Annotated in this window: 106 protein-coding genes, 4 tRNA genes and 3 pseudogenes (2 of these 113 only partly in view); 73 read left to right on the top strand and 40 right to left on the bottom strand. The window is 59.2% G+C overall.

Annotation, left to right across the window (positions count from 1 at the left end; translation table 11 throughout):
• Positions 1-37, bottom strand: a pseudogene (locus IFT47_RS28045) (cold shock domain-containing protein membrane protein) (its annotated part extends 239 nt beyond the left edge of the window); the annotation flags it as partial.
• Between the two features lie 424 nt (positions 38-461).
• Between IFT47_RS28045 and IFT47_RS03405 the strand changes: the two are divergent.
• From IFT47_RS03405 to IFT47_RS03325, 17 genes are all read left to right on the top strand, one after another.
• Positions 462-935 (top strand): Dps family protein, encoded by a 474-nt coding sequence (locus IFT47_RS03405; RefSeq protein WP_037014103.1) that lies wholly within the window; start codon positions 462-464, stop codon positions 933-935.
• 437 nt (positions 936-1,372) lie between these two features.
• On the top strand, positions 1,373-1,720 hold the full coding sequence (locus IFT47_RS03400) for a ribbon-helix-helix domain-containing protein (protein WP_192170857.1): 348 nt from the start codon (positions 1,373-1,375) through the stop codon (positions 1,718-1,720).
• A gap of 261 nt (positions 1,721-1,981) precedes the next feature.
• Positions 1,982-3,757 (top strand): aspartate--tRNA ligase, encoded by a 1,776-nt coding sequence (aspS, locus tag IFT47_RS03395; RefSeq protein WP_192170858.1) that lies wholly within the window; start codon positions 1,982-1,984, stop codon positions 3,755-3,757.
• A gap of 149 nt (positions 3,758-3,906) precedes the next feature.
• Entirely contained in the window at positions 3,907-4,653 is a 747-nt protein-coding gene (locus IFT47_RS03390; RefSeq protein WP_192170859.1) for a YebC/PmpR family DNA-binding transcriptional regulator, read from the top strand.
• A gap of 125 nt (positions 4,654-4,778) precedes the next feature.
• Positions 4,779-5,303, top strand: coding sequence for a crossover junction endodeoxyribonuclease RuvC (ruvC, locus tag IFT47_RS03385; protein ID WP_065989739.1), 525 nt, complete (start codon positions 4,779-4,781; stop codon positions 5,301-5,303).
• A 61-nt stretch (positions 5,304-5,364) separates the two neighbouring features.
• The gene (gene ruvA / locus IFT47_RS03380; RefSeq protein ID WP_065989737.1) at positions 5,365-5,973 is read left to right on the top strand and encodes a Holliday junction branch migration protein RuvA; all 609 of its coding nucleotides are present in this window, start codon (positions 5,365-5,367) and stop codon (positions 5,971-5,973) included.
• Positions 5,974-7,029: a Holliday junction branch migration DNA helicase RuvB gene (ruvB, locus tag IFT47_RS03375; protein ID WP_065989736.1), complete on the top strand. Its 1,056-nt coding sequence runs from the start codon at positions 5,974-5,976 to the stop codon at positions 7,027-7,029.
• A gap of 137 nt (positions 7,030-7,166) precedes the next feature.
• Complete coding sequence (gene ybgC, locus IFT47_RS03370; RefSeq protein ID WP_074893268.1) at positions 7,167-7,637, top strand: tol-pal system-associated acyl-CoA thioesterase; 471 nt, start codon at positions 7,167-7,169, stop codon at positions 7,635-7,637.
• On the top strand, positions 7,627-8,322 hold the full coding sequence (gene tolQ, locus IFT47_RS03365; protein ID WP_122537415.1) for a protein TolQ: 696 nt from the start codon (positions 7,627-7,629) through the stop codon (positions 8,320-8,322). Before ybgC ends, tolQ begins: the two co-directional genes overlap by 11 nt.
• A gap of 14 nt (positions 8,323-8,336) precedes the next feature.
• Positions 8,337-8,801 carry a protein TolR gene (gene tolR / locus IFT47_RS03360; protein ID WP_037014073.1) on the top strand — a complete coding sequence of 155 codons (465 nt, stop codon included), beginning with the start codon at positions 8,337-8,339 and terminating at the stop codon, positions 8,799-8,801.
• Entirely contained in the window at positions 8,801-9,892 is a 1,092-nt protein-coding gene (gene tolA, locus IFT47_RS03355; protein WP_192170860.1) for a cell envelope integrity protein TolA, read from the top strand. Before tolR ends, tolA begins: the two co-directional genes overlap by 1 nt.
• A gap of 17 nt (positions 9,893-9,909) precedes the next feature.
• Positions 9,910-11,190: a Tol-Pal system beta propeller repeat protein TolB gene (gene tolB, locus IFT47_RS03350; protein ID WP_192171054.1), complete on the top strand. Its 1,281-nt coding sequence runs from the start codon at positions 9,910-9,912 to the stop codon at positions 11,188-11,190.
• Positions 11,191-11,243: 53 nt separating this feature from the next.
• Positions 11,244-11,747 carry a peptidoglycan-associated lipoprotein Pal gene (gene pal / locus IFT47_RS03345; protein WP_037014065.1) on the top strand — a complete coding sequence of 168 codons (504 nt, stop codon included), beginning with the start codon at positions 11,244-11,246 and terminating at the stop codon, positions 11,745-11,747.
• A gap of 6 nt (positions 11,748-11,753) precedes the next feature.
• On the top strand, positions 11,754-12,572 hold the full coding sequence (gene ybgF, locus IFT47_RS03340; protein WP_192170861.1) for a tol-pal system protein YbgF: 819 nt from the start codon (positions 11,754-11,756) through the stop codon (positions 12,570-12,572).
• Positions 12,573-12,751: 179 nt separating this feature from the next.
• On the top strand, positions 12,752-13,399 hold the full coding sequence (queE, locus tag IFT47_RS03335) for a 7-carboxy-7-deazaguanine synthase QueE (RefSeq protein ID WP_192170862.1): 648 nt from the start codon (positions 12,752-12,754) through the stop codon (positions 13,397-13,399).
• Between the two features lie 15 nt (positions 13,400-13,414).
• Positions 13,415-14,089, top strand: a complete 675-nt coding sequence (gene queC / locus IFT47_RS03330; RefSeq protein WP_192170863.1) for a 7-cyano-7-deazaguanine synthase QueC — start codon at positions 13,415-13,417, stop codon at positions 14,087-14,089.
• A gap of 63 nt (positions 14,090-14,152) precedes the next feature.
• A tRNA-Lys gene (locus tag IFT47_RS03325) sits at positions 14,153-14,228 on the top strand.
• 109 nt (positions 14,229-14,337) lie between these two features.
• Here IFT47_RS03325 and IFT47_RS03320 read toward each other — a convergent pair.
• Both IFT47_RS03320 and IFT47_RS03315 read right to left on the bottom strand, forming a co-directional pair.
• A complete protein-coding gene (locus tag IFT47_RS03320; RefSeq protein ID WP_192170864.1) occupies positions 14,338-15,438 on the bottom strand; it encodes a hypothetical protein in 1,101 nt (366 codons plus the stop codon).
• Between the two features lie 113 nt (positions 15,439-15,551).
• Positions 15,552-15,866 carry a DUF7693 family protein gene (locus tag IFT47_RS03315; RefSeq protein ID WP_192170865.1) on the bottom strand — a complete coding sequence of 105 codons (315 nt, stop codon included), beginning with the start codon at positions 15,864-15,866 and terminating at the stop codon, positions 15,552-15,554.
• Positions 15,867-15,979: 113 nt separating this feature from the next.
• Between IFT47_RS03315 and IFT47_RS03310 the strand changes: the two genes are divergently transcribed.
• The 5 genes and pseudogenes from IFT47_RS03310 to IFT47_RS03290 all read left to right on the top strand — a co-directional run bounded on the left by IFT47_RS03310 (position 15,980) and on the right by IFT47_RS03290 (position 21,658).
• Positions 15,980-16,801, top strand: coding sequence for an NADPH-dependent oxidoreductase (locus IFT47_RS03310; protein ID WP_192170866.1), 822 nt, complete (start codon positions 15,980-15,982; stop codon positions 16,799-16,801).
• 175 nt (positions 16,802-16,976) lie between these two features.
• Positions 16,977-17,120, top strand: a pseudogene (locus IFT47_RS27500) (NAD(P)H-dependent oxidoreductase); the annotation flags it as partial.
• A gap of 145 nt (positions 17,121-17,265) precedes the next feature.
• The gene (locus tag IFT47_RS03300) at positions 17,266-19,293 is read left to right on the top strand and encodes a methyl-accepting chemotaxis protein (protein WP_192170868.1); all 2,028 of its coding nucleotides are present in this window, start codon (positions 17,266-17,268) and stop codon (positions 19,291-19,293) included.
• 52 nt (positions 19,294-19,345) lie between these two features.
• Positions 19,346-20,155, top strand: a complete 810-nt coding sequence (locus IFT47_RS03295; RefSeq protein WP_192170869.1) for a helix-turn-helix transcriptional regulator — start codon at positions 19,346-19,348, stop codon at positions 20,153-20,155.
• 105 nt (positions 20,156-20,260) lie between these two features.
• The gene (locus tag IFT47_RS03290) at positions 20,261-21,658 is read left to right on the top strand and encodes an NAD-dependent succinate-semialdehyde dehydrogenase (protein WP_197983556.1); all 1,398 of its coding nucleotides are present in this window, start codon (positions 20,261-20,263) and stop codon (positions 21,656-21,658) included.
• A 118-nt stretch (positions 21,659-21,776) separates the two neighbouring features.
• Here the strand turns inward: IFT47_RS03290 and IFT47_RS03285 are convergent, their stop codons facing one another.
• From IFT47_RS03285 to IFT47_RS03265, 5 genes are all read right to left on the bottom strand, one after another.
• Positions 21,777-23,279, bottom strand: coding sequence for a M10 family metallopeptidase C-terminal domain-containing protein (locus IFT47_RS03285; RefSeq protein ID WP_192170871.1), 1,503 nt, complete (start codon positions 23,277-23,279; stop codon positions 21,777-21,779).
• 281 nt (positions 23,280-23,560) lie between these two features.
• The gene (locus IFT47_RS03280; RefSeq protein ID WP_192170872.1) at positions 23,561-24,250 is read right to left on the bottom strand and encodes a type 1 glutamine amidotransferase domain-containing protein; all 690 of its coding nucleotides are present in this window, start codon (positions 24,248-24,250) and stop codon (positions 23,561-23,563) included.
• Between the two features lie 109 nt (positions 24,251-24,359).
• Positions 24,360-25,133, bottom strand: coding sequence for an alpha/beta fold hydrolase (locus IFT47_RS03275; protein WP_192170873.1), 774 nt, complete (start codon positions 25,131-25,133; stop codon positions 24,360-24,362).
• Between the two features lie 215 nt (positions 25,134-25,348).
• On the bottom strand, positions 25,349-25,951 hold the full coding sequence (locus IFT47_RS03270; protein WP_192170874.1) for a TetR/AcrR family transcriptional regulator: 603 nt from the start codon (positions 25,949-25,951) through the stop codon (positions 25,349-25,351).
• A 145-nt stretch (positions 25,952-26,096) separates the two neighbouring features.
• Positions 26,097-27,956: an ABC transporter ATP-binding protein gene (locus tag IFT47_RS03265; RefSeq protein WP_192170875.1), complete on the bottom strand. Its 1,860-nt coding sequence runs from the start codon at positions 27,954-27,956 to the stop codon at positions 26,097-26,099.
• A 254-nt stretch (positions 27,957-28,210) separates the two neighbouring features.
• On the opposite strand from IFT47_RS03265, the gene nadA reads away from it, so the two are divergent.
• On the top strand, positions 28,211-29,269 hold the full coding sequence (gene nadA / locus IFT47_RS03260) for a quinolinate synthase NadA (protein ID WP_192170876.1): 1,059 nt from the start codon (positions 28,211-28,213) through the stop codon (positions 29,267-29,269).
• Between the two features lie 74 nt (positions 29,270-29,343).
• On the opposite strand, the gene IFT47_RS03255 is transcribed toward nadA, so the two are convergent.
• The gene (locus IFT47_RS03255) at positions 29,344-30,780 is read right to left on the bottom strand and encodes a M48 family metalloprotease (protein WP_065986750.1); all 1,437 of its coding nucleotides are present in this window, start codon (positions 30,778-30,780) and stop codon (positions 29,344-29,346) included.
• Between the two features lie 146 nt (positions 30,781-30,926).
• Here IFT47_RS03255 and IFT47_RS03250 point away from each other — a divergent pair, with 146 nt between their 5' ends.
• Positions 30,927-31,178, top strand: a complete 252-nt coding sequence (locus IFT47_RS03250) for a sulfurtransferase TusA family protein (RefSeq protein WP_192170877.1) — start codon at positions 30,927-30,929, stop codon at positions 31,176-31,178.
• Between the two features lie 37 nt (positions 31,179-31,215).
• Entirely contained in the window at positions 31,216-32,286 is a 1,071-nt protein-coding gene (locus IFT47_RS03245) for an AI-2E family transporter (protein WP_133772851.1), read from the top strand.
• 115 nt (positions 32,287-32,401) lie between these two features.
• Here the strand turns inward: IFT47_RS03245 and IFT47_RS03240 are convergent, their stop codons facing one another.
• Complete coding sequence (locus IFT47_RS03240) at positions 32,402-32,875, bottom strand: peroxiredoxin (RefSeq protein ID WP_192170878.1); 474 nt, start codon at positions 32,873-32,875, stop codon at positions 32,402-32,404.
• 10 nt (positions 32,876-32,885) lie between these two features.
• Positions 32,886-33,449: a glycine cleavage system protein R gene (locus IFT47_RS03235; protein ID WP_037014004.1), complete on the bottom strand. Its 564-nt coding sequence runs from the start codon at positions 33,447-33,449 to the stop codon at positions 32,886-32,888.
• Positions 33,450-33,762: 313 nt separating this feature from the next.
• Here IFT47_RS03235 and dapA point away from each other — a divergent pair, with 313 nt between their 5' ends.
• The 7 genes from dapA (at position 33,763) to IFT47_RS03200 (ending at position 38,256) form a co-directional block, all read left to right on the top strand.
• The gene (gene dapA, locus IFT47_RS03230; RefSeq protein ID WP_192170879.1) at positions 33,763-34,641 is read left to right on the top strand and encodes a 4-hydroxy-tetrahydrodipicolinate synthase; all 879 of its coding nucleotides are present in this window, start codon (positions 33,763-33,765) and stop codon (positions 34,639-34,641) included.
• 17 nt (positions 34,642-34,658) lie between these two features.
• Positions 34,659-35,774 (top strand): outer membrane protein assembly factor BamC, encoded by a 1,116-nt coding sequence (bamC, locus tag IFT47_RS03225; RefSeq protein ID WP_192170880.1) that lies wholly within the window; start codon positions 34,659-34,661, stop codon positions 35,772-35,774.
• A complete protein-coding gene (locus IFT47_RS03220; RefSeq protein ID WP_192170881.1) occupies positions 35,775-36,533 on the top strand; it encodes an MBL fold metallo-hydrolase in 759 nt (252 codons plus the stop codon).
• A gap of 60 nt (positions 36,534-36,593) precedes the next feature.
• On the top strand, positions 36,594-37,307 hold the full coding sequence (gene purC / locus IFT47_RS03215) for a phosphoribosylaminoimidazolesuccinocarboxamide synthase (RefSeq protein WP_192170882.1): 714 nt from the start codon (positions 36,594-36,596) through the stop codon (positions 37,305-37,307).
• A 104-nt stretch (positions 37,308-37,411) separates the two neighbouring features.
• Positions 37,412-37,501, top strand: a tRNA-Ser gene (locus tag IFT47_RS03210).
• Positions 37,502-37,655: 154 nt separating this feature from the next.
• Positions 37,656-37,841 (top strand): YegP family protein, encoded by a 186-nt coding sequence (locus IFT47_RS03205; RefSeq protein WP_192170883.1) that lies wholly within the window; start codon positions 37,656-37,658, stop codon positions 37,839-37,841.
• 100 nt (positions 37,842-37,941) lie between these two features.
• Entirely contained in the window at positions 37,942-38,256 is a 315-nt protein-coding gene (locus tag IFT47_RS03200; RefSeq protein ID WP_192170884.1) for a hypothetical protein, read from the top strand.
• A gap of 191 nt (positions 38,257-38,447) precedes the next feature.
• Here the strand turns inward: IFT47_RS03200 and IFT47_RS03195 are convergent, their stop codons facing one another.
• Positions 38,448-39,155, bottom strand: coding sequence for a recombinase family protein (locus IFT47_RS03195; RefSeq protein WP_192170885.1), 708 nt, complete (start codon positions 39,153-39,155; stop codon positions 38,448-38,450).
• Between the two features lie 145 nt (positions 39,156-39,300).
• Between IFT47_RS03195 and IFT47_RS03190 the strand changes: the two genes are divergently transcribed.
• On the top strand, positions 39,301-39,501 hold the full coding sequence (locus IFT47_RS03190; protein ID WP_192170886.1) for a hypothetical protein: 201 nt from the start codon (positions 39,301-39,303) through the stop codon (positions 39,499-39,501).
• A gap of 3 nt (positions 39,502-39,504) precedes the next feature.
• Here the strand turns inward: IFT47_RS03190 and IFT47_RS03185 are convergent, their stop codons facing one another.
• From IFT47_RS03185 to IFT47_RS03160, 6 genes are all read right to left on the bottom strand, one after another.
• Positions 39,505-39,765, bottom strand: a complete 261-nt coding sequence (locus tag IFT47_RS03185; protein WP_192170887.1) for a hypothetical protein — start codon at positions 39,763-39,765, stop codon at positions 39,505-39,507.
• Positions 39,766-39,918: 153 nt separating this feature from the next.
• A complete protein-coding gene (locus IFT47_RS03180) occupies positions 39,919-40,140 on the bottom strand; it encodes a hypothetical protein (RefSeq protein ID WP_192170888.1) in 222 nt (73 codons plus the stop codon).
• Entirely contained in the window at positions 40,141-40,617 is a 477-nt protein-coding gene (locus IFT47_RS03175) for a hypothetical protein (RefSeq protein WP_192170889.1), read from the bottom strand.
• A gap of 11 nt (positions 40,618-40,628) precedes the next feature.
• Complete coding sequence (locus IFT47_RS03170; RefSeq protein ID WP_192170890.1) at positions 40,629-40,853, bottom strand: hypothetical protein; 225 nt, start codon at positions 40,851-40,853, stop codon at positions 40,629-40,631.
• Positions 40,854-41,162: 309 nt separating this feature from the next.
• Positions 41,163-42,413 carry a primase-helicase family protein gene (locus tag IFT47_RS03165; RefSeq protein WP_192170891.1) on the bottom strand — a complete coding sequence of 417 codons (1,251 nt, stop codon included), beginning with the start codon at positions 42,411-42,413 and terminating at the stop codon, positions 41,163-41,165.
• Positions 42,414-43,322: 909 nt separating this feature from the next.
• Positions 43,323-44,867: a tyrosine-type recombinase/integrase gene (locus IFT47_RS03160; protein ID WP_192170892.1), complete on the bottom strand. Its 1,545-nt coding sequence runs from the start codon at positions 44,865-44,867 to the stop codon at positions 43,323-43,325.
• Between the two features lie 278 nt (positions 44,868-45,145).
• Between IFT47_RS03160 and IFT47_RS03155 the strand changes: the two genes are divergently transcribed.
• The 4 genes from IFT47_RS03155 to IFT47_RS03140 all read left to right on the top strand — a co-directional run bounded on the left by IFT47_RS03155 (position 45,146) and on the right by IFT47_RS03140 (position 46,974).
• The gene (locus IFT47_RS03155) at positions 45,146-45,523 is read left to right on the top strand and encodes a hypothetical protein (protein WP_192170893.1); all 378 of its coding nucleotides are present in this window, start codon (positions 45,146-45,148) and stop codon (positions 45,521-45,523) included.
• A 7-nt stretch (positions 45,524-45,530) separates the two neighbouring features.
• Positions 45,531-45,764: a hypothetical protein gene (locus IFT47_RS03150; protein WP_192170894.1), complete on the top strand. Its 234-nt coding sequence runs from the start codon at positions 45,531-45,533 to the stop codon at positions 45,762-45,764.
• A gap of 18 nt (positions 45,765-45,782) precedes the next feature.
• Positions 45,783-46,151 (top strand): hypothetical protein, encoded by a 369-nt coding sequence (locus IFT47_RS03145; RefSeq protein WP_192170895.1) that lies wholly within the window; start codon positions 45,783-45,785, stop codon positions 46,149-46,151.
• A 151-nt stretch (positions 46,152-46,302) separates the two neighbouring features.
• A complete protein-coding gene (locus IFT47_RS03140) occupies positions 46,303-46,974 on the top strand; it encodes a class I SAM-dependent methyltransferase (RefSeq protein ID WP_192170896.1) in 672 nt (223 codons plus the stop codon).
• Between the two features lie 48 nt (positions 46,975-47,022).
• Here IFT47_RS03140 and IFT47_RS03135 read toward each other — a convergent pair whose 3' ends face one another.
• Positions 47,023-47,253: a DUF6555 family protein gene (locus IFT47_RS03135; protein WP_192170897.1), complete on the bottom strand. Its 231-nt coding sequence runs from the start codon at positions 47,251-47,253 to the stop codon at positions 47,023-47,025.
• Positions 47,254-47,650: 397 nt separating this feature from the next.
• Here IFT47_RS03135 and IFT47_RS03130 point away from each other — a divergent pair, with 397 nt between their 5' ends.
• Positions 47,651-49,339, top strand: coding sequence for an NAD-dependent malic enzyme (locus IFT47_RS03130; RefSeq protein ID WP_192170898.1), 1,689 nt, complete (start codon positions 47,651-47,653; stop codon positions 49,337-49,339).
• A gap of 131 nt (positions 49,340-49,470) precedes the next feature.
• Positions 49,471-51,141, top strand: coding sequence for a GMC family oxidoreductase (locus IFT47_RS03125; protein WP_192170899.1), 1,671 nt, complete (start codon positions 49,471-49,473; stop codon positions 51,139-51,141).
• 31 nt (positions 51,142-51,172) lie between these two features.
• On the opposite strand, the gene IFT47_RS03120 is transcribed toward IFT47_RS03125, so the two are convergent.
• The gene (locus tag IFT47_RS03120; protein WP_192170900.1) at positions 51,173-51,490 is read right to left on the bottom strand and encodes a helix-turn-helix domain-containing protein; all 318 of its coding nucleotides are present in this window, start codon (positions 51,488-51,490) and stop codon (positions 51,173-51,175) included.
• Positions 51,487-51,831, bottom strand: coding sequence for a toxin (locus tag IFT47_RS03115; protein ID WP_192170901.1), 345 nt, complete (start codon positions 51,829-51,831; stop codon positions 51,487-51,489). Before IFT47_RS03115 ends, IFT47_RS03120 begins: the two co-directional genes overlap by 4 nt.
• Before the next feature lie 259 nt (positions 51,832-52,090).
• Between IFT47_RS03115 and IFT47_RS03110 the strand changes: the two genes are divergently transcribed.
• The 5 genes from IFT47_RS03110 (at position 52,091) to IFT47_RS03090 (ending at position 57,017) form a co-directional block, all read left to right on the top strand.
• A complete protein-coding gene (locus IFT47_RS03110; RefSeq protein ID WP_192170902.1) occupies positions 52,091-53,740 on the top strand; it encodes a phosphoethanolamine transferase in 1,650 nt (549 codons plus the stop codon).
• Positions 53,733-54,389: a class I SAM-dependent methyltransferase gene (locus tag IFT47_RS03105; protein ID WP_192170903.1), complete on the top strand. Its 657-nt coding sequence runs from the start codon at positions 53,733-53,735 to the stop codon at positions 54,387-54,389. Before IFT47_RS03110 ends, IFT47_RS03105 begins: the two co-directional genes overlap by 8 nt.
• 140 nt (positions 54,390-54,529) lie before the next feature.
• Positions 54,530-55,663, top strand: coding sequence for a ribonuclease D (gene rnd / locus IFT47_RS03100; RefSeq protein ID WP_192170904.1), 1,134 nt, complete (start codon positions 54,530-54,532; stop codon positions 55,661-55,663).
• A complete protein-coding gene (locus IFT47_RS03095) occupies positions 55,660-55,953 on the top strand; it encodes a YcgL domain-containing protein (protein ID WP_122537448.1) in 294 nt (97 codons plus the stop codon). Before rnd ends, IFT47_RS03095 begins: the two co-directional genes overlap by 4 nt.
• Positions 55,954-56,084: 131 nt before the next feature.
• Positions 56,085-57,017 carry a D-2-hydroxyacid dehydrogenase gene (locus IFT47_RS03090; RefSeq protein ID WP_192170905.1) on the top strand — a complete coding sequence of 311 codons (933 nt, stop codon included), beginning with the start codon at positions 56,085-56,087 and terminating at the stop codon, positions 57,015-57,017.
• Between the two features lie 123 nt (positions 57,018-57,140).
• Here IFT47_RS03090 and IFT47_RS03085 read toward each other — a convergent pair whose 3' ends face one another.
• The gene (locus IFT47_RS03085) at positions 57,141-57,734 is read right to left on the bottom strand and encodes a nitroreductase family protein (protein ID WP_192170906.1); all 594 of its coding nucleotides are present in this window, start codon (positions 57,732-57,734) and stop codon (positions 57,141-57,143) included.
• 306 nt (positions 57,735-58,040) lie between these two features.
• On the opposite strand from IFT47_RS03085, the gene IFT47_RS03080 reads away from it, so the two are divergent.
• Positions 58,041-58,490, top strand: a complete 450-nt coding sequence (locus tag IFT47_RS03080; protein ID WP_192170907.1) for a YcgN family cysteine cluster protein — start codon at positions 58,041-58,043, stop codon at positions 58,488-58,490.
• A 62-nt stretch (positions 58,491-58,552) separates the two neighbouring features.
• Here the strand turns inward: IFT47_RS03080 and IFT47_RS03075 are convergent, their stop codons facing one another.
• From IFT47_RS03075 to IFT47_RS03060, 4 genes are all read right to left on the bottom strand, one after another.
• Positions 58,553-58,924 carry a YgaP family membrane protein gene (locus tag IFT47_RS03075; RefSeq protein ID WP_108122086.1) on the bottom strand — a complete coding sequence of 124 codons (372 nt, stop codon included), beginning with the start codon at positions 58,922-58,924 and terminating at the stop codon, positions 58,553-58,555.
• Between the two features lie 85 nt (positions 58,925-59,009).
• Complete coding sequence (locus tag IFT47_RS03070; protein ID WP_065986778.1) at positions 59,010-59,498, bottom strand: RNA methyltransferase; 489 nt, start codon at positions 59,496-59,498, stop codon at positions 59,010-59,012.
• Positions 59,499-59,662: 164 nt separating this feature from the next.
• Positions 59,663-60,034, bottom strand: a complete 372-nt coding sequence (locus tag IFT47_RS03065; RefSeq protein WP_074890657.1) for a YajD family HNH nuclease — start codon at positions 60,032-60,034, stop codon at positions 59,663-59,665.
• 70 nt (positions 60,035-60,104) lie between these two features.
• Positions 60,105-60,791 (bottom strand): spermidine synthase, encoded by a 687-nt coding sequence (locus IFT47_RS03060; protein WP_192170908.1) that lies wholly within the window; start codon positions 60,789-60,791, stop codon positions 60,105-60,107.
• A gap of 111 nt (positions 60,792-60,902) precedes the next feature.
• On the opposite strand from IFT47_RS03060, the gene IFT47_RS03055 reads away from it, so the two are divergent.
• Positions 60,903-61,190, top strand: a complete 288-nt coding sequence (locus tag IFT47_RS03055; protein ID WP_192170909.1) for a hypothetical protein — start codon at positions 60,903-60,905, stop codon at positions 61,188-61,190.
• 12 nt (positions 61,191-61,202) lie between these two features.
• Here the strand turns inward: IFT47_RS03055 and IFT47_RS03050 are convergent, their stop codons facing one another.
• Together IFT47_RS03050 and IFT47_RS03045 are read right to left on the bottom strand one after the other, a co-directional pair.
• Complete coding sequence (locus tag IFT47_RS03050; RefSeq protein ID WP_407073207.1) at positions 61,203-61,685, bottom strand: Crp/Fnr family transcriptional regulator; 483 nt, start codon at positions 61,683-61,685, stop codon at positions 61,203-61,205.
• Positions 61,686-61,803: 118 nt separating this feature from the next.
• Positions 61,804-63,861, bottom strand: a complete 2,058-nt coding sequence (locus IFT47_RS03045; RefSeq protein WP_192170910.1) for a S9 family peptidase — start codon at positions 63,859-63,861, stop codon at positions 61,804-61,806.
• A gap of 151 nt (positions 63,862-64,012) precedes the next feature.
• Between IFT47_RS03045 and IFT47_RS03040 the strand changes: the two genes are divergently transcribed.
• The 7 genes from IFT47_RS03040 to IFT47_RS03010 all read left to right on the top strand — a co-directional run bounded on the left by IFT47_RS03040 (position 64,013) and on the right by IFT47_RS03010 (position 69,324).
• On the top strand, positions 64,013-64,516 hold the full coding sequence (locus IFT47_RS03040; RefSeq protein ID WP_244655828.1) for an MFS transporter: 504 nt from the start codon (positions 64,013-64,015) through the stop codon (positions 64,514-64,516).
• 51 nt (positions 64,517-64,567) lie between these two features.
• Positions 64,568-65,341, top strand: a complete 774-nt coding sequence (locus IFT47_RS03035) for a class II glutamine amidotransferase (RefSeq protein WP_192170911.1) — start codon at positions 64,568-64,570, stop codon at positions 65,339-65,341.
• 13 nt (positions 65,342-65,354) lie between these two features.
• Positions 65,355-65,879, top strand: a complete 525-nt coding sequence (locus IFT47_RS03030; RefSeq protein ID WP_192170912.1) for a DUF2937 family protein — start codon at positions 65,355-65,357, stop codon at positions 65,877-65,879.
• Between the two features lie 344 nt (positions 65,880-66,223).
• Positions 66,224-66,988 (top strand): 5-oxoprolinase subunit PxpA, encoded by a 765-nt coding sequence (locus IFT47_RS03025; RefSeq protein WP_192170913.1) that lies wholly within the window; start codon positions 66,224-66,226, stop codon positions 66,986-66,988.
• On the top strand, positions 66,985-67,689 hold the full coding sequence (locus tag IFT47_RS03020) for a carboxyltransferase domain-containing protein (protein ID WP_192170914.1): 705 nt from the start codon (positions 66,985-66,987) through the stop codon (positions 67,687-67,689). The genes IFT47_RS03025 and IFT47_RS03020 overlap by 4 nt, the downstream gene beginning before the upstream one ends.
• The gene (locus IFT47_RS03015) at positions 67,686-68,618 is read left to right on the top strand and encodes a 5-oxoprolinase subunit C family protein (RefSeq protein ID WP_192170915.1); all 933 of its coding nucleotides are present in this window, start codon (positions 67,686-67,688) and stop codon (positions 68,616-68,618) included. Before IFT47_RS03020 ends, IFT47_RS03015 begins: the two co-directional genes overlap by 4 nt.
• Before the next feature lie 106 nt (positions 68,619-68,724).
• Complete coding sequence (locus tag IFT47_RS03010; protein WP_192170916.1) at positions 68,725-69,324, top strand: hypothetical protein; 600 nt, start codon at positions 68,725-68,727, stop codon at positions 69,322-69,324.
• Between the two features lie 21 nt (positions 69,325-69,345).
• Here the strand turns inward: IFT47_RS03010 and IFT47_RS03005 are convergent, their stop codons facing one another.
• From IFT47_RS03005 to IFT47_RS02995, 3 genes are all read right to left on the bottom strand, one after another.
• Complete coding sequence (locus tag IFT47_RS03005) at positions 69,346-70,278, bottom strand: hypothetical protein (RefSeq protein ID WP_192170917.1); 933 nt, start codon at positions 70,276-70,278, stop codon at positions 69,346-69,348.
• Between the two features lie 323 nt (positions 70,279-70,601).
• Complete coding sequence (locus tag IFT47_RS03000; protein ID WP_192170918.1) at positions 70,602-71,780, bottom strand: vWA domain-containing protein; 1,179 nt, start codon at positions 71,778-71,780, stop codon at positions 70,602-70,604.
• A gap of 45 nt (positions 71,781-71,825) precedes the next feature.
• Positions 71,826-72,671, bottom strand: coding sequence for an AAA family ATPase (locus tag IFT47_RS02995; RefSeq protein ID WP_192170919.1), 846 nt, complete (start codon positions 72,669-72,671; stop codon positions 71,826-71,828).
• Positions 72,672-72,877: 206 nt separating this feature from the next.
• Here IFT47_RS02995 and IFT47_RS02990 point away from each other — a divergent pair, with 206 nt between their 5' ends.
• Both IFT47_RS02990 and IFT47_RS02985 read left to right on the top strand, forming a co-directional pair.
• Positions 72,878-73,108 carry a DUF4160 domain-containing protein gene (locus IFT47_RS02990; RefSeq protein WP_192170920.1) on the top strand — a complete coding sequence of 77 codons (231 nt, stop codon included), beginning with the start codon at positions 72,878-72,880 and terminating at the stop codon, positions 73,106-73,108.
• A complete protein-coding gene (locus tag IFT47_RS02985; protein WP_192170921.1) occupies positions 73,105-73,653 on the top strand; it encodes a DUF2442 domain-containing protein in 549 nt (182 codons plus the stop codon). The genes IFT47_RS02990 and IFT47_RS02985 overlap by 4 nt, the downstream gene beginning before the upstream one ends.
• An 81-nt stretch (positions 73,654-73,734) precedes the next feature.
• Here the strand turns inward: IFT47_RS02985 and IFT47_RS02980 are convergent, their stop codons facing one another.
• Positions 73,735-74,808, bottom strand: coding sequence for a DUF748 domain-containing protein (locus IFT47_RS02980; RefSeq protein ID WP_192170922.1), 1,074 nt, complete (start codon positions 74,806-74,808; stop codon positions 73,735-73,737).
• Between the two features lie 126 nt (positions 74,809-74,934).
• Here IFT47_RS02980 and cysK point away from each other — a divergent pair, with 126 nt between their 5' ends.
• From cysK to IFT47_RS02955, 5 genes are all read left to right on the top strand, one after another.
• Positions 74,935-75,909 carry a cysteine synthase A gene (gene cysK, locus IFT47_RS02975; protein ID WP_192170923.1) on the top strand — a complete coding sequence of 325 codons (975 nt, stop codon included), beginning with the start codon at positions 74,935-74,937 and terminating at the stop codon, positions 75,907-75,909.
• 158 nt (positions 75,910-76,067) lie between these two features.
• The gene (locus IFT47_RS02970; protein WP_133773082.1) at positions 76,068-77,006 is read left to right on the top strand and encodes an aspartyl/asparaginyl beta-hydroxylase domain-containing protein; all 939 of its coding nucleotides are present in this window, start codon (positions 76,068-76,070) and stop codon (positions 77,004-77,006) included.
• Positions 77,007-77,163: 157 nt separating this feature from the next.
• Entirely contained in the window at positions 77,164-78,075 is a 912-nt protein-coding gene (locus tag IFT47_RS02965; RefSeq protein ID WP_407073208.1) for a glyoxalase, read from the top strand.
• A 63-nt stretch (positions 78,076-78,138) separates the two neighbouring features.
• Positions 78,139-79,488 carry an alginate export family protein gene (locus tag IFT47_RS02960; RefSeq protein ID WP_192171056.1) on the top strand — a complete coding sequence of 450 codons (1,350 nt, stop codon included), beginning with the start codon at positions 78,139-78,141 and terminating at the stop codon, positions 79,486-79,488.
• Between the two features lie 397 nt (positions 79,489-79,885).
• Positions 79,886-80,740: a DMT family transporter gene (locus IFT47_RS02955; RefSeq protein ID WP_192170925.1), complete on the top strand. Its 855-nt coding sequence runs from the start codon at positions 79,886-79,888 to the stop codon at positions 80,738-80,740.
• A gap of 216 nt (positions 80,741-80,956) precedes the next feature.
• Here the strand turns inward: IFT47_RS02955 and IFT47_RS02950 are convergent, their stop codons facing one another.
• Positions 80,957-84,430, bottom strand: coding sequence for a hybrid sensor histidine kinase/response regulator (locus IFT47_RS02950; RefSeq protein ID WP_192170926.1), 3,474 nt, complete (start codon positions 84,428-84,430; stop codon positions 80,957-80,959).
• Positions 84,431-84,679: 249 nt separating this feature from the next.
• On the opposite strand from IFT47_RS02950, the gene IFT47_RS02945 reads away from it, so the two are divergent.
• Positions 84,680-85,828: a TDT family transporter gene (locus IFT47_RS02945; protein WP_192170927.1), complete on the top strand. Its 1,149-nt coding sequence runs from the start codon at positions 84,680-84,682 to the stop codon at positions 85,826-85,828.
• A 122-nt stretch (positions 85,829-85,950) separates the two neighbouring features.
• The gene (locus IFT47_RS02940; RefSeq protein WP_192170928.1) at positions 85,951-87,822 is read left to right on the top strand and encodes an MFS transporter; all 1,872 of its coding nucleotides are present in this window, start codon (positions 85,951-85,953) and stop codon (positions 87,820-87,822) included.
• Positions 87,823-88,030: 208 nt separating this feature from the next.
• Here the strand turns inward: IFT47_RS02940 and IFT47_RS02935 are convergent, their stop codons facing one another.
• Together IFT47_RS02935 and rdgC are read right to left on the bottom strand one after the other, a co-directional pair.
• Positions 88,031-88,993 (bottom strand): bile acid:sodium symporter family protein, encoded by a 963-nt coding sequence (locus tag IFT47_RS02935; protein WP_122623088.1) that lies wholly within the window; start codon positions 88,991-88,993, stop codon positions 88,031-88,033.
• Between the two features lie 81 nt (positions 88,994-89,074).
• Positions 89,075-89,995 (bottom strand): recombination-associated protein RdgC, encoded by a 921-nt coding sequence (rdgC, locus tag IFT47_RS02930; RefSeq protein WP_122537474.1) that lies wholly within the window; start codon positions 89,993-89,995, stop codon positions 89,075-89,077.
• Positions 89,996-90,154: 159 nt separating this feature from the next.
• On the opposite strand from rdgC, the gene IFT47_RS02925 reads away from it, so the two are divergent.
• A tRNA-Val gene (locus tag IFT47_RS02925) sits at positions 90,155-90,230 on the top strand.
• 19 nt (positions 90,231-90,249) lie between these two features.
• Positions 90,250-90,326: transfer RNA gene (locus IFT47_RS02920), tRNA-Asp, on the top strand.
• A 587-nt stretch (positions 90,327-90,913) separates the two neighbouring features.
• Here the strand turns inward: IFT47_RS02920 and nirD are convergent.
• Both nirD and nirB read right to left on the bottom strand, forming a co-directional pair.
• Positions 90,914-91,291 carry a nitrite reductase small subunit NirD gene (gene nirD / locus IFT47_RS02915; RefSeq protein ID WP_192170929.1) on the bottom strand — a complete coding sequence of 126 codons (378 nt, stop codon included), beginning with the start codon at positions 91,289-91,291 and terminating at the stop codon, positions 90,914-90,916.
• On the bottom strand, positions 91,288-93,849 hold the full coding sequence (nirB, locus tag IFT47_RS02910; RefSeq protein ID WP_192170930.1) for a nitrite reductase large subunit NirB: 2,562 nt from the start codon (positions 93,847-93,849) through the stop codon (positions 91,288-91,290). The genes nirD and nirB overlap by 4 nt, the downstream gene beginning before the upstream one ends.
• A 590-nt stretch (positions 93,850-94,439) precedes the next feature.
• Here nirB and IFT47_RS02905 point away from each other — a divergent pair.
• The 5 genes from IFT47_RS02905 to IFT47_RS02885 all read left to right on the top strand — a co-directional run bounded on the left by IFT47_RS02905 (position 94,440) and on the right by IFT47_RS02885 (position 100,961).
• On the top strand, positions 94,440-98,240 hold the full coding sequence (locus IFT47_RS02905; RefSeq protein ID WP_192170931.1) for a bifunctional nitrate reductase/sulfite reductase flavoprotein subunit alpha: 3,801 nt from the start codon (positions 94,440-94,442) through the stop codon (positions 98,238-98,240).
• Positions 98,241-98,432: 192 nt separating this feature from the next.
• Positions 98,433-99,221 (top strand): FKBP-type peptidyl-prolyl cis-trans isomerase, encoded by a 789-nt coding sequence (locus tag IFT47_RS02900; protein ID WP_192170932.1) that lies wholly within the window; start codon positions 98,433-98,435, stop codon positions 99,219-99,221.
• Positions 99,222-99,638: 417 nt separating this feature from the next.
• Positions 99,639-100,088: a YkvA family protein gene (locus tag IFT47_RS02895; protein ID WP_065986833.1), complete on the top strand. Its 450-nt coding sequence runs from the start codon at positions 99,639-99,641 to the stop codon at positions 100,086-100,088.
• A 145-nt stretch (positions 100,089-100,233) separates the two neighbouring features.
• A complete protein-coding gene (locus IFT47_RS02890) occupies positions 100,234-100,590 on the top strand; it encodes a helix-turn-helix domain-containing protein (RefSeq protein WP_192170933.1) in 357 nt (118 codons plus the stop codon).
• The gene (locus IFT47_RS02885) at positions 100,587-100,961 is read left to right on the top strand and encodes a hypothetical protein (RefSeq protein WP_192170934.1); all 375 of its coding nucleotides are present in this window, start codon (positions 100,587-100,589) and stop codon (positions 100,959-100,961) included. The genes IFT47_RS02890 and IFT47_RS02885 overlap by 4 nt, the downstream gene beginning before the upstream one ends.
• Positions 100,962-101,280: 319 nt before the next feature.
• Here IFT47_RS02885 and IFT47_RS02880 read toward each other — a convergent pair whose 3' ends face one another.
• Entirely contained in the window at positions 101,281-103,071 is a 1,791-nt protein-coding gene (locus IFT47_RS02880; RefSeq protein WP_192170935.1) for a bifunctional diguanylate cyclase/phosphodiesterase, read from the bottom strand.
• A 120-nt stretch (positions 103,072-103,191) separates the two neighbouring features.
• On the bottom strand, positions 103,192-105,273 hold the full coding sequence (locus IFT47_RS02875; RefSeq protein WP_192170936.1) for a carboxy terminal-processing peptidase: 2,082 nt from the start codon (positions 105,271-105,273) through the stop codon (positions 103,192-103,194).
• 145 nt (positions 105,274-105,418) lie between these two features.
• Between IFT47_RS02875 and IFT47_RS02870 the strand changes: the two genes are divergently transcribed.
• The 4 genes and pseudogenes from IFT47_RS02870 to IFT47_RS28040 all read left to right on the top strand — a co-directional run.
• A complete protein-coding gene (locus tag IFT47_RS02870) occupies positions 105,419-106,381 on the top strand; it encodes a zinc-binding dehydrogenase (RefSeq protein ID WP_192170937.1) in 963 nt (320 codons plus the stop codon).
• 211 nt (positions 106,382-106,592) lie between these two features.
• Entirely contained in the window at positions 106,593-107,897 is a 1,305-nt protein-coding gene (locus IFT47_RS02865; RefSeq protein ID WP_192170938.1) for a hypothetical protein, read from the top strand.
• A 59-nt stretch (positions 107,898-107,956) separates the two neighbouring features.
• A complete protein-coding gene (locus IFT47_RS02860) occupies positions 107,957-109,975 on the top strand; it encodes a hypothetical protein (protein WP_192170939.1) in 2,019 nt (672 codons plus the stop codon).
• A gap of 1,991 nt (positions 109,976-111,966) precedes the next feature.
• Positions 111,967-113,352, top strand: a pseudogene (locus IFT47_RS28040) (autotransporter outer membrane beta-barrel domain-containing protein); the annotation flags it as partial.
• 42 nt (positions 113,353-113,394) lie between these two features.
• Here the strand turns inward: IFT47_RS28040 and IFT47_RS02850 are convergent.
• A protein-coding gene (locus tag IFT47_RS02850) for an Ig-like domain-containing protein (protein ID WP_192170941.1) crosses the window boundary here: on the bottom strand, positions 113,395-113,769 show its 3' end. 4,104 nt of this gene lie beyond the right edge of the window; only the last 375 of its 4,479 coding nucleotides appear in the window; its start codon lies beyond the right edge, outside the window; the stop codon is at positions 113,395-113,397.

Below are 113,769 nucleotides of genomic sequence, written 5' to 3'. Positions count from 1 at the left end.
CAGCTGCGCCCGTTAGCAGGTGGACTATTTTCAACATTTCGATGACTCACATTAAGATGGATCACAAGGAAATAGCGGGTGACCTTCGGTACGCTTCGGGAGAAAAGGGAGGCGTGATGCACGAGTGTCGGTCCCGCCTACGCACTGCCGCCGGACGGCACTTTGGCGGCAGCGCGTCTGTATTTAACAGCAAAGCCGAGAGCTACTCAAATCAAGTGCTTAGCGCATGTGTTCGCGGGTGATAGTGGCGGTATGTCGGTTTTTTTCGATTCTGGCAAGAGGCTCGTTCCAGAGCGGCCGGGCTAAACAAACCGTTACGCTGATCGTTGCTATTAAAGGAAGCGGGCCTGACTGCGGCCCCGTGACTGAACTAATCCCGACAGATGGCTGCGCAGGGTCCATGGTCTTGGTAGAGTGGTCGGCAGTCGTTTTAAAAAAACCATCATTGAAGAGGGCTGAACATGGCAATCGATATCGGCATCAGCGAAGAAGATCGCAAGTCCATCGTGGACGGTCTTTCCCGCCTGCTGGCAGACACCTACGTGTTGTATCTGAAAACCCATAACTTTCACTGGAACGTGACTGGCCCGGCTTTTCGTACCCTGCACCTGATGTTTGAAGAGCAATACAACGAACTGGCGCTGGCGGTGGATCAAATCGCCGAACGTATCCGCGCACTGGGCTTCCCGGCGCCGGGCACCTATTCGACCTATGCACGCTTGTCGTCGATCAAGGAAGAAGAGGGCGTACCCGCTGCCGAGGACATGATTCGTTCGCTGGTTCAGGGGCAGGAAGCAGTCACCCGTACGGCCCGTGGCATTTTCCCGTTGCTGGACAAAGTAAGCGACGAGCCAACGGCGGACTTGCTGACCCAGCGCATGCAAGTGCATGAGAAAACGGCCTGGATGCTGCGCTCGATGCTGGAAACCCAATAATCAGAAGCTCAGTCATCCACAGCTGATCAACGCAATACAGGTGCGGGCAACGTAACGGGTGCCCGCTCCCCACTGCTTTCACCCGCCGCGCGCGACAATCCCCTCCTGATCCACCCTCTGTGTGAAATCCTTTAGCTCACAACGCTCACCTGTGAAACGCGTTCGCCCTCTTTTCCCGAGTCACGCTGGCGTCCGCAATCAGGTGCGCGGGAAGAAATAAACCAGCGAAAAATACATATTTAACACCCCGATTAGGATCGGGTCTGAGTCGTTTGCCGACTCTCGAAAATCACCCCTGCAGCGTGGTGATCTCCTACAGGTTCAGAGTGCTCCTTCTGCTGGTTGCGCCCTTTGGAATACGGCTTGATAGACACCTCTTTTCAACTGATTGCGAAGGTGCCGATGCCATATCCGTAATCGCAACGAGGGGGACCTGCATGAACCTGAATATTGCCCGAGAGGGATGGGAGCCGACCCAGTGTCTGAACGCCCGGGGCGACCCGTTTATCGAAAATTTCAACATGAGCCTGGCCCAGCCGCACTCCAGGTCGGTGAGGCTCAATGGGCTGGCCACATGCCTGCGACTTGAGGAGGTGTACTGGAATATTCTGTCCGAAATGGCACGATTCAACGATTGCTCCATCAACGCCGTGCTGTCCTACGTCGATCGCGAGGTTCACCTGCGTTACGGCGGCGTCAAGAATTTCAGCGGGCTGATCCGCGTCGTGTGCGTGGCGCACGTCTTGAGTGCCGAGGGCCTGCGGCTGACGCCGTCGCCGACCTGACCTGATTTCAGCGGGCCCGTTGCGGCGGGCCTGCATTCCCTGGCGGCACTGCGGTATCCACGCCGTGTGCCGACATCTTCTTGCCCTGTATCGGGCTGGGCGGCTGCACAGCGATGATTATCCCTATATAATCCCCCGCCTTACTGTGGGAGGCAGGATTGACCGTCAGGTTGGACTGCATGCCAAAGCTTGCGCACCCTTGCACCGGCGACGGGCGAAAGCTCCATCGAATTCCGAATTACGAGAAGTGAACACACGATCATGATGCGCAGCCATTATTGCGGCCAACTGAACGAGAGCCTGGAAGGTCAGGAAATTACCCTTTGCGGATGGGTCCATCGCCGTCGCGACCACGGGGGGGTGATTTTCCTCGATATTCGCGATCGTGAAGGTCTGGCCCAGGTGGTTTTCGATCCGGATCGTGCTGACACCTTCGCCATCGCCGACCGCGTTCGCAGCGAATACGTGGTCAAGCTGACCGGTAAAGTGCGTGCGCGTCCTGCCGGCGCCGTCAACCCGAACATGGCGTCGGGCGCGATCGAAGTGCTGGGCTATGAGCTGGAAGTGCTCAACGAGTCGGAAACCCCGCCGTTCCCGCTCAACGAGTACTCCGACGTCGGTGAAGAAACCCGCCTGCGTTATCGCTTCATCGACCTGCGTCGTCCGGAGATGGCTGAAAAGCTGCGCCTTCGCTCGCGCATCACTTCCAGCATCCGTGGCTTCCTGGACGGCAACGGCTTCCTTGATGTCGAGACGCCGATCCTCACCCGCGCCACGCCGGAAGGCGCCCGTGATTACCTGGTACCAAGCCGTACCCACCCAGGCAGCTTTTTTGCCCTGCCGCAATCGCCTCAGCTGTTCAAACAGCTGCTGATGGTTGCCGGTTTCGACCGTTACTACCAAATCGCCAAGTGCTTCCGCGACGAAGACCTGCGTGCCGATCGTCAGCCTGAATTCACTCAGATCGACATCGAGACCAGCTTCCTCAACGAAGCCGACATCATGGGCATCACCGAGACCATGGTCCGCAAGCTCTTCAAGGAAGTGCTGGGTGTGGAGTTCGCTGACTTCCCGCACATGACCTTCGAAGAAGCCATGCGTCGCTACGGTTCCGACAAGCCAGACCTGCGTAATCCGCTTGAGCTGGTTGACGTTGCCGATCAGCTTCAGGCCGTGGATTTCAAAGTGTTCAGCGGTCCGGCCAACGATCCGAAGTGCCGTGTCACGGCGCTGCGCGTTCCCGGCGGTGCGAGCATGCCGCGTAGCAAGATCGACGACTACACCAAATTCGTCGGTATCTACGGCGCCAAAGGTCTGGCCTACATCAAGGTCAACGAGCGCGCCAAAGGCGTCGAAGGCCTGCAGTCGCCGATCGTCAAGAACATCCCTGAAGCCAACCTCAACGTGATCCTTGATCGCGTGGGTGCAGTGGACGGCGACATCGTGTTCTTCGGCGCCGACAAATTCAAAATTGTCAGCGAAGCATTGGGCGCCTTGCGCATCAAGCTGGGCCACGACCTGAACCTGCTCACCTGTGAATGGGCGCCGATGTGGGTCGTCGACTTCCCGATGTTCGAAGAAAACGACGACGGCAGCTTCTCTGCGCTGCACCACCCGTTCACCGCGCCGAAATGCTCGCCTGAAGAGCTTGAGGCCAACCCTGCGACCGCGCTGTCCCGCGCGTACGACATGGTGCTGAACGGCACTGAGCTGGGTGGCGGTTCGATCCGTATCCACCGCAAGGAAATGCAGCAGGCCGTGTTCCGTCTGTTGGGTATTTCCGAAGACGAACAGCAAGAGAAGTTCGGCTTCCTGCTCGACGCACTGAAGTACGGCGCGCCGCCCCACGGTGGCCTGGCGTTCGGTCTGGATCGTCTGGTCATGCTGATGACCGGTGCTCAGTCCATTCGTGAAGTCATTGCCTTCCCGAAAACCCAGAGCGCTGCGGACGTGATGACCCAGGCACCGGGCGTGGTTGATGCCAAGGCACTGCGCGAGCTGCACATCCGCCTGCGCGAGACGCCGAAGGCTGAGTAAGCCGTGTAGGTCTTGTAGAACATGGGGCTCGGCGGACTGACGATTCGGTCCGCCCTGGTCCCCGCCCATACCGGGCACAGATTCGAGTGAAGCGTCTGCGTTTGAGCGATCAAGCGCGGGCGTGCGTGTTTCAAGGTTTGGAGCGTGTTATGGCTGGTCATTCCAAGTGGGCGAACATCAAGCACCGCAAAGAGCGTCAGGATGCCAAGAAAGGCAAGATCTTCACCAAGTGGATCCGCGAACTGACCGTCGCTGCCCGTCAGGGCGGAGGTGATCCGGCGTCGAACCCGCGTCTGCGTCTGGCCCAGGACAAGGCCCTTGGCGCGAACATGAGTCGCGACATCATCGACCGCGCCATCGCTCGCGGTGCCGGGGCTGCCGATGCCGATGACATGGTTGAACTGGGTTATGAAGGCTACGGCCCGGGTGGCGTTGCGGTGATGGTCGAAACCATGACCGACAACCGCAACCGGACCGCTGCGGCAGTGCGCCATGCGTTCAGCAAATGCGGTGGCAACCTGGGGACTGACGGTTCGGTGTCCTATCTGTTCGAACGCAAGGGGCAGATCTCCTTTGCACCGGGCGTTGACGAAGACGCGCTGATGGAAGCTGCCATGGAAGCGGATGCTGACGACGTGGTCACCCACGAAGACGGCTCCATTGACGTATTCACGTCGTTCTCCAGTTTCTATGCCGTGCGCAACGCCCTGGAAGCCGCTGGTTTCATGCCCGCCGATGCGGAGATTGTGATGCAGCCGACCACCAGTGCGGTGCTCGATCTGGACATGGCGGAAAAGGTCCTCAAGCTGATCGATATGCTGGAAGACCTGGATGACGTGCAGAACGTCTATTCCAACGCCGAAATCCCGGACGAGGTGCTGGAGCAGCTCGGCTGATCCTTTGCCCGTTCGGAACTTGAGGCCGGAGCGCACGAAGCGTTGATGATCAACGCTATCGGCCTCCGGCTTCTGCCTTTATGCTGCGTCCAATTGTTCGCGTTACCTCTCAAGCTGCAGGCGTTATGACTCTTATTTTAGGTATCGACCCCGGTTCACGAATTACCGGGTTTGGCGTGGTGCGTGATACCGGGCGCGGCTGCGAGTACGTGGCCTCGGGCTGCATTCGCACGGGCACAGGCTTGCTCCATGAGCGGCTGCAGATTGTGTACCGCGGCGTACGCGAGGTCATTCAGACGTACGGTCCCGTGACCATGGGCATCGAAAAGGTGTTTATGGCGCGCAACCCGGACTCGGCCTTGAAGCTGGGCCAGGCCCGGGGTGCCGCGATCGTTGCAGGCGCCGAAGAAGGCCTGGAGATCGCCGAGTACACCGCGACCCAGGTCAAGCAGGCCGTCGCAGGGACGGGAGGCGCCAACAAGGATCAGGTGATGATGATGGTCATGCATCTGCTTAAGCTGACCACCAAACCCCAGGTGGATGCGTCGGATGCACTGGCAATTGCCATGTGTCACGCACATACCCGATCCAGCCTCATCCCTCACGGCCTCAATACCGCGCGCAGTCGTGGCGGTCGTCTGCGGCTCTGATGGCATTATTTGCGTTAGCACGGCCCGTCGCAGCAACGGGCCTCTGGAAAGGATTTGATTCGTGATTGGACGTCTACGCGGTACGTTGGTCGAGAAGCAGCCGCCGCATCTGGTACTGGATGTCAACGGCGTGGGTTACGAAGTCGAAGTGCCCATGACCACGCTTTATCGCCTGCCTCATCTGGGCGAAACCGTGACACTGCATATTCATCTGGTGGTTCGTGAAGACGCGCACCTGCTGTTCGGTTTCTACGAGAAGCGTGATCGCGAGATGTTCCGCGAGCTGATTCGTCTGAATGGGGTCGGGCCGAAACTGGCCCTGGCCCTGATGTCGACACTGGAAGTGGACGAGTTGGTGCGCTGTGTCCAGGCGCAGGATACCTCCGCGCTGACCCGAGTCCCGGGCGTTGGCAAGAAGACCGCCGAGCGTTTGCTGGTCGAGCTGAAGGATCGCTTCAAGGCGTGGGATTCGTTGCCGGGCACCTTCGCGCTGGTATCGGACGGGCCGGGCGCGCCGATGGCCGTGGCGACGGCGGAGTCGGATGCCGTCAGCGCTTTGATTTCCCTGGGCTACAAGCCCCAGGAAGCGAGCAAGGCAGTGACCGCGATCAAGGACAAGAATCTCAGCAGCGAAGACCTCATTCGCCGCGCACTGAAGGGGATGCTGTAAGTGATAGATGCCGACCGTCTGATCGCCGCCACCGGGCGTGACCGTGACGAGCAACTGGACCGTGCGATCCGGCCGCTGAGCCTGGCCGACTACATTGGTCAGCCCACCGTGCGTGAGCAGATGGAGCTGTTCATTCAGGCGGCGCGCGGCCGCAGTGAAGCGCTGGACCACACGCTGATCTTTGGTCCGCCGGGCCTGGGTAAAACCACACTGGCGCATATCATCGCGCAGGAAATGGGCGTTTCGATCAAGAGCACCTCGGGCCCTGTGCTCGAACGGCCGGGAGATCTTGCGGCGATTCTCACCAATCTTGAGCCCCACGACGTGCTGTTCATCGATGAAATCCACCGTCTGTCACCCATCGTCGAGGAAGTACTGTACCCGGCGATGGAAGATTTCCAGCTGGACATCATGATCGGTGAAGGCCCTGCGGCGCGCTCCATCAAGCTCGATCTGCCGCCGTTCACGCTGGTGGGTGCGACAACCCGCGCGGGCATGCTGACCAATCCGCTGCGTGACCGATTTGGTATCGTGCAGCGTCTTGAGTTCTACAGCACTGCGGATCTGGCCACGATCGTGTCGCGCTCGGCGAAAATTCTCGGTCTGTACATCGAGGACGAAGGCGCATTCGAGATTGCCCGTCGTGCACGGGGAACGCCACGGATCGCCAACCGGCTGCTGCGTCGGGTGCGGGATTTCGCCGAGGTGCGCGCCAAGGGCGAGATCACCAAGGCGATTGCGGATCTTGCGCTTAACCTGCTGGACGTCGACGAACGCGGTTTCGATCATCAGGATCGACGCTTGCTGCTGACGATGATCGAGAAGTTCGATGGCGGGCCGGTCGGGGTGGATAACCTCGCGGCGGCCATCAGCGAAGAGCGACACACAATTGAGGACGTGCTGGAGCCCTATTTGATTCAGCAAGGCTATATGATGCGCACACCTCGCGGCCGCATGGTCACGCGGCATGCGTATCTGCACTTCGGTCTGAACATCCCCTCGCGGATGGGCGACCGGGCGGTGATGGATGAACCGGTCGAAGACCCTGACGAATAAATGCACGATCAACCGATTTATTCGGGTGTTTGATGGTCTGACGGGCAGTCACCGCAAAGTGATGCATTGCGGGCAGTAAAAACGATGAAAAACAGTTGCCTGGCCGGATTGGCAACCTGAGGAGTAAGCACTAGAGTATGCGCGCGCAAAACGGGGCTCAGTCGTTCGCACATCGTTGTCGCGTTTATTACGAGGACACCGATGCCGGCGGCATCGTTTACTACGTCAATTACCTGAAATTCATGGAGCGGGCTCGAACCGAGCGACTGCGGGAACTGGGCTTTGCCCAATCCGCAATGGCGGGTATCGAGAACCTGTTGTTCGTCGTGCATTCAAGCGAGGCTCGGTACCATAAGCCCGCGCGGCTGGACGACGAGCTGCTGATCAGCGCCGAAGTAATCGAATTGAACCGCGCCAGCCTGCGTTTTCAGCAACAGGTCAGGCGGGCTGCGGATGATGTGCTGCTCTGCGAAGGGCAGTTTTTGGTGGCGTGTGTGCGCGCCGACAGTTTGAAACCCCGGGCCATTCCCGAAGCTCTGCGCACGGCCTTTGCCGGGCAGGGCGGCGCGGGTACACATTCAGAGCAGGAGATACAGCGTGGAAGCTAACGTCGTCGACCATTCCTCCATGTGGAGTTTGGTCAGCAATGCCAGCGTGGTTGTGCAGTTGGTGATGCTGATCCTGGTGGCCGCCTCGGTCACCTCGTGGATCATGATTTTTCAGCGCAGCGCCATGCTGCGCGCCGGGCGCAAGGCTCTGGACAGCTTCGAGGAGCGCTTCTGGTCAGGCATCGATCTGTCCAAGCTCTACCGTCAGGCCGGCAGCAACCCGGACCCGGATTCCGGCGTAGAGCAGATCTTCCGCGCGGGCTTCAAGGAATTCTCCCGTCTGCGTCAGCAGGCAGGCGTTGATCCGGACGCGGTCATGGAAGGTGTTGCACGTGCCATGCGCGTCGCGATCTCCCGTGAAGAAGAAAAACTCGAGCAGAGCCTGCCATTCCTGGCAACCGTGGGTTCGACCAGTCCGTACATCGGTCTGTTCGGTACCGTCTGGGGGATCATGAACTCCTTCCGCGGCCTGGCCACTGCGCAGCAAGCCACTCTGGCCACCGTTGCACCGGGTATCGCCGAAGCACTGATCGCCACCGCCATCGGCCTGTTCGCAGCGATCCCTGCGGTCATCGCTTACAACCGTTTCGCCGCTCGTGGCGAGAACCTGATCGGTCGCTACTACACATTCGCCGACGAGTTCCAGGCGATCCTGCACCGTAAAGTGCACACCAGCGAAGAATAAGCAGGTATTTCCCAATGGCTTTAATCGCTCGCGGCCGACGCAACAAGCGCAAGCCGGTCGCCGAAATGAACGTGGTGCCGTACATCGACGTGATGCTGGTGCTGCTGGTCATCTTCATGGTGACGGCTCCGATGATCAACCAGGGCGTGAAAGTTGATCTGCCCAAGGTCTCCAGCGAGGCTTTGCCGCAGGACAACAACAATCAGGTCCTGACGATCTCGATCAAGGCTGACAAGACCTACTACTGGAACCTTGGCAGCGAAGTCGACACCGACAAGCAAATGGACAAGGCGATGACCTTGCCGCAACTGACCAGCGCGGTGACCAAAATCATTGCCGCCGGTCGTGACGCCGGCAAGCAGACTCAAGTGTTCATCCGTGGCGACAAGACGGTCGACTACGGCGCCGTTATGGGCACGATGGGCGGGTTGCAGAAGGCCGGGGTCGGGAACGTTGGTTTGATTACCGAGGCCCCCTGATGCAGCCGATTCGAGAGCCGTCCGCCTCGGAAAGCTACTTCTGGCCGTCCGTCTGGGCGGTGGGACTGCACGTCCTGATTTTTGGTTTGTTGTTCGTCAGCTTCGCAATGACGCCTGAGCTTCCTGAAGCCAGGCCCATCGTTCAGGCCACGCTCTATCAGTTGAAATCAAAAAGTCAGGCGACCACCCAGACCAACCAGAAGCTTGCCGGCGAGGCGAAGAAATCCGCTGCGCGACAAACCGAAGTCGAGCAGATGGAGCAGAAAAAAGTTGAGCAAGAGGCGGTGAAGGCGGCGGAACAAAAGAAAGCCGATGCCGCTCAAAAAGCCGAAGAACAAAAGGCCGAGGAAGCGAAGAAAGCTGACGACGCCAAAAAAGCCGACGACGCTAAAAAAGCTGCGGACGACGCCAAGAAAGCCGAAGCCAAAAAAGCGGATGACGCGAAGAAAACCGCCGAAGAGAAACAATTGGCTGATATAGCCAAGAAGAAAGCCGAAGACGACGCGAAGAAGAAAGCCGAGGAAGACGCCAAGCGTGCGGCCGCCGAGGAAGCCAAGAAACAGGCTGCCGAGGACGCGAAGAAGCAGGCTGCGGACGACGCCAAGAAAAAGGCTGCTGAAGACGCGAAGAAGAAAGCGGCCGAGGACGCCAAGAAGAAGGCGACTGAGGACGCGAAGAAGAAAGCTCAGGACGCCGCCCGTAAATCAGCGGAAGACAAGAAGGCGCAAGCACTGGCCGACCTGCTTTCCGACAAGCCGGAACGCCAACAGGCGCTGGCCGATGAACGTGGCGACGAAGTGGCCGGCAGCTTTGATGATTTGATTCGCTCTCGGGCGGCTGAAGGCTGGGCACGTCCACCTTCTGCGCGCAAGGGCATGACAGTCGTCTTGCAGATCAACATGTTGCCGGACGGCACCGTGACTTCGGTCAGCGTGAGCAAGTCCAGCGGCGATGGTCCTTTCGACAGTTCAGCAGTAGCGGCGGTCAAGAATATTGGTCGTTTGACAGAGATGCAGGGGATGAAGCCTTCGGACTTCGCACCTTACCGTTCATTCAAGATGACATTCACACCTGAGGACCTAGCCTTGTGATTAACCTTCTTCGAGGAATGCTTGTCGTTCTGTGTTGTGCAGCGGGTTTCGCCGCTGCCGACGAAAAGAACATTCTGGTAACAAGCGGCAGTGACCGCGCCACGCCTATCGCAGTCGTGCCGTTTGGTTTGCAGGGCGGCAGCGTGCTGCCGGAAGACATGGCCAAGATCATTGGCAACGACCTGCAGAATTCGGGCTATTACTCGCCGATTCCAAAGGAAAACATGATCAGCCAGCCGAGCCAGGCCAGCGAAGTCATTTTCCGGGACTGGAAAGCGCTGGGTGCGCAGTACGTCATGGTCGGCAGCATCGTTCCTTCGGGCGGTCGCCTTCAGGTCCAGTACGCGCTGTTCAACGTCGCCACCGAGCAACAGGTTCTCACCGGTAACGTATCGGGCACCGCTGACCAGCTGCGCGACATGTCGCACTACATCGCTGACCAGTCATTCGAGAAACTGACCGGCATCAAGGGTGCGTTTTCGACCCGCATGCTGTACGTGACGGCTGAGCGTTTCTCCACTGACAACACTCGCTACACGCTGCAGCGTTCGGACTACGATGGCGCCCGTGCGGTGACGCTGCTGCAATCCCGTGAGCCGATCCTGTCGCCACGCTTTGCGCCGGACGGCAAGCGTATTGCCTATGTGTCGTTTGAACAGAAGCGCCCGCGCATCTTCGTTCAGCACATCGACACCGGTCGTCGCGAGCAAATCACCAACTTCGAAGGCCTGAACGGCGCGCCTGCGTGGTCCCCGGACGGCAGCAAGCTGGCGATGGTGTTGTCGAAAGATGGCAACCCGGAAATCTATGTGATGAATCTGGCCTCGCGTCAATTGTCGCGAGTGACCAACGATTCCTCCATTGATACAGAACCGTTCTTCGGTAAAGACGGCTCCACGATTTACTTCACGTCTGACCGCGGCGGCAAGCCACAAATCTATAAAACCAATATTAATGGCGGAGGGGCAGAGCGCGTTACTTTCATCGGTAACTACAATGCCAACCCTAAGTTATCGGCGGATGAAAAGACTCTGGTGATGATCCATCGTCAAGATGGCTTCACCAACTTCAAGGTTGCAGCTCAGGATTTGCAGCGCGGTAGCGTAAAAATCCTCACAGACAGCAACCTTGATGAGTCGCCTACTGTTGCGCCTAACGGCACCATGGTAATCTACGCCACCCGCCAGCAGGGCCGGGGAGTCTTGATGCTCGTGTCCATTAATGGACGCGTAAGGCTCCCGCTTCCTACCGCTCAAGGCGAAGTCAGAGAACCTTCCTGGTCCCCTTACCTGAACTGACGCGGCGCTTTACGTTGTACTTAACACACTTGGGGTTCATTAGGAGTTTTACGATGGAAATGCTGAAGTTTGGTAAATTTGCTGCGCTGGCTCTGGCCATGGCTGTAGCTGTAGGTTGCTCGTCCAAAGGCGGCGACAATGCCGGTGCTGGCGGCGCTGCTGTAGATCCTAACGCTGGTTACGGCGCTAACTCTGGCGCTGTTGACGGCAGCCTGAGCGAAGAAGCTGCCCTGCGCGCTATCACCACTTTCTACTTCGAATACGACAGCTCTGACCTGAAACCAGAGGCCATGCGCGCTCTGGACGTTCACGCCAAAGACCTGAAAGCCAACGGCGCTCGCGTAGTTCTGGAAGGTAACACTGACGAACGCGGTACTCGCGAATACAACCTGGCACTGGGCGAGCGTCGTGCGAAAGCCGTTCAACGTTACCTGGTTCTGCAGGGCGTTTCGCCAGCTCAGCTGGAAATCGTTTCCTACGGTGAAGAGCGTCCAGTTGCTACCGGTAACGACGAGCAATCGTGGGCTCAAAACCGTCGCGTCGAACTGCGTAAGTAATTTGACATGCGAACGTGCCGACGTGCTTTAACCGTTTTGGCTCTCACCCTTCCTCTTGCAGCGACGGGTGCGGTTCCTGTGGTCGATGACAACTCTGGCTCTGCTGGTAGCAGTTATCCGCCATCGGGTTATGGTACGTCTGGCGCCTACGCCGGAGGTGCGGCTACGACCGCACCTTCGGCGCAAGGTCAGCTGTTCATGCAGTTGCAGCAAATGCAGGACGAAATTTCGCGCTTGCGCGGAATCGTGGAAGTCCAGCAAAACGACATCCAGCAGATGAAGCAGGAAGCGCTGGATCGCTACAAAGATCTCGACTCCCGTATCGGAGCTGGCGGCGCATCGGCCCCATCAGCTGCCAACAATTCTGCTTCCGACGGCGGTACCAATGCCGGCGGAGCTCCCGTGTCACCCGCCGCTCAAGCGCCACAGGCCAGCAGCGAGCCCGGTGACCCAGCGAAAGAAAAGCTCTATTACGACGCTGCTTTCGACTTGATCAAAGCGAAGGATTTCGACAAGGCCAGTCAGGCATTTGCGGCGTTCCTGCGCAAATACCCGAACAGCCAGTACGCGGGCAATGCTCAATACTGGTTGGGCGAAGTGAATCTGGCCAAGGGCGATCTGCAAGGTGCCGGTCAGGCCTTTGCAAAGGTCAGTCAGCTTTACCCAAAGCACGCCAAGGTGCCTGATTCCCTGTACAAACTGGCGGACGTGGAACGTCGCCTGGGCCACACCGATAAAGTGAAGGGCATCCTTCAGCAAGTCGTTGCTCAGTATCCAGGCACTTCAGCCGCTCAGTTGGCTCAGCGGGACCTCCAGCGTCTCTGATTGCCAGTCAATCTGACCGCTGATTCAAGAAAGCCGCGCATTGCGCGGCTTTCTTCGTTAGAATTCCGCCCCCGAAATTCCGGTATTGATTACGCTTCTGTGGATTCTGCGTGTGCAGGGTGTACAGAAGTGCCTGACGGAGGCGGATGGCCTGTTTAGCCGTTACGCCCGTGGCCCCTATGCAAGACACACTACGTATCACCGAAGTTTTCTACTCGTTGCAGGGTGAAACGCGCACGGCAGGCTTGCCTACCGTTTTTGTGCGCCTCACCGGCTGCCCATTGCGTTGCGGTTATTGCGACAGCGAATATGCCTTCACTGGCGGAACCATCCAGACCCTCGACTCGTTGATGGAGCAGGTTGCCAGCTATCGCCCGCGCTATGTCTGCGTCACAGGCGGCGAGCCCCTGGCTCAGCCGAATGCCATTCCTTTGCTTCAACGGCTGTGTGATGCGGGCTACGAGGTTTCTCTGGAAACCAGCGGCGCGCTGGACATCTCGAAAGTCGATCCCCGCGTAAGCCGTGTCGTCGATCTTAAAACCCCTGGTTCAAAAGAAGTGGCGCGCAATCGATACGAGAATATCGAACTGCTCACGCGCAACGACCAGATCAAATTCGTTATTTGTTCGCGCGAAGATTACGACTGGGCCGTTTCAAAGATCATTCAGTACGGTCTGGACCGTCGCGCTGGCGAAGTGCTGTTTTCCCCTGTCCACCGTGATCTGAACGTCAGAGACCTGGCCGACTGGATCGTGGCCGACAACCTCCCGGTGCGGCTGCAATTGCAGTTGCATAAAATCCTCTGGAATGACGAGCCGGGGCGCTGAATGAGTGAGCAATCGATGACTGAGAAAAGAGCGGTAATCCTGCTGTCCGGCGGGCTGGATTCGGCCACTGTGGTAGCGATGGCCAAGGCCGATGGCTTCAGCTGCTACACCATGAGCTTCGACTACGGCCAGCGGCATCGCGCCGAGTTACAGGCGGCGGAGCGTGTAGCGGCCGATATGGGCGTGGTCGAGCATAAGGTTATCGGCCTCAATCTCAACGGCATCGGCGGGTCCGCGCTGACTGACAGCAGCATCGCGGTGCCTGAGAAGCCGGGCGAGGGCATTCCGGTAACGTACGTACCGGCGCGCAATACTGTTTTTCTCTCTCTCGCACTGGGCTGGGCCGAAGTGCTCGGCGCCAGAGACATCTTCATCGGTGTGAACGCCGTGGATTACTCGGGCTACCCGGATTGCCGTCCGGAATTTGTCGAGTCGTTCGAGCGCATGGCCAATCTCGCTACCAAGGCTGGCGTTGAAGGCCAGGGCTTCACGATACAGGCGCCGCTGCAGATGCTGAGCAAGGCCGATATCGTTAAAACCGGTACGCGTCTGGGTGTGGATTACGGGTTGACGGTTTCCTGCTATCAGGCCGACGACAAGGGACGTGCGTGCGGAAAATGCGACAGCTGCCGGTTGCGCGCCGAGGGCTTCGCGGCGGCTGGCGTGACGGATCCGACGCGTTATTTTTAAATTATTTTCGTTTGGGTGTTGAATTACTGTGAAATATCAGTAATATACGCGCCACAACGAAGCGGGTCGTTAGCTCAGTTGGTAGAGCAGTTGGCTTTTAACCAATTGGTCGTAGGTTCGAATCCCACACGACCCACCATTTCGAAAATCTGGAAGGCCCATGAAAATGCGGATTTCCAGATTTTTTTTGCCTGTGAAAAAGTAGCTGCCGGCGCTGACTCAATAACTCAGCGCCCCCCGCGTCCATTTCACGCCTTGCCGAAAACCACGTCTAGGGACATCGAGTCCGTATGGCGCATAGGGTTGCTGCCCTGGCCCAGGGTGTCGTCATTGGGATGCTGATACGTCATTCCAGTGCCCAGCTCTTTGGTCAGGAAATCGCCTCCCTGTTTCATCTTCTCCGTAGACCCGTCGTACCATCCGGCGATGGTCTTGTTCCCCGCAGAATCCAGGGAAGTAATGCTGTCAGGTGCCTTGTCAGCGATACTTTGCTTGTCTCCGACTTCAAATCCTTTGCCGTCGCTCGCATAAATTGCAGCGTTGCGGCCATCAATGTCGCTGGTATTGATGAAACCGTTGTAGAACTCCAGGCGGCTCGCGTCAGGCTTGTAGTTGCCGTCCGCATCGGCCTGTTTAAGCAGCCCCGTCGTGTCTGCCTCGTACTTCATGGTCCCTTTTTGCCCAGGCTCCAGTGACAATTCACCTACCAGCTTTTCATTTTTGTCGAACTGGCCAATCTTTATGGCATGGTCTTGAGTGTTGGTGATATTGAACGAGTAAGGCCCGCTGCCAGCGGAGGCGGCGTCACCTACGGCGGTACTCTTGTCTGCAGGTGCAGGCGCAGCTGTCGCCTCCGCCGCAGCCTGAGCATTCGCCGGAGGTGTGGATGCCACTTGAGGCCCGGCTGATGATGGCTGGGCCGCACTTGGCGTCGCGGCTGCTTGCTGGGACCCAGCGTTGGCAGCCGCCGGCTGAGCGGGCGCGGAGACTGCCGCCGACTTGCCTTGCGGACTGCCGCTGCTTTGAGAAGACGCGCCCGTGTCGCTCCGGTTTTGCTGCATGAATTGTGCGAGCGCCTGCATGATCTGCTCGACCAGATTACGCACCGATGCAGCCAGGTCCTGATCAGTGGGATTGGCCGCCTGCGCGCTGGCATTCACTCGGCCGTCACTGTTGTGGGGCGATGGTCCCCCGAAGTTCACCGACTGCGCACCGGCACCGGGCGACGTACCAAAATCGATGCCTCCGCCCGCTTGGCGCTGGTCAGTCAGACGCCCTTGGGGCGAGCCAAAATCGCTATTATGCAAGCCGAAGAGCTGATCAACAGGCCCACTCACTTTCGTCGACATACGCCACCCGCTTTGGACTTTATACCGCTTGAGTGGCAACTGAGTCGCTTTGGTTCCGTCATCCCACGCTATGGGCGGAGCCCTTTTTTGGCGCGCGGCGTATGAGCGTTCGGTTAGATGAGGGAGAGCAGGGTTTCCAGCTGACCGCGTTCCCAGGTGCTCAGCAGTTCAAGAGGATCAGTGCCGTAGCGTTGGCGGGCGTCAAACAGGTAGCCCCGACCTTCGGGGCTGAGGCAGCGGTCGCAGTGATCCAGGGCATTGTGCTCTTTGTAAAAGGTGATCAGCCAGCCATCAGCCTCTACGGTCATCAGGCCACTGTCGATGTCGACTTGAGCGTTGCCGCCCACCCGACGCATCACCCGAATGCCGAGGGCGATGTCACGCAGGACCTGACAGGTGTCACGCGCACTGAGAGGCTTTGCTGACAAATGGATGTCCCTTGATGGCTCGGCTAGCAGGGCGGCCGGGTGAAAACGTCTGCGCAAGGCATGCGCCTGTGGCATCGATTTGATAGCCTCGCGTCACTTTTTTGGAGAGACCCATGACCACAACCAACCAATCCAGAATGGCAGCGCGCTACGGGGACCCCGAGGCATCGGCACTCGCCACCGGGAACGATACCATCGATCAGTTGCTGGACCATCGCAGCGTTCGCGCTTTCAGCGCCGAGCCTCTGCCGGATGGGCTGATGGAAACACTGGTTGCTGCTGCGCAGTCTGCAGCCAGCTCTTCAAACCTGCAGGTCTGGAGTGTGGTCGCGGTGCGGAACACCGATCGCAAAGCGCGTCTCTCGGCACTTGCCGGTAACCAGGCATACATCCGACAAGCGCCGCTGTTCCTGGTATGGCTTGCCGACCTCTCTCGCGTTTCCCGTGTAGCCGAGCAGCAGCACGCCGAACTGCATGCACTGCCCTACCTCGAAAGCCTGTTGCTCGGAACGATAGATGCCTCACTGGCGGCTCAGAATGCAGTAGTGGCACTCGAATCGTTGGGGCTTGGAAGCGTTTACATCGGGGCCATTCGCAATGACATCGAGGGGGTAGCCAAGGAACTTGGATTGCCTGCACACGTTTATCCCGTGTTTGGGCTCTGCGTCGGTTACCCCTCCATCGAACTGCCGGCGAAGGTCAAACCGAGGCTTCCACAGGCTGCGGTGCTTCACCACGAAACCTACGCAGCGGAGCCAGAGTCGGCCGCAGTCGCCACTTATGATCAGCGGTTGGGGGCTTTCTACCAGCGCGAGGGGATGAGGGCAAACGGTTGGTCGGAACAGGTGGTCAACCGACTTCGTGACACCTCAAACCTCCATGGCCGTGAACATTTGGTTGAGCAGTTGATCCGGATGGGTTTTGGCCTTCGTTGATAACGTGGCTCCAGGGATTCAGTCATGCGGTCAGCGCGCCTTGATTGTGCATGACTGAGGCAGTGTTCAGCGTCAGTGCGGCGGGCAGGAAGTCGTTTCGACCGTCGAAGCGATGAGGTCGCGCAGCCACCTGTGGGCGGGATCGCGGTGCAGGCGTTCCGGCCACAATGCGACGCGGCTGGATAACCCCATCACCGATCCGCCACTGCCGTTTCGTCGACAGAATGCCGGCGATTATGAGATCCCGGCACTCACGCTCAAGCCGCACCTCGCGCCGGGGCGCCACGACTTTGGCATCCATTACATTGACGTCGATTAAAACTGACGCAATTGTGCCGACTTCGGTTGGTTCCCCCGACCAACGCCCCGTCCTGTCCTTCAAGTCGGATTTTCCGCGGCCGATACAGAAAAAAGCTCTGTGTATGTAACGCATGCGCCCTGCGATCCTTTCCTGTGAGCGAACGATGAACCCACTCAAACTCTTCAATCGATCCCGTGCCAACCGCCAGGAAGCGATCAGCATCAACTGCACCGCTGGCGAACTGGACCGTGCCCTCGCGGGCGTGCGTTCAGTTCCCGTTCTGGTGACAGGCTTCGTCTCACCGCATCTGGACATCGACCACATTGCCGCCCGCATAAAGCAGCGGTTTCCCGATAGCGCGCTGAGCCTGTGCACCACCTCCGGCGAGCTGTGCAACAGTGCGACCGGTTTGTACTGTGCAACCGGCGATCGTTGGGACCGCATCGTCTTGCAGCTCTTCGAGCGCAGCGTGATTGCATCGGCCGAAGTGGTGATGGTGCCACTGGAGTGTGAAGATATCCGCAGCGGTGGCAAGCGCATGGAGATGCGTGAGCGCATCGAAAAACTGGTCAGCAACATCAAGCGTGCGCAGGTCAGCACGGCCATCGACCATCGCGACACGCTGGCCTATGTGGTGTTCGACGGCTTGTCTGCGTCCGAATCGTTCTTCATGGAAGCGCTCTACGAGTCCGGGCGTTTTCCCTGCCTGTTTGTCGGCGGCTCGGCCGGCGGCAAGTCGGATTTCAAGAAGACGCTGATCCACGACGGCAAGCGCAGCTATCAGAATCATGCGCAAATTGTTTTCATCAAGACCGCCGCCGACATCCGTTTCGGCGTGTTCAAAAGTCAGAATTTCCAGCCCGCCGGGCTGACCCTCAGTGTCCTGACCGCTTCCGTCGAAGACCGCACCATCGACCAGGTGATCGACAGCAAGGGCAACATCATGAGCATGGTCCAGGCGCTGTGTAACGCCTTCGATTGTGACGCTCACGCCCTTGAGAAGAACCTGGCTGATTACTCCTTCGCCATTCGGGTGGGCAGCGAGTTGTTCGTGCGATCAATCGCGCGCATCGACCATGCACAGCAAATCATTCAGCTGTTCTGCGACGTGGCCCCCGGCGAAGAGCTGGTGATGGTCAAGCGTACGCCGTTGCGCGAAGCCACTCGCGTGGATTACGAGCAATTCCTGCGCGGCAAGGGCGGGCAGCCCGTCGCGGCGATCCTCAACGACTGCATCTTGCGTCGGGCCAACAACGGCAAGGATCTGGGCAGCATGACCGGATTGTTCGGTGACGTACCGCTGGTGGGGTTCTCGACCTTTGGTGAAATTCTCGGCCTGAACCTGAACCAGACGCTCACGGCGATCTTCTTCTTTCGGGTGGCAAAAGGCGCGTCATTCACGGATGAGTATGTGGACAATTTCATCGCGCACTATGGCGAATTCAAGGCGTTTTTCCTGCGCCGCCAGCTTAAGAAGATGGTGGGTTTGAATCACGTCATCGTGAAGCAGATCGAGGCGTTCAAGCTCAACGACTTCAACACCGCGCTGGACACCCGCGGGCTGGATACCAAAGTCCTTCCGGTCTTCGAAGGCCTCGCCGCACTGGGTCGGGTCCTTGCCCAGGCCGGTCAGCAGCAGGAAGAGATGTCCACGCAGATCAAGCACTACTCCGGCGAGCTGCACCTGTCGATGGACGATTTGGCCGGCACGATCGACCAGCAGAACACGGTCTCGACAAACGCCGGCAATACCGTTGTAGCGCTGGTCAGCCAGGCGGACGAAGCGGTGGTCGGCGCACGAGCACTCGCGGAATCGAGCCTGCGCATCCAGTCCATCGTGCAGGTGATTCAACAGATCGCCGGCCAGACCAATCTGCTGGCGCTCAACGCTGCGATCGAAGCGGCGCGGGCAGGGGATCTGGGCCGAGGCTTTGCCGTGGTCGCCGACGAAGTGCGCAAGCTGGCGGAAATCACCCGTAAGAACGCGGCCGAGATCGGCGTCGACATTGACTTGCTCTCCAGCGAGATCCAGCGGGTGGCGCAGCAGATCGAGGACCAGTCCACCGGCGTCGGCGCGCTGCGCGAAATGCTCGACTCCCTGGAGAACTCGAACCAGGCCACCGAAGGCACGGCGCGGCGCACCAAAGCCATCGCCGATACCTTGACCGGCTTGACCCACGCCAGAGCTTGACCCACGATGCCCGTTTTCCGCGATCAACCAAAACGTGGACCACGAGCGAGTTATGGCAAAAAGACCTTCGATAGAGCAGCGGCGCGAATTCGGCAATTTTCTGTCCAGCCGACGGGCGCGCCTCGACCCGAATGATTTCGGCCTGCCAGAAGGGCCGCGCCGCACCCCGGGACTGCGCCGTGAGGAAGTGGCCGCGCTCGCCGGGGTAAGCGTCAGTTGGTACACCTGGCTTGAACAGGGCCGCGACATTCAGCCCTCGCCGGACGCGCTGCAACGGATATCCAAAGTCCTCAAGCTCGATCGTGTGGAGTCCGCGCACCTGTATGCGCTTTCCGCACTGGAGGTGCCGGTTGCTGCGACCGGCGGCGGGGTGACGGCCGGCCTGGAGATGCTGGTGCGCGCCATCAACCCCATTCCGGCGTATGTGCGCAACGCCCGGCTCGACATTCTGGCGTGGAACGACGCCATCGCCGAGCTGTTCGTCGACTACGGTTCGTTGCAGCCCCATGAGCGCAACACGCTGCGTCTGTTGTTTCTGTACATCCCGTACCGAACCATCATTCTGGATTGGGAGCAGATGGCGCGGGGCATGATCAGTGCGTTTCGGGCATCGCGCGCGCTGGCCCAGGACAAGGCACCGTTCGACAGCCTGATCGAAGAACTCTCGTCCCTGAGCCCTGAATTCAAAGAGTGGTGGCAGGACACCGAGGTCAAAGGTTTCGAGGAGGGCCGCAAGCGTCTGCTGCATCCCATCAGCGGCCATATCGATTTCACCTACGTCGCGCTGACGCCTGAAGGGCGGCCGGACCTGTCGCTGGTGACCTACATTCCCCGCCACACTGCCTATGACTCACGGTCATAGGATAACAACACGCCTTCCTGGCTTTTTCGGGCTTGCCTAGAGTGGCGGTCATCGCAGCGCATAGGTGCTGCACCGACCGTCAACGAGGTAATCACGATGTCTGACTTGAGCCCGATCTCCGCCGCAAACGTCGCTACGTCACGCAACCCGGCCACCGGCGAGCTGATCGCCACTTACCCCTTCCAGACCCAGACCGACGTCGAGCAGTTGCTGGATGTGAATGCTGCAGCTTTTCGTCTGTGGCGCGCCACGCCGATGCGCGAGCGCGTAGCGGCCTATCGCCGTCTGGCGGATACCCTGCGTGAGCGGTCCGAATCCTTCGCTGCGCTGATCACCGCTGAAATGGGCAAGACCCTGGCGGCGGCCCGTGGTGAAGTGGAGAAGTGCGCGGCCACGATCGAGTGGATTGCCGACAACGGCCCGGCGATTCTTGCCGATGAGCCCGTCAATGTAGGCAGCGACGACGAAGTCCACGTGTCCTTCCTGCCGATTGGCACTGTGCTGGCGGTGATGCCTTGGAACTTCCCGCTGTGGCAGGTGATTCGTGCATCCGGGCCGATCATGCTGTCGGGCAATGGCTTCATGCTCAAGCACGCGCCGAACGTCATGGGCTCGGCTTACGCGCTGCAAGAAGCTTACGAGGCGGCAGGCTTTCCCAAAGGGCTGTTCACCAACCTCATCGCTGACAACGACACCGTGGCCCGCACTATCGAAGACCCGCGCATCGCCGCCGTCACCCTGACGGGCAGCATGCGCGCAGGTTCTGCCGTGGCAGCCACGGCGGGCAAGGCGCTCAAGAAGAGCCTGCTGGAGCTGGGCGGCTCGGACGCTTTCATTGTGTTGGCCGACGCCAATATCGACCTTGCGGTGAAAGCCGCCGTCGAAGCGCGTTTCCAGAACGCCGGTCAGGTCTGTCTGGCGGCCAAGCGCTTCATTCTGGAGGCACCGATCGCTGAGCAATTCACGCGTCAATTCGTTGCAGCGGTCGAGCAACTGAAAGTCGGCGACCCGCTGGACAGCGCGATCAACGTCGGTCCGATGGCCCGCGCTGATCTGCGCGATGAGCTGGATGGCCAGGTTCAACGCACTATTGCCGCCGGCGCGACGTTGCTGCTGGGCGGGAAGAAGATCGAAGGCCCCGGCAACTTCTACGCGCCCACCGTGCTGGCCGATGTGAGGCCAGGCATGGCCGCCTTCGACGAAGAAACTTTCGGCCCGGTGGCAGCGATCACCATTGCCGCCAACGCCGAAGACGCCATCGTGCTGGCCAACACCAGTGACTATGGACTGGGTGGCAGCCTGTGGACCCAGGACATCCCGCGCGCGCAACGCATCGCCCGGCGTCTGGAAACCGGCGGCGTGTTCATCAATGGTTTCCCGGCGACCAACGCGCGGATCCCGGTGGGCGGCGTCAAGAAGAGTGGCTACGGCCGCGAACTGTCCCACTTCGGGCTGCGTGAATTCACCAATGCCCAAGCGGTGTGGGCAAAAAGCGTCGACTGAGATTCAGTGAGCAGTATCAGCGTGGGCGTACGTTTGTAGTCGCCCATGCTGCAAAAAAAAGCCGTCGCATTTGCGACGGCTTTTTCATGCCTGCCCTATTGGGATGGCGCGTCTGGATTCAGCCAATCGGGTGCAGGTCGGCAGGTCCCAGGCCCACCAGCTCGATGTGTGCAGTATTCGCGTCAGCCACGATCAGGTTATCGGCGGTGAAAGTCTTGGCGATGTTCTTGTCGATACTGATCTCGAATCGGTGACCGTCCGCGTCCGCTTCGTAATCCTTCAGATAGGTACGGTGCGTGGCCGCGTCGTAGATCAACTTCAGCGTGCCATCGGTGCCGTCGCCCAGGCCGGTGTAGCCCAGCGCTGACACATCGATCCGGTCCTGTGTGGCATCGAAGTTTTTGATGAAGTCCGAATTGCCCCGAAAGCTATCGCTCTTCTCGACGTATCGAAAGGTGTCGACGCCGGTATTGCCCACCAGCAGGTCATCATCACCGCCTCCGACAAGGATGCCGCCTGCGGTCGAGTTGGTGAACTCGTCACGGTAGTTGTCGCCGGTCAGCGTCTGGTTGGCGCGGTCTGCTGCCGAGTCCCCGGCAAAGGTGAACCGGTCCATGTCCTGCAGGCCAGTGAGCGGATACCGTTCGTATTGTGTCAGGTGCACCACGAAACGGTTGCCGTCCTCATCGGCCTCGAAGGATTGGGCAATCGCGTAACCCGCTTCGCTGTCGTAGCTGTAATTGAGGGTGCCGTTATAACCATCGCCCAGGCCGGTGAAACCCAGTGCCGAAACGTCCAGAAGGTCGCCCTCGCCAAGCTGGAAGTCGTGGATGAAATCGACACTGGAGTGTCCCGAGCTGTCGTTAACAAAGCTGTCGGTGAGGTGTTCGAAGGCGAAGGTGTTACGTGCATTGCCGCTGTACATCTCATCAGCGCCACCGCCACCTGTGACGATGTTGCCGCTTTTGGGGACGATCAAAAAGTCATCGCCATCGGTCCCGCTGATGACGTATTGCTTTTCGCTCTCGTGATGTTCGCGGCCATTGCTTTCTGCCGTCAGGTCGTAACGCAGGGCGAAATTCTGCGTGCCGAGCCGAGCGGCGTGGTCGCCTTCCAGCCGGACTTCGAATGCCTGCCCCTCGGCGTTTTTGTCCAGCGAGCGAACATAGGTGACGTTCTTGTCAGCGTTGTAAGTGACCGCCAGATCGCCGTTGTGGCCATTGCCAACCCGCTCCAGCCCGAGCGCTGTCAGGTCAAGTACGTCATTGGATTGGAAGTTTTTGATCAGATCCGAGTGCGAGCCCTGTTTGTCGAAGTAACTGTCCGTCACTGATGTGTAGACGAAGGTGTTGCCGTAGTAATAGGCAGGATGGCTGATGAGGGTGTCGACGCCGGCACCGCCGTTATAGCGATCCTGTGCGTTGCTGAACGGATTGGGATCCCCTCCCTGACCGGTGAGGATGTCGTCGCCATCGCCTCCAAAGATGAAATCCCGCTTTGTGGTGCCCGTGAGGGTGTCATCATCCGCCGTGCCCACGTAGCTGTCATACGTGCCATGAGCAGTCACGACAACCGCCTCATCCGCTTCACTCTGCAGTGCTGTTTTCGTTGCCTGAGCCATTTTTTTTCTCGCTATAAAAGGTTTGGCACTGCGGCCTCCGTGGACGGCAGATCCAGTTACAACAGGCATCGTGAGCGTTCATCAATGCCGGCCATTGGCGTGGTAGACCCGTCAAAGCCGCGTTTGTTTGATTATTCGTCTCGGTCCAGAAACGACAAAGCCCGACATAAAGTCGGGCCTGGGGTCGGGTTGAATCCGTTCATTACCAGTTCATGGCGGTTATCTCGGTGCGAAGGTGAGAAGCGGCGAGGGGTGCGAACACCCCTCGCGCCGGGCGGTGATCAGGCCGACTTGTTCTGCAGTGCCTTGATCAGCACGTCTGCCGCAGGACCAGACGAAGCAGGGTTCTGGCCGGTGATCAGCAGACCATCGGTGAGGACGTACGAGCCCCAGTCCGGACCTTTGGAGTAGACGCCGCCCAGTGATTTCAGCTCGTCTTCCACCAGGAAAGGCACCACGTTGGTCAGGCCGACGGCTTCTTCCTCGCTGTTGGCAAAGCCGGTGACCGTCTTGCCTTTAACCAGCGGCGTGCCGTCGGCGTTCTTCACGTGGCGCAGCACGCCAGGGGCGTGACATACGACAGCGACGGGCTTGTTGGCGGCGATGAACGACTCGATGAGTTGGACGGAATTTTTGTCTTCAGCCAGATCCCACAGCGGGCCATGGCCGCCAGGGTAGAACACAGCGTCGAAATCTGCCTGGGACACGCTGTCGAGGCGGACGGTATTGGCGAGCAGGGCTTTGGCGGTTTCGTCTTTCTCGAAGCGACGGGTCAGGTCGGTCTGGAAGTCAGGCTCATTGCTCTTCGGGTCCAGCGGAGGCTGACCGCCTTGTGGCGACGCCAGAACGATTTCGGCGTTGATGTCGCTGAACGCGTAGTAGGGCGCGGCCAGTTCTTCCAGCCAGAAGCCGGTAGGACGGCCGGTGTTGCCGAGGGTGTCGTGGGAAGTCAGAACCATAAGAACTTTCATCGGGTATTTCCTTTTCGATTTAGGTTTGAGACTGCCGGGCAGCCAAAAGGTAAAGCGTCATTCACTTGGATTAATAGACTAGTCGTCTAGTTCAGCGGCAAAACGAAATTCACTTGGCAGCTTTTATGATCAGGTCAGCCACGGCGTTGGGATAGGCCAGCATCGCAACGTGGCTTGAAGGGACTTCGATGGAATCGGCGTGCAGGCGCTGCACCTGATCGCGCTGCAGTTGTGGCGAGATGATTTGGTCATGGGTAGCCACGACAAAGTAGGAAGGAACCTTGTGCCAGGCAGCGTGGGGAATTGGCTGGCTCAGCGCTTTGATGTTCAGCGCGCCTTGGGTCGCGGCGACGAGTTTCTGTTCGGCGCGGGGCAGATCAGGGGCGAAGAATTTGGCGACGCCTTCGTCGCTGACTTTCACGTAGCCGTCTGCATCTTTGACGAAGGAGGCCTGGCCGGGCATGTCGGGATAGCCTTTAAAGGCATCGAATACTGACAGGCCATCATCCGGGGCGTAAGCGGCGACGTAGACCAGCGAGCGGACTTTGTCGTTGACGCCAGCGTCGGTGATGACCGCGCCAGCCCAGGAGTGACCCACCAGAACCACCGGGCCTGGAGCAGCGGCAATGGCGCGGTTGGTGACAGCGACATCGCCTTCCAGGGAATCCAGCGGGTTCTGCACTGCCACCACATTGAGGCCGGCTTTTTCCAGCAGCGGAATCACTTTGTTCCAAGAGGAGCCGTCGGCGAAAGCGCCGTGGACCAGCACTACAGTCTTGGCGGTCAGGGGAGCGGCAGGGCGGTCTTGGGCTGACGCGAATCCAGCGGCGGCGAGCAATGTCACGGCAGTGGCGAGAGCGGTGATCGTTGTTCTGGTTTTCATCACGTCAGTCCTTGTGGTGGCGGGTTAATGTGGGTACACCTTACCTCTGAGTAGACCAGTCGTCTAGAGGTATTTTCAAATTATTTCAGGAGCCCTTTTTGACGTGCTTGGCAGTGGAGGCGGCGAAGGTATAAAGCCGGTCTGGAGAGACCGGCAGGCGCTATGCAGAAGAGGAACGAAGACAAAGAGAGCGGCGGGACATTGCGGGGCGCTGATCAGGTCAGGCGCAGAATCACGCGCGTGGTTGCCATGGCTGTTTCGAAGGGCGCGAGGCTTCTTTCGATCTTGACCATCACACTGGCGCCGACCCAAAGCTGGTACAGGCTTTGCGCAACGGCGTAAGGGTTCTCGCAGGCGGGCAGCGAGCCGTCGGCAATGCCAGCCTCAATCGCGCTGCCGAGCCGGTCGGTAATCCCGGCCGTGCCGCGCTTGAGCACGGCGCGCATGGTTTCCGACAGATCGGCCACTTCAACGCCGAGCTTCACGGCGAGGCACTTGCCCTGGCATTCCTGGAACGACTGGGTGTCTTGCCAGACCCGCCAGTAACTCATCAGGCGCTCGCCCATGGGCAGGCCGGGCTCGCCGAGGATGCGATCAATATCCGCGAGGTAGTCGTCGAAGTAGTGCTCAAGCAACGCCTCGCCGAAGGCATCCTTGGAACCGAAGTAATGATAGAAGGAGCCTTTCGGCACGCCCGCCGCGGCCAGAATTTCGTTCAGGCCTACGCCGGAATACCCCTTGGCGGCCATGATGCGTTGGCCGACGTCGAGGATTCCTTGACGGACATCAGATGAACCACGTGTTTGGGGAGTATTCATGGCTCGGAGAATACATCCTAGTAAGTCGGTCTACTAGCGGATTCTGATGGACGATGTGGTCGTGTGTCGGCGGGGCCCGGCTCGACACGACAGCTTTAAGCCCCATCGCCGTCGTGTCGCTGCGGTTATAAAGCGCGCCTGCCCGCTAAACCTGATCCACCGCTTCAGGCACCCCCTGATCTTCGCCCAGAAACCCGCCGCTCTGGTGATGCCACAGCCGCGCGTACGTGCCGTTCTTGCTGAGCAGTTCAGAGTGGGTGCCTTGTTCGATGATGCGCCCGTCGTCCATCACGATGAGCCGGTCCATGGCCGCAATGGTCGACAGCCGGTGGGCGATGGCAATGACGGTTTTGCCTTTCATCATTTCGTCGAGGCTTTCCTGAATCGCCACTTCGACTTCCGAATCCAGGGCGCTGGTGGCTTCGTCCAGCAGCAGGATCGGCGCGTTCTTCAGCATCACGCGAGCAATGGCGACCCGTTGGCGCTGGCCGCCCGACAGCTTGATGCCGCGCTCACCCACCAGCGTGTCGTAGCCGCTGTGACCATGCTTGTCGCTAAGCTGGCTGATGAAGCCGTCGGCCTGGGCGTTGGCCGCAGCGGTGTGGATTTCCTCATCGGTGGCATCAGGTCGGCCATACGCGATGTTGTCGCGAATGGACCGATGCAGCAGCGACGTATCTTGCGTGACCATGCCGATGGCGCTGCGCAGGCTGTCTTGCGTGACCTGCCTGATGTTCTGCCCATCGATGCGAATCTCGCCGCTGTCCACGTCATAGAAGCGCAGCAGCAGATTGATCAGCGTGGATTTGCCGGCGCCTGAACGTCCGACCAGCCCGATCTTCTCGCCGGGGCGGATGGCGAGATTCAAACCCTCCAGCACCTGACGCTCGCCGTTGTAGTTGAAGCTGACGTTGTCAAAGGTCACGGCGCCGCCGGTGGTCTTCAACACGGCTGCATCCGGCGCGTCCTGCACTTTAGGGCCCTGAGTCAGGGTCGCCATGCCGTCCTGCACCGTGCCGATGTTCTCGAACAGCGAGGTCATCTGCCACATGATCCAGTGGGACATGCCATTGATGCGCAGCGCCATGGCGGTAATCGCGGCCACCGCGCCGGTGCCGACGTCACCCTGATGCCACAGCCACAGGGCATAACCGCCTGCGCCCAGAATCAGCGCGACGACCAGTGCCTGATTGACGATCTCGAACTGGCTCACCAGACGCATTTGGCGAAAGCCGGTCTGCTTGAAGTCCTCCATCGCCGCACGCGCAAACTGCGCTTCGCGTTTGGAGTGGGAGAACAGCTTCACCGTGGTGATGTTGGTGTATGCATCGGAGATCCGCCCGGTCATCGACGACCGCGCGTTGGCCTGCTCCTGACCGACTTTGCCCAGGCGCGGCACGAAGTACAGCATGGCCAGGCCGAACAATACGATCCAGGCCATGAACGGCAGCATCAGCTTCAAGGCGAAACCGCCGGCCAGCGCGATGATCGCGATGAAATAAACGCCGATGCCGGGCGCGATTTCGATCAGGGTGAACAGCACGTCTCGCACCGCCAGCGCGGTCTGCATCACCTTGGTGGTGACCCGACCGGAGAACTCGTCTGAGAAGAACGACAGGCTTTGCCGCAGCATCAGTCGGTGAAAATCCCAGCGCAGCCGCAGCGGCAGGTTGATCGCCAGCACCTGGTGCTGAACCATCGTGCGCATGGCCACCAGCCCGATGCTGATCACCAGCACAATGCCGATGCCCCACAGCGCTCGACTTTCCTCGCCCGCGGTGGCGCCGCCGTCCTTCCAGGTCGAGAGCAGGTCGACCACTTGCCCGAGGAACGAGAAGAGCCAGGCTTCGTAAAGCGATACACAGGCGCTGAGCACCGCAAGGGCGAGGATATAGCCACGCGCTCCACGGGTGCAGGCCCACAGAAAACGCGCCAGACCTACGGGTGGCGGCGGTGCTTCGTCGGGTGGGAAGGGGTCGAGCCGTCGTTCAAATACGCGCAGCATGAGGGTCTCCAAAACTGTCCAGTGGCGCAGATTCTGCCATTGAATGGCTAACTTGAGGGTTCGAGGCTTTCGCGGGTGGGTCGTTCCGCCCGATTGCGAGACGGTCTCGCGGCGTCCGGAACGCCAACATGACGGCTGAAGATCGGCAGTCGGTGACTGCCGGTAAGTGATCGCTCAACAGATCCCGTGCTAACTTCCCGGCCGTTTTCTATCATGCGGACCTTCCGTCCGTACGCGCATTCAGGTCCACCGACATGACACACATCTCCGAACGCCTTCTGGTCCAAGCGCACCTGGACGCCAAACAGCCCAAAACCCTGAGCCCGGAAGAGGAGGCTGAGTACCGCCGTTTGATCGCCGCCGAGCTCAAGGCTCAGGACGCTGTGCTGGTCGCTCACTACTACTGCGATCCGGTGATTCAGGCGCTGGCGGAAGAAACCGGCGGTTGCGTTTCGGATTCTCTGGAGATGGCGCGATTCGGCAAAAACCATCCGGCGAAAACCGTTTTGGTGGCCGGGGTGCGTTTCATGGGTGAAACCGCAAAAATCCTCACTCCCGAAAAACGCATTCTGATGCCAACCCTTGAGGCTACCTGCTCGCTGGACCTTGGTTGCCCGGTCGACGAGTTCGCTGCGTTCTGCGATCAGCATCCCGAGCGTACCGTGGTGGTTTACGCCAATACCTCAGCCGCTGTAAAAGCCCGTGCTGATTGGGTGGTGACGTCCAGCTGTGCGTTGGAGATCGTCGAGAGCCTGATGGACAACGGCGAGAAAATCATCTGGGCGCCCGACAAGCATCTGGGCCGTTACATCCAGCGCGAAACCGGGGCCGACATGCTGCTGTGGGACGGCGCCTGCATCGTGCACGAGGAATTCAAGTCCCGGCAGCTTGAGGACATGAAAGCGTTGTACCCGGACGCTGCCATTCTGGTGCACCCGGAGTCCCCCGAGTCGGTCATCGATCTGGCTGACGCCGTGGGCTCCACCAGCCAGTTGATCAAGGCCGCACAAACGCTGCCGAACACCACCTTCATCGTCGCCACCGATCGCGGCATCTTCTACAAGATGCAGCAGCTGTGCCCGGACAAGGTCTTCATTGAGGCACCGACCGCAGGTAATGGCGCCGCATGCCGCAGTTGCGCCCATTGCCCGTGGATGGCGATGAACACGCTGGCGCGCACGCTTCAGTGTTTGCGCGAAGGTACCAACGAAATCTTCGTCGACCCGGCGGTTATCCCTCACGCCGTTCGGCCGTTGCAGCGCATGCTCGACTTTACCCAGGCGGCACGGATGAAGAGCTCTGGTAACGCCTGATTCACAGCGGCAAGCGGCAAGCCGATTTGCTGCGTTCCACCTTGCAGCTTATGGCTTGCCGCTTGTAGCTGACTTCAGTTCATCATGTCCTTCACCGCCCGCTCCTGAGCAATGATTTCCTGCTGCCGCGCGTCGATGCGTGAGGCCAGCTGGAAGTTGTTGTTCGCCCGTCGCTTGGCAAATTCAAGCTGTTGAATCGCCTGCTTGAAATCGCCCATCAGCGCGAAGTATTCGGCACGGGCCTGGTGCAGGCCGATGGTGTTGCCCGACAAACCACGGGTATCCGCCACCTGATTCCAGATGTCCGGATCGTCCGGGCGGCTCTTCAACAGAATCTCCAGAGACTTCAGCGCTTCCGGCGCCTTGGACTGCTTGAGCAGGACGTCGACTTTCGCCTGATTGAGCGGGTAGTTGTCCGGGTACAGGTTCAACATCCGGTCCACCCGCTGTTGAGCATCGGGCAGGCGATTGTTGGAGATGTCCAGATTCACGGCGGCGAGGTTGTAGGGAATGTTGTCCGGCGCCTTGTCGAGCAGGGGCTTCAGCGTCTCGCGGCCCTCATTCAGCTGACCCGCTTTGGTCTGGGCCAGTGCCAGACCGTAGCGAGCCGCATCGTTTTTCGGGTTCTCGGCCAGTTGCGCACGGAAACGCTTGGCCGCCATGCCCGGGGTTTCTTCGTATATCAGCACGGTGCGTGCGCGCATCAGTTGATACGCAGGGCTGTCTTCCTTGCCGCCGGGCTTGGCTTGCTCGGCGCGGTTGCGCGTGTCGGCAATACGGGATTCGGTCACCGGGTGGCTCATCAGGAATTCCGGTGGCTTGGCGTCATAGCGATACTGGCGCGCCAACCGCTCGAACATGGTGGGCATGTTGCGCGGATCGTAGCCGGCCTTTTCCAGATTGAGAATGCCGATGCGGTCGGCTTCTGCTTCGTTTTGCCGGGAGAACCGCGCCTGCTCCTGAATCGCGGCGGCCTGGGTGCCGGCAATCGCGGCAATCCCCGCATCCCCCGCGCCCGCTGCGGCCATGACAATACCGGCGAGCATCGCCGCCATCACCGGCACTTGCATGCGCTGCTGCGCCTGCACGCCCCTGGCGAAGTGCCGTTGCGACAAGTGAGCCAATTCGTGGGCGAGGACCGCGGCGTATTCGCCTTCGGTCTCGGCATGGAGGAACAACCCGCCGTTGACCCCGATGATCCCGCCGGGCGCTGCGAAGGCGTTGATCTCCGGCGTGTTGATCAGAATGAATTCGAGCCGGCGGTCCTGCACCTGGCTGGTTTCGGCCAGCCGGTAGACCGAGGACTCGACGAAGTCCTTGAGCAGCGGGTCGGACAGCTGCGCCACTTCAGAGCGCAGCAGCCCGAGCCAGGCACGCCCCAGGTCATGTTCTTGCTGGGGAGAAACGATGGATGAACTCGCGTCGCCGAGGGAGGGCAGGTCATCTTCTGCGAAGCTCGGCGCTGCCAGCAGGCATGCGAGGGTCAGCAGCGTGGGGCGCAAAAAATTCATGCACGAAACTCTGGGGCAGAAAGGCGCCACTGTAGCTGGCTCGATGGCTTGCTGACCAGAGTGGGGTATTCTGGAAAACTTGTAAGAATGTTCTTCCGCCTGACTGCTTTTATGCGAGGGCGGATGTGTCTATCCGGAGAGAAACGATGTCTGACGCTGTAGGACACCCCGCACCCTGCGATGCAGAGCTCGACGCCAGCGGCCTCAACTGCCCGCTTCCCTTGCTCAAGGCCAAGATGGAACTCAATCGTCTGGCCAGCGGCGCGGTCCTCAAAGTGACGGCCACCGATGCAGGCTCGCAGCGCGACTTCCGTACCTTCGCAAAACTGGCCGGGCACGTGCTGCTCCACGAAGAAAACGCTGACGGCATTTATCGGTATTGGCTACGCAAGGCCTGAGCGTTTCTGACCCCTCGCAACCCCCTTAGGATTCTTGATGTTCAAAGTGCTTCGCGACTGGATACAGCGCTACTTTTCCGACGAGGAAGCGGTAGTGCTGGCAGTGCTGTTGGTTCTCGGATTTACCGTTGTTCTCACCCTCGGCGGCATGCTTGCCCCGGTGCTGGCCGGACTGGTGCTCGCCTTTCTGATGCAGGGGTTGGTCAACCTGCTTGAACGCCTGCGGGTCCCGGAAGGTGGCGCAGTCGGACTGGTCTTCGCGTTATTCATGGGGGCGCTGGCGCTGTTTTTGCTGGTTCTGGTCCCACTGCTGTGGCGACAGCTCATCACCTTGTTCAACGAATTGCCCGGCATGCTCGCCAAGTGGCAGTCGTTGCTGTTGCTGCTGCCGGAGCGTTATCCGCATCTGGTGTCGGACGAACAGGTCCTGCAGGCCATCGAAGTGGCGCGCGGCGAGGTCGGAAAGTTCGGGCAATGGGCGCTGACGTTTTCCCTGTCCAGCTTGCCGCTGTTGGTCAACATGATGATCTACCTGGTGCTGGTGCCGATCCTGGTGTTCTTCTTCCTCAAGGATCGTCGGATGATCAGCCGTTGGGCGAGGGGCTATCTGCCCCGGGAACGTACGCTGATTACCCATGTGGCCGAGGAAATGAATCGGCAGATCGCCAACTACATTCGCGGCAAGGTCATTGAGATCTTCATCTGTGGCGGGGTGACGTACATCGCCTTCGTGACCATGGGGCTGAATTACTCGGCGTTGCTGGCGATGCTGGTGGGGATTTCGGTGGTCGTGCCGTACGTGGGCGCAGTCGTGGTGACGGTGCCGGTGGCGTTCATCGCGCTGTTCCAGTGGGGCTGGAGCGATCAGTTCATCTATCTGATGGTGGTCCACGGCATTATCCAGACCCTGGACGGCAATGTGCTGGTGCCGCTGCTGTTCTCCCAGACCGTGAGCTTGCACCCGGTCGCGATCATCTGCGCCGTGCTGTTGTTCGGAGGGCTATGGGGGTTCTGGGGGATTTTCTTTGCGATTCCGCTGGCGACCCTGTTCAAGGCCGTACTGGACGCGTGGCCACGGAACGAACCGACGGTGGCGCCGTTGTTATAGGCGTTGCCTCGCTTTTTGTAGGAGTGAGCTTGCTCGCGATCGGCGTCGTCATGGTCAACCTACGATGACTAAACGGCCCCCGATCGCGGGGAAGCTCAGGCCTACATTATGGCGATCAAGCCTTGTTCAGCGCCTTGGCTGCTTCCAGCACCGCCGCCACATGCCCCGGCACTTTCACGCCGCGCCACTCTTTACGCAGCACACCGTCCTTGTCGATAAGGAAGGTGCTGCGGTCGACGCCCAGGTATTCCTTGCCGTACAGCTTTTTCAGCTTGATCACATCGAATAGCTGGCACAGCGATTCATCTTTGTCCGAAATCAGCTCGAACGGGAATTCCTGCTTGGCCTTGAAGTTCTCGTGGGATTTCAGGCTGTCCCGCGAAACACCGAACACCACCGTGTTGGCGGCCTTGAAGTCGGCGTGATGATCGCGAAAGCCCTGGCCCTGGGTGGTGCAACCCGGGGTGCTGTCTTTCGGATAGAAATAAAGAACGACTTGCTGACCTTTGAGCGCCGACAGGCTGACCGCCTGTTCGCTCGTGGCCTGCACCTGAAAGTCGGCAACCGCTTGGTCGAGTTCTACAGCCATTCGAGACTCCTTACATCGGTGCTTGAGGGCGCCATGGTTCGATCAGCGCATCGAGATTGAGTGCGTCGGCGAAGTCCAGGAACTGGTCACGCAGCCAGCTGATCTGGGTACCGGCCGGCAATGTCACGGTGAACGTCGCGTTGAGCATGGTGCCGCCGGTCTGTGGGGCCTGATAGGTGTCGCAGATCAGGTTTTCCAGCTCGACGTTGTGGTCGATGAAGAACTGGCACAGCTCGTTGATAATGTCCGGGCGATACGCCGAACTGACGTACGCCACGTAAGGCAGGGCTTCCGGACGGTTTTCCAGCGAAGCACTGCGCACCACATTGACGGTGAAGGCGTGTTTCTTCGCCAGGTTGGGCAGGCCGGTTTCCAGACGCGCCAGGGCGTCCCAGCTGCCGGAGATCTGCAGGATCAGCGCGCTGCACTCACCGTGGCGAGTGAGGCGAGAGCTGACGACCGAGCAACGGCTTTCGTTACTGGCGCGGCACAGGACGTTGGTCAGCTCCATTGGGTTGGCGCCAAGGGCACTGATGACAAGGAATTGTTCGCGAACTGTGGGGATGGATGACATGCAGCATTCCTAAACGATGAGCGGTCGGTACGCAGCAGGCCTGTGCCGGCGGGCTCGACGGACGAAGGCATCGTGATGTCGCCCCGACCCGCAGCCGTCAATCGCGGCCATGGGCCTGTCATGGCGCGCGATAACGACGCAGGGCGGGGTAAGTGACGACAAAATCGAGCAGTCGAACGAGCCGGGCAGATGACCCGTACCGATCAAAGACCGAAGGGTAGCGAAAACCGGCGCCGAGGGGAATGCTCGCCTTGTGCAAGGATCATGGCGCCAGTACCATTACCGCTCTCTTTTTCCGGCAGGAGCGGTTTGCATGATTGCGGGCAGTATGGTGGCACTGGTCACACCCATGGATGCACAAGGTCGTCTCGACTGGGACAGCCTGAGCAAACTGGTGGACTTTCACCTGCAAGAGGGCACCAACGCCATTGTTGCCGTCGGCACCACCGGTGAATCCGCGACGCTCGACGTCAACGAGCACATCGAAGTCATCCGCCGCGTGGTTCAGCAGGTCGCTGGCCGCATTCCGGTCATCGCCGGCACAGGCGCCAACTCCACCCGCGAGGCGGTCGAACTGACCACCAACGCCAAGAACGCCGGTGCCGATGCCTGCCTGCTGGTCACCCCGTACTACAACAAGCCGACCCAGGAAGGCTTGTACCAGCACTTCAAGCACATCGCCGAAACTGTCGACATCCCGCAGATTCTGTATAACGTGCCGGGCCGTACCGCCTGCGACATGTCAGCCGAAACCGTTATCCGCCTGTCGACAGTCAAAAACATCATCGCCATCAAGGAAGCCACCGGAGACCTGCAGCGCGCCAAGGATATTCTTGCCGGCGTGAGCAGCGACTTCCTGGTCTATTCCGGCGACGACGCAACCGCCGTCGAGCTGATGCTGCTGGGTGGCAAAGGCAATATCTCGGTCACCGCCAACGTTGCGCCGCGCGCCATGGCCGATCTGTGCAAGGCCGCGATGGCCGGTGACGCGGACACCGCCCGCAAAATCCATGAAAAACTGATGCCGCTGAACAAGACCCTGTTCATCGAATCGAACCCTATTCCCGTGAAATGGGCCCTGCATGAGATGGGTTTGATGCCAGACGGTATTCGTCTGCCGCTCACCTGGCTCAGCGAGTCCTGCCGCGAGCCGCTGCGTCAGGCCCTGCGCCAGTCCGGTGTATTGGTCTAATGAGGAAGCATTACGCAATGAAGCGACTGGCCGGACTTTCCGCACTAGCCTTGATTATCTCCAGCACCAGCGGTTGCAGCTGGCTCTTTGGCCAGGACGGTTACTTCCGCGATCGCAGCAGCGATTACCTGGAAGCGACCCAGAAGCCGCCGATGCAATTGCCCGAAGGCGTTCAGGAAGTCAAACGCCTGGACCCGTTGCTGCCGATTCCGCGCAACGTCGCCGATGACACCCAGAAGGGTGAATTCACCGTGCCGCGTCCGCAACCTCTGACTACTGCTCAGGACTCCGGCGACTACACGCTGCAGAAGAGCGGCGACAACCGCTGGATCCTTGCCCAGCGCGCACCGGCTGAAGTCTGGCCCGTGGCGCATCAGTACTTTGAAGACAACGGCTTCCGCATCGCTGAAGATCGTCCGCAAACCGGTGAATTCAACACCACCTGGCAGCGCATGGACGAACTGTCCGCATCGGTTGCCAAGCGCATGGGTTCGAGTGGCGATGCCGCCAACACCGAAACCCGCGTCCGCGTTCGCATTGAGCCTGGCGTGCAGCGCAACACCAGTGAAATCTATGTGGTCAGCGTGCAACGTCCGGCCGGCAGCCGCGATGATCCTGCATTCCCGTCGCGCAGCACTAACGTCGGCCTCGACTCCGTGCTGACCGACGACATGCTGGCAAGCCTGACCCGTACGGCCGAGAAGGGCGGTTCGGTGTCCCTGCTGGCGGCGCGTGATTTCGACACCCCAAGCCGAGTTTCCCTCAGCGAAGACGGCAGCGGCAACCCGGTGCTGAACCTGGGCGCGGATCTGGATCGCGCGTGGTCGAGCGTCGGTCGTGCGCTTAACCAGGGCGACTGGCGCGTTGAGGACATCAACCGCAGCCTGGGTCTTTACTACATCAACCTGGCGGAAAAAGCCGACAAGCCTGAAAACAAGCCTGGCTTCCTCAGCCGCGTGTTCGGCAGTGAAGAGTCCAAGGAAGAGAAGGAGGCCCGCGCCGAGCGCTATCAGGTCCGTCTGAGCAAGGTCGGTGAAAACGTTCAGGTCACGGTCGAGAAGAACATCAACACCGTTGCGCCGACTGAAGTCGCTCGTCGTGTGTTGAGCGTCATTCAGGACAACCTGGGTTAAGTGCGCTTCGCGGTTCTGGGCAGCGGCAGTCGCGGCAATGCCACGCTGGTTGCGAGCAACGACACGTATGTGCTGGTCGATTGCGGTTTCTCCCTGCGGGAAACCGAACGGCGGCTCGACAGGCTGGGCGTCAGCGGCAAACAGCTCAGCGCCATTCTAGTGACCCACGAACATGCCGATCATGTGCATGGCGTGGGTTTGCTGTCTCGGCGCTACGATGTGCCGGTGTACCTCAGTGACGGCACGCTGCGCGGCATGCGCAAGCCGGTCGAAGCAGGGCTTCGGCTGGTGGGCGGGCAGGGTCTGCGCATTGGCGGTCTGGGCATCGACGTGGTGTCGGTGGCCCACGATGCGCTGGAGCCCACGCAGTTTGTGTTTAACGACGGGCGCCGGCGCTTCGGCCTGTTGACCGACCTTGGCTCGTATTGCCCGACGGTGCTCGACAGCTACCGCGGGCTCGACGCGCTCATGGTCGAGTCCAATCACTGTCGCGATCTGCTTGCCCGGGGTCAGTACCCGTACTTTCTCAAGCAGCGGGTGGGTGGTGATCACGGTCATTTGAACAATCATCAGGCTGCCAGTCTGGTGAACGAGCTGGGATGGCAGGATCTGCAGCACTTGGTGCTGGCCCATCTGAGCAGCAAGAACAACCTGCCGCATCTGGCCCGGCAATGTTTTGTCGACACCCTTGGGTGCGACGAGGACTGGCTACAATTGGCCGATCAGGATTCAGGGCTCGACTGGCGCGAAATCGCCTAGCGTCCCAAACGGGCGAATCGCCCCCCACTATTCAGCAAGATTCAGCAAGCGGAGCCCATCATGGAAAAACGTGAAGAACTCTACCGCGGCAAAGCCAAGTCGGTTTACAAGACCGATGACGCTGACCGCTTGATCCTGGTGTTCCGCAACGACACCTCGGCGTTCGATGGCAAGCGCATCGAGCAGCTTGACCGCAAAGGCATGGTGAACAACAAGTTCAACGCCTTCATCATGCAGAAGCTCGAAGCCGCCGGCATTCCGACCCAGTTCGACAAACTGCTGGGCGACAACGAAGTGCTGGTCAAGAAGCTCGACATGATCCCGGTCGAATGCGTCGTGCGTAACTACGCCGCTGGCAGCCTGGTCAAGCGCCTGGGCGTGGAAGAGGGCATGAAGCTCAACCCTTACACGTTCGAGCTGTTCCTGAAGGACGACGCCAAGGGCGACCCGTTCATCAACGACTCCCACGTCGTCGCGTTCGGTTGGGGCACCGCCGAGCAACTGGTTCGCATGAAAGAACTGTCGCTGAAGGTCAATGAAGTCCTGAGCAAACTGTTCGACGACGCCGGCCTGCTGCTGGTCGACTTCAAGCTTGAATTCGGCGTCTTCAGCGACGGCTCGATCGTCCTGGGCGACGAGTTCAGCCCGGACGGCTGCCGCCTGTGGGACAAAGAAACCCGCAAGAAAATGGACAAGGACCGCTTCCGTCAGGGTCTCGGCGATGTCATCGAAGCCTACGAAGAAGTCGCCCAGCGTCTCGGCGTACCGCTCTGATCCAATGCTTCAAGCGCAAAATGCTGCAAGCATCTGAAAGAACGCGAAAAAATCCTTAAAAAGGGTTCGCGTTCCTCGAACGAACTGTTATGATGCGCGCCGTTGGAGAGATGCCGGAGTGGCCGAACGGGACGGATTCGAAATCCGTTGTACTGGCGACAGTACCTAGGGTTCAAATCCCTATCTCTCCGCCATACATAGAAAAACCCCGTAATTCAATGAGTTACGGGGTTTTTTCGTTTCTGGTTCTACTACTCGTTTCTACTACTCAAAATTGCGCATGTGAGTGCTAGCGTTATGCCTTCTATCGCCTACACTTAGGGTTTATTCCTTTAGCAAGGGGTCGCTATGTACTTCGAAATTTATCAACAAGCTGGCCAGACCCTTCTAGGTGAGCAATGGAGATGGCGTCTGAAGGCGGCTAATCATCAGGTTATCGCCCAAGGAGAGTCTTATCACAATAAGCAGGATTGCCTTGCGGCTATTGCTCTGGTCATGGATACAAATCGGAGTACTCCAGTTAGACAGGCCTGACCGTGAATTTTGCTGTCGTCGTTTAGGTACCCCTATGTACGCAGGCGGTCTGCCCCTTCCCGGCTGATAGTGACGTCAGAACACAAATATGGAGCAAGGAATGATCCGAAATATCGTTGCGGTTGGGGTATTTGGTTTCTCAGGCCTAGCCGTCGCTCAGTGGGGCGACGTGGAGTATTCCGCAACGCTTAAAAAGGAGTACATCTACTGCGGCAGTCAGAAGGCGCTTGATGACTTTGGAGCCTTCGCACAAGACGGTGACGAGGACGGTGCAAACAAGATGGTTAGTGACGGTAAATGTCGTATCAGCTCGGGAATGAAGGTGCGAGTGTTCCAGGAGAATGACTATGCTGCTAGCTTCCTATCGCCCAGTGGGAAAGCTTTCTACACCTATAGAAAGTGGTTGAAGAGATAGGAAAAAAGCTGCTGACCAGCGAAGGTGGAAATGCGTTAAGTACGCGAATGAAAAAGCGAATTTGCATCCTTTTTAAATCGGCAAATATGAGGGCTCTGGGGTGGCTCACTGGCTATCCCCGGCAGGGAGAGGGTCGAGGCCCTAGAACGTCTCAGAAGGGTGGAAAAGCCCCGACAATAGCCCATTTCGACTTAGGGAAAGGTGATACCTAGGCGTTGAACCAATCGGCTCACTGTCATGGGGGTGAACTCAGCACCACGGCTAGTCTTGATCGACTGATTGTTGAGATAGGCTGCTACCCCAGCGAGAGTTTTGATTCCGTCGAAGCTTGCCGCCTTGATGTGGTTCTTAACAGTCTGAGCGTAAACGTCTGCCTTCTCTATCTTGGCTGCTGTTGCTGCCTTAGGTCCGACCTTATGGGCCTCCTTACGACCAGCATCACGCCGTTCAATCTTAGCCTGAGCCGACATATCCCCATTTTCAGCGCGTTGCTTCAGCGAGCCTAGAGCGTCTTTGGTACGTTGGCTGATGAATTCTCGTTCCTGCTGTGCGAGTGCGGCGTAAATGTGGAGTTGGAAAGCGTCGGCGTCGGGCATCGTCGCAACCTTGAAGGAAGCCCGTTTCATCAGGCCCGCAATGTGTTCAACATCACGAGAGATACGGTCAAGTTTTGCCACTACGAGGATTGCACCTGTCTCTTTAGCAGCATTCATTGCCTTGATGCATTCAGGGCGATCTGTTGGGGCGATGGTCCCTGAGGCGGTATCTACGAATTCCGCGATGATCTCCCAGCCTTTCGTCTTAGCTGCAAGGGCGATGTAGTCACGCTGAGCTTCCAGACCCAAGCCCGACTCGCCTTGCTTGACTGTGCTGACTCGAAGATAGCTGACTACTTTCATGGTGGTGATTCCCGTCAATTAGTGTTGATGGACTCATAATATCACAATGCTGACGAACGTCAACGGAATGATAAGCCTGTGGCTTTATCTTGCTCACGAATTCTGATGATGGCAATCTGCTAAAAAACCAAGACAGGATGCTGCAATGAAAGACGGGATCATTCGCCTCAACGACTATCTGTGCTACCTCGCCATCGCAATCGTCACATACCTCGGATATGCAACCTACGGCATGTTTGGAGGGCTCGGGGGGTTCGTAGTCGGTGCAGTGCTTGCAGGTTTTTGGCTTGTGCTGAGTGGCATCTATGACGAGTTAAGGAAGGTGACTGCTTCAAAAGGGCTGTGACGCTCACCGATCAAGCACGAGCCTTCGAGCCTCAAGGATACTGACCCGGTCGTGTAAATGATTGGTGGAGGTATCCAGTCGCTCTGACAGGGTGTTTAACCGCTTCTCGGCGTAGCTGGCCTGCGAAAGCTGGATGGTCTGCAAATGCCCCACATCGCGGGCTAGGTTTGATACCTGCACGATTGCCGCGTCAGCTAGGGTGATCGTGTGAATTGTGAAAACCAGCGTAGAGACTGTCATCAGCGTCATTGCTGCGTTGAGCATGATATTTATTCTTGTATTAATTGTTATTTCTCGTTGTTGTGGAGCGGGGAAGCATTGTGCTTGACTGTCAAACTATCGGCGTCAATGAATATGCGGTGTTTAGAGATGAAGAGGGCCGGTAAGACCCCCTGTCTCTGTTAGCAACGTTCCTGCTTATTGCTTGTTTGGTGGAAACCGCTCAAGAAAAATTTCCATAGTTTTATCAACTTTAGGCTTTGTGACCTCTAGCATCATATCGACATATGCCTGTACCTCTTCCTCTGTGAGCTTAGGTTTTACAAACGATGCGGCAGCAGGTAATGCCTGACTAGCACTAACAGAAAGCTTCGCATCTCGGGCCCTAAAAGCGCGTTCAATACCTTTCATAAGAGACATTTACTGTACCTCCTTGGCCGATGATAGGTTATCGAAGTACCGCTGTGCTTCCGCTGCTGCCTCTGCTCGCAATTTCGCCTCCTTGTCTGCTTCTTTCTTAGCTTCCTTATCCTTCTGAGCTTGATACAGCTGCTGTTCTAGAATAGCTTGCTGGCGCTTCTTTTCTTCCTCCAGCTCACTGAGATATAGAGCCTTGGTTTGCTCGGCCACCTGTTCCAACAGCTCCTCAATATTAATTTTGAGCAGATAGACAGTAAGCGAAATGGTTGATTCCGGCTTGTGATACTCAGAAAGTGTACGACCTTCTTTAAAAAGGGTTTCTAGCTGAGGCATGAGAATAGAGGTCGGGGCCGAGAATCGATCTACTGCACCGTAGCTACGGAGGAAATTGAACTCAGCGTTGGCGAGGCGTTTGTCCAAAGCTTCCTGAGAGAAGACGAAGGTTTGCAGGGATACGTGTTGTTGAGTAGTAGTCATAATATTGATCCTTATTGAGCGTTCATTAGTGATTTGAGGATGGGGCTAGACTTGATTAGGTCTTTGGTTTGTACATCACCTGTCTTGCTGAATTTCTTCAGTAGCTTGTAGGCAGCAATATCAACGCCATCAGCCTGTACGACATTAATGTTATTTAGCTTCAGCATTTCTACTGATTGTTGATCGAGTAGTGCAAGGCTGGTGAGTCCTGCATTGGATACAAACATTTCTTTCATTGTTATTTCCTTCTTTTGGTTTTATTGGGCAATAGCTGCCCACTGTCTGCTCTAATGAGCAAATTGGTTTGAGTATCAGTTGATGACTTTTGCAAAGGCGGGAAAAACATCTTGCGGGACTTCTATCGAAGATCCCTTGCGTCAAAGTCGCTGCGCTCTTTTGACTTACTGTAACCCTATTCTAAAAAAGACTACGCAAGACTGTCACCGTGTCACCTTAACTCTGGACCCTATATGGAAAGCCGCTTGCAGCGGTGACACTATGACGTAGTTGCTGTCACCCTATCTGTCACCTGTCACCATTTCGAGTTAGAACACGCCTTTTGCAAGCCTGTCTTCCAGCTCTTTTGCCGTCGATTCCGCTGACAAGCCGTTTTCAAAACCGAGCGGTGTGATGTAATAGCGTTGAAGCTTGGTCCGGCGTTGCTTGCAACCAACAGCTAAAAGTACCCCTGCGACCGCAATGTCTGTTAGTGAGTGATCAAACTCATTGGAGAAGGAGTCTTTGATGCCCTTGACAGTTAATACCATGCTCTTTTCCACCATTTCGGTTAGCAACTCTTCCAGCTTGTCAGCGCTGCTAAAGCCCATGAGTTCTTGCTTTGGCACCGTCATTGGCGGGGCGTCCGTAGCGTGGTATTTGCTCAGATCAACCTGTTCGATAAAATCACGAACGAGTTGCATACCTCCCTCGTGAATAAGCCAAGGTTTCAGTGTCCCATTGATGAATGCGGCTGTTTCCTGCACCGACTCGTTATGACGAATAAATGCCGGAATCCAGAACCTGCGATCACCCTTTTCTAGAACCAACGGGAGGTGGTCATTGCTCGTGATGATAAAATTTAGGTAATTGTCAATTGTGACTGTCGGTTTGTGCTTGCGATGTAGTGGGATGGTTGCATTACCTTGAAAGCTTTTAAGCGCATCGGTGGTACTCTTTTTGCTTTTGTACACCTCATCAATCAGAGCCAAGGTTTTTCCTTCGATTACATCGTTGAAGTCGCCTACAACGTCTTTCAGAGCGCATACACACACTGATGACCGACCTAGTAGACCAGACAGCAGGGTTTCCACTAGAAAGCCCTTACCGACGCCGTGTTGACTACGGAGAACCGGCGTAGCAATGATGCGTTGCTCTGGTTTACGAACGACGTGGGATAGCCACCATCCAAAATAACGACGCTCTAGGTCATCAGGAAACCATCGCTCCAGGAATTCAATGAATGGTGCTACCTGTTCCCGTGTGACCTTCTGACCTGTAGGCTGAATCATGGGTGCTTTCCACAGGTTGATCAGCCCACCGGACAGCACAGGACCGCCGTTAGGCTGAAAACCTTCGCCGTAGGCCCAGGGCAAGCAACCTAGAAGGTATGCGGCGTCATGCTCACTCCCGCCTTGCTGCTTGTAATAGTGGGCGACGATTCCTGCATCCCCTTGGTCAATGCCTGTGATCAAATCTCTAAATCGTGCATATGAGTTTTGGGAAGGGACACGGACGAAGCGTATCTGAACAGCTTGGAGAGCGGATGTATTACTGTTTTGGATTACTGCGTTGGTCATTGGTATTTACCTCGATAATTGGGTTTTTGTTTTCAAACAGCGCGTTGTACAGGCCGCTAATCATTAAGTTGAGTTGATGGTTTGTGCTTGTGTTGCCGTAGTGTCCCATGATCTTCAATAGCTCAGACGAAGACCGTTCATTGAGATGTACTCTCATCAAGTGTTACCTCTTCATATTTATAGTTACGGTTGGGGTGTTGCTGCTCAGCGATTAGCTGTTGAATCAATTTAAGTCCATATATTGGACCCATGCCCGGTGCTGCTTTTTGTCTAAATCGGTGAAAGGCTTTGTAACAGGCCGCAGACCCACATAGCCAAATTGCTTTTTGTCTCTCTGATGTATAGCTGATTCCACACCAGATACAACATCGTCTTATTTTTGCCATAGAAAATCCTTCAACGATCTGAATGTCTAATTAGTAATATTTAGGAAAAACAAAGGGCAGTAGCACTGCCCTAAAAATCGCTATAGCTTTATGCTGTGCGAAAGGAACTACAATTGCTGTAGTTCTAAACGTGAGCCGGCAGTTGAAGAACGGCAGGCGCACGAAAGCCGACTTGAAGGAAATTAGACTTCTTGTCGGTAATTACGAGGACTTTGGGAACCCAGCTAAAACTCTTTGGGTATATATAATTATATACGTCCTAGTGCTAATTTAGCAACTAATATTTAGCTAAAATCAATAAATAGCGAAAGTAAGCGATAAGCGGTATGTATGGGAATATGTATCTCTGGAATATTAAGAAAGTTGTGGGGATGAAACATTGAAAGTAAAGTTTAGCCGGAAACGTCTCCAACCCTTAAAAACTCCCCCGAAATACGGTGATTGCATACGTTAAATGCATGGCCCTTGCTCTGTTTCGTGACGATCTGCCCAGAATCAACTGCACGGTGTTTTGATAGGGGTATCAGGTCAAATCAAAATTGTACGACAGCAGCCCAATCACTTTGGCCTTTTGTTCAAGGCTCGGCCCTGCCGAATACAGGTCGAAGGTGATCATTCCGGTTTCATGACCAAATAATGCAGGCATCACTGAAACATCCGCTCCGGCCCTATGCACCTCAGTAATTGCAGTTTTGCGAATTGAGTGCAGCACAAATGATTTATCAAATTTTGCAGCAGTCTTTAGACGTCCAAAACGTTTTCCTACAGCATCAAGTCGATTGCCATATTTATTGGTTTGCCCAAGCGCTCGACCTTTTAGCAGGTAGCCGTCTTCTGATGCATCTAGTAGAGACTGGACAAGCGGGGCAAGGGCGGTATGAATCGGAACCTCACGGACACCGGCCTCTGTTTTGCTCTCTAAAATTGAGAAGGCAATCGGAACATTATCTTTGAGGGTGATGGTGTCGCGGTGGACTCGACCTATTTCCTCAAGCCTTGCCCCTGTGTAGGCTGCGAGAACAATCAGGTCAGCCAGCGGCTTGTCTTCCTTCTCCAAAGCAGCAGCATGCAATCGCTCCACGTCCTTGCGAGTGAATACTGCCCAACTGACTGACTCACCTTTGACCACAGGCAGGTCGTGTTTTTCAAATGGGGAAGGCTGGCCTTTGTACTGCTGACGCCAGTCTTCATCATACTTGATGGCCCATTTCCAGAACGTGTTACCTGCCCATATATGCTGCTTCTTGGTCTTAGAGGTAAGTGGCACGCCCTTAGCGTCCGTTAGCTGATCTAGGTATGCAGACACGAGGTCAAAGCTTATCGGCAGCCCTTTATCACGTACGTAGGCGCTGAATAGCTCTACACGCTTCACTAAGGTGTCGATGGTCTTGGGATCTTTGCCAACCTTCTCAAGAAACGCCCTCAGCTTCAGCACACGGGCTGGTGTGATGGGTGATTTGGGCTTATAGCTTTGAGGGTCGGTGGCAAGCTCCTGCATGTCCTGACGCTCATCAGACGATAGGTCATAATACTCAGCTGTAATTTCCATGTGCAGCTTCGTGAATGCGTCAGAAATCTTTGCTCCAAGGTCAGCGCCTTGTCCGGGCGTGAGCTTTTGGCTCAAACCCTCTAGGTATTCGTGGTAGGTCGCTATAAATGCTTCGACCGGACCTTCCATGCCACCGTCATAGAGTTCCTGAAGGATGGGAGCTATCGATTCTGTGTAAGCCAGGATGTCAGGGGGTGGAGTGGTGGCATCCTTAGAACGGGGCATGAATAGGGTAGGCAGCCACTTTTCCTTATTGCGCTGGTTCCGCCGCGTTAGATCCTGAACTTTCTCTTTCCATTCATCCCGTTCGGATAGCTTCCTGTCTCTGGCAGCGTTGATGTCTGCTTTCCATCTGGCGAGCCAAGCTAGGCGACGTTCCATGGCTTCTGAGCGTAGGCCCGTCTTCAACGATTGGATTAGCACCTTGCGATTGTCAAAGGCCAACTGCACGTCTTTAGGAATGTCTAGACGGACATACCAAGTGGATTCGCCTTTTTTTTGGAAAATATGGTTTGCCATGAGTCACCCTCGGATGAGAGCAGAATTCTACTACTATTTTCTACTACTATACGAGTTCTAGGCGTTATGATGCCGTGGTTTCTGGGGTTCGTGTATGGTTTTCGAGAGTCCCTATCTCTCCGCCATTATTTGAAAAGCCCCAGAAGTTATGCTTCTGGGGCTTTTTCGTTTCTGGCGTTTGGAATACCGGAAATCGTGAGGAGCACAGCCGGCTTCCGCTGTTTTCTGCATCACTGGTAAGCTGAGGGTGCTTTGCATTTTTTCGCTTGGAGGCGGTGATGCGCGGATACACCCAGTTAATTGATTTTATGCAGGATTTGGGCGATGGCATTCTTGACCACCTCCCGGAGGAGCAAAGGGTAGCAATTCTGAGTGTCGAGGACATTGTCGAGCTTTGGATGCAGCGGAAGTCATATCTTCAAGCCCTTTCTTTAAAAAAAGACATAGTGAGCTACGCAAAGCTTGATGAGGCAGGCGATTATTCTGTTGATCAGCTTCTCGATGACTTTGACCTGTGCTTTATCCCGGAAAGATTTGGTTGTGAGGATCACATTTTTCTCACCGGTATCCTTGATTTTATTAATTTGCATATCGAGAAAAAGCGTCAAGGTATGCTTGTTAAGTACTTTGGTTGGTTAGGTTATCAGGAAGCATGAGGTAATCATGCGTCAGTACGTACGGTTGATTGATTTCATGCTGGCTTTAGGCACGGCCATCCAGGATTATTTGCCTGAAGATGAGCGCGCCAACGTCCCTGACTTGAAATCTTTTGTGGATGAATGGACTTCGAGAACTTCGCTTATCGAGCTTTACCGGCTGCGTAGCGACATCAGGTCATATTTGGTTAAGCACACTGCCGGTGGTGACACCGTAGATGAATACAGTGTCACTTCTTAGCAACCTCAAGAGGTATCCATGCGCGGATTTATGGAACTCATCGACTTCATGAAGCATCTGGCTGACGGGGTACTCGATTATCTGCCTGAGGATCAGAGGGTAGGACAGCTCACAGTGGATCAGGTCATAGAGGAATGGATGAATGGGAAGTCGTATTTTGCAGCACGTTCCCTCAGGAATGATCTCAAAAGCTATATAAAGCTTCATAAGTCCGGAGACTATTCCGTAGATGAAATATTGTCGTGGTACGACCTTTCCTTCATTCCAGAAAGGTTTGGTTGTGAAGAGTGGGAATTGTTCACGAGCATATTGTGTTCAATCGACGCCCATATTGAGAGAAAACGAAAGGATCTGTTGATCAAGGGTTTTAGGCTAGGTTTTCGCTAGATCAAGTCCAGTGCCGGGCTGGGGAAATGCTTCGTCACCTTGCCTGGCACTTTACTTTTCCAAACCCCCGCCTACTATCGATCTCACGCCCACTAGCGGTACAAGATCGCTCCACGCCCCACCCCAATCCTTCCAGTCAGTCAGAGAAGCCATGATCACCATCCAAGAGCTCAACGACTTCATCAGCAATCCGGAACTCAATGACTCGATCGCCCAGGTCTGGACGTTGATCGGCAAGCATTTCGAGCAGGCGCAGAGCACGTTGCCGGCTGAGCGGGCGATGCCGCGCAAGGAATTATCGTTTCACGATCACGTTCGGTTGTTGGGATATCTGGCGCTTCTGGTCGAAGGCATCCCCGGGGATGTGGTCGAGATTGGTGTCTGGAAGGGCAAGTCGCTGGTGCTGATGAATGAAGTCTGCAACCGCGAGCGCCGCATCATCGGGATTGATCCGTTTGAGCTGCCCAATCAGTTTGAAGAGTTCAGCTATTACCAGGAGAACCTGTTCTCCAACGCCCTGGTGCTGAGGGGCTATTCGGAGTTGTGCGCCGAGCGTTTCTACAACCTGTCGCCTAAGGTGGCGCTGTTGCACATTGATGGCGGTCACGCCGGGCGCAATGTGCTGCTGGATTTCCTGCTGTATTCGCCAAGCGTCGTACCAGGCGGGTTTATCGTCTTCGACGACTACGGGGACTTTCAACACTCACCGGAGGTAGGCCCGGCGGTCGATTTGCTTCGCGCCACGGGCTATTTCAAAGGATTCAACGTGATTGGGTGTGTGCATGGCTTTGAGGCGAGCTATGTGATCCAGCGCGCTGGATAGGGCTCCCCCAGCACCAAAGGTCGGTGCACCGGTTGAGATTACACACAATCAAACCCATTCCGCCCAACGCACCGCCGTCAATCCATACCGCCGGGCATGGGCGATCAGTGCCGTTAGCTCTTCCCGGGTCTTGGACAAATTGTGCAGTACGCCGATGCCCGCGTGCAGGCAGGCGTAGTACCAGGCATCGGCTTCGTTCAGCGCTGAATCGGGTTGGAGGAATACTCGCTGCTCGTCCAGAAAGCGGTAGTGGATACGAAAGATGCGCTGGCCTGACATTAATATCTCCGATTTGATGTCAATGTGACTGCAATGGCTCATCGCCAGTTCAATATGTCAGGTGTTTAGTACCTAGGCCTGAGGTGACTACGGCCAAAACTCCATTTCTCAAAACAGCCAGTCTGCCAGCACGTCGTTTCCGCTGTGACCCGCCGCGCCATTTTTGTTCCTGATACGGGGCTATTTCCTGACCGCTCCGACGACTTCCGGCCATCATTTCGCAATCGGTGAGCGACAAAATGTCGCAATCGTTTTCAGGCGAGTAAGATAGGCACCCTGTTTTTACCCCCCTATTTTTTCGGACGGATCCTGCGTTGAGCGTCGTGTACATCGACCTCCGGGGCATCGTTTCGACGTCGTATTGATAGAGCAAACAGAGAAAAGGCGATCACTGCAAATGACCAAGACCTCGCGACCTTTATATATTTCCTACGCCGGCCCTTCGTTGCTGGAGATGCCGCTGCTCAACAAGGGCAGTGCCTTCACGCCGCAAGAGCGCATCGATTTCAACCTGGTCGGCCTGCTGCCCCAGAACGTCGAAACCATCGAAGAGCAGGTCACCCGCGTTTACAACCAGTACCGGCAATGCGCGAGCGACCTGGATAAACACATTTATCTGCGCTCGATTCAGGACAACAACGAAACCCTGTTCTTCCGCCTGCTGGATTCGCACCTCGACGAGATGCTGCCGATCATCTACACCCCGACCGTGGGTCAGGCGTGTCAGGAATTCTCGAAAATCTACCGCACCCACCGCGGGCTGTTCATCTCCTACCCGGAGCGCGACCGCATCGACGATATCCTGCGCAGCGCAACGAAAGATCGCATCAAAATCATCGTGGTGACGGACAGCGAGCGCATCCTTGGCCTGGGCGACCAAGGCATTGGCGGCATGGGCATTCCGATCGGCAAGCTGTCGCTCTACACCGCATGTGGCGGCATCAGCCCGGCGTACACCTTGCCGATCGTGCTCGACGTGGGCACCAACAACAAAGAGCTGCTGGACGACCCGATGTACATGGGCTGGCGCCATGAGCGCGTCACCGGCAAGGAGTACGACGACTTCATTGCTCTGTTCATCGAGGCGGTGCAGAGCCGCTGGCCGGACGTGCTGTTGCAGTTCGAAGACTTCGCCCAGACCAACGCCATGCCGTTGCTGGAGAAGTACCGCGATGAGTTGTGCTGCTTCAACGATGACATTCAGGGCACCGCGTCGGTTGCCGTGGGCACCCTGCTGGCGGCGTGCAAAGCCAAGCACGAAACCCTGGGCCAGCAGCGGGTTGTGTTCCTGGGCGCGGGTTCGGCCGGTTGCGGGATCGCCGAGCACATCATTGCGGCCATGGTCATCGAAGGCCTGAGCGAAGCCGAAGCGCGCAAGCGCGTGATGATGGTCGACCGCTTCGGGCTGCTGACTGACAGCATGGACAACCTGCTGGACTTCCAGAAGAACCTCGCGCAGAAGTCTGCCGATGTGGTGGGCTGGTCGAGCGGCGAGGGTTCGCCCGAGTTGCTGGACGTGGTCGCCAACGGCAAGCCGACTGTGCTGATCGGCGTGTCCGGCCAGCGCGGCCTGTTCACCGAGCAAGTCATCCGCGAGATGCACAAGCACTGCGCCAAGCCGCTGGTCATGCCGCTGTCGAATCCGACCTCTAAGGTCGAAGTCACGCCGCAGGAAGTCCTGACCTGGACCAATGGCGACGCGCTGGTGGCGACCGGCAGTCCGTTTGCTCCGGTCACCGTAGGCGATCGAACGTTCCACATCGCACAGTGCAACAACTCCTACATCTTCCCGGGCATCGGCCTGGGTGTTGTGGCGTCGAAAGCCACGCGCATCACCGACAAAATGCTGATGGCCGCCTCCAACGCGCTGGCGGAATGCTCGCCGATGGTGACGGGCAAAGGTGATGCCGTCCTGCCGCCGCTGAAAGAGATCCAACAGGTGAGCAAGAAGATTGCCCTGGCCGTGGCCAAGCAGGCTCAGGCCGAAGGGATGGCGCTGGAGACCACCGAAGAGATGCTCGTCGAAGCCATTGAGCGTAACTTCTGGATGCCGAACTACCGCAGCTACCGTCGCAGCGCGGTGTAATCGCATCCGTTACTGACAGCAAACGCTTCAACCCGGACCGCCCCATGGAAACATGCGGCGGTCTTTTGTTTTGTGGCGAAAAACTTCAGGATGGGCCCTGCATAAAAACAAAAAATATCAGCGAGGGATGCATGCAAACGGACGTCGGTCTCCATGACTACATCATCGTCGGCGCAGGCCCGGCGGGCTGCCTGTTGGCCAATCGGCTGTCGCAGAATCCTGCTCACCGGGTTCTGCTGCTCGAAGCAGGCGGTCAGGACAACTACGCCTGGATTCATGTACCGGTGGGCTACCTCTACTGCATCGGCAATCCGCGCACCGACTGGTGTTTCAAAACCGAAGCGGAGCCCGGCCTCGGTGGGCGCGCGCTCAACTATCCTCGCGGCAAAGTACTGGGCGGATGCTCCTCCATCAACGGCATGATCTACATGCGTGGTCAGGCCCGGGACTACGACGGCTGGGCGGAGCAGGGCAACTCGGGCTGGGGCTGGGAAGACGTCTTGCCGATCTTCAAGCGCTCGGAAAACCACTACGCTGGCGACTCGGAACTTCACAGCGCGAAAGGTGAATGGCGCGTCGAGCAGCAGCGTCTTTCATGGACGTTGCTGGACGCGTTCCGTGAGGCGGCGGCGCAAACCGGCATCCCGTCGATCCCCGACTTCAACGGCGGCGACAACGAAGGGTGCAGCTATTTTCAGGTCAATCAGCGGCGCGGGGTGCGCTGGAATGCGTCCAAAGCCTTTCTCCGGCCTGCGTTGAAACGCCCGAACCTGACGGTGATCACCGGTGCGGAAGTGTCGCGCGTGGAGTTTGAGAACAGCCGCGCTAGCGCGGTGATTGCACGCGTCAACGGACAGGAACAGACGCTTCGCGCCCGGCGGGAAATCATCCTCTGCTGCGGTGCCATTGGATCGCCGATGGTCCTGCAACGCTCAGGCGTCGGGCCGCGAGCACTGCTGGAAAAGCTCGGCATTGGCGTGCGGCATGAGCTGCCCGGTGTCGGCGCGAATTTGCAGGATCACCTGCAGTTGCGCCTGATCTACAAGGTCAGTAACGGGCAGACGCTGAATCAGATGGCGGGCAGTGTGTGGGGCAAGATGAACATGGGCCTGCGCTACGCCCTCAATCGCAGCGGGCCGTTGGCAATGGCGCCGAGTCAGTTGGGTGCTTTTGCACGCTCGGGGCCGGAGCAGACAAGCGCCAATCTCGAATACCACGTGCAGCCCTTGTCCCTTGAGCGCTTCGGCGAGCCGCTGCACGGATTTCCTGCATTCACTGCGTCCGTGTGTGATTTGCGCCCGCAGAGCCGTGGCACGGTGGAAATCCGTTCGGCGCTGGCCGATGTCGCGCCGATCATCAGGCCGAATTACCTGAGTCACGAGACCGACCTCAAAGTGGCCGCCGACGCGATTCGCCTGACCCGTCGCATCGCCGCCGCGCCTGCGCTCGCTCGCTTCGAGCCGGTTGAGTACCTGCCCGGCGCGAGCCTGCAAACCGAGGAAGAACTGCGCGAGGCGGCCAGCGTTGTTGGCACGACGATCTTTCACCCGGTAGGCACCTGCAGGATGGGGCAGGGCCGTGATGCCGTAGTCGACGAACGCCTGCGCGTGCACGGCATCACCGGCCTGCGCGTAGTGGATGCGTCGATCATGCCGAACATCACCTCCGGCAACACCTGCTCGCCGACCGTGATGATCGCCGAGAAGGCGGCGCAGATGATTATTGAGGATGAATTGAGGAACGGAATGCCAGAAATAACGAGCCTGACCACCTCTCTTGAAACCGTGGTTGATTTGGGCTAGCGCTGAACTCTATTGCTCTACAAGCAAACGCCTAAACCGCGCTCAGGCGGTCAACCATGTCAGGGAATTTTTCGACCAGTTTGATCAGCAAAGCAGCCTGTGCATTGGGTTTGGACTTCTCCTGCTCCCAGTTGCGCAGGGTGCTCGTGCTGGTCCGGATCCGCCGCGCAAAAACGTTCTGAGACATGTGCAGCCTTTGCCTCAAGGCCACTATTTCCTGAGCAGAAATCTCAGGCGCAGGCCTGTCTTCAAAGGTATCGCCGCGAAGGGTGAGCTTCCCTTCTCGGTGTGCAGACATTTCCTCAACGCCCTCCATCATTTCTGCGAACAGGTCGCGCTTATTGCTCATCGTTTGCCTCTCTTGCGCAGCTCTGCGTCGATAGCGGCCTTCAATTGACGCTGCTGATCAGCGGTCAAGTTCGAGACCTCATCCTTGTCATAGATCGAAAACATCCAGATCTGGCGATCATTGATTAGCCAATAATAGATAACCCGCAGGCCGCCACGCTTGCCTTTGCCTCGACGTTCATCGTGCCAGCGCAGCTTTCTGAATCCGCCCGTTCCTGGCATGAGATCCCCCGACTCGGGGCTTGCCAAGATATGAATCTGGAGCGCGCGATAGCCATCATCGTCGAGGTAGCCCGGCCTCAGCCGGCTGAAAGTTGTTGTTTCGAAAAATACAGCATCCATAAAAGGGTAGGCAACCTGATTATGTTTGGTCGTAGCTGTAAGCTAGCGGTCGCAGTGAAATGCTTCACCTCGTTTTCTGCCACCAGCTGTTGCATCGCTTCATTGCGTCCAGCGAAATGCCGCGGCAACACAACAATCCCACCCCCACCAATCGTTCTCATCCTTTTCACAAAAAATTGATGGCCTGATGCCTAAAGTTCGCAGCATCGGCGGGGTTCCTCCCGCGTTTATATTCTCATTTCCAGCCAAGCAGACTTTTATGCTCAACGTCAAAGCAGTTCGTCCCGAGCTTGTGACAGTGCTTGCCAGTGCCTTTTTGTTGATCGGGTTTAACCTGACCCTCTGGCAGCATCTATTTGCGATTACCGACTCGGACGGTAAGGGCCTGTTGTTGCGTTGTGCTTTTGCGCTGATGGTGTTCTGCGCGTTTAATATTTTCTTCACGCTGTTAGCGTTCAAGCGTGTATTGAAACCCGTACTGATCTGTCTCTTTTTTATCAGCGCCGGTGTGGCTTATTTCATGAGCCAGTATGGCGTGATGATTGATTCGGGCATGTTCCGAAACTTCGCTGAAACCAATGTCACCGAAGTGCGCGATCTGCTTTCTTTGAAGTTACTCGGCTACTTGTTCTTTCTGGGTGTCGTGCCTTCGGTGATTCTTTTCAAAACACCCATTGCCTATCGGCGCTGGCCTCGCGAGTTGCTGAGCAAAGCGCTGGTGTCTGTCGTCTGCGCGGTCGCCATTGGCGGTGTGGCGCTGTTGAATTACCAGGGGCTGTCCTCGCTGTTTCGCAATCATCACGAGTTGCGCCTGATGGTCGTGCCGAGCAATTACCTGGCGGCGTCCGTGGGTTACTTGAGCGAGCAGGCCAAGTCTGCGCAGCGGCCGTTCGTGAGTATTGGTCAAGACGCCAAACTTGCCAGCGATTGGCAGCAGCACAAGCGCAAGTCACTGACCGTGCTGGTCGTTGGCGAAAGTGCGCGGGCCGAGAACTTCGGCATCCTGGGCTACAACCGCGACACCACGCCACAGCTGAGCAAGGAGCGTGGCCTGCTCACGTTTACTGACGTGCATTCCTGCGGCACGGAGACGGCGGTATCGGTGCCGTGCATGTTTTCCAACATGGGCCGCAAGGATTACAACGCCACGACCGCGCGCAATGAAGAAGGCGTGCTCGATGTACTGAAGCGCGCCGGGCTCGATGTCATCTGGCGCGACAACCAATCGGGCTGCAAGGGCACCTGCGACCGGGTGACGATGCAGGATGTCAGCAACTTCAAGGATCCGGCGTTGTGTGCCAACAACGAGTGCCGCGATGAAATCCTGCTGCAGGGGCTGCAACACTTCATCGACACACTGGACAAAGACACCGTGCTGGTACTGCACCAGATGGGCAGTCATGGTCCTGAGTACTTCAAGCGTTATCCGAAAGAGTTCGAGAAGTTCACCCCGGTGTGTGAAAGCAATGCGCTGAATAATTGCTCGCGGGAAAGTATCGTTAACGGTTACGACAACACATTGCTGTACACCGACCATGTACTCGCGATGTTGATTGACATCCTGCGCAACAATCAGGGCAAAGTAGACACGGCCATGGTTTATCTTTCCGACCACGGCGAGTCGTTGGGTGAATACAACCTGTTCCTGCACGGCACGCCTTATATGCTGGCGCCCGATCAACAGAAACATGTCCCGATGATTGCCTGGTTTTCCGAGAGCTATCAGCAGTCGTTCGCTGTGGATACCCACTGCCTGCAAAAAGAGCGAAACGCGCCGCTCAGTCAGGACAACTTGTTTCATTCCATGCTGGGCCTGTTGCAAGTGCGCACAAGCGTTTATAACCCGGCGCTGGACATGTTCGCGGGCTGTCGGGGGATTTATACGGACGGGGTACTGGCCAATGAGTGAGCCCCTCAGCAAGCAGGTTCACGTCGAAGACGTGCGCCAGCATGAGCACACTCTCAGCCGACGCCTGAGTCTGTGGCGCGATGCGCAGCTGGCGCGCAAAGCGTTGCGGGATGCGGGCGAGCCCGGGCTGGTGCTGGACTTGCCATCGGGCTCCGGGCGTTTCTGGCCGGTGCTGGCCGAACACGCCAATCGGGTGATCCTCGCGGCCGATCCTTCAACCGACAGGCTGGCGTTCGCCGAGGCACAGTCATCCAGCGAGGTGCGCAAGCGCATCCGCACGTTCCAGAGTTCGGCGTTTTCCATCGGCCTGTCCGCCAACGCGGTGGACTGCATATTCTGCATGCGTTTGTTCCATCACCTGGGCGACAGCGAAAAACGCGGTGCGATTCTCGACGAGTTTCACCGGGTGACCCGCGACACGGCCATCGTCGCGCTGTGGGTAGACGGCAATGTGAAATCGTGGCGTCGCAAACGTCAGCAAGGTCGACTGGAGGTCGGTATGTCCGCCCCCCGTAATCGATTTGTGGTGTGCCGCAGCGACATCGAATCCGAGTTCGCGCGGGCGGGTTTCAGGATCGTCGATCATCACGACTTTCTCCCCGGCTACGCCATGTGGCGCGTGTACGTGCTGCGCAAGGCCGGCCAGTGATCAGTGATCGGATGGACGGTCGTCGCGACGGCAGCTATTTGCGCGCTTCAAAGATGAAGTTGTTCGAGACTTGCAGGACGGATGCCCGGTAACCGCTTGTAGCGATATATACTGCGCGCCATTCTTCGAGGGAGAGCCGTGTGGCCATCGATATTCACTGGATTCGCGACGACCATAGCCTCGCCGAACATTGCGCACAGTGGCAGACCCTGCCCTACGTCGCGCTCGACACCGAATTCATGCGGGTCGACACCTTCTATCCCATCGCCGCGCTGTTGCAGATCGGCGATGGTTCAAGCGCCTATCTGATCGACCCGTTGCTGATCAGCGACTGGAAGCCTCTGGCCGCGCTGCTGGAAAACCCTGACGTCATCAAAGTCGTTCACGCCTGCAGCGAGGACCTCGAGGTGCTGTTGCGCCTGACCGGCAGCCTCCCGGCCCCGCTGTTCGACACGCAACTGGCTGCGGCCTACCTGAACCTCGGGTTCTCGATGGGTTATTCGCGTCTGGTCCAGGAAGTGCTGAACATCGACCTGCCGAAAGGCGAGACGCGATCGGACTGGCTGCAACGCCCCCTCTCGGAAACCCAGATCAGCTACGCCGCCGAAGACGCCGTCCACCTGGCCGAGGTGTACAACCTGCTGCGTCCGCGTCTTTCCGATGAAAAGTATGCGTGGGTGCTGGAGGACGGTGCTGAACTGGTCGCCAATCTGCGCCGCGAAACCGATCCTTATGACGCTTACCGCGACGCCAAGCTGGCGTGGAAGCTGTCCCGTGCGCAGCTCGCCGTGCTGCGCGAGCTCTGCGCCTGGCGCGAGCAACAGGCGCGCCTGCGTAATCAGCCACGCAATCGCATCCTCCGCGAACATTCGCTCTGGCCGCTGGCCAAATCCCAGCCCGACAACCTCGCCGCGCTGGCGAAGATCGACGACATGCACCCCAAGACCGTGCGTCAGGACGGCGAGTTTCTGCTCGACCTGATCAAGAAAGCCGGCAGCGTGTCGCCGGATCTTTGGCCGCCCGCGTTGCCGGAGCCGCTGCCGATCGAGGCCTCCAATGTGCTCAAGAGCCTGCGCGTCATTGGCCAGCAGCAAGCCGAGCGTCTCGACATGGCGCCGGAATTGATGCTGCGCAAAAAGACCCTCGAAGCCCTGCTCAAGACCGGTTACCCAGACGGTCCCTATAAACTGCCCGATTCGCTGCGTGGCTGGCGCCGCGAATTGATGGGCCAGATGCTGCTCGACAGCCTGGCCAACGTCGGAGAACAGCCTTGAAACGTATTTGCTCCATCTACCGCAGCCCGCGGAGGAACGAAATGTACCTGTATGTCCTCAAGAGCGACGCCCTGGAGCGTGTGCCCGAGGAATTGCTGACCGCGTTCGGCAAGCCGCAGCACGCCTTCAATCTGGTCCTGTCGCCGGAGCGTGCCCTGGCCCGCGAAGACATTCACGCGGTGCTCGCCAATCTGGACAAGCAGGGTTACCACCTGCAGATGCCACCGGCCGAAGACGATTACATCGAGCACCTGCCCGAAGAGCTGCTGCGCCGCAACGATCCGATGTGATCGATTTCTGACCCTGCAATCCACCGCAGGGGTACACCGGACCGTCGCATGCGTCAGACCTGACCGGCTCAACCGAGCGCGGTCCGGAACGCTGCGCGGTCGCATGCCCCGTTTATTCGAGTTTTGAAGCCATGCGCGTTCTGATCGCCGAACACGATTACCCCATTTACACCGAACTGCTCCGCCAGACAGCCCCCGAGATCGAAGTGCTGAGCAGCGGTAACTCCGCCGAACTGTCGAAAATGGCCGCCGAGGCGCCGATCTGGCTTGGCCAGCCTGACCTGCTGGCGAATCTGCTGCGCCAGGGCCACAAACCGAAATGGCTGCAATCGACCTGGGCTGGCATCACGCCGCTGCTGGCTGACGGCCTGTACCGCGACTATCAACTCACCCGCGCGGTTGGCATCTTCGGCCAGGTGATGGCCGAGTTCGTGCTGACCTACATGCTGGTCCACGAACGTGAAGTGCTGGCGCGGTTGGTCAGTCAGGTCGAGCGCAAGTGGGACAACAGCATGGGCCGCAGCCTGTCCGGGCGCAAGGCGTTGATCGTCGGGACGGGCGACATTGGCCGGTGCGTGGCGCAGTTCCTCGTGCCGTTCGGCGTCGAGCTGTATGGCATTGCGTCGAGTGCGCGGACCGAAGCGCCGTTTGTTGAGGTGGCTGCGCTGGAGGACCTGCCGCGTCTGGTGGCCGAGGTTGATTTCGTCATCAATCTGCTGCCCAACACGCCGCAGACCCAGGATCTCTACAACGCCAAACTGTTTGCCCGCTTCAAGCCGTCGGCGTTGTTCATCAACGTCGGTCGAGGCACTGCGGTGGTGGATGCGGATCTGGTCGAAGCGCTGAAGGAAGGACATCTGGCGGGGGCGGTCATTGATGTCTGCCGGCAGGAGCCGCTGCCCCAGCGTCACCCGTTCTGGACGGCGTGGGGCCTGTTGCTCACCGGTCACAGCTCGGCACCGACGTCGCCGCCGGCGATGACCCAGCTGTTTGTGGACAACCTTAAGGCCTATAAGGCCGGCGGGGCGTTGCGCGGAGAAGTGGATTTCGCGAAGGGGTATTGAAGCCTGTCCTTGTGGGACCGGCTTCAGCCGGGAAGAGGCCAGTGTGTACGCCATCCATTTTGTGGAGTGGCCCCGACGCCTTCCCGGCTAAAGCCGGTCCCACTAAAACCCAGCGTCCAGCCCTTACAAACTGAAATCCCCCTCAGCCGCCAGCTCAGCCAGCGGCCGACGCGGGCTCGGCGTCTCGCGGGCCTGAAGGTATTCAGCCAGCGTCGATTTATCCCCCAGCTTGCCGATCGCCACCGCCGCATGCACTGCGTATTCCTCCGGAATCTTCAGCGCCTGGCGAGTCAGTTCCTGATCGAACCCCGCCATGCCGTGGGTGTGCCAACCGCTGAGGCTTGCTTGCAGCGCCAGGTATCCCCACGCCGAACCCGTGTCGAAGGTGTGCCACAGCGCCGGTGTTTCTTCAGTCGCGCCGGGAGCGGTGAAGGTGGTTTTGGAAATAATGATCACCAGCGCCGAGGCATGCTGTGCCCAGCCGCGATTGAATTCATTCAGCAGGCCGAGGAAACGCTCCCAGTTCGGCGTGTCTCGGCGGGCGTAGAGAAAACGCCATGGCTGTGAGTTGTACGCAGAGGGCGCCCAGCGCGCGGCTTCAAAAAAACTCAGCAGGGTTTCCTCGGGAATGCTCTCGCCGCTGAACGCGCGCGGCGACCAGCGCTCGATGAATTGAGGGTCGATGGCGTACTCGGCAACACGGGGATTGGCGCTCATGGATGCGATCCTGAAAGAGAGATAAAACCATCCGCCTGGGGCCAGGCGACGTGATCATTCAGATGGGCCGTGGACGGCAGGCATCGTCGAAAAAGACTAGGGTAAGGCGCGGGCATTGGTGGTGCTGCCCGCGAGGGCCTAACGCTACTGCGCCGCCTCGCTGCTGACAAGCCTGCCGTATTTCCCGCTCAAACCCGATCTATCAGGCGCGCGCGTCTTACCGACAGTCGCCAATGCTTGGCCCAACTGCCGTGTACCTCTAGACTGGCGGCCTTTCATTGCCCCACAGCTGTTTGCGCGAGAACCATGGCCGCCATCGTTGAACCCTTCTGGATACGCAAAACCCTCGATCAACTCGATGCCGTCGAGTGGGAGTCGCTGTGTGACGGCTGCGGTTTGTGCTGCCTGCAAAAGCTCGAGGACGAGGACGACGGTAGCGTTTATTACACGCGCATCGCCTGCAAGCTGCTGGACCTGAAGACCTGCGCCTGCACTGACTACCCGAATCGCCGGGCCCAGGTCCCGGACTGCATTCAGCTGACGCCCGGAAAAGCCGACGAATTCAAATGGCTGCCGCCCACATGCGGCTATCGGCTGGTCAGCGAGGGCAAGGACCTGCCGCTCTGGCACCATCTGGTGTGCGGGGACCGGGAACAGGTGCACAAACAGCGTATTTCTCAGTCCGGGCGCATGCTCAGCGAAGGCAGCGTGCCTGAGGACGACTGGGAGGATTACCTGATTTTTCGTGCGGGCTAACGCAAAAAGCTCGTGAGGCTGTCGGTTCAGCCGTCACGAGCTTGCTTGCGATGCAGCGTCGATCAGACGCCTTTCGGACCTTTCAACGCGTCGACGCCGGTGTCGACAGCATCTTCTACAGCCACTTCAGCCTTGGTTTTCAGCTTGCTCAGTTCTGCGCCGGCTTCTTCGATGCGCGAACGGGCCACGTCCATCTCGCTGCGACTTTTGTCGATCAGCGCTTTGGCCGAGCAGTGGCCGGTGATGCCACGGGCCAGAACGGCGCCGCCGATTGCCAGTTGCACCAGACCAAAGATCCCGCCGCGGCGCAGGCCTTTGCCCATCATCAGGACACCACCTGCCAGCGAGCCGATGCGCTCCCAGCCTTGTACGTTCTGCTCCGGGTAATCGTGCAAAGGTCGTTCGATGCGTTCAATGATCGGGGTGTCGCTCATGATGCGTTCTCCGTGAAGGGTAGGGTCCTTAAAGCTGACTGTCACCAGCGCAAACTGTTCAATGCGTTTTATCAGCGCTCGAACGTCAGGTGCGATCGGTTTCCCGTCCGAACTGCGGGCCAGAGCGGGTGTTGATGCCTTTGGCCATGCGGTCGTAAAGCACGACGTTGACGGTCGCGGCGAGGTTCATGCAGCCCGTCGTGGGGATGTACACCACGTCTTCGCACCAATCGCGGATCTCTTTATCCAGCGAACCGTCTTCCGGCCCGAAGATATAGATCGCCCGATCAGGGTGGGTGTACTCCGGCAACGCACGTGCGCCCTCGACCAATTCCACGGCCACCGGCACGCAGCCCAGCGGGATGATCTTTCGCAGATCATCAATACCGATCAGCGGGATGTCCTGGTGGATCTTCTTGGTGTCGGTAACGAAATCACGGGCACGCTCGTAGCGCTTGCCGGTGTAGAACACCGACGCCACGCCATAGCAGCCTGCTGCGCGCATCACCGAACCGACGTTTTCCGGGGATTTGGGATTGAACAAGCCGATGCAGGCATAGCGTTTGTTGGCCACGGGGGAGGGTGCTCATCAGAGAAAGCGCGGGATTATAGGGGAAAGAGGCAGCAGGAAGCTGCAAGCCTCAAGCTTTAAGCTGCAAGAGGCGGTGAACGGTGGCCCGACAAACGCCGCTGTGCTTTTACTTGCCGCTTGCCGCTTAAAACTTGCAGCTCAACGCCTCAATCCTTCTTCATCAACCCGGCCAGCGCGGCGAACGGGTTGTGAGTCGCTTTGGCGGTTTTCGGGCTGCTGGTCGAGCTTTCCGAGAAGTATTGCTGGTCGGTGTAACGCGAGTGTTCGTTGTCGTGGCAGTACAGGCACAGCAGTTCCCAGTTGGAGCCGTCCTGAGGGTTGTTGTCGTGGTTGTGGTCGCGGTGGTGAACGGTCAACTCGCTGAGGCGTTTACCGGCAAATTCCCGGGCGCAGCGGCCGCAGACGTGCGGGTACATGCGCAGGGCTTTGTCGCGATAACCCATTTCGCGATCACGCTGGTTGTCGGCGAGGATGCGGTCCAGTTTGGAAGTGTTGGTTGGCGTGTTGGCCGAACTCATGGCGTCACCTGTTTCGTGTTCTGTTGGCGATGGAGAGCAATGTAGGCAAGTCTAGCGCTTTGCCCGTCGATCAGCCCTTGAGTTTTTCAGCGATCCAGATGGTATGCCGTGTGCCCTTGTTGCCGTGGGCGTAGACCTTGACCTCTTCAGCCTTGAAACCGGCCTTGCGCAGTTTGTCGCTGAAGGCCGCATCTGCGCTGGCGGACCATACGGCCAATACGCCTTTGGGCCGCAGCGCGCTGGCACATGCCGCAAGACCACCGGCCGAATACAGCCAGCTGTTGGATTTTTGCGTCAGGCCTTCAGGGCCGTTGTCGACGTCGAGCATGATCGCGTCAAAGCCCTGGGGTTCGGCTTTCAGCACTTGGGCGACGTCCTGCACCACCACCTTGGCGCGTGGGTCCTGCAACGGATTGCCCGATTTCTCACCCAATGCGCCGCAGTTCCACTCCACCACGCCGGGCACCAACTCGGCGACCACCACTTCGCCGTTCTTGCCCAGGTGCTTGAGTGCCGACGCCAGGGTGAAGCCCATGCCCAATCCGCCGATGAGTACCCGCGGGTTGAGGCGGGACGCGACCTTCTTGCAGGGGATTTCGGCCAGAGCGTCTTCGGAACCGTGCATGCGCGTGTTCATCAACTGGCCGCCGTCGCCACCCTGGATCTTGATGACAAAATCCTCGCCGTACTCGAACAGGCACAAGGCGCCGCCGTTATCGGGGATCGGAGTGGTGTCGAGCAGAACAAAACGTTTCATGGATAACTCGTCAAAAGGGTCGGGCCGCATACAGCGCAATTTGTCAGAGCGCGATGGGTTGCGCAGGAGTAGCCTGAGCGATAAGCGAAAGATTGGCAGGGGAGGCCAACGATGAAGTGCTCCATTCTACTGACGATTGTCATCACTGTGCTCGGCGTGTCGCAAGCGTCTGCCGAGAGCCTGCAACCTGTTCTGAATACGCCCGAGCCCATTGCGGCGTCCGCCGGTTCGCCCGGCACCGCAACGCCAACGCCGTACCCACAAGTGGCGCCGCCGGGCATTCCCCACGCAGGTGGACAGGGCAACCCGCCACTGCTGCCGAAGATTCCCCAACCAGGTCCGCCAAAGGACGATGAGCCATTGCCGGGCTTGCAGCCGTCGGTCAAGCCGAATCCCTGAAGGCCGTTCTGCTTAATCCTGCTGCGCCACCACCTGCCCATCCATCATGCGCAGCCGCTTCGACATCGCCACCGCGATCGCGCGGATGATCTTCGCCGCCACTTTCGGCGCTTCGTTGAGCATCTTGTCCAGCGAGTCCTTGCCCAGGTTCAACAGATCGCACGAAGACGCGGCAACGCACGTGGCCGAGCGGCGTTCGCCGTCCAGCACCGCCATTTCGCCAAACGCCCTGCCACTGCGCAGAGTGGCGGTCTCCACCGGATGACCGTCGCTGTTGAGCTTCTGCACCGACACCGTGCCCGAATGAATGATGCACATGAAGGTGCCCGCGTCGCCTTCGTTGAAGATCGCGTCACCTTTTTCAATGTTGCTGATGCTGAAGTATCCCGCAGCCGCGGCAAATTCCGCGGGCGTCAGGGCGATGAACAGACCGCAGTCCATCAGCATGTCGCGAATTTCCTTATTCAGTGACGAAGAGTTGAGCAATGTAGACATGGCGAGTTCTAGTTAAGTGGTTTGAAAGAGTGCTTGAAACGCTGGACCGCCTTCGAAGAGCCCCGGACTTTACAGCGTCCGGGGCTTCCCATGTGACACACCGCCTGCGCAGATTTCGTCAGGCCAGGTTCAGCACTTTCAGAATAAAGCCGTATTCGAGTGCTACGTCACGCAATCCCTGATAACGCCCGCTCATGCCGCCGTGGCCCGCGCCCAGTTCGGTCTTGAGCAACAGCAGGTTGTCGTCGGTTTTCAGATCACGCAGTTTCGCCACCCACTTGGCCGCTTCCCAATATTGCACGCGGCTGTCGTTGTAACCCGCGATCACCAGCATGGCCGGATACTGCTGCGCCGTGACGTTTTCATAAGGCGCGTAGGCCTTGATCCGCGCGTGAACATCGGGCTCTTGCGGGTTGCCCCATTCGTCGTACTCGGTGACGGTCAGCGGCAGATCGGGATCGAGCATGGTGTTGAGCACATCGACGAACGGCACTTCAGCAATGGCCGCCTTGAACAGCTCCGGACGCTGATTGACCACCGCGCCAATCAACAGGCCGCCAGCACTGCCACCGCTGATCACCAGTTGTTCGGCAGTGGTGATGTTCTCCGCGATCAAATGTTCGGCACAGGCGATGAAGTCGCTGAAGGTGTTCTGCTTGTGTTCCTGCTTGCCGTTGCGGTACCAGGCCTCGCCCAGCTCACCGCCGCCGCGCACATGGGCGATGGCGAAAGCGATGCCGCGGTCGAGTAGACTCAGCCGGGCATGGGAAAACCACGGGTCCAGGCTTTCGCCGTACGCGCCATAGCCGTACAGATACAGCGGAACGGTCTGACCGGCCAGCTCGCGTTTGACCACCAGGCTGATCGGCACTTGCGTACCGTCGGCGGCTGTCGCCCACAACCGCTGGCTGACGTAGGCATCGGCGTCGAACACACCCAGTACGGGCGTTTCCTTGAGTACGATTTGTTCCCCGGTGGCCAGCGACAATTGCCAGACCTGCGGCGGACGGTTCAGCGATTGATAGCGCAGGCGAATTTTGTCGCTCTCGAACTCAAGGGTGTCCTGCACATACAGGTTGTACGCCGCATCCGGCAGTTGCACGCGATACGCCGGCAGGCCTTGCGGGTGCACTTCGACGATTGGCAAGCCGCCTTCGCGCAGGCTCAAGGTCAGGCCTTTGGCGTTGAGGCTGAAGCCGTCGAGCATGACCCTCTCGCTGTGGGCAATCAGGTTCTGCCAGTCGCTCCGCTCAGGTGCGCCGTCGGGTTTTTCGGGTGCGTGGTACAGCGCAAAGTTGATGCCGTCCTGATTGCTGCGGATGACCCAGCTCCACTTGCCCTCAATCAGGCCGTGATCCACTGAGTATTCGTGCCCCTCGCTGCGCGGCGCCATGCACACGAACTTCTGCTGGGGTGTGTCGGCGTCCAGCACCCAGGCCTCGCTGGTGGTTTTGCTGTCCAGCCCCACAATTAACTGCCGCTCCGAGCTGCTGCGGTAGCAATGCAGGAAGAAGCGCCCGTCGGGCTCGGTGAACACCAGCTCGGCGGATGCTTCGCCCAGTTTATGGCGGTACAGCTTGTGCGGACGATGGGTATCGTCCAGCTCGCCGAAGAACAGCGTCTGGCTGTCGTTCGCCCACGTCATGCTGCCGTCAGAGTCTTCGAACGGCAGACTGCTGACCACGCCGCTGCTCAGCTCTTTGACGTACAGCTTATAAACCTCTTCGCCGCTGGTGTCGAGGCTGTAGGCCAAGCGTTGATGGTCGGGGCTGATGCTGAACGCGCCGAGGGAGAAGAAGCCACCGCCGGCCAGTTCGTTGGGGTCGAGCAGCAACTCTTCAGCGCTTTCGTCGAGGGTCTGGGAGTCATCGGCCGGACGCGGGCAGCGGTAGTGACGGGCGTATTCGTCGCCCTCGGTGGTGCGGGTGTAGTAAAGATACGGGCCCCAGGGGGAGGGCAGTGACAGGTCGGTTTCCAGGATGCGGCCCTTGATCTCCTGAAACAGGGTTTCGCGCAACGGCTGCAGGTCGGCGAGCTGCTTTTCCTGCCAGGCGTTCTCGGCCTTGAGGTAATCGAGCACTTCATCGGTGTCGCGGTTTTGCAACCAGGCGTACGGGTCGGCGCCGTCAGCCTTGCGGGCGACGGGGGCGTTGGAAGCGTGTGGGGCGGAAGGCATGCTGGGCTCTCTCACGTGGGCTCATCTGAACGGGATCGGTCGCGCTGCCCGGTGCTGGACACGCGGCAGACCGATAACTGAAGCCGGGGAAGCCGGGCTGGTGAAAAGTCGTTATCATAAGCGCCTCTTTACCTGCCTTACCACGGACGTCATGACCGACAACGACTATCTGATTGCCTGGGGCCTTTACGCGTTCGCCGCGTTGGGCTGTCTGTTGGTGTGGTTCAAGCTGACCGGCTGGATGTGGCGCTACCTGCGCGAACCCTTGCGCGTGATCGGCGCCGTGCTGTTGTTCTGCCCGACCATCGTCGATCCGGCCAAGGACCAATACGCCCCCGCGCTGGCGATCAGCGTGCTGGATCTGGCACTGAAGGTCGGCAACAACGTCTGGCGCGCCGTGCTCGACCTCTCCACCTACGGCGCCATCGCCCTGGGGCTCTACCTCATCTTCGCCTTGATCCGCTTGCCGTTCCTGCGCAAGAAAAAAGCCCGTCTGGCCCACGCCGAAGCCGCCGCTGCACAGGCCGCCGCCGAGCAAAAGGAACACGACGAGCCTTATGCCGATCAAGGGGCAGGGCGCTTCGCCAGCCAGTCGCCCGCTTCAACGCCAGCACCTGCACCGAGCGGCCGTTATCGCGTCGAACCCAAGCTGTGATCGTGACCGGCGTCTTCCCGGACGCGTGCGTCAACGCACCGAGGCCTGAGCATGTGTGAACTTCTGGGCATGAGTGCCAACGTACCGACGGACATCGTGTTCAGCTTCACCGGGCTGATGCAGCGCGGTGGTCGCACCGGTCCGCACCGCGACGGTTGGGGCATCGGTTTCTACGAAGGCCGCGGCCTGCGCCTGTTTCAGGACCCTGCTGCGAGCAGCGAGTCGGAAGTCGCGCAGCTGGTCCAGCGTTACCCGATCAAGAGCGAAGTGGTCATCGGCCACATTCGTCAGGCCAACGTCGGCAAGGTCTGCCTGTCCAACACCCACCCTTTCGTGCGTGAACTGTGGGGGCGCAACTGGTGTTTCGCCCACAACGGCCAGCTCGCGGATTTCAATCCCGGCGCTACGTTCTATCGGCCGGTGGGCGATACCGACAGCGAAGCGGCGTTCTGCGATCTGCTCAACCGGGTGCGCGAAGCGTTCCCCGAGCCGGTCGAGATCGAGCAACTGCTGCCGACCCTGGTCGAAGCCTGCAACGAATACCGCAGCAAAGGCGTGTTCAATGCGCTGCTCAGTGATGGCGACTGGCTGTTTTGCTACTGTTCGACCAAGCTGGTGCACATCACCCGCCGCGCCCCGTTCGGGCCGGCGCGTCTGAAAGACGTCGACGTCATCGTCGATTTCCAGGCGGAAACCACGCCCAACGATGTGGTGACGGTGATTGCCACCGAGCCGCTCACCGAAAACGAGACCTGGAACCGTTACGAGCCGGGTCACTGGAGTCTTTGGCGCCGCGGCGAATGCGTTGCCGAAGGCTCGGCCTGAAAGAGAGGGATCTATGCTGCGCAGCTATATACGACTGGTGTTGTTCACGGCAGGCCTGTTGATAGGCGTGCAGATTCCAGGCTTCATCAGCGATTACAGCAAGCGCGTCGAAGCGCACATGCTGGAAGCGCAGCAAAGCCTGCGCGGCTATAACGAGACCGCCCTGCGGTTCTTCAATGGCGACGTCCAGGCGCTGATCCAGCATTACCGCAGCAGCGACGACCCGGTGTTCCGCACCGACGCCGACAACATCAGCAACCTGCTCACCCGCAATCAGACACTCGACCGCGAATGGCTGGCCCTGCAAGGCCCGTGGTATGCCCGCGCCTGGCATGTGCTGACCGCTGCCGATACCAATATCCGCACTGAGACCTGGAATGGCTACACCTGGCAGGTGCTGCTGTCGCCGGAAGTCATCGGCTGGGGCCTGATGTGCGCGCTGCTGTTCTCGCTGGTCATTGAAAGTATTGTGGTGTTCATTGATTGGGTGTTTGTGGGTCGGCATCACGTGCGACCGGTGGGTCGCGACTGGCGCTGAGGCCCATTGCCGGCATTTGCTTGATTGGGCAGTGGTCTCGCTGACGCCTTCCCGGCTAAAGCCGGTCCCGCTAAAGACCGCGCGTGCCCATTGGGGCTTCCTGACACGCCGCGCACCCAGTGGGACCGGCTTCAGCCAGGAAGGGGCCGTCCCGGTCAGCAAAGATCCCCCGCACCGTTCACTTTTTCTTATCCTTCCCCCGCGCTTTAATTAGTTGGACGCTCGAGCCATCCGCGCCGAAGAATGCTCCCAACGCACAGCCCTGTGTTCCCGCGCTGCCAACCTGACAACCCCGCGCGTACACTCGAGCTTCTCCCCGTTTCGTTCGCACAGGAGTCACGCCATTGAGCCGCCTGTTATTGAATTGTGATATCGGCGAAAGCTACGGCGCCTGGACCATGGGTCTGGACGCCGAGGTCATGCCCTACATCGATTGCGCCAACATCGCCTGCGGCTTTCATGCCGGTGATCCGAGCGTCATGCGCAAAACCGTCGCGCTGGCCCTGGCCAACAATGTCACCATTGGCGCGCACCCGGCTTATCAGGATCTGGTGGGTTTCGGCCGTCGCTCGATGGCCTGTTCTGCGCAAGAGATTCAAGACCTGCTGCATTACCAGATCGGCGCACTCGACGGCGTTTGCCGAGCCCAGGGCGGTCACGTCAGCTACGTCAAACCCCACGGCGCGATGTACAACGACATGATGGCCAACCCGACGCAGTTGCGCGCGGTCATCGAAGCCATCGCCCGTTACAACCCGGAACTGCCGCTGATGCTGCTGGCCATGCGCGACAACTCGTCAGCGCAGGTCATTGCCGATGAATTCGGCGTCACGCTCTGGTTCGAGGCCTTCGCCGATCGCGCCTACGACAGCGTCGGGCGTCTGGTCTCCCGCAATCTGCCGGGAGCTGTGCATCACGATGCAGAGGTCATCATCGCCCAGGCCATGACCTTGTCCCGAGGCGAAGCGTTGATTGCCAGCGATGGCAGCGAGCTGCGACTCACGCCCCACACCCTGTGCGTGCACGGTGACAACGCCAGCTCCATCGACGCGGTCCAGCGCATTCGTCAGGCGTTGAACAGCGCTGATGCCGGACCGTCTGCCCTGTGAAGCTGCGCATCGAAGTCGTCGCCATCGATTGCCTGATGGTCCGCCTGTTCGACGCCATCGACGAGGCCAACATGCCGTGGATGCTCGCTGCGACGTTGCGTCTGCGTGAGGGTTTCGCTGCGCATTTAATTGATCTGGTGCCGTCCTACACCACGCTGATGGTGCATTACGATCTGTTGGCGCTGAGTCCGACACAGGCTCGGGCAATCATTACCGAGGCGCTGACCGACCTTGCACCCGACTCCACCCAAAGCGGTCGGCAGCATGTGTTGCCGGTCTGGTACGACTTAAGCGTCGGGCCCGAGTTAAGCCTGTTGTCCGGGCGCAGCGGTTTGTCGGTGGACGAGGTGATTCGCCGCCACAGCCAGCGCGAGTATCAAGTCTTCGCGCTGGGCTTCGCACCGGGGTTCGCGTTCATGGGGCTGGTGGAAGAAGTCCTCGCCGCGCCGCGCATCAAGACACCTCGCAAGCGCGTGGCGGCGGGAAGCGTCGGCATCGCCGAGCGGCAAACTGCGGCCTATCCGCTGGAGTCGCCCGGCGGCTGGAACATCCTCGGGCGCACCCCAGCCAAACTCTTTGATCGCGAAATCGACGGTTACAGCCTGATGCAGCCCGGCGATACCGTGCGGTTTGCCGCTGTTGATCACGCCGAGTTCATGCGTCTGAGCGGCGACGACACGCCGCTGGAGGGCCTGGCATGAGCGCGCTCACGGTAAAAAGCAGCACGCCGCTGTGCCTGTTGCAGGACACGGGACGTTTTGGCGTAAGACACCTCGGCGTTACCCAAGGCGGGGCGCTGGATTGGGTGTCGATGTCGTGGGCCAACACACTGTTGAATAACCCGCTGGACGCTGCCGTTGTCGAAGTGACCCTGGGCGGTCTGACGCTGCTGGCCGAATCCGACTGCTGCCTGGCGCTGGCCGGTGCGGATCTGAACGCCGTGCTCGACGAACGACCGATTGCGCCGTGGCGCAGCTTCTTCGTTCGCAAAGGTCAGCAACTACGTTTTACCCGGCCTATCACGGGTGCTCGCGCGTATCTCGCCGCGCCCGGCGGATTTGCGGCAGTCGATGTGCTCGGCAGCTGCGCCACCGTCACGCGCGAAGGGCTGGGCGGGCTCGAAGGAAGCGGTAAAGCGCTGGCTGAAGGCGATCAACTGACTTATTCAGGGGCGTCGTTTGAGCTGCACGCGCTTCCCGATCACCTCATCCCCGACTTTTCCGATCAGCGTCCGCTGGACGTGGTGCTGGGCGCGCAGATCGGCCAGTTCAGCGGCCTGAGTCTATTCGATGCGTTCAACAGCGACTGGACCCTCGACAGCCGTGCCGATCGCATGGGCATGCGCTTGCTCGGGCCGGAACTGGTTTACCAGGGCAAACCGATGATCTCCGAAGGCATTCCGCTGGGCGCGATTCAGGTCCCGCCGGATGGTCAGCCGATCGTCCTGCTCAACGACCGCCAGACCATCGGTGGTTATCCGAGGCTCGGCGCGCTGACGCCGCTGTCACTGGCCCGGCTGGCGCAGCAACTGCCGGGGAGTGTGGTGCGGATGAAAGCGGTGGTGCAGGAGGTAGCGCATCGGGAGCAGGTGGGGATTTTGCAATCGCTCGCGGGTTGTTTGGCGCTGTAGCTTATGTCCTACGTAGTTATCAGAAATTCTGGTCAGGATTAAGAGGTCATTATTTTCGAGCGAGGGTCGTTAAGCACTTCATGTGTTCTTGATATGAGGTGCAGATATGGACCTGACATTGGTCGTCAATCAAAATCACTCTTCCCCGCGGGGTGTTGAGACTACTAACGACACGATAAAACGGGAGGTGCTACTCGATTCCGGAACAGAGCAGACGCAGGCTGCAGTGCTCAAGGCCCCTGCACCGGACGTTGAATATCATGAAGTCAAGCTTGATGGAGCGCTGAGACCGTCTGGTGATGGCGGTGTTTTCTTTAGGTCCCTGAGTCCTTGGGAGTTTCGCGAACAGGTAAAGCTGGATGCTCGCAGCCGGGCAGCTGAATTGCTGGCGACGGACATGGAAGGCATGCGAGACGCTTTAAAAGCAAAGCTTGAGCATAACAACTCAGAGTTGGCAAGAAAGGCCTTCACCTTTTCCATTGATGAGGCAGGTTTAATTAAACCGGTTGGGTTAGGTTTTGAGCTGGCGCAGCAGGAAGAGAGCGTTCTGTACAGCTTGATGAATGAGGATAAAGCACTCAGTGGAGCGGCACGGGAATACATATTCATTTTGGCAGGAATCGTTCATCGAACGTTGGAAGGGTTGGACGCAAAGTATGCGAGGTTTTTTTCGCCAGCAGGCGGAAAACCCAGTAGCACAGCTTGATCCTACTGGGTTCGGCGGAAGTTATCGAACGGTGGTGGCTGAGCACATTTGCGTTAAGGGCGATGTTTCAAGACCGCCGATATCATTCCCTCTGACAGAGAAACTCCAGTATCCAGTGTTATAGGTGGCCCTCCATTTTAGTCCGCTGTTGAGGGCTTCGGTGAAGGGAGGGGTTGTGTTTCTACCGATGCAATCGTCGAATCTCATATTGCCAGAGATATAACCTGAGGGATCGGTGATGTATTCTTTGATCGTTAATTTGTGGGGTTGGTGCTCATCGGGGTTCAGGACGAGGTGGACCATTGCGCCCTCCACTGGGTGTCCTTTTGAGTCCGTTACCAAAGTTCTCCAGCTCAACGAGTGTCTAAAGAAATGGTCGTGAAAATAGGGTAGAAACCATTGGTAATCTCCAGAGAGTACAGTTCTTTTCCTGTCGATATAAGGCGCTGAGCCGAACTCCACCACATAACTGTCGCCAGTCTCCATAGTCATGCCAAGAGATCTGGAAATTCTCATTAGAACTTTCTGGTTGGGTGGCAGCTCCGAGGATATGAAGCTGTGCTTGGCCGGTACCTGAATCCAATCTTTATCAATTTTGTACTCGACGTTCCAATCCGGTCCCTCGGCTCTAGTGGGTAAGTTGTAAATCATAACCCTCTGCCCGCGAGCAGCTGTGAAGCTATAGTGCACTTTTTCATTCTCGTTATTGGTTCTGCCAAACACGCGCGTTAGTTTGTCGGGTAGCTCCATGATTTTAGGTTCGGCGGCTTTTAAAATTTCTACAGGTGGTTCGCCACTCATTGCTGTAATGAGATCGCTCATCTCAAGGTTGAGCGGCTTATTTTGTTCCGCACCAAAAAATCCCATTGCACCTGCTGGTCCGCTGCTGAAGCCGATGAATGTCAACATCACTGCCATGTGCAGGGCAGTTGTTTTGGATGTATTGTTCTTCATTGTCAATTCCATTTATTGTTTTCTAAATATCAAACAGCCGTAATCGCCGGAATGTTTTCCGTTTAGTACAGTGGCTAACTCGCTTTGTTAGGCTGCGATGATCAGTTAATTCTTAACTGATGAAATGACGTAATCAGCTACCTGCAGTCCATGTCAATGCCGAGGATGTAAAAACATATACGTTCTCATTCGGTGAGAGCGTATATGTGCGCGATGCGGCCTATGACTCGATGAAGGCCTTCAGCCTGATGTACCGCACAATCCGGTTTCACGACGACTGCGCCGCCGATCGCGGGACGAGCCACGCTCTTACGGTCTCAGCATCACTTCGCCAGATACCGCATCCCTTCCTCCAGCCCCCGCAGGGTCAGCGGGTACATCTGGTCTTCGATCAAGTCCCGCACGATGTTGGTGGAGGTGGTGTAGGCCCAGGCGTCTTTGGGGTACGGATTGATCCAGATGATCTTCTTGAATTTGGCCATGAAGCGCTGCATCCAGACATAGCCTGCTTCTTCGTTCCAGTGCTCGACGCTGCCGCCCGGTTGGGTGATTTCGTAGGGCGCCATGGCGGCGTCTCCGATGAAGATCACTTTGTAATCCGCGCCGTATTTATGCAGCAGGTCCTGAGTGGCGGTGCGCTCGGAGGTGCGGCGCTGGTTGTTCTTCCACACCGATTCGTAAACGAAGTTGTGGAAGTAGAAATACTCCATGTGCTTGAACTCGGTCTTGCAGGCCGAGAACAGTTCTTCGCAGATCTTCACATGGGCGTCCATCGAGCCGCCGATGTCGAACAGCAGCAACAGCTTGATGGTGTTGCGGCGTTCCGGGCGCATCTGGATGTTCAGCAGGCCGGCGTCGCGGGCGGTGTGGTCGATCGTGCCATCGATGTCCAGTTCGTCTGCCGCACCCTGGCGTGCGAATTTGCGCAGGCGCCGCAGGGCCACTTTAATATTGCGCGTGCCCAACTCAACCCCATCATCAAGGTTCTTGTACTCGCGCTGATCCCAGACCTTCGCGGCCTTGCCCTGACGCTGGCCGGCGTCGCCCACCCGAATTCCCTCGGGGTTGTAACCGCCCGAGCCGAACGGGCTGGTGCCGCCGGTGCCGATCCATTTATTGCCGCCGGCGTGGCGCTCCTTTTGCTCTTCCAGACGCTTCTTGAATTCTTCAATCAGCTTGTCCAGGCCGCCCAGGGACTGGATCTGCGCGCGCTCTTCAGCGGTCAGCGAGCGCTCGAATTCCTTGCGCAGCCAGTCTTCGGGGATCAACGCCTGCAGGTGATCGTCGAGCTTTTCCAGGCCATTGAAGTACGCGCCGAACGCCCGGTCGAACTTGTCGAAATGGCGCTCGTCCTTCACCAGAATCGTGCGCGACAGGTAATAGAACTCGTCCATGTCAGCGAACGTCACACGCTGCTTCAGCTCGTTGATGAGGTCGAGCAGTTCACGCAACGAAACCGGCACTTTGGCAGCGCGCATTTCGTTGAACAGGTTGAGCAACATAGTCGGCGTCCCGCGCTTGATCTAAATAAGCTTGACCAAAAAGGCTCAGCGATTGCCGCGACGGCTCATGAACGCCAGACGCTCTAACAGCTGCACGTCCTGCTCGTTCTTGACCAGCGCGCCGGCCAGCGGCGGGATGGCTTTGGTGGGGTCGCGCTCGCGCAGTACCGCTTCGCCGATGTTGTCGGCCATCAGTAATTTGAGCCAGTCCACCAGTTCGGAGGTCGAGGGTTTTTTCTTCAGGCCCGGGACTTTGCGCACATCGAAGAACACGTCCAGTGCTTCGCTGACCAGGTCCTTCTTGATGTTCGGGTAATGCACGTCGACGATCTTCTGCAGCGTGGCGCGATCGGGAAACGCGATGTAGTGAAAGAAGCAGCGGCGCAGAAACGCGTCCGGCAGCTCTTTTTCGTTGTTGGACGTAATGATGATGATCGGGCGCTTTTTGGCTTTGATCGTCTCGTCGATCTCGTAAACGTAGAACTCCATTTTGTCGAGTTCTTGCAGCAGGTCGTTGGGGAATTCGATGTCCGCCTTGTCGATCTCGTCGATCAACAGAATCACCCGCTCTTCGGATTCAAAGGCTTCCCAGAGCTTGCCCTTCTTCAGGTAATTACGAACGTCGTGGACTTTGTCGACGCCCAGTTGCGAGTCGCGCAGGCGGCTGACCGCGTCGTACTCGTAGAGGCCTTGGTGCGCCTTGGTGGTCGATTTGATGTGCCAGGTGATCAGCCGGGCGCCGAAGGATTCGGCCAGTTGCTCGGCGAGCATGGTCTTGCCGGTGCCGGGCTCGCCCTTGACCAGCAGCGGGCGCTCCAGGGTTATGGCGGCATTGACCGCAAGCTTCAGATCGTCGGTGGCGACGTAGGCGTGGGTGCCTTCGAATTTCATCGGGTAAATCCTCGAACAGCGCGAACAGGCCGTAGGCCTTAACCGCGCAAGATAGGGCGCAAAGAGTGCAGCGACTATACCGCGCACCCCGCGCCACTGTGAACGCAGACGCTTTATTCAGTATCTGAATGGGGCGTCACGACCTGACCGGCTAAAAATTGTAACGACCGTTGAGGTATCGCCAAAATAGCGATACCTTGCAGCGCATGTCTACTAAATACAGATTCAGGGACAAATACTGGATTCAACTGCGGGAAAAGGATCACCTGCCGCCTCACGTGCACCTCACCGGTGGCGGGCTGGATGTGTTGATCTGTCTGCAGTTGGTTGAACCCATGCTCGGCCACGCCCCGGCCGCCGTACTCAGGGAGGCGCTCGAATGGGTAAGGGCCCACCAAACAGAACTGCTGGAGGAATGGAAACGATGGCATCCATGAAACGTCCACGCCTCAAGACCGTAGAGGCGCTGGCTCACCAAAAATTGGCGCTGACATTTATCAACGACGTGAAATACGTTCTCGACCTGAGCAGCGACATCGCTGCATTTCCGGGGCTGCAACCGCTCAAGGATCCGAACGTGTTCAAGCAGGCGCAGATCGGCGACGACGGCTGGACCGTCGAGTGGTCCGAGCCCGACATCCAGATCGGCGCCGACACCCTTTACCTGGATGCCAAGGCCCAGGCCGCTACCGACGAGAACACGCGGATATTCATCGGCTGGCGTGCGCGCACCGGCTTGCCGCTGGCCATGGCGGCTGAAGCGCTGGGCGTCAGCACGCGCAGCATCACCCGCTACACCAACGGCAGCGAGGCGGCACCGCGCACCCTGGCGCTGGCGTGTCTGGGATGGGATGCGTTGCAGAGTCAGCCAGAGAACGGCGTGTTGCTGGCCGAGAAGCGTGCGGCCTATGGTGTTGGCACAGGAAGCGGTGTAGACGAGGCGAGCGGCGCCAACAAAGGCACCGGTGAAGATGACCAGTGAGCCAGGACGGCGTAGTGTCAACGATGATCCATCCGACACAACGCTCGCGATCTGGCTCCATTTACGTAGGAAATGGCCGGCTTACTTCGCCTCACTTTTGCCGCTGTCGTAGCGCGTGTTGAACGCCTTTATGAACGCATTGCGCAGGATCTGCAAAAACGCCTCGAACGCATTGATGTCCTGTTTGTGAACACTGCCGCTGAGTTCGACGCGGGTGGCAAACTGGTTTTTCCCTTGGTTCTTGAGCACTGTTTCGCTGCCGCCGACCACGGCTTCCCAGATCGATCGGAAGAAGCCTTTGTTCTGGTTCTCGACGTCCTGCTGCCAATCAAATACATCCACATTGCGCAGCAGCGGTTTGATGTAGCCACTGAGTTGGCCATTGGTGGCCTGGGCTTCGATGACCACATCGCCGTCGCCTGCGTTGAAGTCGAATTTGCCGTACGCAGAGGCGAAGTCGTTCAGGCGCTTGAGCTGAATGCCGGTCGCGCGCAGCTTGAAGTCAAAGTCCTCCAGGCTGAACGGGTCGAACGTCGCGGTGCTTTCCAGTGGCGCGTGGCCCAGCAGCATGGCCTTGCCCTCGAAACGGGCATCGCGCTTGCCGGCCTTGTCTTCGACGTTGGTCAGGTTATAGATGCTGGCGTTGATGTTGTCGGCATCGATTTTTACCTTCGGCGTCGAGTTGAAATTGCTGAACGTGATCTTGCCGTCCTGAATGCGCATCTCGTTGAGGGTGATCGGCAGCAGCTTGTCCAGCTGAGCGCGCCAGTCAGTGCCCGCACCGGTCTGGGACTGGCGCTTGTCCGGGCCACCGTCGACGAAGTTGAGTTCAGGACTGACAAATGCGACCTCGGCGACCACGGCATGGTCGTACCACAGCGAGTGCCAGCTGACAGCGAGGTCGATGACCGGCGCATTCAGCAGCGGGACGGGCACCTTGCCGTCGACCTTGACGATTTTCAGGCCATTGATGCGGTACGCCCCGCGCCACAGGGCCAGGTCCACATCGGTGACCTGACCGCGGTAGTCGCCCATGTCGGCGAGTTTTTCATTGAGGTAATTGCGCACCACGTAGGGCAGCGCGATGTGGACTGCGATCAGCAACACCACCAAGCCAACAATTGTCCATAACGGCCAGCTGTAACGACGTTTCATGTCTCCACCCTCCAGTGACGTAGTTTTGTTGACTGCTGGCGATGTGATCGGTTCGCTTCGACTGGACGTTGCACCGGCTCAAGGCATAGGCTTTGAGCTTTTCCAAACCTGCACAAGGACCCGGTCATGAGCCGTATTTACGCAGATAACGCCCATTCCATCGGCAACACGCCACTGGTGCAGATCAACCGAATCGCGCCGCGCGGGGTCACTATCCTGGCCAAGATCGAGGGGCGTAATCCGGGGTACTCCGTCAAGTGCCGGATCGGCGCGAACATGATCTGGGACGCCGAAAGCAGCGGCAAACTCAAGCCTGGCATGACCATCGTCGAACCCACTTCTGGCAACACCGGCATCGGCCTGGCCTTTGTTGCCGCAGCCCGTGGCTACAAGCTGACACTGACCATGCCGGCCTCCATGAGTATAGAGCGGCGCAAAGTGCTCAAGGCCCTGGGCGCCGAACTGGTGCTGACCGAGCCGGCGCTGGGCATGAAAGGCTCCATCGCCAAGGCCGAGGAGTTGCTTGCCAGTGACTTCGCCACGTACTTCATGCCGGCGCAGTTCGAGAACCCGGCCAACCCGGCCATTCACGAGAAAACCACCGGCCCGGAAATCTGGAACGACACCGACGGCGCTATCGACGTGCTGGTTGCGGGCGTCGGCACCGGCGGCACGATCACCGGGGTCTCGCGCTACATCAAGCACGCCATGGGCAAGCCGATTATCTCGGTGGCTGTCGAACCCATGGGCTCGCCGATCATCACCCAGGCGATGGCCGGTGAAGAGATCAAACCCAGCCCCCACAAGATTCAGGGCATTGGCGCGGGTTTCATCCCGAAAAACCTCGACCTCTCGATTGTCGACCGCGTCGAACTGGTGAGTGACGAAGAAGCCAAGGCCATGGCCCTGCGCCTGATGCAGGAGGAGGGGATTCTCTGCGGTATTTCCTGTGGTGCCGCCATGCACGCAGCGGTGCGGATGGCCGAGAAGCCGGAAATGCAGGGCAAGACGATCGTGGTGGTGCTGCCGGATTCGGGCGAGCGCTACCTGTCGAGCATGCTCTTCAGCGACCTGTTTACTGAACGCGAGCTGACCCAATAGTCGTGTTGGCGGCTGCTTCGGCTTTTTACCCGGCGGACTAAGGCTTATGATGGCCGCCATTCGAAACCCGCCGGAAGATTGTCCCAGGTCATCCGGCGGCGGTTTCAGCAGCGTAAGCTTCGGGCCGCGCGGTTCGGCCCTGTTCCAAGGAGAGTTTCATGACCCTTTCTTTTGCTGTCAAAGCGGCGATTCTGCTGCTGTTTGTCGGCAGCACGCTGTACGTGCATCTGCGCGGCAAGGCGCGTTTGCCGGTATTGCGCCAGTTCGTGAATCACTCCGCACTGTTCGCCCCGTATAACGCCTTGATGTACCTCTTCTCCAGCGTGCCGTCCAAGCCTTATCTGGACCGCAGCAAGTTTCCCGAGCTCGATGTGCTGCGCGACAACTGGGAAACCATCCGCGATGAAGCCATGCACCTGTTCGACGAAGGCTATATCCGTGCCGCCGCGAAGGACAACGACGCGGGTTTCGGGTCGTTCTTCAAGAAAGGCTGGAAGCGTTTTTACCTGAAGTGGTACGACAAACCGCTGCCGTCCGCCGAGGCGCTGTGCCCCAAGACGGTCGAACTGGTCAGCCGCATTCCCAACGTCAAAGGCGCGATGTTCGCCCTGTTGCCCGGTGGCAGTCACTTGAACCCGCACCGCGATCCGTTTGCCGGCTCCTTGCGTTATCACTTGGGCCTGTCGACGCCGAACTCCGACGATTGCCGCATCTTTGTCGACGGTCAGGTCTACGCCTGGCGCGACGGTGACGACGTGATGTTCGATGAAACCTACGTGCACTGGGTCAAGAACGAAACCGACGTCACCCGCGTGATTCTGTTCTGCGACATCGAGCGGCCGCTGAGCAATCGTTTCATGACCGCGGTCAACCGCCGCGTCAGCGCGTTTCTCGGTCGCGCCACCGCGCCGCAGAACACCGATGATGAGCGCGTTGGCGGGATCAATCAGGCCTATGCGTTCAGCAAGCGCTTCAGTAACAGCTTCAGTGGCAAGGTCAAGCAGTTCAAACGCGCCAACCCCAAGGCCTATCGCATCCTGCGTCCGGTGCTGGCAGTGATCGTGCTGACGCTGCTGGGCTACTGGCTGTTCGGCTAAAAACCCGGCTTTATCAAGCGCCGTTGCACCCTGTGCAGCGGCGCTTTTTTTATGCCTCGCGCGAGGGCATAACCGGCAAATAGCACGTCTATTCAATCCTCTCCGGGGCCAGTCGGCGGACCCTGCGTTCTGCCCTTTTTGCCCGGAGACGATGTTCATGCGCGCCAGATTCCTGATGCTTTCCGCCACGCTGTTCGGCCTGGCCGGTCCGATGGCGGCCGCGGTTGCACCGACCGTTGCCTTTGCCCAGTCCGCCGCCGTGGCCGTTGCGCCTCAATACGACACCACCCACGTCTACGTCGCGCCTGCGGATGTGGATCGCTTCGTTCAGAGCTTCACCGCGACGTTCGGCGGCCAGAGCACGCCACAGGTGGTGGTCAATGTCTTGCCTGTACCGAGCAGCACGACGTCCCAGTTGATTCAAACGCCGGTCGGCACGGTGTCGCTGTTCGGTTTCAAGACCCCGATCCCGCGTCCATTTGGCGATGAGCGCAACGGCTATCTGGTCAAGGACATGGACCTGGCGATCAAAGAAGCGCGTCAGGCCGGCGCCGACGTCATCGTTTCGGACTTCCCGGACCCCATCGGTCGCGACGCCGTCGTGCAGTGGCCGGGTGGCGTGAACATGCAGCTTTACTGGCACACCAAAGTGCCGAGTTACGCACCGTTCCAGACCATTCCCGAGAATCGCGTCTACGTGTCCAACGACCGGGCTGCCGCGTTCGTAAAAGCGTTTATCGCGTTCTCCCACGGCAAAGTTGTCAGCGACGAGAAGAAAGCGCCGGGCATCGAGATCGGTCGCGCCGATGCCACTTTCCACCGCATTCGCATCGAGTCGCCGTTCGGCAAAATGGTCGTGCTGGCCACCGACGGCCATCTGCCGTATCCGTTCGGCCACGACAACACCGGCTATGAAGTCGCCAACCTGCAGGACACATTGAGCAAAGCGAAGGCGGCGGGGGTGAACGTGATCGTCGAGCCCTTTACCAGCGCAGGACGTACGGCGGCAGTTGTAGAGTTTCCGGGTGGCTACGTCGCTGAAATTCATCAGACCGCTGCGGCCGGTTGACCGATGGCGAGTGCTCGATTCACTTCAGGTTTGAGTGGTCTGTGCCTGGCAATCGCGCTGCCCATGGCCAGCAGCCCGGCCCGTGCTGACGAGGCTGAAACCAGGCCGGCGATCAAGACCAATCGCTGGCAGGAGGATTGGGCGGTGCTGGCCAATCCAACCCTCCAGACGGCGCCGCTGGACAGTCTCAAGTACATCCCGCTGTCTTCGGACAATCCGCAAACGTACCTGTCGTTGGGCAGCACCCTGCGTGAGCGCTTCGAGATGAACGACGCCAGCGCGTTCGGTACGCGAAATGTCGCCCGGGACCGGTATCTGCTGCAGCGCTTTCAGGTGCACGCCGATCTGCACTTCAATGAAAACTGGCGCGTGTTTACCCAGCTGGAAGACGTGCGCGCCTACGACAAAACCACCATTGGCGGCGCTGACCAGAATCGCACCGACCTGCGCCTGGCGTTTCTGGAGTACACCAAAAAGCTGGGAGACAACACCTTCAAGGCGCGTGTGGGACGGCAGGATTTCGCCTTCGACTTGCAGCGCTTTATTTCCTCCCGCGACGGACCGAACGTGCGCCAATCGTTCGATGCCTTGTGGGCGGACTGGGAGACCGGGCTGTGGCGCTTCATCGCGATTGCCAGCCGACCGGTGCAATACCAGGACGAGCGCCACTTCGACGATCGCTCGAACCACGAATTTCGCTTTCACATGCTGCGCGCCGAGCGGCTGGTGGGCGGCAGTAACGAGCTGTCGGCCTACGTCGGGCTGTATGAACGCGACGACGCCAGTTACCTTGATGCCAGCGGCGCTGAGCACCGGAATATCTTTGACGCACGGCTCGGCGGCGCGGCCGATGGCTACGACTGGGACCTGGAGGCGATGGGGCAGACCGGTTCGGTCGGCGCCAAAAGCATTCGCGCGTGGGCGGCGGGCAGTCGCGTGGGTTACACCTTCGCCGACGTCAGCTTGACTCCGCGTCTGGGCCTGCAACTGGACGCTGCGTCGGGCGACCGAAACAACGGCGATGGCACGCTGGGCACGTTCAATCCGCTGTTCCCCAATGGCTACTATTTTTCGCTGGGGGGCTACACCGGCTATGCCAACATCCTGCACGTCAAACCGTCGATTACCATCAGGCCGATCGCCAAGCTGAGCATTCAGACGGCCCTCGGCCTGCAATGGCGGGAGACCACCGAAGACGCTGTCTACGTTCAACCGAACATCGCGGTGGCCGGAACCGCGGGGCAGGGCAGTCGCTGGACCGGCGCCTACGGGCAGGTGCGCACGGACTATGCGTTCACCCCTAATCTGAGCGGCGCGGTCGAGGCGGTGCACTATGACGTCGGGCAGTCAGTGCGCGATGTCGGCGGGCACGACAGCAATTACCTCGGCGTCGAGCTCAAGCTGTCCTGGTAGCGCTGCATCAGGGCAATTCACGACGTCGCGTTATGGCATTGCACGAGGCACCGCTGGCTGGTTATAGTCGGCGTCGTTGCCGTAACACTTGGCAACACCGAGTCACTCCTTTCAGAAGATGAGCACGATGCCTGCATCCCGCACCCGGTTCGCTTTATCCGCCACGGCTCGCGCTGTTGCGGAACCGTGCAGCTGCATGCAAATCGCCTTCATCACTCGCTACCCGCCACCCCCATCTGTGAACAGTCCTGTCGTGTGCGTCGTTGCACCGCCAGGCGTCGTTGTGCTCGGCTGACCGACTGCGTCAACGCTGTCGACCGAAGCCTGCAAACGCCCGCAAAACATCCGTGAATCCGGTTCGTGCCGGGTCCGATTTTGTCTGAATCACAGGTGACTCATGTTCGCTAATAAAGCCTTGGCCTCGATGGCCACGACGACGCTTTTCGTCCTGCTCTGGAGCAGCGGCGCGATCGTTTCCAAGTGGGGCCTGACCCACGCTTCACCGTTTGCATTTCTACTGTTCCGTTTTCTGCTGGCGCTTGTGGCGCTGGCGATCCTGATCCCGGCCTTGGGTTACAAGCTTCCCGCCACCCGCGCGTCGATGGGCTTTGCGTTGATGACAGGGGCGGTGCTGCTGGGGGCTTATCAGATCTGCTACCTGCTGGCGCTGGACATGAAAGTCGCGCCCGGCGTCATGGCCACGATCATGGGCGTGCAACCGATACTCACGGCCGTGCTGGTTGAACGCAGCCGCTCGGCGTCACGCATGTTCGGCCTGAGTCTGGGGCTGGCCGGCCTGGTGCTGGTGGTCTGGCAAGGCATCGGCGACGGCGGATCACTGGCCGGCATGGCGTTCGGCGTACTGGGCATGTTGAGCATGACCGGCGGCTCGATCATGCAGAAACGCATCACCGACAACCCCCTCGGCACGTTGCCGGTGCAATACCTCGCGGGGACATTGGTGTGTGCCGTGTTCGTGCCATTTCAGCCCTTTCATTTCGAACACAGCATCGGCTTCTTCGTGCCGGTGCTGTACATGGGGCTGGTGGTGTCGGTGCTGGCGACGTTTCTGCTTTATCGGCTTATCGCCCAAGGCAATCTGGTCAACGTTACCAGCCTGTTTTACCTGGTGCCCGGCGTCACCGCGATCATGGACTACCTGATCTACGGCAACCGCCTCGCGCTGATGAGCATGCTGGGGATGGTGCTGATTGTGGTGGGGTTGGTGTTTGTGTTCAGGAAGGTTGAATAGAACCGTCCACCCCCGCCGCGAATTCGTCGAGCACTGCGGAAGAAAACTGTAGGAGTGAGCTTGCTCGCGATCTGGCGCGCAGCGGCAGCAAACCGGTGCGTGCCGTGTGTCAGGCATTACCGGGGTGTCGGGTTTCACGACTGCTTCGCAGCCGATCGCGAGCAAGCTCACTCCTACAGTGGATCATCGTTCCCATCGTGACGATACCGGCCAGCCTCAACCCAACCGCACATGCCGGCTCAACAACGCCCGCAGCGCTGCGGGCTTCACCGGTTTGGCCAGATACTCAAGGCCGGCGGCGTGTACCTGGGCGATCAGCTCCGGGCGGCCGTCGGCGCTGATGACCACACCGGGGACAGGCTCACCCAGTTGCGTGCGCAGCCAGGCCATCAGTTCGGTGCCGATCTCACCGTGGTCCAGGTGGTAATCCACCAACGCCAGGTGCGGGCGAATGCCGTCGTTGAGCAGGGCCTGGCATTCCTCGCGATTGCGCGCCGTCCAGACCTGACACCCCCAGCGGCTGAGCAGGCTGTTCATGCCAATCAGGATGCTGTCTTCGTTGTCGACGCAGAGGATTTGCGTACCGTTGAGCGCAGCACGCGAAGGTTCGCTCGGCGCAACGGCCGGTATCGGCGATGCAGGCGCCAGCGGCACCGTGACGCTGAACACGCTGCCCTGGCCCGGCCATGAACGCACTTCCAACGAATGACCGAGCACGCGACACAGACCGTCGGCAATCGCCAGCCCCAAACCCAAGCCCTTTTCGGCGCGGGTCTGATGGCTGTCCAGCCGCTTGAACTCCTCGAAAATCACCTGCCGCTTGTCATCGGGAATACCCGGCCCACGGTCCCAGACTTCCAGGCTCAGCTGCCCGCTTCTGCGCCGCACCCCCAGCAAAATAGGCCCCTTGGCGTAACGAAACGCATTGGTCAGGAAGTTCTGCAGCACCCGCCGCAGCAGCTTGGCATCGCTGGCCACGCGCAACGTGCTGCCGCGCACGCGGAAGTCCAGACCCTGCTCCTGAGCGAGGGCCTTGAATTCAGCGCCGAGGGTTTCAAACAGATTGTTCAGTGCGAACGGCGTGATGGTCGGCGTGAACTTGCCGTTCTCCAGCCGCGAAATATCCAGCAGGTCGCTGATCAAGTCTTCGGCCGAACGCAGCGAGCTGTCCAGATGCTGGATCAGCTGTTTCGCCTCCGCGGGCACGTTGTCGTCGTTGTGCAGCAGGGCGGCGGAGAACAAACGCGCCGCGTTCATGGGCTGCATCAGGTCATGGCTGACGGCGGCGAGAAAGCGCGTTTTCGACTGATTGGCGGCTTCCGCATGGGCCTTGGCTTCGCTCAGCGCCGTGTTCAGCTGCGACAGCTCCCGCGTCCGTTCAGCCACGCGTTGTTCGAGGCTTTCGTTGGCGCCCTTGAGCGCATGCTCGGCCTCGCGGAACGCGGTGATGTCAGTGAAGCTCATGACGAAGCCGCCGCCGGGCATCGGGTTGCCGATCAGCTCGATCACCTGCCCATTGGGAAACAACCGCTCGGACGTATGCGCGCGGCCCTGACGCATCCAGTGCAGGCGCCGGGCGACATGCACTTCGGCCTCGCCGGGGCCGAGCAAACCGCGCTCGGCGTTGTAACGGATGATGTCGGCGATGGGCCGCCCCACGCTAATCAGGCCTTCCGGGTAATTGAACAGCTCCAGATAGCGTGCGTTCCAGGCCACCAGGCGCAGGGATTGATCCACCACGCTGATGCCCTGAGTGATGTTCTCGATGGCGCCTTGCAGCAGCGCGCGATTGAACTGAAGCACCTCGGAGGCTTCGTCGGCGATGCGCACCACGTCTTCGAGCTGCATGTCGCGGCCTTCAATCGCCGCCTTGACCACCGCCCGCGTCGACGACGTGCCCAGCACCCCTGCCAGCAAGCGTTCGGTGTGGGCGATCCATTCGCCGTTGGCGTTCTGGTTGGGGTTGAAACCTTTACCCTGCCGGTAGGCGAAGCGGATGAAGCTCTGTTGCGCCCGCTCTTCGCCGACGAAACGCGCCGAGAGCTTGAGCAGGTCTTCGATCTGCACCGCCAGCAGCGAGCGATTGTTGGGCCGAGCCTGCAATTCCTGGCCGATGAAACGGCCCGCCTGCCAGTGTTCGGACACCCGCGTTCGCGACAGCAGCGAGACCCACACAAACAACGCCAGGTTGCCCAGCATCGACAGCACCACGCCCTGGGTCAGCGGGCTGATCGGCAGATTGAACGGGTTGCTGTGCAGCCACGCCAGCAGCGGAAAACTGCTCAGCGACCAGCCCATGCTGTGGGCAATGATCGGCAGCACCAGGGTGTAAAACCAGATGAACACCCCGGCGGCAAGCCCGGCGAACACCCCGCGACGATTGGCCGGCTTCCAGTACAGCGCGCCGATCATCGCCGGCATCAACTGCGTGATGGCGGCGAAGGCGATCTGGCCGATGGTCGCCAGACTGGCAGTCGAGCCCAGCAGCCGGTAGCTGACGTAGGCGAGCAACAGAATGACCACGATGCTGACCCGGCGCACCGAGAGCATCCAGTGGCGGAACACCTCAAACGGGCGCTCGGCGGTTTTGCGCCGCAGCAGCCACGGCAGCAGCATGTCGTTGGAAACCATGGTCGACAGTGCAACGCTGGCGACGATGACCATCCCGGTGGCCGCCGAAGCCCCGCCGATGAACGCCAGCATCGCCAGTGCCGGGTGCGCGTGGGCCAATGGCACGCTGATCACGAACGAGTCCGGCAGCACCGAGGCGGGTAGCAGCATCTGCCCCGCCAGCGCAATCGGCACCACGAACACCGCGGCCAGCAGCAAATACGCCGGGAACACCCACTTGGCCAGGCGCAGGTCCTGGGGTTCGATGTTCTCCACCACGGTGACGTGAAACTGCCGGGGCAGGCAGATGATCGCCATCATGGCGACGCCGGTCTGCACCACCATCGATGGCCAGTTGACCGTTTCTTTCCAGTACTCCTCCAGACGCGGTGCGAGCATGGCCTGGTTGAACAGGTCATCCACCCCGTCGTACAGGCCGAAGGTCACGAACGCGCCGACGGCCATGAAGGCGAACAGCTTGACCAGCGACTCGAAGGCAATCGCCAGGACCATGCCGCGGTGGTGCTCGGTGGCGTCGAGGTTGCGGGTGCCGAAGACGATGGTGAAAAGCGCCAGCACCAGTGACACGATCAGCGCAGTGTCCTGGGCGCGAGTCCCCGTGGCGTCGGCGCCGGCACCGATCAGAATGTTCACCCCCAGCACGATGCCTTTGAGTTGCAGCGCGATGTAGGGCAACACGCCGATCAGGCAGATCAGCGCGACGACGACGGCGAGGGTTTGCGACTTGCCGTAGCGGGCGGCGATGAAGTCGGCGATTGAAGTGATGTTTTCCTGTTTGCTGATCAGCACCATTTTCTGCAGCACCCAGGGCGCCAGCAGCATCAGCAGAATCGGCCCGAGGTAGATCGGCAGAAACGACCACAATTGCTCGGCGGCCTGGCCGACCGAGCCGAAAAACGTCCAGCTGGTGCAGTAAACCGCCAGCGACAGGCTGTACACCCAGGCGCGCAGGCGCGGCGGCAGTGGGGTGCTGCGACGGTCACCGTAGAAGGCGATGGCGAACATGATGGCCATATAGGCCAGGGCGACGGCAGCGATCAGCCCGCTGGACAGCGACATGGGAACTCCGGAGGCAAGCGGCTAGCGGTTTCGGTGGCGATCCCTCGCCGGCCGGACAGTCTCGCACGCCGCGTGGGGTTCGTCTGTTACGACCAAGGTCTGAGCGGCGCGGTGTCGCAGGGGGGGCGGCGAATCCCATGATCAGTGTATATCTGGGAAATCTATGACCTATAGCTAAATTACCCGCTTAGTCGATATCAGCTGCCGTCCTACTATGGGGACCACCTCACACGAGGACAGGAGCTCGCCATGACCCACGCCATTTTCTGCCCGCAAAGACCCTTCAGCCAACTGAGCCATCCACGGGAAGTCATCCGCCAATTCACCCCCAACTGGTTCGCCGCGACCATGGGCACCGGGATTCTGTCGGCTGTGCTGGTGCAGCTTCCGGTGCCCATCCCCGGCGTGCTCAAGCTGGCCGAAGCCTTGTGGATGCTGAACATCGTGCTGTTCCTGACCTTCAGCGCCCTCTACATCGCCCGCTGGGTGATGTTTTTCGACGAGGCACGGCGGGTGTTCGGGCATTCCACGGTGTCGATGTTTTTCGGCACGATTCCCATGGGCCTGGCGACGCTCATCAATGGGCTGCTGACTTTCGGCCTGCCGCGATGGGGCGACGCCGTGCTGCCGATTGCCGAGATGTTGTGGTGGCTGGACGTGGCGATGTCCCTGGCCTGCGGCGTGGTCATCCCGTTTTTGATGTTCACCCGCCAGGAACACCGTATCGATCAGATGACCGCCGTCTGGCTTCTGCCCCTGGTGGCCTGCGAAGTAGTGGCGGTGAGCGGCGGGCTGCTGGCGCCACATCTGACGGACAGTCACAGCCAGTTCAGCGTGCTCATCACCAGCTACGTGCTGTGGGCGATGTCGGTGCCGGTGGCGTTCAGCATTCTGACCATCCTGCTGTTGCGCATGGCCCTGCACAAACTGCCCCACGAAAGCATGGCCGCATCGAGCTGGCTGGCCCTCGGGCCGATCAGCACCGGCGCATTCGGTTTGATTGTGCTGGGCGCTGATTCGCCACTGATCTTCAACGCCAACAGCCTGCCCGGCGTCGGCGAAATCGCCTCGGGCCTTGGCCTGATCGGCGGCGTGATCTTGTGGGGTGTCGGCGTGTGGTGGTGCCTGATGGCGCTGCTGATCACCGCGCGTTACCTGCGCAACGGCATTCCGTTCAACCTGGGCTGGTGGGGTTTTACCTTTCCGCTGGGCGTGTTCGCGCTGACGACCCTGAAGCTGGGCGCGGTGCTTCATCTTGTGTTCTTTGCGGTTCTCGGCAGCGTGCTGGTCGCCGCGCTGAGTGTCCTGTGGCTGGTGATCATGAAGCGCACCGTGACCGGGGCCTACAAAGGCGAGCTGTTCGTTTCGCCCTGCATCGCCGGTTTACGTACGCTCTAACGGGTTATGCGTTGGAGCGCGTGCTCGACTTTGACGCCGGATACGTCTTCAATGTGGCCCGGAACCGCCTTTTGGCGTTCCCATCCGAAAGCCGACACCGGCGCCACTCAGGACCAGGGAAGATGAGTCAGTCGCAGTTCAGTTTGTTGGGTAAGCGGCGCTTTCTGCCGTTTTTCGTGACCCAGTCCCTCGGGGCGTTCAACGACAATATCTTCAAGCAGTCGCTGATCCTCGCCATCCTCTACAAGCTGAGCATCGACGGCGACCGCTCCATCTACGTCAACCTCTGCGCCTTGCTGTTCATCCTGCCGTTCTTTCTGTTCTCGGCGCTGGCCGGGCAGTTCGGCGAGAAATACCCCAAGGACAAACTGATCCGCATGATCAAGGTCCTGGAGATCGTGATCATGGTCGTGGGGGCCACGGGTTTTCTCTTCAATCACCTGTCGCTAATGCTGGCGGCGCTGTTCGCCATGGGCACCCACTCGGCGCTGTTTGGGCCGGTGAAGTACTCGATCCTGCCCCAGCACCTGCATGAGAACGAACTGGTGGGCGGCAACGGCCTGGTGGAAATGGGCACATTCCTGGCGATTCTGGCCGGCACCATCGGCGCCGGGGTGATGATGTCGGCGACCCATTACGCCCCCATCGTGGCGGCAGCGATGGTCTCGGTGGCGTGCCTGGGTTATCTCGCCAGCCGAGGCATTCCGCCAGCAGCGGCCGCGTCGCCGGACATGCGCCTGAACTGGAACATCTTCAGCGAATCCTGGGCCACCCTGAAACTCGGCCTGGGGCAGACCAAAGCGGTGTCGCGTTCCATCGTCGGCAATTCGTGGTTCTGGTTCGTCGGCGCGATTTATCTGACGCAGATCCCGGCCTACGCGAAGGACTTTCTGTATGGCGATGAAACCGTCGTCACCCTGATTTTGACGGTGTTCTCCATCGGCATCGCCGCAGGCTCCATGCTCTGCGAGCGGCTGTCCGGGCGCAAAGTGGAGATCGGCCTGGTGCCGTTCGGCTCCATGGGCCTGACCGTGTTCGGCTTGTTGCTGTGGTGGCATTCCGGTGATTTCCCGCAGAACGTGCAGGCCAATAACTGGCTGGCGATTCTGGGGTACGGGCAGGCGTGGTGGGTGTTGCTGGACATCCTCGGCATCGGCGTCTTCGGCGGGTTTTACATCGTGCCGCTGTACGCGCTGATCCAGTCGCGGACGCCGGAGAAAGAGCGCTCGCGGGTCATCGCGTCCAACAACATCCTCAATGCGCTGTTCATGGTGGTCTCGGCGATTGTCTCGATCGTGCTGCTGAGCGTGGCGAAGCTGTCGATTCCGCAGCTGTTCCTTGTCGTGTCGCTGATGAACATCGCGGTCAACGCCTACATCTTCAAAATCGTGCCCGAGTTCACCATGCGCTTCATGATCTGGCTGCTCAGCCATTCCATGTACCGCGTGGAGCATCGCGACCTCGACCTGATCCCTGATGAGGGCGCGGCATTGCTGGTCTGCAACCATGTCTCGTTCGTCGATGCGCTGTTGATTGCCGGGTCTGTGCGCCGGCCTATCCGCTTCGTCATGTACTACAAAATCTTCAATCTGCCGGTGCTGAATTTCGTGTTCCGCACGGCGGGCGCCATCCCGATTGCCGGTATCAAAGAGGACAAGGCAGTGTTCGACAGCGCGTTCGAACGCATCGCCCATTACCTTAAGGAAGGCGAGCTGGTGTGCATCTTTCCGGAAGGTAAGCTGACCACGGACGGCGAGATCGACACCTTTAAGAGTGGCATGACCCGGGTCTTGCAGGAGACTGATGTGCCGGTGATTCCAATGGCATTGCAGGGGTTGTGGGGCAGCTTTTTCAGCCGGGACCCGAACAAGGGCGTGTTCCGCAGGCTTTGGTCGCGAGTGACCTTGGTGGCTGGGCCGGCGTTGACGAGGGAGGCATCGCAACCGGCGCTGGTGCGTGAGCGGGTAGCGGAATTGCGGGGGGCGGTGCGCTAAGGCGAGTGCCAGCGCGTTAATAAGAAACCCGATATTTCTGGTGTCGAAATAACTTGTGGGAGTGAGCTTGCTCACGAAGACGGTATTCCTGCCGCAGAAAAATGAGCGGATGTACCGGCCTCTTCGTGAGCAAGCTCGCTCCCACAGGGATCGCATTTTGCCGGATGATGCGTGGGTGATCGGGGATCTCCCACAGGCGCCATGCCGATCACCCCACAATCGGCTTCTCTTCCGCAACCACCGCATCCGGCGTCATCTTGCGGAAGTACGTCGAAAGCAACGCGCCCGAAATGTTGTGCCAGACGCTGAACAGCGCGCTCGGCACCGCCGCCAGTGGCGAAAAGTGCGCAGCGGCCAGGGCGGCGCCGAGGCCTGAGTTCTGCATGCCGACTTCCAGGGACAGCGATTTGCGCTGAGCCAGTGGCAACTTGAACAGCTTGCCGGTGAAGTAACCCAGCAGAAAACCGAAGCTGTTGTGCAGGATCACCACGGCCATGATCAACAGGCCCGACTCGGCGATCTTCGCCTGACTCGCTGCCACCACCGCGCAGACGATCATCACGATGCTCACCACCGACACCAGCGGCAGCACGTCGACGGCAAAACTCACCTTGGCGCCGAGTAAACGTTGAGCAATGACGCCGAGCACGATCGGCAGCATCACCAGTTGCAGGATCGACCAGAACATTTCCATGAAGGACACCGGCAGCCACGCCGAGGCCAGCAGCCAGATCAGCGCCGGGGTCAGCAGCGGGGCGAGGAGGGTGGTGACGGCGGCGATGGCCACCGACAGCGCCAGGTCACCTTTCGCCAGCCAGGTCATGACGTTGGACGACGTGCCGCTCGGGCAGCAGCCGACCAGAATCACGCCCACGGCGATTTCCGGCGGCAGGTGAAACAACTGGCAAAGCAGCCAGGCCACGCCGGGCATGATCACGAAATGCGCGACCACCCCCAGAGCCACGCGCCAGGGATGGCGCACGACTTCAGAAAAATCATCAAGCTTGAGGGTCAGGCCCATGCCGAACATCACCAGCCCCAGCAACGGCACGATGTACGACTTGAGGCCGATGAACCAGGACGGGAACAGGAACGCCAGCACCGCGAACAACAGCACCCAGTACGCGAAGGTATTACCGACAAAACGACTCAACGCAGCCAGGGCACGCATGGCCTGCTCCTTTCTTATTGGTATGAATGAACCCGGAAACGGAAGGAGCCAGCAAGCCGGCTCCTGCGCCGTCAGGCGAAATCAGATCCCCTGGGGAATCTCTTCGCCGCCCAGTGCTTCCATCAGCTCCGGCAGGAACTCGCCGAATGTCAGCATCATCAGGGTGAAGCTGGCGTCCTGCTGACCCAGCGCATCGTCGCCGCCGTTCTGCTCGGCTTCATCCTGCAGCAGGTCTTCGAACTTCAGGCGTTTGATACCGAGTTTGTCGTCCAGCACGAACGACAGCTTGTCCTGCCACGCCAGCGACAGCTGAGTGACGACTTTGCCGGTGCTCAGGTGCAGCTGGATTTCGTCGCTGGTGAGGTCCTGACGTTTGCATTTCACAATGCCGCCGTCTTCGTGGGTGTCGCGCAGTTCGCACTCGTCCAGCACGAAGAAGTGCTCGGCGGTCTGGCTGGTCTTGACCCATTCGGTCATCACAGCGGTTGGCGCGGTCTTGACGGTGACCGGGCGGACGGGCAACGAGCCGACCACTTCACGCAGGGTCGACAGCAGGTCTTCGGCGCGCTTGGGGCTGGAAGCGTTGACCAGAATCACGCCTTGCTTGGGGGCGATGGCGGCGAAAGTGGCCGAGCGGCGGATAAAGGCGCGGGGCAGGAAGGCCTGGATGATTTCATCCTTGAGCTGATCGCGTTCCTTCTTGTAGACCTTGCGCATCTGCTCGGTCTCGATCTCTTCGACTTTCTCTTTCAAGGCATCGTTGACCACACTGCCGGGCAGAATGCGTTCTTCCTTGCGCGCCGAGATCAGCATGAAATCACCGCTGACGTGCACCAGTGGCGCGTCTTCGCCCTTGCCGAACGGGGCGATGAAACCGTAAGTGGTCAACTCCTGGCTGGCACAGGCACGTGCAGGCTTGGTCGCCAACGCGGTTTCCAGCGCTTCGGCGTCAAATGGCAGGTCCTGGGTCAGGCGATAGACAAGCAGGTTTTTGAACCACATGGGGTACATCTCTCCTTTATACAAAGGGGGGCATTATTCGCTGCTGTGACCCTGCGGCCAACCCTGATGTAAGCCTTTGGAAGGATTATAAAATTTATTTCAAAAAGTGCTTGCCAGCTTTTTGATCGCTCCGTAGAATGCGCGCCACACCGAAGCGAAGGGTGATTAGCTCAGCTGGGAGAGCGTCTGCCTTACAAGCAGAATGTCGGCGGTTCGATCCCGTCATCACCCACCATTCGTTTCAAGTGTTACGCGCAGCGGTAGTTCAGTCGGTTAGAATACCGGCCTGTCACGCCGGGGGTCGCGGGTTCGAGTCCCGTCCGCTGCGCCATATTGAGTTACGAGGCCCTTGAACTCCTCGTAACGACAAAGAGAGCGACCTTAGGGTCGCTTTTTTTGTGCCTGCGATTTGGTTGGGGGCGGCTGATCTGAAGTGACCAGTGTCCACACTGGCCTCTTCCCGGCTGAAGCCGGTCCTACGAAAAGCAGCGCGTGCATCCAGTGCAACGATTCATAGCCCGCAAGCCTGATGGTGCTCACACCGGCCTCTTCCCGGCTGAAGCCGGTCCCACTAAAAGCAATGCGTGCACCCCGTAGGACCGGCTTCAGCCGGGAAGCTTTTGATCTGCTTTTGTTCTTCCTACACAAAAAGTCCAGACACCGGCAATCGCGACTTGGGTGCAGGCTGAACGCAGGTCTCGCGGAGTGGGCCGAGCCGCATGGATGCGGCGAGAGCGCCGTCAGGACATGGATGTCCGTTCGGCGCGGGCCCACGGAGCGAGACCGGAGTGAAGGAACCCCGACGCAGGAGGGGCCCAACCAGGAGCACAAAGCCCTTGGTTACTTGGGGCTTTATCAAGTAACTCGCCGAAGGCGAAACAGTCTGCCCCCAGGCAGACGCTCTTGATACGGATCCTCTCACCCCACATCTATCTCCACCACATCCCCCACCAGCCGCACTGGCCAGGTCCGCAATCGCAACGCCGCATCCTCCAGACACGTACCGTCCTTGAGTCGGTAATGCTGCTTATATAAAGGCGAAGCGATCACAAGATCCCCGCCCAAACTGCCAATCAACCCCCGACCAATCACATTCACCCCCGTGACCGGATCGCGATTGTCCACCGCAAACAAATGCGGCGCGCCGCCGACAGACGCCACATAAAACAGCGCCACCTGCGCAGTGCCCACCAGCGCCACCACACCGGAATTCAGCACCAGATCCTCACGCGTACAGACCGCGCGCCACACCTGAGTCTTCGGCAACTCCTTCACTGCTGCATTGGCCTGGCTCATCGTGCAACCTCCACAGCGGCAATCAGATTCAACTCTTCAGCGCGAGCCGGACGACGCTGGCTGCGCTCCTTGACGAAATGAATGTCCGGGTCAGCGCCCTTGTCATTGACGAACGTGCGGAAGCGCTTGAGTTTCTCCGGGCTCTTCAGCGCATTCGCCCATTCGCACTCATAACGGTCGACCACCAACTGCATCTGCGCCTCCAGCTCGGCGGCGAGCCCCAGGCTGTCGTCGATCACCACCGCTTTCAGAAAATCCAGCCCGCCTTCAAGGGACTCGCGCCAGACCGAGGTCCGCTGCAACTTGTCAGCGGTGCGGATGTAAAACATCAGCACGCGGTCGATGTAGCGAATCAGCGTCTCGTCGTCCAGATCGGTGGCGAAGAGCTCGGCGTGGCGCGGGCGCATGCCGCCGTTGCCGCACACGTAGAGATTCCAGCCGTTCTCCGTGGCGATCACGCCGATGTCCTTGCTCTGGGCTTCAGCGCATTCACGGGTGCAACCCGACACCGCGAACTTCAGCTTGTGCGGCGAGCGCAGGCCTTTGTAGCGGTCCTCGATATTCAGCGCCATTTGCACGCTGTCCTGAACGCCGTAACGGCACCAGGTGCTGCCGACGCAGGATTTCACCGTCCGCGTCGATTTGCCGTAGGCATGACCGGTCTCGAAGCCGGCGGCGATAAGCTCGGCCCAGATGTCCGGCAGCTCATGCAACTGCGCGCCAAACAGGTCGATGCGCTGGCCGCCGGTGATCTTGGTGTACAGGTCGTATTTCTTCGCGACCGCGCCGATGGCGATCAGGCCGTCCGCAGTGATCTCGCCCGCCGGGATGCGCGGCACCACCGAATACGTGCCGTTCTTCTGCATATTGGCCATGAACGTATCGTTGGTGTCCTGCAGGGGCACCAGTGACGGGTCCATGATCGGCCGGTTCCAGCACGAGGCGAGAATCGAGCCGACGGTGGGTTTGCAGATGTCGCAACCCAGATGGCCTTTGCCGTGGCGGGCAAGCATCTCGTCGAAGCTTTCAATGTTTTCCACGCGGGCGAAGGCGTACAGCTCCTGCCGGGTAAAGGCGAAGTGCTCGCACAGACTTTTATCGACGGCCACGCCGCGGGCAATGAGTTCGTGCTCGAACACGCTTTTCAGCAGCGCCGTACAGCCGCCGCACCCGGTGGCTGCTTTGGTGCAGGCCTTGAGCCCGGCAAGATCGGTGCAGCCGCCATCGATAGCCGAGCAAATTGAGGCTTTGCTGACGTTGTGGCACGAGCAAATGGTTGCCGTGGCGGGCAGGGCATCGGCACCCAACGTCGGCGCACCGTCGCTGTGGGGCAGGATCAGGCTCGATGGATCGGCGGGCAGCTTGATGCCGTTCTGCGCGTATTGCAGCAGGGTGTCGTAATAACTGTTGTCGCCCACCAGCACGGCGCCGAGGACTTTTTTGCCATCGGCCGACACCACCAGACGGCGATAACTGCCGCTGGCCTCGTCGATAAACCGGTAACTGCGCGCACCCGCCAACGCACCATGGGCATCGCCGATGGAGCCGACATCGACGCCCAGCAGTTTGAGTTTGGTCGACATATCCGCGCCGAAGAACGGCTCGGCGTCCAGGTTGCACAGCTGCGCCGCGACATTGCGCGCCATCTGATAACCCGGGGCGACGAGGCCGAAGACGCTGCCGTTCCAGGCGGCGCACTCGCCGATGGCAAAAATGTCGGCGTCGCTGGCGCGGCAATGTTCGTCGATGGCGATGCCACCGCGCGGGCCCAGCGTGAGTTCACACTGGCGGGCGAGGGCGTCCTGGGGGCGTATGCCGGCGGAGAAGACGATCAGGTCGGTTTCGAGGAATTCATCGCCGGCGAAATTCATCCGGTAGCGGTATTCCTCACCCGCGCTGATGGATTGCGTCGCGCGAGACAGATGCACGCCCACGCCCAGTGCTTCGATGCGCGCCTTCAGCGCTGCGCCGCCGTGGTCATCCAGCTGCACCGGCATCAAGCGTGGCGCAAATTCAACCACGTGGGCTTCCAGACCCAGCGACTTCAGCGCGTTGGCCGCTTCCAGTCCCAACAGCCCGCCGCCGACCACCACACCGCGTTTCGCCTGACTCGCCGCGGCGCGGATGGTGTCGAGGTCGTCCAGCGTGCGGTAGACCAGTCGCGAATGGCCTTCGGCGCCTTCGATGGGCGGCACGAAAGGGTAGGAACCCGTCGCCAGCACCAGCTTGTCGTAACCGAAGCGGCCCTTGGCGGTGATCACTTCGCGCCGCGCCCGGTCGATTTCCAGCACCGGCACACCGAGGTGCAGCGCAAGCCCGGTCTGCTCATATAAAGAAGCAGCGCTCATCGCCAGTGACTCGGCGTCGCGACCGCCAAAGTATTCGGACAGGTGCACGCGGTCGTAGGCGCGCTGGCCTTCTTCACCGAATACATGAATGCAATAGCGATCGAGGGCGCCGGCGGCGATGAGCTGCTCGACACAGTGGTGACCCACCATGCCGTTGCCGATGACGATCAGGGTTTGGACGTCGTTGAGTGGGGCGACTGTGGTGGTCATATCGAGTCCCGGCCAAGGCCAATCAGGTTTTTCGAAGGCAAAAAAAAGGCGCCCGGAACCTCTCGGTTCCAGGCGCCTTTGCCTGTTCTTTATGGGTTGCCGCGCGACCACAGTGTCGACGTCAACCTGGTGAGCCCGATGCCGTGGACGGCTGGCGGTCCGCGTTGACCGGCCAGGGCTGCCAACCGCGTGTTCAGGCTGGACTTGATAAGGGATGTAGCAATGGCTGTGCCAGTGGAGAACGTCCACGGGTCGGATACGTTTCGTTCCGGCCAGACGCGTACGTTTGACGGGCAGAAGCGTGATCGCAAGCCGATCTCCTCACCCTCGAGAGCAGACGGTTACGGCTCGAAAAGGGTGCGATTTACCCTGGTGCGCCCCACGGTGAAGCTCAGCGTCCATTCATCACATCAGCAAAATCCAATGAAACCTCCGCTGCACGTCCCTCGGCCACGCTGGCCTGCCGTTTGCAACACCGTGCCCACAGGCAATCAACGCCGATTGCCATATTCACGACAAAGGCGCCGTGTGCTCTCCGTTTTTCAACGGCTGAGAACAGGGCGTCTTTTTTTGCTTTCAGGAAACGGAATATGGCGAGCAACAGCGTGAAGAGCGTGTGTCCTTATTGCGGCGTCGGCTGCGGCATCGTCATGCAGGTCGAGGACAACCGGGTCATCAAGGTGGTTGGCGACAAGACCCACCCGAGCAATTTCGGCCGCCTGTGCACCAAAGGCACCACCTGTGGCCAGGCGATTGCCGAGTCCGGGCGGATGGAGTCGGCGTACATCCGCCATCAGCGCAGCCACGAGCCGGTGCGCGCGGAAATGGACGCCGCGATCAGCGAAACCGCCCGGCGCTTGCGTGGAATTCTGGACCGCGACGGCCCCGGCGCACTCGCGTTTTACGTCTCAGGCCAGATGTCCCTGGAGGCGCAATACCTGGCCAACAAACTCGCCAAGGGCTTCGTGGGCACGGCCAATATCGAGTCCAACTCGCGGCTGTGCATGGCCAGCGCGGGCAGTGGCTACAAGCTTTCATTGGGCGCGGACGGGCCTCCGGGCTCTTACGATGACTTTGACAAAGCCGACCTGTTTTTGGTGATTGGCGCCAACATGGCTGACTGTCACCCGATCCTGTTCCTGCGCATGATGGACCGGGTCAAGGCCGGGGCGAAGCTGATCGTTGTCGATCCCCGGCGCAGCGCCACCGCCGACAAGGCCGGGCTGTTCCTGCAAATCAAACCGGGTACTGACCTCGCGCTGCTCAATGGCCTGTTGCACTTGCTGGTGGAGAACAGCGACACCGACGCCAATTTCATCGCCTCGTTCACCCAGGGCTGGGACGTCATGCCCGAGTTCCTCGCCGAGTACACGCCGGCTTACGTCGCGCAGGTCACCGGCCTGGCCGAAGCCGACATTCGTCAGGCGGCGCGGATGATCGGCGCGGCGCAGGAGTGGATGAGTTGCTGGACCATGGGCCTGAACCAGAGCACCCACGGCACCTGGAACACCAACGCGCTGTGCAACCTGCATCTGGCGACCGGGGCAATTTGTCGGCCCGGCAGCGGTCCGTTTTCCCTGACAGGCCAGCCGAATGCCATGGGCGGAAGGGAAATGGGCTACATGGGCCCCGGACTTCCCGGACAGCGCTCGGTGTTAGTGGACGCCGACCGCCGCTTCATCGAAGACCTCTGGAACATCCCGCACGGCAGCATCCCGCACCAGCCCGGCGGCGGCACCATCGACCTTTTCGAGCAGATGCGCGACGGCGTGATCAAGGCCTGCTGGATCATCTGCACCAACCCGGTGGCCAGTGTCGCCAACCGCACTTCGGTCATCGACGCCCTGAAGACTGCCGAACTGGTCATCACCCAGGACGCCTTCCTCGACACCGAAACCAATCGCTACGCCGACATCCTGTTGCCGGGCGCGCTCTGGGCCGAGGCGGAAGGGGTGATGATCAACTCCGAACGCACCCTCAACCTGACGCAACAAGCCGTCGATGCGCCGGGGCAAGCGTTGCCGGACTGGCAGATCATCGCCAGGGTCGCCTGTGAAATGGGCTTCGCCGACGCCTTCAGTTACGCCTCTGCGGAGGAGGTGTTCGAGGAAATCAAGCAGGCGTGGAACCCCGCCACGGGCTACGACATTCGCGGCGCGAGTTATGGGCGGCTGAGGGATCAACCGGTGCAGTGGCCGTGCGCCCCAGCCGACGAGCACACACGCAACCCGATCCGTTACCTGAGCGATACCGACGCACGACCCGTTGAGGCAGCGACACGTCCTGCGATCCTTTTTCCCACCGCAAACGGCAAGGCGGTATTTTTCCCACGCCCGCACATGGCGCCGGCTGAACTGCCCAACGACGCATTTCCCATGGTGCTCAACACCGGCCGCCTGCAACACCAATGGCACACGCTCACCAAGACCGGGAAAGTGCCGACACTGAACGCGCTGAACGCGCGGCCGTTCGTCGAGCTGCACCCCGACGATGCCCTTGGGCTGGGCATCCGCGAAGGCGATGGCGTCGAGATCCGTTCCGCGCGAGGGCTGGCGGTGTTGCCTGCGCTGATCAGCGACCGTGTGCTGCAGGGCAACTGCTTCGCGCCCTTTCACTGGAACGACGTGTACGGCGACAAACTGGCGATCAACGCAGTAACCAATGACGCCGTCGACCCCATTTCCCGACAGCCCGAATTCAAGTGCTGTGCGGTCGCTTTGCGCAAAGTCGAGCTGATCGGGCATCGCTTCCTCGATTTGCCCCAAGCCGAGACTGTGACGCAAACAGCGTCCGACCAAGCGCCGCTGTTGACGCTGCTCTGGGCATCCCAAACCGGGAATGCCGAAGCGTTGGCCCGGCAGTTCGGTGACCATTTGAAAACCGCCGGCGTGGCGGTTCAGGTCGCAGCGATGGACAGTTTTCCCTCGGAGCGTCTTGACCAGCTGCAGCACGTCGCACTGATCAGCAGCACCTTCGGCGACGGCGAATCCCCCGACAACGGGCAACAATTCTGGCAGTCACTGGCTGCCCGGAAAGCGCCTCTGGCGTCGCTGCGCTACGCCGTGCTGGCGCTCGGTGATTCAAGTTACGACCGCTTTTGCCAGCACGGCAAGAACCTCGACCAGCGCCTGCAACACTTAGGCGCTTCACCGCTGATCGCCAGAGTCGAGTGCGACGGCGAATACCAGGCCCAAGCAGACACTTGGTTCACAGGGTTGCAGCAGGCCCTGTCGCTGAATCTTCCTATTCCTTCAATCGTCGACAACGCACCGGTTTTTGGGAATCAACCGTCACGGACGCAGCCCCATCACGCGCGTTTGTCCCTCAACCGGCGTCTGAACGCAGACGGTGCCGCGAAGGACACGCGGCAACTGGCGCTGACCCTGGAAGGCTCGGGCATGACCTATGAAGCCGGCGACGCCTTGGGGGTCTGGCCGCGCAATTGCCCCGAGCTAGTCGATGAATTGATCAAGCTCACGGGACTGAACGCCGAGCAATCGGTGCGTGGCGTGAAGACGACCGACGTGCCGCTGCGTCAGGCGCTGGCCGAGCAATTCGAGATAGCACGACCGAGCGCGGACACCCTGGCATTCATCGCCGAGCGCAACGGCAGCAATGACCTGAAAACACTCCTGACCGAGCCGTTCAAGAGCGAGCTGAAGGACTGGCTGTGGGGCCGGCAGTTGGCCGACGTGTTGCGCGAGTTTCCCATCGCCTGCTCTGCGGAGGAGTGGCTTGACCACCTCAAACCGCTGCAGCCACGGCTTTATTCCATCGCGTCGAGCGCCAAGGCGCATCCCGATGAAGTTCACCTGACGGTTTCCGCCGTGCGCTACGGCCCGCGCAAAGGCGTGTCGTCGACGTTTTTGGCGGATCGGGCGGGGGAGTGCGAGGTGCCCATTTTCCTGCAACCCACGCGGCATTTTCGCCCGCCCCTCGATGGCGATGTGCCGATGATCATGATCGGCCCAGGCACCGGGGTGGCGCCGTTTCGGGCGTTTCTGCAGGAGCGGCGCGCCCGGGGCGATCGGGGCCGTAACTGGCTGTTCTTCGGCGAGCAGCATCAGGCCACCGACTTTTACTACCGCTATGAGCTGCAAGGCATGCAGCAGGACGGCCTGCTGACCCGGCTGAGCCTGGCGTTTTCCCGGGATCAGGCAGAGAAGATCTACGTCCAGCAGCGCATACAGGAACAGGGCGCCGAACTCTGGCGCTGGCTGGAGGAGGGCGCGCACCTGTATATCTGCGGCGATGCCTCGCGGATGGCGCGGGATGTCGATCAGGCGCTGCGTCGTGTGATCAGCGAACAAGGCGGCATGAGCCTGGAAAAAGCCGCCGAACAGTTGCGCTGTCTGACCGAGCAAAAGCGCTACGTGCGGGACGTGTATTAGCCGCGTTCGCTCACCCTGTGGCTGGCCGCTGAACCCCAACTGAACGGATTTCTCGATCAAACAAGAAAACCTTTGGATACCTGAACTTATCTGCCTTTTCTCCCTCTCATGCCGGTAGCCATTGATCGCGGCAGCCTGATAAGCTCGCGGCTTTACTCGTTTGCCCTATTGGCGCATGAACAAGGAAACAGAATGAAACAGCATCGGTTGGCAGCGGCGATTGCCCTGGTCGGTCTGGTACTCGCGGGCTGTGACAAGCAAGCCAGCACCGTTGAGCTGAAAACCCCGGCCCAGAAAGCCTCTTACGGTATCGGCCTGAACATGGGCAAAAGCCTGGCTCAGGAAGGCATGGACGATCTGGATTCCAAAGCGGTAGCGCTGGGTATCGAAGACGCCGTTGGCAAGAAAGAGCAGAAGCTCAAAGACGAAGAGTTGGTTGCAGCATTCGGCGACCTGCAAAAGCGCGCTGAAGAGCGCATGGCCAAGATGAGCGAAGAGTCGGCAGCCGCTGGCAAGAAGTTCCTCGAAGAAAACGGCAAGCGCAAGGAAGTCACCACCACTGCTTCCGGCCTGCAGTACGAAATCATCAAGAAAGCCGACGGTCCAGTACCGAAGCCGACTGATGTCGTCACCGTTCACTACGAAGGCAAGCTGACTGACGGCAAAGTGTTCGACAGCTCCGTTGAACGCGGCAGCCCGATCGATCTGCCGGTGAGCGGCGTGATCCCGGGTTGGGTCGAAGGTCTGCAGCTGATGCACGTTGGCGAGAAGGTCAAACTCTACATCCCTAGCGAATTGGCCTACGGCGCACAAAGCCCTAGCCCAACCATCCCGGCAAACTCGGTTCTGGTCTTCGACCTGGAACTGCTGGGCATCAAGGACCCTGTAGCTGCAGGCGCCAATGATGCCGCTGCCGGCGCTGATGAAGAAGAAGAGGCTGCCCCGGCCGCTGAACCGGCCAAGCCAGCCGCCAAGAAGTAATCGTTCGAAAGACCGATTACCGCTTGAAAGAAATGCCCCGTCTCGACGGGGCATTTTCATTTCCAGGCCGATTTGATCGAACCGGCTTGAGCGAGCAGAGTCCCATGTCGGTCAGTCAACGGGCGTTAAGCCGGGATTTGTCGGAGGCTGCGCGTTGTTCGTTGGGCTTTGGCTAGCGCCGCAGGCCCGGAGAGTCAACGGTTTTTTGCGGGTTTTTATGTGTGTAAAAAACGCGCGATTTAACTGCGGACCCATTAGAACGGGCGTTCCGGCCCCGAAAAACGGGTCTGTTCACAAGGTTATCCACAATTTGTGTGGATAACCTTCAGGTGCGGAATCGGCGTACGCGTCGGTAGGCTGCCGCGACACACGCAGTAAGCCAGCAAGTCGATTTTTATCGGTAATCGTGGAGTAGATATGAAAGCACCCTGGAATCTCATTCGTTATCTGCCCATGGCCAAGCGCTTGATGGCGGCAGGTCGCTTGCCCGCATTGTTGTTTGCTGTTGCAGGCAAAACGGCCAGTGAGGGCGGTCGGCTGGGCAAGATCAAAGACGATTTGAAACTGCTTCAGGCGTTGTGCCTGGCCTACTGGCGCGGCGAATATCGCGCCATCAGCGGTAAGGCGATTCTTTCGATCGTGGCCGGCCTGATGTATTTCCTCAGCCCTCTGGATGCGATTCCTGACTGGATTCCGGGTCTGGGGATGCTGGACGACATCGCCGTGCTGGCGTGGGTGATGAAACACCTCGAGGCCGAGCTCAGCGCGTTCCGTGCCTGGCGCGAATTGCAGAACCCCGAAAAGCTCGCGGTGGTTGAGCGTCTGCCGGCGACGCCTGTGTTGCTTGAGCACGAGAAGAAGATCTGACAGCGGGTTTGAGTGGGTGATTACTGTCGCTGGCCGCGCTCCTTTGATTCCGCGCACGCCAGTCGTCGCCAACCGCTGTTAAGATGCCGCCCATACTTAGAAAAAGACTACGTAAAGCGTGTTTTTGTCCTACAGGGGTGTTGGTATGGATCTTCAGGTAATTTCGCGCGACGGAGAGCCGGAATATGCGGTGCTGCCATGGGCGCAGTATCAGGCCCTGTTGCGGGCCGCGGGTGTTGCAACCATGCCTGCGTCCGCGGCGGCTGCTCACACTGAGGCCTCTGGCGGACAGCCCTCCAGCGCAACTGATCTTCCTTCATTCGATCAGCTGGGTGCATTACGCCAAGCGAAGGGCCTGGAAGTGGCGCAACTGGCGCGCACGGTCGGCATCAGTCCCTCTTACTTGGACCTGATTGAAAGCGGCGCCCGTGAGCCGGACGCGGCCATTCGCCGGAGTCTGGCGTGGGAGCTGGGTGTTGCGGGCTGGCGGGGTGAGGCATGAGCGTGCGCATCAGTCGCCAGCACTGGGACGGATTGCTCGCCGAACTGGACCTTGCCCGTCGCCAGCGTCATCTGGTGACCTATCGCGCGTTGCTGGAGCGCTTGCAGTTACCTACACCCGCCATGCAAACCCTGACCGCTGCCCTCGAACACCTCGCCGCCCTCGACGCCCGCGCCGAGCAGCCGTTGCGCAGTTCGTTGGTGATCAGTCAGGGCGCCAGCCGACTGCCCCGCACCGGGTTCTTTGAATGCGTCGAGCGTTTGGGCCGATTCTCAGGCCCTTCGGACGGCGTCGCCGCTGCCTCCTGGCACGCCTCGGAAGTCGCCCGGGTGTTTGAGTTCGAGTACCCGCAGCCGGTGAAGCCGGAGTAGAGCAGGCGTCTGATTCCCGGTTCGCCGGGCTATCGCCTTCGCGAGCAAGCTCGCTCCCACAGCATCTGTGTCGCACTTGGTATTTCAGACTGATCTCGGACCTGTGGGAATGATCCGCCCATCCTCGGGTTTCCGGGCTGAACGCGGGCCTGTGGGAGTGACCGGGGTGGCGCTCCACCTTGCTCACGAAGAGGCCGGGACATCCACCGAATATTCAGCGGCTGAAATGCAGTCTTCGCGAGCAAGCTCGCTCCCACAGGATCAGTGTCGAACCCGGGATTCGAGATTGCCCCCAAACCCATCCTGTAATGCCGGCATCTCACCCCAATACCGCCTGATTCAACGTCGCCATCACCTCCGCCTCCAGCGTATCGATCACATGCAAACTCGCGCCGATTACGTCTTTGGCGTGGTGTTTGGCCTGGGAAGCCAGTTCAGCAAGCTGGCTGGCGTCCAGCGTGGTGCAGACTTCCGGATGCAGATGCACAACGCCGATGGACAGCGACAGCAGCGGAAATTCCTGACGGTGGCCTTGCCGGTTGAGCGCCACGAAGCAGCCCGCCTCCAGGTGCTCGGCACGGTAGAAGCGTCGGCACTGGTTCTGGAAATCCTCCAGCAGCATGTTCAGGCGTTTGCGCCAGTCGTCCGAGCCCAGCACCAACAGGAAATCATCGCCGCCGATGTGGCCGACGAAGTCGCGACTCGGGTCAATCCGGTCGTTGAGGCATTGCGCCAGACACAGCAGAACCTCGTCGCCGCGCCCGTAGCCATAGATGTCGTTGAAGGGTTTGAAGCTGTCGATGTCCACGTAGCAGATTATCGACTCGCGACCCTGCTGCAACAGCCGGGTCAGGCACTGCTGGATCGGTACATTGCCTGGCAGCAGGGTCAGCGGATTCGCGTAGCGCGCCTGCTGGATCTTCAGTTCCGTAATCAGTTTCAGTACATCGATGACCCGGCCCAGCCCAAGGTAGGCGCCGTTCTGCATGATGATGAAATCTTCTTCGATGCGTTGCCGCGCGCGGCTGGTGATGAGTCGGCTCACCTGCTGCAGCGACTGGCTCAGCTCGACGGCCAGAAAGTCGTCGCTCATCAGACGACTAATGGGCTTACGCGCATACAGTTCGGTGGCGAAGGGCTTGAGCAGCACGTCCGACAGCGAGTGACGGTGGACGATGCCGATCGGCTGATGCTGCTCATCCAGCACTGCCAGCGAGTTGAGATTGGCCTGCTTGCGGAATGCTTCGAGCACGGTCGCCGTGGGCGTGGTCTGCACCACTGCCGGCTGCTCGTTGAGCAGGGCGCTGAGGTCGCTGGTTTCCTCAACAAAAGTCGCGGCGGCAGGGTCGATTTTCGGCAGCAGCGCACGGGCGTCGCGGGGCGGAAATTCTTGTGGCCGGCACAGCAAATAGCCCTGAACCAGCTCGACGCCCATGTCGATCAAGACCGCCAGCTCCTCCTGTAACTCGATGCCTTCAGCGATCACCAGCGCCCGCGACGCCTTGGCCATCTGCAGCATCGAGCCGACGAACTCGCGCTTGACCGCGTCCTGATGAATACCGTCGATGAAATGCCGGTCGATCTTCACGTAATCCGGCCGCAACTCGGACCACAGCCGCAGGCTTGAATACCCTGCGCCCAGGTCATCGAGGGCGATGGAAAAGCCCATGTCCCGATAGTGATAAAGCGCGTTGTACAACAGGCCGAAGTCATCCGTCGGCGTCTGCTCGGTCAGCTCGATGACCACGCGGCTCGGCGGGATTCCGTAGCGCTGCAACAGCTGCAAGGTGCGCCCCGGCGGGTGCGACGCTTCCAGCAGGGACTCCGGCGAGATATTCAGAAACAGCTTGCCCTCCAGTTGCTGCTGGCTGAAGCGCCGACAGGCCGACTCGCGGCAGGCCAGTTCAAGTTCGCTCAGGCGCCCGGCCTGGCGGGCCACGGCAAACAAACTGAGAGGGGAATGCAGCGCGCTGTTGGAAGGGCCGCGAGTCAGGGCTTCGTAGCCGAGAATGCGCCGATCCGATAGCGACACAATCGGTTGGAACAGGCTGTGCAAGTCGCCGTGAGTCAGGATCGAACTCAGAGCGCTCAGCTGTTCAGTCACGGTCATGGCAATCTCGGGGCAAGAAAAAGGGGCTGGACGCCTGTGGCGTCGAGCCCCGCTATTTCACGACAGCTTCATGACTATTTGATGACGATTTGCCATCATTTCGTCACGTTTCATGCTGTTTTACTTTTTCGCCACCGAGCCGCTCAAGCCCAGATAGTCGAGCAAGATGCGCCCGGTTTCAGCCAGATAGGCATCATCCTCGGGTTTGGTCTTGTCGTCATCCGAAGGCAGCGCGTCTTCGTCTTCTTTCTTCAGCTCCTTCAGCGGCTCTTCGCCTTTGGCCTTGCGACGTACGTTCTCCATCGCCAGCTGCTGGCTCTCGATGTCGGCGTGTTGCTTGCGGCGTTCGGCTTCATTGAGGCTGACGGTTTTTTCGCTCATCAGCTTCTTCGCCAGCGCGAGTTTTTCTTCGATGAAGACAAACTCGGCGTCTTTGGCCGAACGCACGTCATGGCGCGATTGCAGCTGAGCAAGGAACGGTTTAAACGGGTCCACCGCAGGCTTGATCGCCGGCTTGATGGTGTCGTAGGTCATGGCTTCAGGCAGCGCGCTTTCGCCGATTTCCTTGGTGTCGATGATCGACGGGTAGGCGATGTCAGGCAGTACGCCCTGGTGCTGGGTGCTCTGGCCGGAGACCCGGTAGAACTTCGCCAGCGTCAGCTTCAGTTCGCCATGGTTCAGCGGCTGAATGGTCTGCACGGTGCCTTTGCCGAAGGTCTGGCCACCGATGATCAGCGCGCGGTGATAATCCTGCATGGCGCCGGCGAAAATCTCCGAAGCCGAGGCCGAGAGGCGGTTGACCAGCAGCGCCATCGGGCCTTTGTAGAATGCACCGCTGTTTTCGTCTTCCAGCACATCGACCTTGCCGTCGGCGTTACGCACCAGAACGGTCGGGCCTTTGTCGATGAACAGACTGGTCAGCTCGGTGGCTTCCTGCAGCGAACCACCGCCGTTGTTACGCAGGTCGATGACCACGCCGTCGACTTTCTCCGACTGCAATTCGGTCAGCAGCTTCTTGACGTCGCGGGTCGTGCTCTTGTACTCGGGATCGCCGGCGCGGTAAGCCTTGAAGTCCAGGTAGAAAGCAGGGATCTCGATGACGCCCAGCTTGTAGTCCTTGCCGTCCTGGTTCAGGTGCAGGATCGACTTCTTCGCCGCCTGCTCTTCGAGCTTCACGGCTTCGCGGGTGATCGACACGATCTTGGTGGTCTGGTCGCTTGGCGCATTACTGGCCGGGACGATTTCCAGACGCACGACCGAGCCTTTCGGGCCGCGAATCAATTTGACCACTTCATCCAGACGCCAGCCGATCACGTCGACCATTTCTTTGTCGCCCTGGGCGACGCCGATAATCTTGTCGGCGGTCGCCACTTGCTTGGTCTTGGCGGCGGGGCCGGCCGGCACCAGGCGGACGATCTTGACGTTGTCGTTGTCGCTCTGCAGGACAGCGCCGATCCCTTCCAGGGAAAGGCTCATGTTGATGTCGAAGTTTTCCGCGCTGTCAGGTGACAGATAGTTGGTGTGCGGATCGTAGGACATCGCGAAGGTGTTCAGGTACGCCTGGAACACGTCCTCGCTGCGGGTCTGGCCCAGACGCGCGAGTTGGTTCTTGTAACGCTTGGTCAGGGTTTCCTGAATCTTCGCCGGGTCTTTGCCGGCGATCTTCAGGCGCAGAACCTCATCCTTGACGCGCTTGCGCCAGAGGTCGTCGAGTTCGGCTTCGTTCTTGGCCCAAGGTGCGTCCTTGCGATCAACCAGCAAGGTTTCCTGGGTGTTCAGGTCGATCTTGTCGACGCCCTTACTCAGCTGCGCCAGGGCGAAATCCAGACGCGACTTGATGCGGTCCAGATAACGTTTGTAGATGGTAAAACCCGGGGCCAGGTCGCCACTTTTAAGGAAGTCGTCGAACTGGAAACGCCACTTGTCGAACTCGGCGATGTCGCTGGCGAGGAAGTAGCTGCGCGCAGGATCAAGGAGTTTCAGGTAGCTCTGATAGATGATTTCCGAACGCTTGTCGTCCAGCGGCGGCCTGCTGTAGTGGTGGCGCTTGAGCAGCTCCACGACATTCAGACTGGCGATGACTTCATCGCGATCAGGTTGAAGATTATCCCAGCTGTTGGCGGCGAACGAACTGGCCGACATTGGCAGGACAGTCAGGCCAATGAGTAATGCAAGGGTGGTGCTGGGTAAGAAATGCTTCATGCTGATTCGACGCGGGGACAATTGATAACGCATATTAGGCCGTCTTTGGAGGTCGCCGGTTCGGTCAGAACACGGTCGCATAATGCAAAAAGCCCAATGGCCGTGAGGCACATCGGGCTCAGTCAAGACTCACTATGGAGGCACCGTGAAAGCATTGCAAGGCGTTGAAGGTCGTGTGGAATGGGTTGAAGAGCCATCGCCGACGCTGGATGTAGGACAAGTCCGCATCAAGGTCGCAGCCGCCGGACTCAATCGTGCCGATTTGCTGCAACGCTCGGGGCATTACCCGCCACCGCCGGGTGTCACGGAAATCCTCGGGATGGAATGTTCCGGGGTGATTGCCGAGGTCGGCCCGGGCTGCGCCTGGGAAGTCGGCGACCGCGTGTGCGCGCTGGTTGCGGGCGGTGCGATGGCCGAAGAAGTGGTGGTCGATGCGCGGCATGTGCTGCCGGTGCCCGAGGGGATCTCGCTGCACGAAGCGGCGGCGATTCCTGAAGTGTACGCCACGGCCTGGCTGAATCTGTTCCAGCTGGGGGGCCTCCAGCCTGGCGAAAAAGTGTTGCTGCACGCCGGAGCAAGTGGCGTTGGTTCAGCTGCCATTCAGCTGTGCAAGGCGTTCGGCAACCCGGTCTGGGTCACCGTGGGCTCGGCGGAGCGGCTGGCGTATTGCGAATCCCTCGGCGCCCAGGGCGGAGTGCTGCGCAACGAGAACCTGGATGCGCTGAACGACTTCGCGCCGTTCAACGTCATCCTTGACCCGGTGGGCGCCAACTACGCGGCGCTGAATCTGAAGGTGCTCGGCGTTGACGGTCGTCTGGTGCTAATCGGGCTGATGGGAGGGCGCAAGTCCGAGCTGGACTTCGCTCAGGTGCTGGGCAAGCGCATCCATATTCTGGGTTCGACCCTGCGCAGCCGCGACGACCAGTTCAAGGCCGACCTGCTCAGCGATCTGGGGCAGCACGTCATGCCGCTGTTCACCGAAGGCCGGCTCAAGCCACAACTGGCGCGCAGCTTTCCGATCAGCGAAGCCGAAGCGGCCTACGCGGAGCTGGCCACCAATCAGGTGTCGGGCAAGGTCGTGCTGGTGATCGACGACAGTCTGGTGTGACCCTGCTTTTGCCCTTTTGCTGTTCGGTATAGCCGTGCCTCGTCAGCCGACCGGCGGTGGCCAGAACTGTCATTTCTGACAGTAGTCAGCCTGGCCCATTCGGTTCTCAATAAAGCCTTGTTGCGTTGCTTGGTCGGCGAGTGCTGGCTGAGAACGCTTCATCGGACGAGGTGAGGACAGGATGGCCAGGGACAGCAATAAACAGCCGCTCATGCGGCGAACAGGGAACGTTTCGAAGATCAATCTGGCGGCGCCCCAGGTGCCGGCGATTATTGATCCGAATGATCCGCTCGGCCTCGTTGCGACGGGAACACAGTCCAATGATCTAGAAGTGCTGGTGCCGCTGTGGGCGCTGCCGGCGTCGGATGGCGAGACCGACCTGCTGGAACTCTTCTGGAGCGGCGAGCCCGATAACCTGCCGGTGGCAAGCGCCAGTTTTCAAGGCCCCGTCGATCCTTCCCTGTTCCCTTTTTTACTCACGTTCGACAAGAAACACTTGCAGCCGGATGGCCAATACCAACTCTGGTACACGGTCACCAACGACGCTGGCGCGGTTACACCTTCCGATCGGCGCACCGTCACCATCGACACCCGCCCGCCCAGCTACGACAAGCAGTTGCTGGCCTTGTTGTTGCCCAATGATCTGGTAGACGGGGTGATCAACGAAGCGTACCTGGCGAGCCATGGCGATCAGGTAGAGCTGCGCCTGCCGAGCCCTGTGTACCTCGACGCGAAAGAAGACGATGTCGTTGACCTTTACTGGTCACAGGACAACCCGCCAACGACATCGGTTGTGGCCAGCGTGACGGTGACCCAGGCGCAGATCGAGGCGGACGATATCCGCATCAGCCTGCCCGGCGACGCCGTGCGCGCACCGGACCGGGATGGCAATTTCTACGCCACTTACAAAGTACGAGACCGTGCCGGCAACGAGACCGACTCGTTCTCCCGTGAAACGCCCGCTGCCGTTGCGCTGAAGCCGCTGCCGGGGGGCGATCTCCCCGAGCCCGATTTTCCGGAAGCGGATATCTACGGCTATATCAACTGCAATAACGAGCCCTGGAATGGCATTACGGTACGGGTCACCTTCGTTCGTAACCTGTTCGAGTACCAGGACCAGATCACACTGTATTGGCAGGGCTATCACACGTTGAACGGCCACGATCCGATCGCGGGCACCGAGGGCGTATTTGCCAGAACGGTCAGCGTGAAGAACGTGACCGACGGTTATCTGGACATTCTGGTCGAGCCTTTCATTCCCCACATCGAACCCATCCTTGAAGGATCGGCGCTGGCCACTTACCGGTTGACGAAAGTCGGCGGGCAGTCGGGCGCGTCCTACGAGGGGCTAGTGAAGATCAATCGCAAGTTGCCCAGCGGCGAGATCTGCGGGCCGACGACGTTGGCCATGCAGTCTGACGCGACGTTGGCTGACGGATGCAGTGCCTGCCGCAAGGTCAGGGGTTTTATCGCCCGCGTGTTTCAGGCAATCGGGCGCGGCGGTAGAGGGAAGTAACGCGGAAACAAAGGACGCGCCGGGCTGGGTGGGCGCGAGTCAACTCAAGGAGAAACGACATGAGCATCAAACCAACCAAACGATCCATCGTTCTCGCGAATGCGCTCGAACGCAGTGTCAATAAACTGAAAACCCAGAAGAGAGCAGGCCAGCCTCGTGCCACGCTCGTCGCGCCGGTGTTGCCCGACTGGTGGCCGGGGGAGCCGGAGTTCGCCGGTTTGGTTCCTGCGGATAAGCAAGAAGAGGACATGGACATCTCGATCGGTATTTGGCCAAACCCTGCGCAAGATGACCAAACTGATTTCTTGCAATTTGAATGGAAGTTGCAAAACTCCTCCGACTGGCAACCGGCTCAGGCCGCGATTGAGCTCCCGGGGCCTCTGGATCCGGACAGTTTTCCTATCGTGTTGAAGTTGGCCAAGGAGAATTTCAAAATCCAGGGCACGTACGACCTTCGTTATACCGTTACAGGTGAAAACGGCGTCCTTACGCCGTCGGACCTTACTCAGATCATCATCGATAAAACGCCGCCGGCTAATAATCAATCGCCGGCCAAACTCACTTTCGTTGACCAGACAGTGACAGACGAGGGCATTACTGGAGAGTATCTGAACACGAATGGTGGTGTGGTGGTGGTGATCCCGGGTTATCAGGACGAGCAACCCGGGGATAACGTGGATCTATATGTCTATATGCCTGCCACCAGTCCCACCGAGCCAACGTATCGCGCTCCAATGGACCAGAACCGTCAAATCAAAATTCCAGCTGATAGGTTTGATGGTTTGCTGGATGGGTTCATCTATGTGTCCTACCGGCTGCTCGACAAAGTGGGGAATCACGGGCCGCGCGCCGATGACACAATCACCGGCCTGTTCAGAAATCCACTGCCCGAGGCTCCCCTGCCCCTTCCCACGGTGCCAAGGATCTCGGATGACAAGATTCTGAATCTGGCTGACATTGCTTCGGGTACGGAAACCCTCGTTGAGATCGAGCATATCCCCAACGCTTTGGAAGGCGATGTGGTCGAGGCGACCTGGGGGACTGCTGCAATCAAGATTTTCCACGACATCACCCAGCCGGCGGCCAAGATAGTGCTGAGCGTACCGTATGACTCGATACTTGAGCCGGCCTACGGCGGCGCCACCACCGTGCTGCCTACTTCCGTCAAGTATGTCGTCAAACGCGGGAACAGGACGTTCGATTCACCCGAAGCGATCATTGATGTCGACTTTTTTGTGCCCGGGCCGGTAAACCCTGACCGCCCGAACCCTGAAAATCCGAACCTTCCCAAAGTAACGGTGCGGGGTACCGGCGCGTCGCCCGAAGATAACGTGCTTAACGAGGACGACGCAGGTAAGCCGGTAGAAGTTACCGTGGCTCTGTACCAACCTATCGGCCCACAGGAGAGGATGGTGTTGTACTGGTATTCGCTAGACAACCCGGTAGCCGAATTCGCTCCGGTCGTCGACGCGACCAACCCGTACACGTTCACTGTCGAATGGGACGCCATCAAGGATCTGCCAAGCGGGACCAATGTGCCGGTCTTCTACACTGTCGGACGTATGAATGACACTGGCAACATTGAGCTGTGCGTTCCTACCCTGGTTGATGTCAGTGCGGCCTTGCCGATCAAGCTTGCTGATCCGGAGTTTCCTGATGCCGGATCCGCTGCAGGCGGGGTTCCCATTCTTAACTGCAATTCATTCATCGGTCCGGATCAAAACGTTGCCGTCGAGATCCCTTCGAATACTCCGCGGTTGAAGGGCGGTGAAAAGCTCACTTTCACTTGGCAGTGCTACACCGACAAAGTCGGTAACGTCCCGGTGGGCACGGCACTGGTAACCGAGAGAGATATCACCGAGGCCGAAGCTATCAATGGCTTTAGTCTGGTATTCGGGCCCTTCGAGACTCACATCAAGCCGGTGGGAACCAATGGTTCGATCAAGCTGACCTATGAATCCGATACCCAGCCGCCCATGAAAGGCGAAATGCTGATCAGGGCATCAGCGACGAATTCGGCCGGGTTTTGTCCTCCCAATCCGCGTCGTCGTGCAACCTCGAAAGGGTGCGGCTGTTAAGTTCGGGTCAACCTGAAATTTGCATCGTGCTGAGTCGTTTGATACCACCAGGGCCGCGTCACGCGGCCTTGGTGTTTAATCCGTCAGGTTTCCAAATCGGGTGGTAAACGGCAGGCGAAGTGCATTGTAGGAAGCTACGCTCAAAAGGTTAGGAAACGTCCTACAACAGATATGGATTTGAAGAATGTAGTCTTCGCGCCCTTATCCTGCGGCGCTTAATAGATGGTTCCGCGGGAGTGGCGTTTATTCCCAAGGAGCTGGTCATGGCTGAATCGCGTTTTATCCCCTCTCGATATTTCAAACCCTCAACCTTCATTTCTCTGGCCCTGTGCATCAGTGCCGTGGCCGAGGCGCGCGCGTTGTCACCTGGCGAGTCTACCGAGGTCAATCAGGGCGACTCGCCCGAGTCCTGGACCCTGGCCACCGGTTCTACCCTCACCGTTAACAACGGCGCACAAACGCTGTCGATCAACGGTGGAGGTGCAGGCAGCGTCGTCAATCTCAATACAGGCAGTTCGGCAGGCAGCGTCAACCTGAGTGCTCCAGGTGCTGTGGCCAACATCACGGGTGCCAGCGTTATCGCAAGCGGCAGTGCCAACGCGCTGGTGCTCACCGACAGCTCGGCGATACTGAACAATGCCACCGTTGTCAGTACAAACGGTCTGGGTCTGTTCGGCACGCAAGTCGCCACCGGACCGGGGAGTTCGTTCCTGATCAACGGCGGCACCATTACCGGTTCCACTGGCGGCGCGTCGCTTTCCTTTGGCAGCAGTCTGGACGCCACCGGGGCGGTGATCACCGGCACTTCCGGGAACAGTTATGGGGTTCGAGGTTTTGGCTCGGACATTTCCCTGCGCGACAGCACCGTGACGGGGGGGCTGAATGGTCTTGCCTACCGCGTGGACGTTTCCAACGTGCGACAGGGAACGATCAATATCGAAGGCTCCCACATAGAAGGCACCAACGGCGCTGCGATCCTGCTCAATGGTCAGGGCGGCGGAATGGTTGCCAACCTCAACCTGCTCAACGGCACCACCTTGACGGGCGGCAACGGCAATGCGCTGGAAGTTTCCAACACGGCGACGGCGAACGTGCTGCTGCAGAGCAGTGAAGTGACCGGTAACTTCGCTATCTCCAACGGCAGCATTGCCAACCTGACCTTCGATCAGGGCCGGTTGATCGGTAACGTTTCGGCGGATGCCACCAGCAGCGGCACCCTGGCGCTGAACAATGGCTCTGCGCTCACGGGCGATGTCACCGGTATTGATGCGGTCAATCTGAATGCGAGTTCCATTACCGGAAACGTAACCTCGGCCAGCAGCGCCGGTGTGGTTTCGCTGGCTAACGGGTCAGTGCTGGAAGGCAACGTCAACAGCGACAACGTCAGCCTGAACGGCAGTCAGATGATCGGCGATATCACGTCGATGAGCAGTGCCGGCGTGGTATCGCTGGTGGAGGGTTCGGCGCTGCAAGGTAACGTCAGCAGCGATAACGTCAGCCTGAACGCCAGTTCAATGAAGGGTGACATCACGTCGACCAGCAACGCCGGTGTTGTATCGCTTGTCGGCGGTTCGACCGTAGAAGGTCAGGTCATCAGCGACAACGTCAGTCTTGACGCCAGCTCGATTACCGGCGATGTCACTTCCGCCAGCGGAGCAGGTGCCGTCAAGCTGGTTCGCCGCTCTTTGGTAAGAGGCAACGTGAACAGCAACAACGTCAGTCTCGATGCCAGTTCGATAGCCGGCAATGTCACCTCGACCGGCACCGCGGGCGTTGTGTCGCTGGCGGCAGGCTCCCTGGTGGAAGGCAATGTCAGCAGCAACGACGTTAGCCTTGATGCCAGTTCGATAGTCGGCAATGTCACGTCGATCGGCGGGGCAGGTTTGCTGAAGTTGCTGGGCGGCTCAACGCTGAAAGGCGATGTCAGCAGCAGTAATGTCAGCCTGGATGCCAGTTCGATGTCCGGCGATATCACCTCCGGTGGCGGCGTTGTTTCGCTGGCCAACAATTCGGTGTTCACCGGCAACTTGATCAATGTCGACAGCGCCACCCTCGCGGGTTCCTCCACCTGGGATATGGTGGGTTCCAACACCCTCAACTCACTCGCGATGAATGACAGCACGGTGAGGTTTGGCGCAACCAACGCGTTCTACCAGCTCAACGTCGGCACCCTGTCCGGCAACGGCACCTTCGTCATGGACGCGGACTACCTCACCAACGAGCACGACCTGCTCAACGTCACCGGTTCTGCGACGGGCAGCCATACCTTGCTGATCGCAGGTTCGGGCGCCGACCCGACGTCACCACAGCCCTTGACTGTCGTGCAGACCGGGGGCGGTAACGCGACCTTTACCTTGGCGGGCGATCGTGCGGTGGACGTGGGGACCTATTCCTATCAACTGGCGTCGGCCAGCAACAGCGCTGGCGGGACCGACTGGTTTCTTGACCCGAATACCGCGACGATCAGCCCCGGCACGCGCTCGGTGCTGGCGCTGTTCAACACCGCGCCGACGGTCTGGTACGGCGAGCTGACGTCGCTGCGCAGCCGCATGGGCGAGTTGCGCTTCAACGGCGGCAAGGCGGGCGGCTGGGTGCGCACCTACGGCAACAAATACAACGTCGATGAAGCGTCGGGTGTGGGTTATCAGCAGACGCAGCAGGGCTTGTCGCTCGGCGCTGATGCGCCGTTGCCCGTCGGCGACGGGCAGTGGCTGGTGGGTGTACTGGCCGGGCACAGCAAATCCGATCTTGACCTGAGTCGCGGTACGTCGGGCACGGTGAACAGTTATTACGCCGGCATTTACACGACCTGGATGGACCAGGCCAGCGGCTACTATTTCGACGGTGTGTTGAAGTTCAACCGCTTCCGCAACGACTCTAAGGTCAGTATCAGCGATGGCACGCGCGCCAAGGGTGATTACGACAACTCGGGCGCAGGCGGCTCGGTGGAGTTTGGTCGCCATATCAAGCTGAACGACGGCTATTTCATCGAACCCTACAGCCAGTTGTCCGCCGTGGTGATCCAGGGCAAGGATTACGAGTTGAACAACGACATGCGTGCCGAAGGCGATCGCACTCGTTCGCTGCTGGGCAAGGTCGGCATGACCGCAGGTCGCAACTTCGAGATGAGTGACGGCAAAGTGTTGCAGCCGTATGTTCGGGTGGCGGGTGTACACGAGTTCGCGAAGAACAACGAAGTTCAGGTGAACAACAACGTGTTCAACAATGACTTGTCCGGCTCGCGAGGTGAGTTGGGGGCGGGTGTTGCCGTGGCGTTTTCAGACAGCCTGCAGGTGCATGCTGATTTCGATTACTCCAACGGTGAGAACATCGAGCAACCGTTTGGGGCGAATGTGGGGTTGCGGTATAGCTGGTGATCCCGGTATCAGGAGAGCCCTATAGGGCTCTCCTGATCCTTTTCACCTAGCGATAACGTTGCACCACCCGCCGGGGACTGTCGTATATCCCGTACCTTCAGTTCCGTTCACCATATTTTTCGTCTTATTGCTTATTAGCCCAGCGGCATCTGTTGACCAATAAGATGCATCACCCATTGGGAATCTATTGCCATACTGACTATAGATTTGCCGAAGCTCGTCCATGCTCATCATTCTCAAACCGCGCCCTGCGGCTGTTCGAGATGCATCTGGCCAGCTGCGGTTTCCCAGTCCGTACACCAGGACCACATTGGAGACCGTTACAGCGTAACTGCCTCGACGTCCTTGTTGGTCCTGAACGGTAATTGTCGCCGTGCCGTTCGATACCGACTTGATGAGGCCGCTGCTGTCGACTTG

Source organism: Pseudomonas sp. CFBP 13711 (assembly GCF_014842265.1).
GTDB lineage: Bacteria > Pseudomonadota > Gammaproteobacteria > Pseudomonadales > Pseudomonadaceae > Aquipseudomonas.
This window is presented reverse-complemented; position numbering and strand designations above follow the sequence as displayed.

Excerpts from the sequence above, each read along its gene's own strand:
- IFT47_RS03000 (WP_192170918.1), bottom strand. The coding sequence starts at position 71,780 with ATGTTGCTCAACCTGTTCAACGAAATGCGCGCTGCCAAAGTGCCGGTT.
- IFT47_RS03205 (WP_192170883.1), top strand. The coding sequence starts at position 37,656 with ATGTACTTCGAAATTTATCAACAAGCTGGCCAGACCCTTCTAGGTGAG.
- tolR (WP_037014073.1), top strand. The coding sequence starts at position 8,337 with ATGGCTTTAATCGCTCGCGGCCGACGCAACAAGCGCAAGCCGGTCGCC.
- IFT47_RS03050 (WP_407073207.1), bottom strand. The coding sequence starts at position 61,685 with ATGTCTACATTGCTCAACTCTTCGTCACTGAATAAGGAAATTCGCGAC.
- IFT47_RS03275 (WP_192170873.1), bottom strand. The coding sequence starts at position 25,133 with ATGAAAACCAGAACAACGATCACCGCTCTCGCCACTGCCGTGACATTG.
- IFT47_RS02890 (WP_192170933.1), top strand. The coding sequence starts at position 100,234 with ATGGATCTTCAGGTAATTTCGCGCGACGGAGAGCCGGAATATGCGGTG.
- IFT47_RS03250 (WP_192170877.1), top strand. The coding sequence starts at position 30,927 with ATGTCTGACGCTGTAGGACACCCCGCACCCTGCGATGCAGAGCTCGAC.
- IFT47_RS03090 (WP_192170905.1), top strand. The coding sequence starts at position 56,085 with ATGCGCGTTCTGATCGCCGAACACGATTACCCCATTTACACCGAACTG.
- IFT47_RS03255 (WP_065986750.1), bottom strand. The coding sequence starts at position 30,780 with ATGAATTTTTTGCGCCCCACGCTGCTGACCCTCGCATGCCTGCTGGCA.
- IFT47_RS02940 (WP_192170928.1), top strand. The coding sequence starts at position 85,951 with ATGAGTCAGTCGCAGTTCAGTTTGTTGGGTAAGCGGCGCTTTCTGCCG.
- IFT47_RS02885 (WP_192170934.1), top strand. The coding sequence starts at position 100,587 with ATGAGCGTGCGCATCAGTCGCCAGCACTGGGACGGATTGCTCGCCGAA.
- IFT47_RS03285 (WP_192170871.1), bottom strand. The coding sequence starts at position 23,279 with ATGGCTCAGGCAACGAAAACAGCACTGCAGAGTGAAGCGGATGAGGCG.
- IFT47_RS03130 (WP_192170898.1), top strand. The coding sequence starts at position 47,651 with ATGACCAAGACCTCGCGACCTTTATATATTTCCTACGCCGGCCCTTCG.
- IFT47_RS03030 (WP_192170912.1), top strand. The coding sequence starts at position 65,355 with ATGCTGCGCAGCTATATACGACTGGTGTTGTTCACGGCAGGCCTGTTG.
- IFT47_RS03115 (WP_192170901.1), bottom strand. The coding sequence starts at position 51,831 with ATGGATGCTGTATTTTTCGAAACAACAACTTTCAGCCGGCTGAGGCCG.
- IFT47_RS03200 (WP_192170884.1), top strand. The coding sequence starts at position 37,942 with ATGATCCGAAATATCGTTGCGGTTGGGGTATTTGGTTTCTCAGGCCTA.
- IFT47_RS02960 (WP_192171056.1), top strand. The coding sequence starts at position 78,139 with ATGGCCAGCAGCCCGGCCCGTGCTGACGAGGCTGAAACCAGGCCGGCG.
- IFT47_RS03400 (WP_192170857.1), top strand. The coding sequence starts at position 1,373 with ATGAACCTGAATATTGCCCGAGAGGGATGGGAGCCGACCCAGTGTCTG.
- ybgF (WP_192170861.1), top strand. The coding sequence starts at position 11,754 with ATGCGAACGTGCCGACGTGCTTTAACCGTTTTGGCTCTCACCCTTCCT.
- IFT47_RS03405 (WP_037014103.1), top strand. The coding sequence starts at position 462 with ATGGCAATCGATATCGGCATCAGCGAAGAAGATCGCAAGTCCATCGTG.
- purC (WP_192170882.1), top strand. The coding sequence starts at position 36,594 with ATGGAAAAACGTGAAGAACTCTACCGCGGCAAAGCCAAGTCGGTTTAC.
- IFT47_RS03280 (WP_192170872.1), bottom strand. The coding sequence starts at position 24,250 with ATGAAAGTTCTTATGGTTCTGACTTCCCACGACACCCTCGGCAACACC.
- aspS (WP_192170858.1), top strand. The coding sequence starts at position 1,982 with ATGATGCGCAGCCATTATTGCGGCCAACTGAACGAGAGCCTGGAAGGT.
- IFT47_RS02950 (WP_192170926.1), bottom strand. The coding sequence starts at position 84,430 with ATGTCGCTGTCCAGCGGGCTGATCGCTGCCGTCGCCCTGGCCTATATG.
- rdgC (WP_122537474.1), bottom strand. The coding sequence starts at position 89,995 with ATGTGGTTCAAAAACCTGCTTGTCTATCGCCTGACCCAGGACCTGCCA.
- IFT47_RS03150 (WP_192170894.1), top strand. The coding sequence starts at position 45,531 with ATGCGTCAGTACGTACGGTTGATTGATTTCATGCTGGCTTTAGGCACG.
- IFT47_RS03010 (WP_192170916.1), top strand. The coding sequence starts at position 68,725 with ATGGACCTGACATTGGTCGTCAATCAAAATCACTCTTCCCCGCGGGGT.
- IFT47_RS03055 (WP_192170909.1), top strand. The coding sequence starts at position 60,903 with ATGAAGTGCTCCATTCTACTGACGATTGTCATCACTGTGCTCGGCGTG.
- IFT47_RS02895 (WP_065986833.1), top strand. The coding sequence starts at position 99,639 with ATGAAAGCACCCTGGAATCTCATTCGTTATCTGCCCATGGCCAAGCGC.
- bamC (WP_192170880.1), top strand. The coding sequence starts at position 34,659 with ATGAAGCGACTGGCCGGACTTTCCGCACTAGCCTTGATTATCTCCAGC.
- IFT47_RS02990 (WP_192170920.1), top strand. The coding sequence starts at position 72,878 with ATGTCTACTAAATACAGATTCAGGGACAAATACTGGATTCAACTGCGG.
- queC (WP_192170863.1), top strand. The coding sequence starts at position 13,415 with ATGACTGAGAAAAGAGCGGTAATCCTGCTGTCCGGCGGGCTGGATTCG.
- IFT47_RS03170 (WP_192170890.1), bottom strand. The coding sequence starts at position 40,853 with ATGAAAGAAATGTTTGTATCCAATGCAGGACTCACCAGCCTTGCACTA.
- IFT47_RS03320 (WP_192170864.1), bottom strand. The coding sequence starts at position 15,438 with ATGTCGACGAAAGTGAGTGGGCCTGTTGATCAGCTCTTCGGCTTGCAT.
- IFT47_RS03165 (WP_192170891.1), bottom strand. The coding sequence starts at position 42,413 with ATGACCAACGCAGTAATCCAAAACAGTAATACATCCGCTCTCCAAGCT.
- IFT47_RS03235 (WP_037014004.1), bottom strand. The coding sequence starts at position 33,449 with ATGTCATCCATCCCCACAGTTCGCGAACAATTCCTTGTCATCAGTGCC.
- ruvC (WP_065989739.1), top strand. The coding sequence starts at position 4,779 with ATGACTCTTATTTTAGGTATCGACCCCGGTTCACGAATTACCGGGTTT.
- IFT47_RS03190 (WP_192170886.1), top strand. The coding sequence starts at position 39,301 with ATGAAAGACGGGATCATTCGCCTCAACGACTATCTGTGCTACCTCGCC.
- IFT47_RS03390 (WP_192170859.1), top strand. The coding sequence starts at position 3,907 with ATGGCTGGTCATTCCAAGTGGGCGAACATCAAGCACCGCAAAGAGCGT.
- nirB (WP_192170930.1), bottom strand. The coding sequence starts at position 93,849 with ATGACCACCACAGTCGCCCCACTCAACGACGTCCAAACCCTGATCGTC.
- IFT47_RS02865 (WP_192170938.1), top strand. The coding sequence starts at position 106,593 with ATGCGGCGAACAGGGAACGTTTCGAAGATCAATCTGGCGGCGCCCCAG.
- IFT47_RS03125 (WP_192170899.1), top strand. The coding sequence starts at position 49,471 with ATGCAAACGGACGTCGGTCTCCATGACTACATCATCGTCGGCGCAGGC.
- IFT47_RS03265 (WP_192170875.1), bottom strand. The coding sequence starts at position 27,956 with ATGCTGCGCGTATTTGAACGACGGCTCGACCCCTTCCCACCCGACGAA.
- IFT47_RS02900 (WP_192170932.1), top strand. The coding sequence starts at position 98,433 with ATGAAACAGCATCGGTTGGCAGCGGCGATTGCCCTGGTCGGTCTGGTA.
- IFT47_RS03155 (WP_192170893.1), top strand. The coding sequence starts at position 45,146 with ATGCGCGGATACACCCAGTTAATTGATTTTATGCAGGATTTGGGCGAT.
- IFT47_RS03195 (WP_192170885.1), bottom strand. The coding sequence starts at position 39,155 with ATGAAAGTAGTCAGCTATCTTCGAGTCAGCACAGTCAAGCAAGGCGAG.
- IFT47_RS02965 (WP_407073208.1), top strand. The coding sequence starts at position 77,164 with ATGCGCGCCAGATTCCTGATGCTTTCCGCCACGCTGTTCGGCCTGGCC.
- dapA (WP_192170879.1), top strand. The coding sequence starts at position 33,763 with ATGATTGCGGGCAGTATGGTGGCACTGGTCACACCCATGGATGCACAA.
- nirD (WP_192170929.1), bottom strand. The coding sequence starts at position 91,291 with ATGAGCCAGGCCAATGCAGCAGTGAAGGAGTTGCCGAAGACTCAGGTG.
- IFT47_RS03240 (WP_192170878.1), bottom strand. The coding sequence starts at position 32,875 with ATGGCTGTAGAACTCGACCAAGCGGTTGCCGACTTTCAGGTGCAGGCC.
- IFT47_RS02935 (WP_122623088.1), bottom strand. The coding sequence starts at position 88,993 with ATGCGTGCCCTGGCTGCGTTGAGTCGTTTTGTCGGTAATACCTTCGCG.
- IFT47_RS03300 (WP_192170868.1), top strand. The coding sequence starts at position 17,266 with ATGAACCCACTCAAACTCTTCAATCGATCCCGTGCCAACCGCCAGGAA.
- tolA (WP_192170860.1), top strand. The coding sequence starts at position 8,801 with ATGCAGCCGATTCGAGAGCCGTCCGCCTCGGAAAGCTACTTCTGGCCG.
- IFT47_RS03245 (WP_133772851.1), top strand. The coding sequence starts at position 31,216 with ATGTTCAAAGTGCTTCGCGACTGGATACAGCGCTACTTTTCCGACGAG.
- IFT47_RS03145 (WP_192170895.1), top strand. The coding sequence starts at position 45,783 with ATGCGCGGATTTATGGAACTCATCGACTTCATGAAGCATCTGGCTGAC.
- IFT47_RS03045 (WP_192170910.1), bottom strand. The coding sequence starts at position 63,861 with ATGCCTTCCGCCCCACACGCTTCCAACGCCCCCGTCGCCCGCAAGGCT.
- IFT47_RS02980 (WP_192170922.1), bottom strand. The coding sequence starts at position 74,808 with ATGAAACGTCGTTACAGCTGGCCGTTATGGACAATTGTTGGCTTGGTG.
- IFT47_RS03060 (WP_192170908.1), bottom strand. The coding sequence starts at position 60,791 with ATGAAACGTTTTGTTCTGCTCGACACCACTCCGATCCCCGATAACGGC.
- IFT47_RS03080 (WP_192170907.1), top strand. The coding sequence starts at position 58,041 with ATGGCCGCCATCGTTGAACCCTTCTGGATACGCAAAACCCTCGATCAA.
- IFT47_RS02860 (WP_192170939.1), top strand. The coding sequence starts at position 107,957 with ATGAGCATCAAACCAACCAAACGATCCATCGTTCTCGCGAATGCGCTC.
- IFT47_RS03035 (WP_192170911.1), top strand. The coding sequence starts at position 64,568 with ATGTGTGAACTTCTGGGCATGAGTGCCAACGTACCGACGGACATCGTG.
- IFT47_RS03270 (WP_192170874.1), bottom strand. The coding sequence starts at position 25,951 with ATGAATACTCCCCAAACACGTGGTTCATCTGATGTCCGTCAAGGAATC.
- IFT47_RS03140 (WP_192170896.1), top strand. The coding sequence starts at position 46,303 with ATGATCACCATCCAAGAGCTCAACGACTTCATCAGCAATCCGGAACTC.
- tolB (WP_192171054.1), top strand. The coding sequence starts at position 9,910 with ATGCTTGTCGTTCTGTGTTGTGCAGCGGGTTTCGCCGCTGCCGACGAA.
- IFT47_RS03085 (WP_192170906.1), bottom strand. The coding sequence starts at position 57,734 with ATGAGCGCCAATCCCCGTGTTGCCGAGTACGCCATCGACCCTCAATTC.
- IFT47_RS03175 (WP_192170889.1), bottom strand. The coding sequence starts at position 40,617 with ATGACTACTACTCAACAACACGTATCCCTGCAAACCTTCGTCTTCTCT.
- IFT47_RS03105 (WP_192170903.1), top strand. The coding sequence starts at position 53,733 with ATGAGTGAGCCCCTCAGCAAGCAGGTTCACGTCGAAGACGTGCGCCAG.
- IFT47_RS03005 (WP_192170917.1), bottom strand. The coding sequence starts at position 70,278 with ATGAAGAACAATACATCCAAAACAACTGCCCTGCACATGGCAGTGATG.
- IFT47_RS03075 (WP_108122086.1), bottom strand. The coding sequence starts at position 58,924 with ATGAGCGACACCCCGATCATTGAACGCATCGAACGACCTTTGCACGAT.
- ybgC (WP_074893268.1), top strand. The coding sequence starts at position 7,167 with ATGCGCGCGCAAAACGGGGCTCAGTCGTTCGCACATCGTTGTCGCGTT.
- IFT47_RS03015 (WP_192170915.1), top strand. The coding sequence starts at position 67,686 with ATGAGCGCGCTCACGGTAAAAAGCAGCACGCCGCTGTGCCTGTTGCAG.
- IFT47_RS03185 (WP_192170887.1), bottom strand. The coding sequence starts at position 39,765 with ATGCTCAACGCAGCAATGACGCTGATGACAGTCTCTACGCTGGTTTTC.
- nadA (WP_192170876.1), top strand. The coding sequence starts at position 28,211 with ATGACACACATCTCCGAACGCCTTCTGGTCCAAGCGCACCTGGACGCC.
- IFT47_RS03065 (WP_074890657.1), bottom strand. The coding sequence starts at position 60,034 with ATGAGTTCGGCCAACACGCCAACCAACACTTCCAAACTGGACCGCATC.
- queE (WP_192170862.1), top strand. The coding sequence starts at position 12,752 with ATGCAAGACACACTACGTATCACCGAAGTTTTCTACTCGTTGCAGGGT.
- IFT47_RS02880 (WP_192170935.1), bottom strand. The coding sequence starts at position 103,071 with ATGACCGTGACTGAACAGCTGAGCGCTCTGAGTTCGATCCTGACTCAC.
- IFT47_RS02970 (WP_133773082.1), top strand. The coding sequence starts at position 76,068 with ATGACCCTTTCTTTTGCTGTCAAAGCGGCGATTCTGCTGCTGTTTGTC.
- IFT47_RS02985 (WP_192170921.1), top strand. The coding sequence starts at position 73,105 with ATGAAACGTCCACGCCTCAAGACCGTAGAGGCGCTGGCTCACCAAAAA.
- IFT47_RS03295 (WP_192170869.1), top strand. The coding sequence starts at position 19,346 with ATGGCAAAAAGACCTTCGATAGAGCAGCGGCGCGAATTCGGCAATTTT.
- pal (WP_037014065.1), top strand. The coding sequence starts at position 11,244 with ATGGAAATGCTGAAGTTTGGTAAATTTGCTGCGCTGGCTCTGGCCATG.
- IFT47_RS03135 (WP_192170897.1), bottom strand. The coding sequence starts at position 47,253 with ATGTCAGGCCAGCGCATCTTTCGTATCCACTACCGCTTTCTGGACGAG.
- IFT47_RS02875 (WP_192170936.1), bottom strand. The coding sequence starts at position 105,273 with ATGAAGCATTTCTTACCCAGCACCACCCTTGCATTACTCATTGGCCTG.
- IFT47_RS03310 (WP_192170866.1), top strand. The coding sequence starts at position 15,980 with ATGACCACAACCAACCAATCCAGAATGGCAGCGCGCTACGGGGACCCC.
- IFT47_RS02945 (WP_192170927.1), top strand. The coding sequence starts at position 84,680 with ATGACCCACGCCATTTTCTGCCCGCAAAGACCCTTCAGCCAACTGAGC.
- IFT47_RS03110 (WP_192170902.1), top strand. The coding sequence starts at position 52,091 with ATGCTCAACGTCAAAGCAGTTCGTCCCGAGCTTGTGACAGTGCTTGCC.
- IFT47_RS02905 (WP_192170931.1), top strand. The coding sequence starts at position 94,440 with ATGGCGAGCAACAGCGTGAAGAGCGTGTGTCCTTATTGCGGCGTCGGC.
- IFT47_RS02995 (WP_192170919.1), bottom strand. The coding sequence starts at position 72,671 with ATGAAATTCGAAGGCACCCACGCCTACGTCGCCACCGACGATCTGAAG.
- IFT47_RS03120 (WP_192170900.1), bottom strand. The coding sequence starts at position 51,490 with ATGAGCAATAAGCGCGACCTGTTCGCAGAAATGATGGAGGGCGTTGAG.
- IFT47_RS03160 (WP_192170892.1), bottom strand. The coding sequence starts at position 44,867 with ATGGCAAACCATATTTTCCAAAAAAAAGGCGAATCCACTTGGTATGTC.
- cysK (WP_192170923.1), top strand. The coding sequence starts at position 74,935 with ATGAGCCGTATTTACGCAGATAACGCCCATTCCATCGGCAACACGCCA.
- IFT47_RS03180 (WP_192170888.1), bottom strand. The coding sequence starts at position 40,140 with ATGTCTCTTATGAAAGGTATTGAACGCGCTTTTAGGGCCCGAGATGCG.
- IFT47_RS02955 (WP_192170925.1), top strand. The coding sequence starts at position 79,886 with ATGTTCGCTAATAAAGCCTTGGCCTCGATGGCCACGACGACGCTTTTC.
- IFT47_RS03040 (WP_244655828.1), top strand. The coding sequence starts at position 64,013 with ATGACCGACAACGACTATCTGATTGCCTGGGGCCTTTACGCGTTCGCC.